The following is a 110,532-nucleotide window of genomic DNA, read 5'->3' on the forward strand; positions in this document are numbered from 1 at the left end:
GTGACCCCGGCCTACACGGATGACAGCCAATGGCGGAACCGGGCCGAGTTCCTGTCCGGTCACGGCCAGATCCACGCCTTTCTGACCCGCAAGTGGAGGAAGGAACTGGACTATCGCCTGATCAAGGAACTCTGGTCCTTTTCCGGCACCCGGATCGCCGTGCGCTACGCCTATGAATGGCGCGACGACAGCGGGCAATGGTTCCGCTCCTACGGCAACGAGAACTGGGAATTCGCGGCCGACGGGCGCATGGCCGAACGCCACGCCTCGCTGAACGACCTGCCGATCTCCGAGACCGAGCGCCTGTTCCACTGGCCGCTCGGCCCCCGCCCCGACGATCACCCCGGCCTCTCCGAGCTTGGCCTGTGACAGGAGAAACCCGATGCCCCGCGCCTTTGCACAACTGACTTTCACCCCCGCCGTCCGCGCCCAGCAGGAGCGGATGGGATCGGCCGGATCCTATGCCAAGTTCATCGACTCCGGCCCGCAGCAGGGACACCTGATCGGCGAGGCCGAGAAAGCCTTCATCGAGGCGCGCGACGGCTTCTACCAGGCGACCGTGTCCGAGACCGGCTGGCCCTATGTCCAGTATCGTGGCGGCCCGGCCGGGTTTCTCAGGGTGCTGGGGCCGCAGACCATCGGCTACGCGGATTTTTCGGGCAACCGCCAGTACATCTCGCGCGGCAATCTGGATGGCAACGACCGGATCTCGATGATCCTGATGGACTACGCCAACCGGCGCCGCCTGAAGATCCTGGGCCGGGTGGAAATCACCGAAGGCGCCAGCGCCGCCGCCAGCCTTCATCCGCAGGGCGTCGAAGCCCCGGCCGAGCGCGCCGTTCTCATCAGGGTCGAGGCCCTGGACTGGAACTGCCCCCGCCACATCACGCCGCGCTTCACCGAGGCCGAACTGAAGCCGCATCTCGACGCGCTCGGAGTCCAGTTGGCCCAGCTTCAGGCCGAGAACGAAAGGCTGAAACAGGACCTGGCCGCGGCCCGCTAGGGCCCCGGAAACCCGCTACGTCACCCCGTCAACCGAGACCAGAAGGATACCGCTGACATGCTCCGCAAGATCGTCCATGCCGTTGCGGCTTGCGCCGCCGGTACCGCATTCGCCGCCGCCGCCATGGCGATCGGCTTCGTCGCCTCGCCGGCGGCCGTTCGCACGCCGCTGCCCAGCGCGACGCAGATCCTGCTGCCTCTCGACCAGGCCGAGATTCCCCTGATCGCCCGCCCGCAGACCGGCAGGCTGTCCATTCCCGCCGGCCGGCCGACGCGCCGCGTCGCGCTTTCGGCGCGGGTGACCGGCGATCTGGTCCGGGATCTGGCCCAGATCCACCCCGGATTGCCCGGCCTCTAGGTGAAAGCCAGGCCGGACGCCGCCCCCCGAGTGCCCGAAGCACCAGACCCAAAGGACTGACCCATGAAACCCGAGCTGTTCAACACCGCCGTGGCGGTGACCGCCGCCCTTTTGCTTGCATTGCCCGGTGCCGCCGACCAGGGAAAGGGAATTTCTGCGCATGACTCGCTGGCGGCGGAACCATCCGCCGCTGAGGAAACGGGCCAACACGCGGCCCATCAGGGCGGGCGGCTTGCGGAGACCGCTGAGGCGCGCCGGTACAGCGTAACCCGCAGTAGCGGCGCCCCTCAGGTCACGCGGCAATGGCGTCAAACCGCGGCCAAGCCCGACGAGGCACCCGCGCGGATGATGCGGGCCATGCCGGACAAGCGGTTTTTCAACCCGGACAACCCCTACGCGCCGGGGCCCTTGATCAGCGACAGGTAAGGGCCGGGCAACGCCGCGCGCCTCACCCCATCCACCGCCGCACCGGCGCGTTGCTTTCCTCGAGCGGCTGGCAGACCACGTCCACCAGGGTCGGTCCGTCATGCGCCACCGCCTCGGCCAGAACCTTTTCCAGATCGTCCGGGTTCTCGACCCGCCACGACTTGACCCCGTAGGCCGCCGCCACCGCCGCCTGATCGGTGCGGCTGAAATCCACGTTGTAATAGCGCGCGTCCTTGTCCGCGAACTGGCTGGCCTTGATCCAGCCGAAATTCGCGTTCGAGAACACGACGAAAGTGACCGGCGCGCCGACGCGGCAGACGGTTTCCAGCTCGCCGCAGGTGAAACCGAAGGATCCGTCGCCCATCAGCGCAACCGTCTTGGACGCAGGCCGCCCGTACCACGCGCCCAGCGCCGCCGACAGCGAATAGCCCAGCGCCCCGTGCGCGCGGTTGGTGATGAAATGCCGGCCGGGTTTCGGCAGCTGGTAGTAGGCCGAGAAATAGGGGCAGCTGGTGCCCGGGTCCGAGACCACGGTGGCATCCTCGGGCAACACCTTCATCAGCGCCGATATCACCCGCTCAGGCCGGATCGGGGCCTGCGGCGACCGCGCCAGCCTGTCGAACTGTTCGAACTTGCGCTTCTTCTTGTCGGCGACCGCGGCGGCGCCTCCGAACGTGTCCGCCCCCTGCCCGCGCGCATCCAGCACCGCGTTCACCTCGGCCAGCGCCAGCCGAAGGTCTCCGACCACCGCCACTTCAGTTTGGTAATTGGCGTTCATCACCATCGGGTCATTGTCGAAATGCACGATGCGCGTCCCCGGCTTCGGCGCCTCCCAGCGCGCGGTCGTGGTGGACCCGGCCCTGCATCCCATGAACACCACCAGATCGGCGGCCTCCATCATCTCCCAGGTCTCGTCGGTGCCACCATTCGACCCCACCACGCCAAGGCAGTTGGGATGGGTTTCCGCCAGCGAGCCCTGCCCCGAGATCGAGGTCGCGACGGGAATGTCCAGCCGGGTCGCCAGCCGGTCAAGCTCGTCCCAGGCCTGCGCGATCACCACGCCGCCGCCGCAGACGATCAGCGGGTTGCTGGCCGACAGGATCGCCTCGACCGCCGCCTGCGCCGCGCCGGGGGCCGGGGCTTGGCGGTAGGCCGGATAGGTGGCGGTGGCGCCGTCGGCCCAGATGTCGGACATGTCCACCGGGTCATACTGCACGTCGTAGGGCAGCCCGATATGCGCCGCGCCCGACCGGCCCGTCGTCATCGCCCGGAACGCCGCCCGCACCATGCGCGGGATATGGTCGGCGCGGCGGATCACCGTGTTCCACTTGGTCAACGGCGCCATCAGCCGTTCCTGATCGACCTCGGTCAGGGGGTACTTGCCGTAGGACGCCACCGAGATGTCGGTGGTGATGCCCAGCACCGCGTAAGAGCTTTCCGACGCCTCGATCAGCCCCGGCAGGATATAGGTGGCGCCGCCGCCCGACGGCCCCTCGGCCACTCCGACGCGCCCGGTCACCCGCGAATAGCCGTCGGCCATGTAAGTCGCCGAACGCTCGTCGCGGGTCAGGACATGGGTGATGCCGTGATCGAGCCGCAGCATCGCATCGTAGAACGGCAGCGTCGTATCCCCGCACAGGCCAAAGATATGCCGCACCCCCTGCGCCTCGAGCATGCGCACCATCGCCTCGGCGCCGTTCATCCGGTTGCTCATCTCACCTGCCTCACTACTTGCGTTCATTACTGTATACAGCTATGCATTAACTCTTGCGCACATGTCAATCCCGCCATAATCTCGGCGCCGAAAGGAACCCGCATGGCCAAGTCCGAAAGCAACGTCGACCGGATCTACGAGGCGCTCAGGCGCATGGCGGCCGATTTCGCCTTCAAGCCCGACGCCCGGATCAACGAAAGCGCGCTGGCGCAGCAACTCGACGCCTCGCGCACCCCGATCCGCGAGGCGCTCAACCGTCTGGTGGCCGAGGGTTTTCTGACCTTCCAGTCGGGGCGCGGCTTTTTCTGCCGGTCGCTGTCGCCCGAACTGGTCATGGACCTCTACGAGGCCCGCGTCGCGGTCGAGGTCGAGGCGGTGCGCCTGGCCTGCGCGCGCGGATCGGATCAGGCCATCGCCGCGCTGACCCGGGAACTCGACGAGATCGCGCCGGATTACACCCCCGACGCCGACGCCGAATCGCTGCTGGCGATGGACGAGCGGTTCCACGGACAGCTCTGCCGGCTTTCCGGCAATGCCGAGCTGTGCCGGATCCTCGCCAATCTCAACGACCGCATCCGCTACCTGCGCCTGATCGACCTGCGCCGCCTGCGCGAAACCGCCTCGGACGAACGCACCATGGTCTCGGCCCATCGCGGCATTCTCGACGCGGTGGCGCGCCGCGACGCCGACGAGGCCGCCGCGCGGATGCGCGCCCATATCGAACGCCGCCGCGAAGGCGCGACGCAGGCGGTGCGCGACGCCTATGCCCAGCTTTACGTCCCCGATCTCTGAGGTTCCCATGTCCGTTCATTCCGGTGGAAAAACCGTCTTTGGCGCCGCCGTCGGCATCCTGATGCTGGAAACCCGCTTCCCGCGCATCCTTGGCGACATGGGCAACGCGATGACCTGGCCGTTCCCGGTCCACTACCGCGTCGTGCGCGGCGCCTCGCCCGACAGGGTGGTGCGCGGCGACCCAAGGGCGCTGCTGGACGCCTTCATCGACGCGGGGCGCGATCTGGTGGCCACCGGCGCGGACGGGATCACCACCAATTGCGGCTTCCTGGCGCTGGTCCAGGATGAATTGCGCGACGCCCTGGGGGTTCCGGTTGCCACATCCTCGCTGATGCAGGTGCCGATGGTGCAGGCCATGCTGCCGCCCGGCAAAAGGACCGTGATCCTTACCATCTCAAAGGCCACCCTCACCGACGCGCACCTGGCCGCCGCAGGGGTGCCGACGGACACGCCGGTCTACGGCACCGATGACGGCCGCGCCTTCACCCGCGACATTCTGGGCGACGCGCCGCGGATCGACTTTGCCGCCTGCCGGCAAGACCTGCTGGACGCCGCCGACGCGATCGTCGCCGGCGAACCGGATGCGGGCGCCATCGTGCTGGAATGCACCAACATGGTGCCCTACGCCGCCGACATCCGCAGGCGCACCGGGCTGCCGGTCTATTCGATCTACACGATGGTCCAATGGTTTCAGGCCGGCCTGATGCCGCGAAAATTCGCGCCGGAGTTGGACGACCCGCGCGCCTGACCCGGCCCCCGTCACCCGGACGCGCTTGCGGGGTTGCCCTCGGGCGCAAGCTTTGCTTTGTCTTGGCCGACCACTCCGGCCGGGGGAGAGGCCGGTCAGCCGAAAGGATCACCAGATGGCAAAAGTCGCATTCCTTGGCCTCGGCGTCATGGGTTACCCCATGGCCGGGCACCTTCAGGCCGCCGGGCACGATGTCACGGTCTACAACCGCACCGCCGCCAAGGCCGAAGCCTGGGTGGCGCAGCACCGCGGCGCGATGGCGGCAACGCCGCAAGAGGCCGCCCGCGGGGCCGAGTTCGTCATGTCCTGCGTCGGCAACGACGACGACCTGCGCCAGGTCTGCACCGGCGAGGGCGGCGCGTTTCACGGCATGGCCCGGGGCGCGGTCTACGTCGATCACACCACCGTCTCGGCCCAGGTGACGCGCGAGCTTTACGAGGCCGGCAAGGCGCAGGGCATCGCCTTTGTCGATGCGCCGATCTCGGGCGGACAGGCCGGGGCCGAGAACGGCGTGCTGTCGATCATGTGCGGCGGCGACCAGCCCGCCTATGACGCCGCCGAACCGGTGATGCAGGTCTATGCCCGGATCTGCCGCCGCATCGGCGTCAGCGGCGCGGGCCAGATGACCAAGATGTGCAACCAGATCGCCATCGCCGGCCTGGTGCAGGGCCTTTCCGAGGCGCTGCATTTCGCCGAAAAGGCCGGGCTGGACGGCCGCGCGGTGGTCGAGGTGATCAGCCAGGGCGCCGCCGGAAGCTGGCAGATGTCGAACCGCTACGAGACCATGCTGGACGATCATTTCGACCACGGCTTCGCGGTGGACTGGATGCGCAAGGATCTGGGCATCTGCCTGCAGACCGCCAACGAGACCGGCGCGTCGCTGCCGGTGACCGCCCTTGTCGATCAGTTCTACAAGGACGTGCAGAAACTGGGCGGCGGACGCTGGGACACCTCGTCCCTGATCAAGCGTCTGCGGGCGCTGGGTTGAACGCATCGCCCCCTGGCGTGGCCGCGGGCCAATCGAAGGACATCTGAACGCATGAGCAACGACGTGGAATTCTGGGCCCGCGCCCTGCGGCAGCACTGGGGCATCGCCGCCAGCCTCAGCCGTCTGGATGGCGAGTACGATCTGAACTTCCTGGCCGAGGCCGCGAACGGTCAGGACTACGTGCTCAAGGTCATGCGCCCGGGCTGCGACGCGGGACTGGTGGACCTGCAGATCAAGGCGCTGGAGCATATCGCGGCGCAGGCCCCGGGCCTGCCCTTTCCGGCGGTGATCCCGGCGCTGGACGGAACCGCGCTGCCCGAGATTGCCGACGAAACCGGCGCGCCGCGGCTGGTCTGGCTGCAGGAACGGCTGCCGGGTCGCTGCTACGCGAAATCCACGCCGAAATCCGAGGACCTGATCCTCAAGCTGGGGCGGGTGCTGGGGGCGACCGGCCGGGCGCTGCAACGGTTCAGCCATGACGGCCTGCATCGCAGGGACTTCAAGTGGGACCTGACGCAGGCCGGCTGGATCGCGAACGAACTGGACGCAGTCACCGACCCGGCGCGCCGCGCGCTGCTGCACCAGATCGCCGCCGGCTATGCCGCCATTTCCGACGACCTGGCCGGGCTGCCCCGGCAGGCCATCCACAACGACGCCAACGACTACAACATTCTGGTCGAAGGCGACCTGGGAGAACGCCGGACGATCTCGGGCCTGATCGATCTGGGCGACATGTGCGCCGCCCCGCGGGTCTGCGACCTTGCCATTGCCGGGGCCTACGTGGTTCTCGATCATCCCAAACCCGAGCGGGCGCTTGCCGCGCTGGTCCGCGGCTACCACGCCGCCAACCGCCTGACTGGCGAAGAAATAGACCTGATCTGGCCGCTGCTGCGCATGCGGCTGGCAGTGTCGGTGGTGAACTCCACCCTCATGGCCATCGAGAATCCCGGCGATCCCTACGTGACGGTCAGCCAGGCCCCGGCCTGGCGGTTCCTTGAAAACGGCGCGGTCAATGGCGGGCTGATGCCGGCCCGCCTGCGCGCCGCCTGCCATCTGCCGGTGACGGACGGGGCCCAGCGCATCCACGCCTATCTGAACGACCACCGCGGCGAGTTCGCGCAGCTTCTGGGCGAAGACCTGGGCGACGCGCCGCTGGGCTCGCTTTCGGTCGAGAATTCGACCTGGCCGCGTGACCCGTTCCACCTGCCGCCCGACGAGGCCGCCCGCGTGGGCGAGGAATTCGGAGACGGCATCTGGCTTGGTTACTACAACGAACCGCGCCTGATCTACGCGGCACCGGCCTTCCGCAAGGGGCCGTGGAAAGCCTCGGACCGGCGCACGGTGCATCTGGCGGTCGATGTCTTCGCCCCCGCCGGGACCACGCTCTACGCGCCGCTCAGCGGCCGGGTCGAGGCGGTCGAGAACCGCGACAACCACCTGGATTACGGCGGCGTCGTGATCCTGCACCACGAAACCCCCGAGGGCGATCCGTTCTACACGCTCTATGGCCATCTCGAACCCGAGGTCTGCGACCGGCTGAAACCCGGCGATCCTGTGGCGCAGGGCGCGGCCTTCGCTCGGCTGGGCGACCCCGCCCAGAACGGCGGCTGGGCGCCGCATGTGCATTTCCAGCTGGCCCTGACCACCGACGGCATGGAAAACGACTGGCCCGGCGTCGGCGACCCGGACGAGCTTGACCTGTGGCATGGCGTTTGCCCGAACCCGGCGGCGCTGCTGAACCTGCCCGACGACAAGGTGTTCTACCGCCCGACCGACAAGGGCGCGGTGCTGCAGGGGCGGCGCGACCATTTCGGCGGCAATCTCAGCCTCACCTATGACGATCCGGTCATGCTGGTGCGCGGCTGGCGGCATCACCTGTTCGACGAATGGGGCCGGCCCTATCTGGACGCCTACAACAACGTGCCGCACGTCGGCCACGCGCATCCGCGCATCAGGGCCGTGGCGGCGGATCAGCTGGGGCGGATGAATTCGAACACCCGCTATCTGCACCCGGCGCAGACCGCCTTTGCCGAAAAGCTGCTGTCCAAGCTGCCGGATCACCTGCAGGTCTGCTTTTTCGTCAACTCCGGCACCGAGGCCAACGAACTGGCCCTGCGCCTGGCGCGCGCCCATACCGGGGTCAGGGGGATGGTGACGCCGGATCACGGCTATCACGGCAACACCACCGGCGCGATCGACATTTCGGCCTACAAGTTCAACAAGCCGGGCGGGCCCGGACAGCCCGACTGGGTAGAGCTGGTCGAGGTGGCCGACGACTATCGCGGTTCGTTCCGGCGCGACGACCCCGAGCGGGCGCGGAAATTCGCGGATCTCGTGGACCCCGCCATCGCCGCGCTGGAAGAGAAAGGCCACGGCGTCGCGGGTTTCATCGCCGAAACCTTCCCCTCGGTCGGCGGCCAGATCATTCCGCCCAAGGGCTATCTGCCGGCGGTCTACGAAAAGATCCGCGCGGCGGGCGGCATCTGCATCGCCGACGAGGTGCAGACCGGGCTGGGACGGCTGGGCGAGTATTACTTCGGGTTCGAGCATCAGGGCGCGCTGCCCGACATCGTCGTTCTGGGCAAGCCGATCGGCAACGGCCATCCGCTGGGCGTGCTGGTCACGACCCGGGAAATCGCCGACAGCTTCGCCAGGGGGCCTGAGTTCTTTTCCACCTTCGGCGGCTCGACCCTGTCCTGCCGGATCGGCGACGAGGTTCTGGACATCGTCGACGACGAGGGCCTGCAGGACAACGCCCGCCTGATGGGCAATCGCCTGATCGAGGGCCTGCGCCGGATCGAATCCGATTTCGCTTGCGTCGGCGACGTGCGCGGCATGGGGCTGTTCCTGGGGGTGGAACTGGTCAATTCCGACGGCAGCGAAGGCACCGAGATCTGCGGATACGTCAAGAACCGGATGCGCGACCACCGCATCCTGATCGGCAGCGAAGGGCCCAGGGACAACATCCTCAAGATCCGCCCGCCCCTGACCATCGAGGCCGAGGACGTGGACATGATCCTGTGGGCCCTGCGCGACGTGCTGGCCGAGGTGGGCGACAAGGCCCCCGCGCCCGTGTGCGACCACGGCCACCACCATCATCACGGCTGCGGCTGCTGCTGATACCGGGTCCCGGCTCGGCCGAGCCGGGACGCGATCTCAATGGCCGGTCAATGAACGACCGCGGGCGCCGCGCACCGGCCCGCCATCCGCCGCAGCATCAGGCCGAACTGTTCGGACAGGGCCACCAGCGCCGGAGCCAGATCCGGGCGCACGATCAGCAGGGCCATCATAAGCGCATCGTCATGCTCGCCTTCGGCCGCCGCCGCAATCATCTGGGCAAAGCAGTTTTCATCGGCGCCCAGACAGACGCAACCCGATCCGTGCCGGATCAGCGGACGCCGCCCGTGCAGGGCGCACAGCCCGAAGATCTGATCCAGAATCGCCAGTGCCGATCTGCCGCCGTCCGCGCCCAGCGCAATGGCGAAATCGCGCGCCATCTCGGCGCGGCCCGGGGCCCCGTCGCTCCACAGGCGCAGATACAGGACCGCTCCGGCTTCGACCGGGTTCAGGTCCGATATCCTGCCAATGGCCGCCCCACCGCGATTCGTTGCGGCGCTCATTTCGTCAGGATCAGCTTGCCGGCGCGGGTGATGCGCAGCGTATACAGCTGGTCTCCCAGCTCGATATGGGCAAGGTTTCCGCCCTTGGTCAGGTCCTCGGCCTTGTGCGCGGGCAGCATCGAAACGGGGTAGCCTTGGGTCGGTGTCGGGTTCTGGGCATTCATCGGGTCATCTCCAGAGCTTGCGGCGCGAGCGGGTTTCGGTCCGGCCCCGGTTCCGGCGCCATCGCCCGGACTGATCGAGCCCTGCCTGTTCACGTCTCGCACCCTTGGTTTGCGTCTGGCTGACCCGGCGAAAACGGGTTGGCTGACATCGCTGCGCCGTAATCTGATTAAAACACTAAGGTATGTCAAGCGGCGATTTCGCGCGAAAAGACCCGCGGGAACCATTGTTATTCGCATTATTGAATGTCATGACTCGGGCGAGGAGGACTTGCCGATGACCCTGACCCGCCGCACCGTCCTGAAGGGCGCCGGGGCCGCGTTTGCAGCGCTGGCCGCGCGCCCTGTCTGGGCCGCCACCGAACTGACGCTCGGAGACACCCGGATCTTTAGCCTCAGCGACGGGCACCTGACGCTGCCGCCCGAGTTCATCTTCGCGCCGATGCCGAAACGGGAACTGGCCCCGATTCTGGCCGAACACGGTCTGGGCGACGCCCCCCTGACCCCGCCCTGCAACGTGACCCTGATGCAAAGCGGCGACCGGCTGGTGCTGTTCGACGCCGGCTCCGGGCTGTCCTTCCAGGACAGCGCCGGCAAACTGCCCGACGCGCTGGACGCCGTGGGCCTTGCACCCGGGGACGTGACCCATGTGGTGTTCACCCACGGCCACCCGGACCACCTGTGGGGCGTGCTCGACGATTTCGACGAGCCGCTTTTTGCCAATGCCGAACACATGATCGGCAAGGCCGAGTGGGACTATTGGTGGAATCCGAACACCGTGGAGGAGATCGGCGCCGAGCGGACCGCGATGGCGGTCGGCGCCAAGCGCAGGCTCGAGGCGCTGGAGGATGCGGTCAGCTTCTTCGAGGATGGCCAGGAAATCCTGCCCGGCGTCGCCGCCCTCGCCACCTTCGGCCATACCCCCGGCCACATGTCCTTCGAGCTTCGGTCGGGTGGCGACTCCGTCCTCGTGGTCGGCGACGCCATCGGCAATCACCACGTCGCCTTCGAGCGGCCCGACTGGCCCTCGGGTTCGGATCAGGACCAACCCACCGCCGCCGCCACACGCTCCCGCCTTCTGGACCGGCTGGCGGCCGAACGGATGCGTATGATCGGATTCCACCTGCCTGCAGGCGGCATGGGGCATGTGGAGCGCAAGGGCGCCGCCTACCGCTTTGTTCCATCGCAGGGCTAGGCGCCGCCGGGCTGGACGATCGACCGCCAAGCTGACATGGATGGCGCGACCGAATGCGGAGGCCGCCATGCGCGCAGCGATTGTGTTTGATCTCGACGGAACGCTGGTGGACAGCGCCCCGGACATTGCCGCCGCCGTGAACCGGATGCTCGACGGCGAGGGGCGGCCGGCCTTGCCGCTCGCCGTCGTGATCGGGTTTATCGGCAACGGCATTCCCAAACTGGTCGAGCGCGTGATCGCCCATTGCGGCCTGGAGCGCGACCGGCACGCCGACCTGACGCAGGCGACGCTCGATCACTACAGCCGGGCCGCCAGCGACAGGACCGTGGTCTATCCCGGTGTCGTCCCCGCGCTGGAGGAACTGCGCAGCCGGGGCCACGCCCTGGGCATCTGCACGAACAAGCCCGAAGCCCCCGCGCGCCATGTCCTGCAGGCGCTTGGGCTTGCCGGGTTCTTCGACGCGGTGATCGGCGGCGACACCCTGGCGACCCGCAAGCCCCACCCCGACCCGCTGCACGCCGCCTACGCGGCCCTTCCGGCGGGGCCACGGCTCTATGTCGGGGACAGCGAGGTTGATGCCGAAACCGCCCGGAGGGCCGGGGTTCCGTTTCTGCTGTTCACCGAAGGCTACCGCAAATCGCCCGTGCAGGATCTGCACCATGCCGCCAGCTACGGCCACGGCGCGGCGCTTCCGGAACTGGTGGACCGCGTGCTGGCGCTTGCCGACCGCCCCGCGGACGGCTTCTGAACGTTGGCCCGGCTCAACCGGCCAGCAGTCGCCAGGCCGATTTCAGCCCTTCCAGCGTGACGCGGGCCTCGTCCGCAAGAGCCGCGGGCGCGCCCTGCGCCGACAGCGCCTCCACATAGAGGCGCGCAACCTCGCCATCCCCCACGACCGCCAGCTGCTGACCCAGCCAGAACGGCCGCGCGGCCGCCAGCTCCGCCCCGAGCAACGCGCCAAAAAGCCGCGCCCGCGCAACCGGCGGCTCCAGACCCTCCAGCACCCGCGCCGCATGGACGCCATGTATCCGGGCCATGACCCGCTCGGGCTTGGCCATGGCGTCCGACAGCGCCTCGGAAAAGGCGGCAAGGTCGGTTTCGGCGCCAAGAAGGCCATCGCCCGACAGCCTGCCCCGGGCCAGGGCGTCGAACATGGCGCCGGTCAGGAAGCTTTGGAAACTGACGACCTCGCCCGCGCTGACATGCACCCAGCGGGTTTCCTCGCCCACCAGGCAAAGCACCCCGTCCCAGTCCTTGTTGAGCGCGAGGAACCCGGCAATCCGCGTCTCGTCGCCCCGCATCAGGTCCACCGGCGCGGCCTGCCGCAGCCCCGGCACCACGCGCAGATCGATCCTCGGGTCCCCGGCATCCACCGACCACAGCCCGTCCGGCAGCGGCTTGCAGGGCACCGCGCCGCCAACCGGACCAAGCGCGCCGCAGGCCAGAACCAGCGTCGCGTCCTGCGCCAGCCAGTCCCCGATCAGCGCGCCCAGGTCCCCGGCCACATCCCCGCTGGCCGCAACCCGCTCGCGCCGATCCCGCAGATCCGTCCCGCGCATCGCCCAGGCCCGCTGCCGGGTTTCACGCCAATCAACCGCGATCCAATCCTGCACCATCGCCATCCTGCCTTTTTCGGATGGCGCCGGTTCTATGACAGCGCGTGGAGTTGATCCAGCCCTTGGGTGCGCGTGTGCCGCGCCCCGCCAAATCGATGTGACGTTCGACATCCAAAGTCCGTTCCTAAAAAATATCACCCCATTGTAATAAAACGATAATATTTTCGATGCGACATTCTCTGTTTCGTCTCCGCGACATCTAAATTCCGTCTTACGACATTCCCAAACCGTTCGTTTTCTTCGATTTTCTCAAGAAAAAAGCCGCTCATCTCTGAGCGGCTTGAATATCTTTGATCCTGGCGGGTTATCTCTGCCGAGGTTTCCTGCGGGTCTGCCTTGATTCTTTGATGTGCCTGTCCATCGCAATCGTCGTATCAATGCTTCGCCAATCACGACTGAGGAAGGGATTAAGTGCATCATCGCAGTTCATCCTTTCGTAATAGCTTTTCGCAAAGTGTTCGAAGGAAATGGTTTTTGGCTTCGACATCCCGGCGCTGCTGATCGCAGAAATCAAGATTTCGATGGCAATGCCAAACCGCTGTGCGGATGCGTGCATCAGAATCCGAATGAACTCATCCTCATCCAACAGACCATCATCGAGTACTCCAGCCTTCTTCAGCAACTCCTTGCCCGCTGTCTTCAGAGCAACTCCTTCTTCGCTGAACTCCATGGGCAGAACTTCGATTGGCTCAAGCCGCCTCAAAAACGTGTCGTTGTCATTGATAATGGCCTTTGCCTCCATGGTTCCGGTGACGATCAAGCTAACTGGCCAATCATCGTCCTGCATCAAATTCCGAAAGTTCGACGTGATCTGCTTCATGGTGTTGTTGGTCGTGTACCGACCGCTGTCCTGTACCTCATCGAGGTGAAGGGCGGCGACGTCCCGATCTTTCAATCGACTGCGCACAAGGCCGATCAGATAATCTGGGTTGCGCCTAGATGTAGGTGAGATGGGATAGCCCAATTGGCGCAAGATCAGTTCGCAGATTTCTTTCACGGTTGCCCGGCTCGGAATAGTCACACTCCAAAAGTTCGAGCCGAATTCTAGCCCACCGGTTTTAGCTACCAATTGCCTAAAGTCTGCGGAAATCTGCTCGACCATTCGTGTCTTGCCAATGCCGGGCGGGCCAATCAACGCGGCGCCTTGAACTTCCCTGATACCGTTGCGGATGAGCTCATCACGCTCCAACAGAACTTTGAAAACGCGCGCCCTAAAGTCCTCGAAAACCTTAGTTTCAAAGTAAGGTTTCTTTAGGCTAACGCTTAGCTGAGCCTGTTTTTTCTGTTTCTCAAAGGTCGCGATCATAGCATCCGACGTCATGGTAGGAGCTCCTCTTTCATCTGCTTAACGAGAGAATTTCTTGCTGGTCCGGAATCGGTCGAGACTACCGGGCTCGTCCGGGAGAACCACCGAGTTGACCCCGTGTTCGTCCTCTACGTCTGCGTCCTGCGTGACCTCGGCTTCATCAGCGACATCACTGGCATCCGTCTCGAAACCGCCGTAAATGGGATCGTCATATTCATCCCGTCCGACGAAGGGTTCTTCGTTAGAGCCTTTTCCAAATGACAGCTCGAGGCTGGCACGATCCAACTCCGTTTGAGTGTAACCGGTCATCCCCATGTCATTGCCACGCATGATCTTTCCGACGAGTTCCGCGCGGCGCCGCTGTGCTTCGTCACGCGCCCCACTGCGATGTTGGCCGTCCAGAGCCGCCTCGGCACGCCTCAGCTGGCGTTCTTCCTGCCACTGCCGAAGGGTCTTCCCGCGCAATGAGCTGTCCAATGCAGGAACGGAAATCGTATCACCATGACCCACTACGGAGATGGCACCCATGTCCATCGGATCGACGATGATTTCCACTGTTCCATCTGGAGCGGCGACCCGATCTGCCACCCGTGTTTTGCGATCGTTCCGAATAAATTCATTGAGGTAGGTGGTACCGGCGAAGCGAATGCCTTCATGCGTTACCCTTGCAGTGGTCGAGAACCCACAAGCTTCACGAAGGTCCTGCGGACCTGGGATCTGCATTGGATCATAAGCGATATCCTGGGTCAGTTCTTCCCAAGCCGTCGCAGGCGTTTTCCCATTCAGTCCCCGGTGCGGCGTGTTGTGGTATTCGGCGATAAAGATGACGAAGAGCAGGTCAAGCTCATCATCCGTGACGCACGCCTCTTCGTGTGGTTTTCGATCGTTCAGTTTCGATGGCATGCTCGCAGTCCAACCCGGAATGGTTCTGGCGAACTTCAGTTCACAGGTCCGAAACCACCTTTCGATATGACCACGAAGGTTTGCCACCCCGGCGGTTGTGTTCATGAACGAACTATGGAGCCGCTTTACCGCCGCAGAAAACTCAGCGCCGCCGAAAGGATGCTTGCCGAATTCAGAGCCTGAATCCGTCGAGACGAGCTGAATCGGACAGACATGGTCCCAGTCCGAGTCTGTAATGCCCGCGTTCCGGAACAAGTATGTCTTGTCCATAAAACAAGACCGGAGAGCTTCGAGTGCCGCCTTCTGGTTTGGGCTCCGGCAAATTGAGTATCCCAGGATAATCCTCGACGCGACGTCGATCGCGACGACCACCCAGCGGCGCACGCGCTTCACTTTCGCGCGCTCCTCTTCTGTCATCCTTTCATACTCGGCGCGGGTCACATCAAGGGTGACGACATGGAAGCACCAAGCATCGAATTGGACATTCTCACCAACTGTGCTGACGGACATGCCAGCCTCAGACATGCCGAATTTCCGAGTAGCTGCTGCGAGGCCCTCTCGCTGCAGAACAACTGTGAACGGGTCGAGATATTCGTCGATGTAGCGCTCATACGTTCTCACGCTTTTCACAGGAATCAGCTTGAGAGGACCCTGCTTGGCCCGGCGCGCGTTTTCTTCAGCCACTTCTTTGACGGCGCGCTGCGCAATTTCCCGTTTTGAAGACTTGCCAACCGGGCGGCTATCCTCGGAACCAGGTCCACCACGCGCATAGTCGCGCAGGATATTCATGACGAAATTGAAATCATCATTCGCAAAAACTGGCTTTTGAGCGGAGACGCGCTTCGTATTGAACACATTGGGGTCGCAGTCGGCATTCTCATATTTTCTAAGATAACCCAGCAATGTATCGCTGCAGGGAAGCGGGTGCAGCGCCTGAGATGAATTCGCCTTCTCGGTTCCATATTTTACGCGAGCTTGAAATTGCCGATAATCTGCATCGATCTTTGAAGTGAAAATACCGACACCCTCGCGTGTAAGCGTCATGCCTAAACGACGATAATGCGCCATGCGTTCTGCGAGAAAGACCTTACGACCAATGGACTCCCGTTGCTTTTTTCCGGCAAGATAAAGCTCTTTACGGCCCTGCATCCGACGATCTTCGACACGCTTCAGACTATAGTATCCGCGGTCGATCACGAGCCGTTCAGCTTCGATCAATAAGGTGATCTCGTCCGGGCAAAAGGTCCTGATCTGCGCATCGGAGTCCGCGTATACCGCAAGGACGTAGTGCGTGATCTCTTTCGTCTTAGGGTCAACTTTCGGAGTTACCTTCCAGACATCAGAGCCCTCAAAAGTAACGCGGTCAGACTCAGTCAGGTTCTTGAAGAGGGTCATGCCGCACTCCGGCAATGGGTTTCTGGGCAAAACGGATCCAAGATGTTTTTTGTGATCTCGCCATCACCGATGAGGCGAACCGCCGCGCGGTAACCCTTGGCACCCAACATTGAGCGATCGATCAACGCGCCAAAGCTGAAGGCACCGCCGAGATCGTTTGCCGCCTCCAACACGATGCGGTCAGATTCCGGGTCCCATCCACGCCGAGCTTTGTGAATTTCCGCGGCACATTTCCGATAAACTGGGTGAAACGCGTAGCGCGAGCCCAGATTGAACCGATCGGCAACCTGACGGCTGCACTGACCTGCGATGTTTGCGATCTCTTCGATGTACGACTTTCGGCGGGCTTTCGTGTCATACTTGACCGAAAACAACACCTCGTTCATGTCTTTCAGCAGCAGATGGGCATCGACCTTGGTATAGGTCGGTTTGCCGTTACCACCGACAAAATCAACGCGAGTCAGCTGTTCCTTGAAGTTGACAACATCGCTGTGCGCAGCGAGGTTTTGGTAGACAGCGGCTTCTTCATAAGACGCGCACCAAAATTCCTGCAAAACCGCCCGGCGGTTGAGCCGCGTCACAAACGACAGCTTGCACGAACTGCTGGATTTGCCGAGCTCCATCTTCATCAAATGGGAGTTTTCAACGCGAAACGGGGCGTCAGGATCCGCCAGAGGCGGCGGTCCGAACGTCGAGTTGGCATAGGCATGGTGATCTGCTTCGTGGCGATCGTTTGACATAGATTTTCCGTTCGCATTTCAACGGGAAATGCGCTTCTGTCTTTTGTGAGGGGGGTAGGCCGGTTTTTTTGGGGGTCCGGAAACCTGCACATATCGAAAGAGCGTGCGGCGCCCGCTTTCCCTGAAAGACACCACGGAAAGCGCAACCATCCACGTAAGAAGCCGGAAAGCCGTTGTCTAAAGCAGGTCCTTCAGATACCGTCGATAGGCAGACTAGGCTGGTTTTCCAGTCGCAGGGGTTTGATCGTGCCAGCGATCAGCCCCTTTTCTCATTTCTCTCTTGTCTCCATTCATATCCTTTCGGTTTCACCTCTGGAATTCAGGGGCGATCTTCTGTGTGAGACGAACGTAAACACTCAGTCCAAATCGAGTCCAGAAAAAATATATCGCAATAACAATTGCTTACTGCGAATTTCTCGGGGCCAGCTCTTTTCGCTCAGGTTTCAAAGAGCGGCTTAAAACCCGCCCTCGTTCAGTTCTCCTTCATGGTTCTGAGGTTCTTGTTCCTCCTTCTAAAATTCAACTAGGAGGAAAAATTTCACCTTTATACCGCCTGGCGAATTTTTCTGAGAAGAAAATGTCCCTTTTGAGAAGCAGCCGTCTATGCTGGCTTCTTCTTCATTTGCTGGCGGCACCACATCAGGTGCTCGTGTGACCACGGCACCAAATCTGGTGGCAGTCGGACCGGCTCGACGCAAATGCAGTTGGATATCAGTCCAGGCTTAGTCGCCGTGAGATCGTTCTCCAGATCCTTGCGGCGCGCATGAGCGACCTTGTAAGACAACCCGATGCGATCTTTCAGCTGATGCGATGTGAGCAAATCCGCTGCTCGGCCTCGCGCGTGACAGGTGATGATGTACTCAGCTGCCAACAGCCACTTGCGGATCGGCAGGTTGCTTCCATGAAGGATAGTTCCGGTTTTCGCAGAGAACTGGAGCCTGCATTTTTGGCAGTGAAATTTTTTTCGCGCCTCAAAATGCAAGATGGCCGCCGATCCACATCGCAGACACATCACGCCCGACGGCCATCTGACCTCCAAAACTCGACTCACTGCAGCGTCATTCGTAGGGAACCGCGTCGCCACGCCTTCGCCCGGCAACGCAAAATAGAACTGGCACCAGCGGATGCGGTCACGATCGTCGGACGAAATTGGTTTACTCATTGATTGTTCGCAGATGCCATCGCATGCCAAATAGTTGAGTCTTTACATGCCCTGCAAAAAAGAACAAAGCCCATTCAATGCGACAGCTCTCGTTAAAACCGGCGCCAGTTCACCGAGAAACCCTGCCCTCGTTTGTATCTCGAATGGCGGCGATGAACCGTGTCGATTTGAGGAACTTCTGCGTCGACATGGGTTTTTCCATGAAGAAGCTCCTCAACTTGGACCCTGAGGCCTTGCATGTCATCGCTGAAATAGCCGCGTTGGACGATCACGCGCTTGCCGCGCTTGTCAGCTGGACGGGCGAGAAGTCCGGCGATGTACGGATGATCTTCCGCGACGAAAAATTCGTATCCCGCGCACTCAAGAATCCCACGGTCCGAGGCTGCCCAGCTTGCCTTCGAGATGACGCAAACGCAAATCCGAGCAGACCCCTGGAGGCGATGGCAATAAGGGGGGATTGGCAGTTGCGCGAGGTGTCGGTCTGCGTTCGACACCAACATGCGCTAATCCCACTTTGGAGGCGCCAAACACCGACAGAACGCTTTGATATCAGCGCCCGGCTTTCGGAAATCCTGGAGGACCTGCTCAAAGGCAATCTTGAACAAGGGCGATCATCTCCCAGTGCATACGATCTATGGCTTGATCAGCGACTTGAAAGTGGACGTGATGACACCTGGTTGGCGGGACAAACTCTCTACGCTGCTACGACCTTCTGCCGGCTTCTTGGTTCGGAACTATTGCGGCTTCCTGAGTATCGAGATGTTCATGTTGCCGCCCGTCTGAGAGCTGCGCAGAAAATTGGGTTTGAAGTTGCAACGGGCGGCAGGGATGCAATCGACAATGCATTGGACAAACTTGCGGCTCTTGCCCCACTCGCGGGTGATTTGCCCTACAAGGCTTTTGGCGCGCTTTTTAAAGACCTTGCACGCGCTCACCTCAATGAGGATGCGTTTCATGACTTCAGACGAATCCTGTGGGAACGGATCATCCTGATCTGGCCAGTCGCAGCCGATCAGGAGATCCTGGGCCGCACTCTTCCTTATCGGCGCCTGCATTCGCTAACCTCAGCAGCAAAGGAAACGGGTGTGGGCGAACCTCTTTTGGATCAGTTCCTCATTGAGGCAGGGGCTTACGACAAGGCAGACGGAAGGCCGGCGGCGCGCAAGACATTCGACGCGCTTCAGCATGCGTCCTTGCTCGCCGAGATCCCAACGCTCGTTGGATCTGACGAAATAAGAAACGCGATGGGGGCAACCAAGACTCAATTCAGATCGCTAGTTGAAGGCGAGGTTCTTCACCCCCGAACAAAGATACCAACAACAAAATCGCCTTGGCGACTGCAAGATGGTATCGATCTAATGAGGGAACTGAACGCATTGGTGATTGGTGTCGTCGAAGACCAAGACCAATGGGAGTTAGTACAACAGGCGAACGCGAGGACCGGATTGGGCGTTGGCCGCATAGTCCACGCAATTCGGTATGGACGCCTGCGGGTCGCTCGATGGAATGGTCTTGATGGATACAGGTCGCTATGCGTGTCCAAGGTTGAGATAGACCAGTTCGCAGTGGAAAGCGGGGCGCAGACCGAAGCTCGTTCCAAGCTTCCGACGGAGGTCGTCTCCACCGCCGCGGCGTTCGGGCGTTCCGTGGGAATGAGAGACGGTCAAGCCTTTCAGAGGCTCGTGCAGGCGGGGCATACCCCGGCGAGCCATGAAACGATCTCCCGCAATGGAACCAAGCGTTTCTACGTGACTGAAGATGATATCGCCGCATTTCACCAACGCTTCTTAACGCAAAAAACTCTGGCTGCTGAATACAATGGTTTCTGGAGAACGCTGGTGGCGCAGTTACAGGCCGGGGGTGTTGAGCCATTCACTTCTGACGGCGAAACCTTCGGGCATCTGTTCTTGCGCGCCGACGTGGAGCGCTTTTTTGAGAAGCCGGTGGCTGACTGCAAAAGTTTGGGCTGGGCAAACAAGTCCTTTCCCAACGAATGAAGGAAACGAATTCGGTGTCCCGATCACACTCTGGCGGCGCACTCCAGGGCAGCAGGCCGGTTTACACTGATTGGACGGATGCAAGCGAAGCAATCGCCGCTCGTTGCACGGCCCAAGAACTTTTAAGGCGCAGACGCTGCTGCCGTTTGTTGCACTTCAAGGGGGGGCCATAGCGGCCATTGCCCGGCAACCGACATTGCTGCGGTCGCAGCCCGCTTATCGGACATTCGCTGCAATTGTTCAACCTCGGCGGTATCAAATGTCAGGACTGCGGGACTTTTCTGCCTTCCGAGTTCTGACCTTCAACGACCGCTTTGCGCGCATCGCTACGCTGGCCTTTCGCGGGGAGTGTGGAGTCCGGATCTTCGCTGCGGTTGCAAATTTGCACTGTGATTCCTGATGGAGCGGATGAGGTGAATGACACCTGCTCCACCGGTATCGTAATTTTGGCGCCAGAAAGCCAGGGCGCTGGCGCGATGACATCGTTGCAGGTGTCCCGCACCATGGCGTCCGAACCAAACCACGATTTCGGACGCCTGTTTCGCAATTCTCCCGATGCCGCCTTCACCCTTCCGCGCCACCGTACCACATCCGCCTGAGCAGACCATCCTTCTTGATGAAGTGGTGATAGAACGCCGCGCCCGCATGAAGGATCAGGAGCGTCACCATCAGGCGCGCGCCGAGCCCGTGCGGTACGCGGGGCGCGTAGTCGTGGAAATCCGGCAGCGCCGCCTCCGAGGCGCCGAACAGGATCCCGCCCGCGCCGGAAAGTACCATCATGCCGATGCCGCTCGCGGCCATGCCGAGGATAACGACGTAGAAAAGGACGTGGACGACCTTGGCGCTCACCCTCTGCCAGGCCGGATCGCCCGCCACGGAGTCGGGCTTGCGGTCGGCCAGCCACCACCAGAGAAGGCGCAGAAGCGTGGGAATAAGGATGGCCGCACCGAGCGGGACATGGAGCAACATAACCGCCTCTTTCGCGGCACTGTCAATAAGCGACGCAGCGCGGAAGCCCGAGCCGATGAGGACGAGGATGAGAAGGGCGCTGAGCCAGTGGATCGTGACCGCGACCGCGCCGTACCGATTGCCGACACTCATGAGTGCCATGACAGTCTCCAGTGCTGTTGATGTGTGAGAGAGGCAGGCGGGCCCGGGCCTACTGGCCAGTGTCACGCCAGCCGATATCGTGGTGCGTGCCGTCGCAATAAGGCTTGTTCCTGGAGGCGCCGCAGCGGCAGAGCACGTATTTCTCGGCGCTCGCACCCTCCGCGAGGCGTGCGCCCGCCAACGGGATGCCCGCGACCCGGTAGGGGCCGTCCTTTTCCACGGTGACGCCCGGCGTGCCACAGGCGCCATGCTGCGGCGCCTCGCCGTTCACGCTGTAGCGCAGCGCGCCGGACGGGCAGGCCTTGACCACGGCCTTGATCTTCTCCGCCGCGCCGTTGTTCGGCACGATCCAGGGCTTACGGCCGGAATCGAAGACCGCGTTCAGCCACTTGCCGCATTCGCCCGCATGAGAGCAGAGCAGACGGTTGTAGTGAACGGTGATGTCCCGGCCCTCATAGGTCAGCACCTCGTCCTTCGTGTGGTCGTCCGAGGGGCGGCTGTCGAAGCCGATCTGGTTGTGAGAGCCGTCGCAATAGGGCTTGGTCTTCGAAGCTCCGCAGCGGCAAAGCGCCATCACCGGCTTTGTCTCCATCGCCCGCCCGTCCGCCCCGGTCAGCACCGGGACCGCCTTGGCGACCAGCGGTCCGCCGTCGCGCGGCTCGATCGCCGGGGCGGTGGTTTTCTGCGCCGCGGAACCCGCGCCGATCCGTCCGGTCATGGTCAGGCCGTCGCGGATGTTGAGCCCCATCAGCGTCAGGTTGGTGGCCCCGGCGATCAGTTCCAGAACCTGGACCGCATAGAACCAGGCATCGAAGGTGCCGGCCGAGGCCCGCGCCTCGAGGAAGAACGCCGCCGGCACCAAGACCAAAAGCCCGTTCGCCGCGATGAACGGCATCCGCTTCTTCTTCGCCTGGGCGCGCGCATCGGTGCGCTTGCCGCCCAGCGACATGCCCGCGGCCCCGGCGATCGCCATCGCCGGGATCAGCACGAACATGCCCTTGAGGATCATCGCCTTGACCGCGGCGATCGTCTCGTGGCTGGCGAACAACTCCGAAAACGCGGTCGAGGTCCAGAAGGCAAGGATCGTCAGAATTCCGACAACCCCCGCGATGGCATGGATTCTGGCTTTCATCGGACCATCCTCAATCGGTGGCTGCGACCTGATAAAGGCCGGGCGTGAAGCTCAATCCTTCGACAGGCGCGATCCCGGCTTCGGCGCGCATGGCGGCGGTCGCGGCATCGAATGCGTCGATACTATCCCATTTCGCGATGTTGATGAGCTTATACCGCGCATCAGGCCCAACCGAGCGGTGGAGCGCCGTCGAGATGTAGCCGGGCTGGGTCTGAAGGAAGTCGCGGGACTGGGTCCACATCGCGACGGTCTCCTCCATCATGCCTTCAGGCACTTCGAAGACATTGATCAGTGTGACCTCGCCCTCGACCGCGAAGGCACCGTTCATTTCGGCCATGATCTGAAGGCCGGTCTTGAAGGTCTCATAGTCCAGTGGCTCGTTGTTCGGCGCACCGGCGGCGTAGAAATCCTTGGCTTGCGACAGGTGCTGCTCGCCCTCGCTGAGCGCGCCGTCGCCGTTCTGGTCCCAGGCCTCGAACACGGCCTCGCGCGCGCGCCAGTAGCGCGCGGCCACGCCCCGCTCTTCCGCGAGCGACGACCAGCCCATGTCCCAGGCGAGGTGCTCTTCGCGCGTCACGACACCATCGTCATCGGCGTCCTGCGACAGCATCACGTCGCGGCGGAACAGGTCGATCTCACGCAACGAGAGCATTCCGTCCTCGTTCTTGTCGACCGAGTCGAAGACCGCCCGGTTCAACTCCTCCAGCTCGGTGTCGAGCGCGAGCGCCGGTGCCGCCGACAGACAGAGCGCGGTGCAGGTGAGCATTAGCTGTTTCATTTCGATTTCTCCTTGCGCGATTCGATTTGTATAGCAAGCTATATATCGTTACATAGTAAGCTATGCAATGATAACGAAACCTATGACGTTCAAACGGATGGACTCAGCGGGATATCTGGTGAACCACATGGCGCGTCTCTTCGCGGACGGGCTCAGAAGGCGTATCGCGCCCTTGGGCATCGTTCCGGGCCAGTTCCCCGCCTTGCTGGAACTTTGGGAACATGATGGCCAGACCCAGAAAGAGCTCGTGGAAAAGCTCGATGTCGAGCAGGCGACGCTCGCCAACACGCTTGCGCGGATGGAACGTGACGGGCTGATCGTCCGCAAGGAGCATCCGGCGGATGCCCGTGCGCGGACGATCCACCTGACCGATAAAGCCCGCGCCATCCGCGATCGCGCCTACGCGGCGGCGCAAGAGACCAATCGGGCGGCGCTCGCGGCCCTTTCGCCCGAAGAGCGGCAGCAGTTCATCGAATTGATGCAAAGAACGATTGAGACGATGCGACGTGGCGGCTGAGCTTGACCGGCGAAGGCTGGGTCTATCCCCCGAAGTGTCATTCGGATCGCCGATGCGTTGCGGTATGATCATTGTCACTTCTGTGCCCCTTTTTCCATCGGACGTGCATGACGCCCCGATCAGGGCGGCATGCAACTTTCTCGAGTTGGCCATTATTATCAGCCGCGACTGAGGATCTCTTCGCCAAGAACCTGCATGATCTTCTGCCCGGCCTCGCTGGTCCAGTTGACGGCGAGATCGGCCAGAAGCGCGCTGGTGGTTGTCAGTTCGACGCCCCCGCGCTCCATCTTGCGGAAGGCCATTTCGTCGGTGAGCGAGGTCGGTGAGCCAGAGGCATCGACGACGGCGGTGACATCGAAACCTTCCGCAGCAGCGTCGATCGCGGGCGGGGCGAGGCAGACATCGGTGGTGATCCCGGCCATGATGAAGTGCTTACGCCCAGTATTGCGGACCGCATCGGCAAAGGCGCTGTCATCCCAAGCGTTCACGACGCCGGGGCGTTTCACCCGCGCAGAGAAGGCGTCGGGCGCGATGTCTTCAAGCGCGGGCATCAGCGGCCCCTGCATGTGCTCTTCCATGCTGGAAGTCAGCACCAACGGCATGCCGAGATCGACGGCCACACGCGCCAGCGCGCGGGTATTGGCCTCGATCAGGTCGCGGTCAACCGATTTCGCCCAGTTCATCGTGCCGGTCTGATGATCGATCAGAACCATTGCGGCATTGTCGGGGGTGGGTTTCTTGGCAGTCATGGCGTTTCCTTTCTTGCTCAGTTGCTGGTTGGGGGAAGGTCGAAAATCAGAAGCTCTGCGCCCGGTTTGGCGTTGAGAAGCAGATCACCGGCATCGGTGACGCCAAGCGCATCACCTTGTCCGAGGGCTTGGTCTGCCACTTCAGCGGCACCTTCGACCATGAAGACATAGAGGCTCCGTCCGTGTGCCGAGGGCCGATAGGTCAGGGACATGACTTCGCTGAACTGGCCGTAGCTGAGGCGCACATCCTGCTCGACGATCAGGGACCCGTCGGTACCGTCCGACGACAGGACAAGTTGCAAGCGATCCGTGTATTCCGCCGCCTCCAGCGCTTTGCGGGAATAGGCTGGCGCTAGCCCCTTTGCACGCGGTTCGAACCAGATCTGCATCGCCCGCATCGGCTCGGTCGTTGAGGCGTTCATCTCGTTGTGGACAATGCCGGTACCAGCCGTGATCACCTGGATGCCCTTGGCCTCCAACACCCCGTCATGGTCGGGTACGTTCGGATCGACATGGTTGACCTGTCCGCTCACCAGAAAGGTGACGACCTCGACATCGCGGTGCGGATGCAGGCCGAAGCCCGTCGCGCCCGGCGTCAGTGTCCCGTCATCGATCGTGATCAGTGGGCCGAAGCGCCGACGTCCCTCCGGCAGATGCGGCTTGAACGACAGATGCGCCTGCATGAAGCCGAAATCCTTGAATTCGCGGGTTCCGGCGGGGTGAAAGAATATCTGCTGTAACATCGCCGTCTCCTTGGCAGGTCGATGCCCGAGAAATAGAGCGCCATATCGTTCTGGAAAATGCCGCATTTTTTAACTATCGTTCGCGTTCATGAACGATAGATTCTATTCCTGCGCAAAGGCGCTGGTCGCCACCGTCCGCGCCGGCTCGATGAGCGCGGCTGCGGCGGAACTCAAAACCACCAAATCCGCGATCAGCCAGAAGATTGCGCTGTTCGAGGCGGAATTGGGCCTGACCCTTCTCGACCGATCCGGGCGTGCCGTGACGCCCACCGCCGCGGGTCGCCGGATCTTCGGCATCTGCGTCGGTCCCGTAGACGTCGCGTTGGAAGCGGAGGCCGAACTCGGCCTTGCACGGGGTGATGCAATTGCCGGGCGCGTGTCGATTTCGGGACCGAACAGCCTGCTTGGTGTGGTCTTCATTCCGATGATGCCGGGGTTGCGGGATCGTTATCCGGATATCGAACTGGAGTTGCGTGCGGACGACTCGCGCTCCGACTTCGCTACGGATGATATCGACCTGGCTTTCCGTACGGGCGCGGTCGCAAAGGGGCGGATCATTGCGGCGGCCCTGCCGCCGACACAGCGCGCGCCCTATGCCAACCCGGAGTTTTTGAACCACCTCCCGCCGATCACGCAGCCCGAGGATCTTACCGATACCCCATGTATCCTAAGACAGCAGGAAAGTGCCGCATGGTCGTTTGAGAGCGTCGCGGGGAAAAGGCAAACGGTCGCGCCGAAGGTCGGTCTGCGAGTCAACACGATGGAACTGGCTCACTCGGCAGCACAGGCCGGGCATGGCATCGCAATGTTGCCTTTGCCGCTCGCACAAACCGCGGTTGAGACCGGGGCTCTTGCTCGTCTGCTCCCTGACTGGTTTGCCGATCCGGTCAATCTAGCCTTGCTTTGCCGACCTGCGCGCCTTTCCGACCCTGCGGTTGCCACCGTCAGGCGGTACATTCTGGATGCCTGCAACACAGCCGCGTGAGAGGCTGATCGGGTAAGGTCCGGGCTCTGGCGCCCGGAAAGATTCGGCGCAGATGGCCGCTCTCGGGACGCCAAACCGTAGCGTGGTCACCCCAACAGTGGCCGACTTTTGCTCCGCCCCATGGCCGGTTTTTACGCCGCCGTTGACACCCCTTCTTCAAAGGCTTCCCTGCCACCGCCCCCCAATCCGCCGAAACCAAATCATAGCCCTTGTTGGAGGCAGCGCGCTGCTCCGAATGGATGGACGCCGGAGTAGTCCAAAACTCGGTCCTGACAGTCGCGCAATCACCTGAATCGAAAGACCCGGCATTGGCTGTAGGAATGTTGAATGACGGCTTTGGGTCGGCATGAGTTAATAGCACGCAGATTTGGCAGTAGACTAGAGCTGGGATGAGTGGTCGCGCTGAACCGCCCGGGTTTTCCCGGAGGCCGATTTCTCCCTTTGACGCGGCATTCTTGAACTCATTGCACTGTTCATGAACTTCTGCTCGGCCCGTGCCAACGGGATGCTTCCGATGGGTTGAAGAAGGGTTCGATTGTCGAACCTATCGACCTGTATCGGGGTTTCCCATTCGAAGGAATATGCAGTATTTCACAGCCCATTTCTGTCGTTCATCGAGAATGTCACCGCCGCCGCGCAGCTGCACCGAACCGGACATTCGCTGCGTCCGCGAGATCGTTTTTTGTCTGACGTCGAAGGTGCGGACCCAGCAGTCGTTGCCGTTATTTCATTGAACCTTCGCTCAAGGCGGTTTGGGACAAGCGCTAAATCCGGACGATCGGCGCTTTCGCGATCTGGTGTAGTTGAAAATTTAGATTCCGCGGATGAATATCAATTTCAAAGAAGGGTTATGCGGTCGGTTGTTCTGGGCGGTGCACACAGTGTCGTCCCTCTACATCATGGCGCCAAATTGGATTCCTGCTGTCCCTCAGTTCCCTCTCTCTAACCTTTCCTACTTGTTCACGGGAACAAAAGCCGGTTGTGTCCATTTACCGTCGCGGATGTCCGCGCTTGGCCCGTAGGTGCGCAACACCGCCCAGAACGGTCCATCAGGTGCCGGGAGCCAATTGCTTTCCTTGTCCGCACCGGGGCTTTCCTTGGAAAAATACAACGTGAGCGAGCCATCCTCGTTGGTCATCAATCCCTCGGTCGAGCTGCCGATCGAGTAACGGTCGAGCGGGTTGTCAACCAGAAGACGTTCCGGCAGCCGATACATCGTGTAGGACCAGAAGTATTCTACGGGTGGAAGGTTTCCGGCTTCGAAAGTCACCGTGTAGTCCGCCTTGCTGCCATCCGTGAGCTCGCCATTGGCGTCGGTGGGCAGCGTAAAGTAGACCGCTTGATCCGTCGTGTTGCCAAAGATGCCGACAAAGACCCCCATGGCCCGGCTGATGTAGTCCGTTCCCACAATCTCTCGCGTGTTGAAGAACAGTGCCGGGTCAAAACTCTGCTCGGACAGGGATTGAAGTTCGGCGCGCGCCGCATCGATACCCGCCTGCATCGCGTCCAGGGTCGTCTGATTTAGAGCTTCGGAGTCTAGCATCTTCCCGTCGCCGAGACCAATCTGCGCCATCTCGTCATAGACGGCAGCGTCGTCGGGATGTGGCGTGGTAAACGGCAACAGGAACTCGACATAGTCGAAGAACGCCAGTGTCGTTTCGTCTCCCTCGTTCCAAGTCGGCCACGCGACCGTAGGCGCGGCCTCAGGAACAGGCGTGCCCGCAAAGGAGCTGAGCGGTTGCAACAGGTAACTCTGCTGGATCTCTTGCACCCGATCCATGCCGCCCATAGCGGAGAGCATTTGGGTCCGGGTAAGCGACCCAAGAAAGCTGCTTTCCCCCTTGATGACCCGCTTCACGTCCTTCGGCACTTCCCCACGCCAACCCGGCGCAGCAAGGAGAAAACTGTGGCCCTTGTTGCCGTCATTGACCGAGCCGGGGTTGTCCAGGACATAGCCCCACAGGTCGTCCCACTGTGACGTATAATAGCGCTCTTCCTCGATCTCCGGCATCGTGAGAACCCACGGCTCCGCGCGCAGGTCGAGCCAGGCGTAGGAGTAGGGTGTGTCGTTGTTGGGCGTGACGATATCCGTGTCTGCCGGCGATGAGGTGCCCAGATGCAGCCATTCTCCAAAGCCGCCCTGTGCAATCGCCTGAGCGTGCATGGTGCGGTAGTTCATCACCAGTGGAAAGCTGAAGATGTAGGCGTCCTTGGCAATCCGGGTGATCTCGGCAGGCGGCATGGTGGCGAGCTTGTCGGCCGTCGCGGAGGAGCCCAAACCGAACGAGGCTGCGAGTATCAGGAAAGTGCGGAGCATGCCGGTCCCCTATGTCAGTGGATATCGATTGATGCTTTGGGTCGTCTGGGTCTTGCGTCAAGAAACTACTGATGCGCGCAGGGTCAATTCGCTTTCTCAATGTCCGGCAGAACCCAGCTTCGATCAAAATAGGCTTCTGTTGGAGAGTAAAAGCGCCAGTATGGGAACCACGCCTTGCCGGGCACTGTGGGTATCCAGTTTGTCGCGCCTGCCGCAGGCTGATCCGGGCCGATGTAGAGCGTTACCGATCCGTCGCCGTTGACATCGAGATCCATGCGCGATGATTTGTCGGCCACCACCTGATCGTTCACGATCGGTGCGCGGGTCGACACGTCATAGACCGTAAGTGACCAGAATTCTTCTGCGGGCACGTCGGGGGGCACATTCAGGACATAGTTGTTGGCGCCGTCCAGCCAGTCCCCATCGGCATCCCTGTAGGTTGCCAGATAGATCTGCCCCCAGCCAGGCCGATCGGATTGCATTGCTGCGTCGTTGGTCACAGCTTCGTAGAACCACGCTGCCCGCCCATCGAGCGCGTCGTAGTGTTCCCACCGTTGGTCAAGTGGAGAACTGGTCGCGAGTTCCCACATGGACCCATCGGCATAGTGCGATTGCTCCAGCCGAGGGTTGAAGAAATCGTTCGCCTTGGCCATCGCTTCACCGACGAGGGCGGCCTCTGTCATGATCTGCTTTTGTCGCTGGTCCGGTGCAAACGGTTCGCCGATCTCGATGCCGAGCGGTTTGAGCATCGCCATGAAAAAGCGATCCCGTTCCGCAACAGGCTCCCGCAGCAGGATGTCCGCCATGATCTCGAAATACTCGAACCCGCGCGGCTGCCAGCCCTGCCAGGGGCGGTTATCAACGTTGATTACTTTGGTGCTGTGCTCCTGCCCCATTTCCGAAAGCGGGTAGATCGATATTCCCTGGAGGTCGGTGACCTGTTGGGCCTCTTCATCCGCGAGCAGACGAATGCCGAAAAAGATGCTGTTGGTGTCGGACTGGAAAACCTGGGCGTTTTCGACGGTGGGCGCTTCCGTTCCGGGTGGGTAGAATACGTAGCGGCCGGGCTCGGTCATCTGGGTGATCCCAATCTGCCACATTGTGTGCATCGCGCCCCGCACCTCGGCCTCTGGCATGTCAATCACGACAGGCCCTGTCTCGGACATGTTGATGAAGCTCAGAGCATAGGGCGTTGTGGTATTGGCCGTCAGCAATCCGTATTTGTCGATCGTATCTCGGTAGAGGACGATGTCACCGGATTGTGCATCAAAAACATCCTCATGCTGTTGTTGCCATTTTGCAAACGACACAATCGGAATGGCCCAGATGTACGCCTGCGTGGCGCGCTGAAAATCCATCTCGTCGAAGAGCTTGGCCTGTGTCTCCAGCGTCGGATACCCGTTCTCGAAATCGTGTGTGAACTCGAGCGACCCGATACGGGTGTCGATGGTTTCTTGCCCATGCGATGCGCCGGCAAGGGAAACGATTACGACGGTTGCAAGAAGTGTTGCTCTCGGTCTCAATTTGCTCTCCCGCGAGGCCCGTACCCCGGCACTATTCAAAAAAATTGGTGCTTGGTTGATCTTGGCTAGAGCCGAATTGTACACTCCCGATGAAGATTACGTTTATCATTTTGCGTCAGGCCAACCATTATGTCTCAACCCTTGTCGTTGCCCATGACCGCGGCGTCGGCCGTCGGAGCCATACCGGGAATGCTTGTGGACCGGGTTGGCGAACGCGGCCTGCACAAGGCTTTCAAGAACGCCGGGCTTCCCCTGACCGTCATGGATACGCCGCGTGCAGCGATCCCCCTGAACGGGCTGGCAGTACTTTGGAAAGAGGCGGCGAGGGCGACGGGTGATCGCACGTTCGGGTTCGTTGGTGGCAAGGAAATGACCGTCCAGACCTACGGATTGTGGTTGGAATATTGTGCGAGTGCGCCAACCTTTCGGGAGGCTCTCGCAAGGATCCCCAAAGCCTTGGGCTTTCACCAGTCCGGCACCCAGTTCACATTCCGGGAGAGCCACGGTGTCGGCGTGCTGCGCTACTATCCCGCCTGGCCTGGGCGCTTTCCGCAGCACACCGATCACATCGTGGGGTCCCTCGTGCGGTTTGCAGCAATCTATTGTGGACCGCGGTGGCGTCCCGCATGGGTCGAGTTGGACTATGCACGAGACACCTCATGGCGCACGATCGAGCGGAAAATCGAGGCACCCCTGGTGTTCGGCGCTACGACGCTTGGGATTGCCGTCAGTTCCGACGACCTGAAGAAACCGCTTCTACTAAAACATCCCCGGGCCCTGACACTTGCAGACGTGGCCGCAGAGGCCGCGCTCGCGACTTCACCGCACCTTGCCTGCCCGATCGCGAACGCAATTGCCTTTAGATTGCTCGACGGGAAGGTCGACATCGACGGCGCGGCAGCACTTTGCGGGATCGGGGTCCAAGGCTTGCAACGACGGCTGCGAATGCGGGGGGTGAGCTATCGCGACTTGTTGAAGAAGATCCGAATGCGCAGGGCAGTTGCTCTGCTGACCGAAACGGACCAGCCCATTTCCGAAATAGCCCTGAGGCTAGGCTACGAGGAACACCCTAATTTCTCCCGTGCGTTTAGGAGATCCATTGGAAAAAGTCCGTCCGAGTTTCGACGATAGAATGCGCGTTCAATGGCGCCTACGGCAAAGAGGTTCCGCTCTTGTTGGTGGCGTTTCTACAAAAATTTCAAAGCAAAGAAGCGTTCCGACCTTCTAGTAGGTCTCACCACGGACCAAACGGCTGCTTTGGAGCGACCGACTTTTGACTTGAAACATATCCGGCAGCCTTGAAGTAGTTCCAACATTCTTGAGGAGAGAAGAGATCGTGGATTTGTAGTTCGTAGGGGCACAACTGCTCATGCCTTCCAGCTTTCCAACTGGGTTCACGCAGTGAATCCTTTACTCGATTTGTGCAACAAGGCCTCAGAAATCAAGAATTCGTTCTCGCGTATGTCTTAGCTAGCTCTGGTTGGGTTCCCACAGTTCGATCGGATTACCGTCCGGATCGTGAATGCGCGCAAATCTTCCAATCCCCTCCATCTCGACTTCTTCGCCGCTTTCGATTCCGGCAGCGCTCAATTCCTTGAGCGTCGCATCGAGGTCCGCAACGCGGAAGTTCAGCATGAAGGTCCGGTCTTTGGGAAAATAGTTGCTGTCCTTCGGGAACGGCGCAAAGACCGTCACGCCTTGCTCACTGATCCAGGGCTGCATGTTGGGCGAAGCCGGGGTTGGTGGGATGCCCAGATGGGTCTCGTACCATTCTGCCAGCGCAGCCGGATCTTCAGATCTGAAGAAAACGCCGCCTATGCCAAGAACTTGTGCCATCATGAATCTCCTTTGGTTTTTTTGGCGCTTTGGCTTCGATGACGATCGCTTTTCTGGCCAACGACACATATCGCCGGAGTGGCGCCGCCAATGATCTCGATCTCGGTCACGTTCTCGAAACCGACAGCATGGAGCGTGTCCTCGATGCTGGCGATCATACGTCTCGCGGTCCTTGAGCCATCCGTATCCAGCCGTGGTTGATAGGTGGTCAGGCAAAGCCCGCCCTGAACCAGAGCATCGAAGGCTGCACGAAAGAAGCCCGGTTTGTCACCCAGGAACTGGATGACATTCAATGAGAAGATGCGGTCGAAGGAGTCCGGCCACCGGGCGAGGATCTCGATCCCGCCCTCGATCAGTGCGACCCTGTCTGCGACCCCCTGTCTTTCCAACCGGTTGCGGGCTTGCCGGATCATCACACCGGAATGGTCAAGACCGACCACCCGGCCAGACGTCACGACAGAGGCGCATTTCGACAGGGCCAGACCGGGACCGCAGCCGATTTCAAGCACGTGGCTGTCGGGCTGAAGGTCCAATAATTCGACGGTTTTTTCGTTTCGCAAGCGGTTCGATGGCCGCGCCGCCATGATCCGGCCGGCCAACGCGCCCAACGGGCCAGATGGATGCCGAAACTGCGCGACGATCTTTGATTTCACGGGCATTACACGTTGCCTGCTCGGGATATCCACAGTGGCATCGCCAGCGACCCGCCAACCGAAAGGCCTAGAATGCCAAGGGCAAGCACATGACGATACGCCATCTCTGGAAGCCCCAGCAACTCGACCGCAAAGGTGTTCCAGGACCACAGGGCGGCGATGCCCCATACGAATACCGCCAGAAGGCCGATCACGAGGGTCCTGCCGTGCCGTTTCGATTGCTGCATCCTGTCAGTGTCCTTTCTCCATCATGGTTTCGAGTGCGTCGTTCAGGCGGGCCAACAGGCGGGCCGAGGCTGCGACATCATGCGCGACCAGGGCTTCGGCCAAAGCGGCCATCGGCGCGTCTTCGCGGGCCTGAATCTCGGCAAAAAGCTCTTGGCCCGCCGGCGTCGGAAGATAGAGCCCCGATCGCTTGTGATCCGGGTTGTCCTGCGCTTGGACAAGGCCCTTCTCCAGCAGGGCGTTCATGTTTTTTTGTACATGCTGGCGCGAGACACCCTTGGCCCGGGCGATATCGGGCACCGTTTGCGGCGCCTTGAGGATCAGGGCCTGAAGGACCGCCCGCATCGAGGGATTGATTTCAAGATCGGCATGCAAGGTTTCGGCAACGGATTTGAGCCGGTTGAATGCCGTTCTGACTTCTCTGATCAGCGCGGTGAGTTCTTTCTGCTGCTGCGTCATTCGAGGCTCCGGATTCAAATTGACAACCTAGATGTCATTATGAGATATGACAACCTAGATGTCAAGTTTATGGTGCTGCCAATGTTCACACAAACCCATCTCCTAGTCGGAGCCGCGATCTTCGCCAGACCGGGGCACCTGGCCGTTGCACTGGCTGGCTTGGTGGGTGCGCTGCTGCCGGATACCGATGTCTGGGCGATGTTCGTGGTGGAGCGGTTGCAGGGGGCCAGCGGATGCGAGGTGTTTCACTATCGGTATTGGGAACCGCCATGGACAACGCTTCAGATGCTGCTGAACTCGATCCCAGCCTATCTCGGCCTCGTCGCCCTGAGCCTCACCTGTCTGCTTTTGCCTGGCGACCGGTCGCGCGGCGTCGCGTTGATCGTGGTCGTTTTCGCAAGCTCTGCATTGTTGCACGTCGGTATTGATTTCCTGCTGCATCATGACGATGCGCGCGCGCAGTGGATGCCGTTCACGGATTGGATCTTCCGCTCGCCGGTCTCCTACTGGGATCCTCGTCACCACGGCCAGATTTTCATGCTTTTCGAGATCGGCCTGGGGCTCGCTGTCGCCACGCTGATCGGACTTCGGTTTGGGACGAAGCGCGTGTGGGCGGCGGTTACGCTTTTGACCCTTGGCTACGCGGGGTCGATTGCCGCGGGCCAGATGTCTGGCGGCGATCACATTCGGGGGCCGGGTTCCTGCGAAATCCTTGAGCGGAATTCCCTATCAAGGCCCCCGGCCATTCCGGACCCCTTGAACATTGCCCTGCGGAGTGATGCCCATGCCTGAAGCCCAGTCCACAAGATGGCGCGGAAAAACCTGGGCGGCATGGGGCACCCTTGCAATCACCTGCGTTGCCTACGGGGTCTTTGCGCTCGCAGCCGGTTTCGGTCTTGCCGAAAGCGAAAAGACGCGCGCGCTTCCGTTGCCGTTTCAGATCCACGCCTTGGCGGGTGGTATCGCCCTGATCACCGGGATCGCGCAGTTCAATCCCGCGATCCGAAACCGATTTGTCCGGGCGCATCGCTGGAGTGGCCGGACCTACGTCTTGGCCGCCTGCCTGGCGAGCATTGCGGCGGTGCTCAATGCGGCGTTCTTCGACGTGAGCTTGGCCGCGAGAATGTCGTTTGTTTTGCTGGGTTGCTGTTGGCTCCTGTCCACTCTTCTCGCCTACTGGATGATCAGGAAACCCAACGTATCTTTGCACAGGGAGTGGATGCTGAGAAGTTTTTCCCTGGCCCTTTTCTTCGTGACGTTCAGCTTCTGGGTGCCGGTGCTGGCAGGAAACGGGCAAGGAAAAGACACCGCATATTTCCTGGCGGTAACGATGAGTTGGGGCCTCAACCTATTGGTCGCTGAGGTATGGATTTGGCAAACGCGCACTGGTGGCAGTGCGCCAGACACCTGACCGAACGCGAGATCGACTCTGCCGACGATAGACCCGCATAGACCCGCTGAACAGCGAAAGGCCAGCAAATGCGGTTTGCGGACGTCCCCTAAAAGCCTTGAGTTGTCCGCAAATTGTGATGGTCACCCATACGAGGCGAAGCTGCTGCTTCGAAATCGGCAACCAAATGGCATAAACGGCCGATTCTGTGGGAAAATACCTGTTCGCGAGCGCGGAACCCCGGCCCGCAGGCAAAGGTTCCTTTTGACGCATTCATTCGAAGGTCAGGCTCCTTCAAGACCCGTCGGCACCTGCCCGGAGTTCAGACTGAGAATTCAGCCCTGGTAAGGAATGGTGCCGAGACCGCATGCTTTCTCAGTTCTTCAAGAGATGAATACAGCGGCGTTGACGGATCAATTCTCGCTTGGGCACGGCTTCTGAAGAATTTCGCATACTCTTCCACGTAGGGACGGTCCTTTCGCGGCATGTCCGCGAGATGGTTGATCAGGAAATTGTCATAGTGGTGAACCGCATCTGCAAACCTGTCCTGCCGATGCCGCGCCATTGCGCGAAACAGTTCCGCCTTGGCCATGAAATATGGTTGCGCTTGGAACCCATCCAAGAGGTCAAGAACAGCCGGGTAATCCCCAGCCTGCATTGACTTCACAGCCTTGTGGAAGACCCCCGCGGCTCTGATATTCCGGATTAGTTTCAAATGGCCACCCCCACCAATTTCGCCCTTGGTCTTTCCGAATGACTCTATTCGCCAAGCTCCCGGATTTCCCGCTGAATCGACCATTCAATCAGCTCGACCCAAAGCTTGCACGCCAGTTCCGGGTCCAGACCCTTTTCGGACGCGGTTGAGCCAACTTTGTCCAGCACCTCAGCCACACGATCTGTGGTACGCGCCGGCAGACCTTCGATTTTCTTGAGGTCCGCAGCCCGGTCGATATAGAGGCTTCGCGTGGCGAGCAGGTTTATGAGCTCAACGTCGATTGCGTCGATTTGCTCGCGAAGATCGGTCATGGTCTGGCAGGCCTTGGGCGCGATGAGGGTCGTCATGCTTTGAATTCCTTTGGTTTTTTGAATTTAGCCGAGAAGTTTACAGAGGAGTTTGACGGCACGTTCAGACCGTTCTTGGCAAAAGGTTTTCGATGGACTCGGCAGGCGCCCGATGACGCGCCTGACCTGTTGATCGCCAATCAAGAGATCGAGATAGAGCGCCACAGCCTCACCGGTGTGTTCAAAGTTCAGTGCGCCTTCCTCTCGGGCACGCAGAAACACCCGTTCCAAAAGCGGGAATACCGCCTCGCGGCCCGCCTTTGACAGCGCGGCGCCCAATTCTCCGCTGCTGTCTGCCGCCGCTGCCCGGTTCAGTGCAACGGCCCTGTCTCCGGTGAGTAGGGTCAACAACTTCGGGCCAAGCGTGCGCAGGATGGACAGCGCGTCGTGATCGGTCTCCAATTCCGATGCGAGATGGTCTTTCACCTCTTCCGCATTGCGCGCGACAAGGGCCTGAAACAGGCCCTGCTTGTCGCCATACCACCTGTAAAGCGTTTCGTTCGACGCTCGCGCCTGTTTCGCAATGTCACGAATCGATGTGCCGCCATAGCCCTTGGCTTCCAATACCTCATAGGCCGCGTTTTCGATCTGGCGTTGGCGCAGTGATCTTCTTTCCTCGCGCATTTCTGTCTCCTGCGTGTTGACAGAATCCGTAACGACAATTACGGATATTTGCAACCGTAACTGCAATTACGCTTTTGGAGGAAAAATGACTCACCACGACCGACAGGCCCTTGCAGCACTGGCCACGCTGATCCTGCTGCAACTCATCATGCTTTCTGCGCTTTATGCCGGCATCCGGCCCCATCCGCCGATTGCAACTCCGCTGTTTGGCATCGCCCCGTTTCTTGGCGCATCGGTATCAATCGCGCTGTCGGCAATGATCGTGCAGCCGCTCACGAACACTGTCGGGCGTGGCCTGAGTATGATGGCTGCGCTGATGGCGCTGGTATCGTTCGGGCCGCAGAAATATTTGGACGCGCAGTTCGCATTGATCTGGCCCGCCGTAGTGCTCGGGCAGTTCGCAGCCTTCGCGATCTTTGTCCGCGCCCTGCAAGCGTCCCGTCATGCTGGTGAAACACGCCAACGCCCGGCCGCACCTGCGGGACAGGTTTGATGGCCCGACTACTCGTGCCGATGTCGATGCTCTCCCTTTTGAGCATCGGCGCTATTTTCGGCTCCTTCTATGCTTGGGTCTGCTCGACCATGTGGGGCCTGGATGCCACCGACCCCCGTGCCTCGATCACCGCGATGCAGGCGATGAATGCCTCTGTCCGCAATCCGGTGTTCTTCCCGTCCTTCTTCCTGACACCGGTCATTTTGATGCTGACCGAATTTATCGCGATCCGTCAGGAAAGGACGAGGTCAGCCGCTCTCTTCGCGACAGGGGCTGTCGTGTATTTCATCGGGGCATTTCTGGTCACGGTTTTGATCAACGTGCCGATGAATGAGGCCCTTGCAACAGTGGCGGTACCGACGGACAGGGCGGACGCCGCCTGGATCTGGAAGGATTATTCCGCGCTGTGGCAGGTCTGGAATACGGCCCGAACCCTTGTCAGCGGACTGGCCCTGATCCTGATCGGACTCGCAATTCATTCCCTGAAGCCGGAGACGACCTGATGGAGATTTCGATTGTGACATTCGCCCTGTTGGCCTTGGTCGTCGTGATGACACCCGGACCGACGGTTTTGTTGGCCCTGTCCAACGGGTCTCGCTACGGCCTTGTGCCCGCGGGCTATGGGATCGCGGGCGCCGCACTCTCCGACGGCGTTCTGATCGCCGCCGCGGCGCTGGGGTTGGGCGCGATACTAGCCACTTCCGCGGTTCTGTTCACTGTCGTGAAAATGATTGGCGTCGGCTATCTTATGTGGCTCGGCGTTCAAATGTTGCGGTCCTCGGGGGAGTTGGGATCTTTTCCGGCGCACTCGAATAGACAAATCTCGGGCGCATCCGGGCGCAGGCTGACACTGTTCCGCAAGAGCTTTCTTGTCGCCGTTACGAACCCGAAAGGCTACCTGTTTTTCACTGCGTTCCTGCCGCAGTTCCTTGACCCGTCCGAAGCACTTCTGGCGCAATACGCCCTGCTCGCTCTCGTCTTCATTGCAGTCGATGTGGCCACGATGTTGGCCTATGCCGGACTCGGGACGAAGGCGATGCAGTTTCTGAGCGACCGGAGCGTTCGCTGGATCGACCGAACCTGTGGCGGATTGCTCATCACCCTGGGCTGTGCCCTTGTATTTGTGCGGCGCAGCAATGAATAATCTCTTCACGTTTTCTCGCACGACCGGCAGTCATGCGCTGTTTGGCAACGGTGGAACCCGGCCCAGTGCTGAAATTCGTTGTTCGTCCGTATGCTGCGCTGCAGCTTCACCGAAGGGGACATTCACAGGCTGTCACGATGAGGGGAGTATACTCACCGTCCGCATAGAGGTTGGCCTAATTGTAAACATCCAAAAGCAGTCCTCATTCGCGCACGTATTCCGAAATGATTATGCTGGGAGGACCGCGTTCGATTGGTGACCCAATTGGAAGACTCGCGTAGAACCAGTATTGTGATCAGTTGTTCTCATCCAGCGGTGTGCGTCGCTATTGGCAAGCCGGCAAGGCACTTACAAGAGCTTTGATCCAAGCTCGGTCTAAACCCCGCCAATGTTGTGATAGCTTAGTCTGGGAAATGCGCATTCGGTTGTCGCATCCTTCGAAAGTGTCTGTAATGCCCGATTCATATACGGCCCCGTTGGGACGCTTGACACGCGATACATCCCGCATCATCACCAAGCTGCGTCAGCGCGGGAAGCTGCCGCAGAATGCCGGTGTCCGAAGCATCGAAAAATCCGACTGGCCTGAGATAATTGGACTGCATCGACTACTATTCGACATCAGTAATGAAGAATTCGCCCTTCGCATGAAGACCGGCGGCGAAGGCATCCGCTACTGCAACAGGCTTTCGGTTGTCCTCGAATATGACGGCAATTGCTTGGGCACATGTTTGTTTTTGCCGATGGAATCGGACAAAACGGCTTGGCTCTTCGGTGCAATTGTTGCACCTAGTTGGCGACGGACCTGGGCCACGGTAGTCTTGAAACATGCCGCTTTCAATCGCGCAGCCAAACAGGGGGTCGAGGCGATCGCGTTTCAAGCCTTCAACGATCATCCAGATACGCTAAACCATGCTGCGCGTGTCCTTGCGGAGCGGCTACCTTAGTCTACGGGTGAGGCTGACACTTATTTGGTCCGCAATTGCCGTTAGGATTACAGGGAATGCAGGGCCCGCCTTGATCGGGGGCGCAGGGGTTGGGGTTCGACGGATTGCAACCACCCATCCTTTCGGCAACTCGCTCAGCGATTTGCGATCTAACGTCCTTTAATCGTTGGGAAGTTAACAGCGTACTGAAGCCGTCTTCGCGCACATCACCGACACCCCATGCCCGCGACATAATGCAGGGAGAGACCTTACCGTTGGGATCAACGCAAAGTGTGCCGCCCGCGCACTCACCGCAAAGCTCACCCATATCGCAAGGTTTCTCCTCTCGCGCTCTTCCAAAAGCACGGGCGTCGTCGATACCGACATTGTCGATACCTAACTGCTTGAGCCATTGTACGGCTTCGTCGATTTCGTCCAGATTGGTCTCCATACGAATGACCGAAACACGGAAAGGAATACCTGCGTCAAGCGCGCGGGACATATTTCTAGTCGTTCTCTCAAAGCTGCCCGGTCGGGTCGTCACTGCATCGTGCACTTCGCTTGAGGCACCGTAGATTGAGGTTGCAAGATGGATGCCATGCCGTTGGTAGTCCGCAATTTGTGCATCGGTCATCGACACCAGATTGCTAAATACCTCGATGAACGTAAAACCAGTACGGCTTGAAAATTCAATAAGTTCTGGCAGCATTTTGTTCAAAGTTGGCTCGCCGCCAATGAATTGGACAGCACTGCAACCATGTTGGGCAGCAGAACGAATGATGTCTTGGTATTCGGACAAAGATAGAGGCGCAGCATCAACTGCCGTTGGCGACGACCCAGCATAGCAATGCGTACATTCGAGATTGCAACGATTGGTCAACTCAAGCCAAAGAAAGTTCAAGTTTTGCGATTGATCAAAAGGCATAATAATTCCAACGTTAAGAAATCTACATTCACACGATTGCAACGACGAGCGATTCTTGCAAGCTCCCGGTATCATTTCGCCCCAAACTTCAACGGCCCATTCCGGCCGTTCGGTGAGCGCGGATTTCGCTCCAGTGCAGCTATCACGAAGCTGACGTTCGTCAGTCTGCAGGCTACAGATTGACGCGCAGCGATCCGTAGGAAAAGTGCTTTATTAGGTCCGCAATCTCGGCCGTAGCCTTGCATAGAGCTGCACCTGAGCTTGGTGCTCCAGCTCGACAACCAGCGCGAAGTTTTGTCGGGTCTCCTGGTCCATAGCCCAGCCACCTACGCAACGCACTACCAGATGATACTCTTCGCCATATTGGGTTGTGTCGGCGGTAAACGAGATCGAGGCACTCTGGATTGTATTTTTGTCGCGAGCGTTCTTCTTGGGGACCAGGTCGCAATCGTATTTTCCCGCCATCTCCGGTGGAACGGTCCCCTCCCCAACTCGCGAGCGAAAGTGTTCGAAGACGTGATCGACCGGGCACCCCCGAATGAGGCGGAAATTCATGCGTGTACCGGTATACTCAGCGCGGGTTCTTTTCACCGGTGGATCATATGCTAGAGAAACTCGAATAGTTCGTTTCCCACCCGTCTGGAACTCAGCCGGTATCGGTACCCGATAGACTGCGAAATGGTCCATCTCCAGATAATCTTCGGCAAAGTAGACAACCCTGTGATCGTCTGAGAAGGCTGCGCGTAAGGTATCGACAAGGCCATTTCCGTGGACTCTGGATCGGTCGCGCGGATCAAAGCCCGCCAGCCGCTGAGTGGAAGCTTCCGGAACAGTCGCCGAGTTCGCCAATAGTGCCTTGATCAGATTGGCTGAAGCATCAGGGAAGCGCCTGACTAACTGCGCAGCTCTGTTCGCTAACATCGGCGCGGCGAAGGAGGTGCCGCTTTTGCTGGTAAGCAACTGTCGTAAGAAATCGTGATTTGTTGTAATAAGACCTGCCGTTGGCAGATGCGGGGCTGTCTGCAAACGCCGCGCCACGGCGTCGAAAACCATTGTCCCGCCATAGTCGACGAAATCCGGTTTGGTCAGACCTCCGGCACCTGGTCCGGTGCGTGTGAAAGGCGCAGGTTCGTCTTGCTCGGCAATGGGCTGAATATGCGCATCAAACTCATGCTGAGGACCAATGCCGTTGGAATGTGCAACTGCACCAACCGTCACGATATTCGCGCCCCCAGCGGGTTCACATACTCGGTTCGCGACTTCAAGCAGATAGTCCGGATACTGGGTTACGCCCTGTTCAACCGACGTGCCTCCACGAGGAGACCGATTTCCCGCTGATACAAAGATCAGGATGTTCAGCTCACGCGCCAGCTCATCGAGTGTCATGGCCCAAGGGCCGACACGCCCCTGCTCAAAGTTCGCCTTCGTATCCCCCAGAGAAATAACAAAAATCCGGCAGCCATAGTTTGCATGCAGGTTCTGGATCGTTTGCCTCATCTGGGTCGGGAGCGTTCGGCGATCAAAAAACTTGCTGTCGTCGGTAACCACCTTCGCAGAAATTATCCTCGCCACACGTTGCAGAGATGCTCCGGCGAGCTGCGCCCTTACATCACCAAGCGCTGCAACACCGGCAACAGCCGTACCGTGCCCGGCAACATCTGACTCCCCGAGCTCATTCGGAAATGCCTCCCGCGCGACAATCGCATCCGCCAGAAACGGATGATCGTTGACACCTGTATCCAGCACCGCGACGAGTGGAAGATCGGGGTCGAGCGGCGCGACGGGCGGCACATCATCCAGTGCAAACTGCACGATCTGATTGGCCACGATATCCGGTTCGGGCGGGAGGTCAATGAACGCTACTTCAGGCACTGAAAAGACCGGCCTGATTGCCTGCCCGGGAGCCTTGACGCGGATCATCGTGATCGAGGGCCCGGAATAGAGGTCATAAACCTCACCGCCCTGCTCCTCGACAAATGCGATGATTTCTTCTGCTTTCCTGCGTCGCGCCGCTTGTGGTCCAAATTCCCAAAGTTCGATATCGAGCACGTACTCTTGCCCGTCTTGAAAATCAGAGACCTCGGTAAAACCGGATTCTTTGATCCTGATACCAAGCCGGTCGCGCGGCTCCAATGTGCTTACACTGCCTATGCGGTTGATGAAGCCGGAGTAGCTCGGATTTTTTTGACCGGCAGGCGTTGGCCCTTCATAGGCATCGAGCCGACTGCGAAAGTCTGTCAATTCATCAGTCGAGGAAAACAGAACGATATTGTTGTCATCATCTGTATTTAACAGGGTCAGCCCAAGCTGTTCCCAGTCGTCTTCCATGGCAAGTCCGTGCATATGGACCTTCAGGATCAGGGATGGATCGACAAATTGGGGGGGACGAATAGCGCGTTGTCGCGCGACGGCATCATCGGTTTCGCGCCGTATCTGCCCGCCATGACCTTTTCCCGGCTTCGGTATCGGAGGAGGCCTGCCGCCTTTTCTGCGGGCAAAAGGTTCCTTCGCTCTGACCAGTTGCAGATGATCGTATTGTGCCAACTATGGCCTCACTGGTTGTTCGATAATTTTCTTAGTCGCATCCTGCGGCGTTCAGCGTAACGGATGGCATCGCGAAAGTCTTTCTTGGAAATGCTTTTTCGGCGATCAAGAAGAGAAATTTTCTTGGCCTGGTTGCAGATTTTTTCGAGCTCAGCATAGGAATAATCCGCAAGGCTCTGAACAAAATCCTCTGCTTCGAATTCTGTTTCAGTATTTTTCAGTGCATTGGCAAGGTATCTGCGTACCATTGCTTCATCGGGATGATCGAACCAGACGACCTCATCGAAGCGCCGCCAGATAGCGGGATCAAGATGAGCGTCCAAGTTGGTCGCTGCAATCAGAAAGCCGCCCGGCTGGATCTGGTCTATGAAGATCAGAAGGCTGTTGACCACGCGGCGAAGCTCGCTGTGATCATTGCCTTCTTCCCGCGACCGGGCGATCGCGTCAAATTCATCAAAGAACAAGACACACGGCTGACGGCGCGCAAACTCGAAGGTTTTGCGAATATTGGTGGCTGTCTCGCCAAGAAAGGATGAAATCAGACTATCAAGTTTGACGTAGAAAAAAGGCAATCCGAGCTGTCCTGCAAAAACCTCTGCACACAGTGTTTTTCCCGTTCCCGGCGGCCCACAGAACAACAGCTTGGACCGCACCGGCAGCCCGTGCCGCTTGATCGTTTCAGACTTTCGGAATTCGTCCAGAAGCCCGGTGAACAACTCGATGTTTTCGTGTGCCAGGATGATGTCGTCGGGCGTATGAACTGGTTCAATCCGCTGGATGAAATCTCCAGCCTCGTCCGGGAACTGCAACAAAGGGGAAAGGCCCTTGGCCTGCGGGCGCGTCGTTAGACCATCCAATGTTTTGCGCAGCGACTTTGCCAAAACGCGGTTATTCTTGTTTTCTTCTTCGGCGATGATCTGTTCAACCACAGCACGGAAGTCGTCGTCGCGCCCGTAGCTCGACAACAGCTTCTTAATCAGTTCCCCGCGTGCCATGCAACCACCTGTTTTTCGTGAAACCGTAGCGAAGTATTACGACGAGCGCTACCGATTTCGACGCTTGATGTGAAGGGCGCTGGGTGGAAATGGCACGATGCCGGGATGGGTTAGATGTGTGACAAAACAGTTCGAGACCTTAAGGCGAACGTCCGGTTTTCTCGGTCCGATTCACTATTTTGGCTGCCGCAGCGAATGACGGCTCCCCGCCCGTTTTTCAGTGCCCATCCATCTTCGGGCTGGATCTATGGCTTCGAAGTCTTTGTCCGGGTTGCCCCGAACCCGTGGTTCCTTCGGCACCGGGAACGGATAGTTTAGGTGCGTGGGCGACCTCAGATCGAGCACCGCTGCGCGGGGTCGGTTACTCGGACGGGATGAATGTATGTCGCTTATGTATGCTGCCATTGATCCTCTGTAGGAAAACTCTTCCAGGGCGGTGTCTTCAATGCAGCAAGGGGCGCATCGCCAGCGCCTCGGCGCGGTCGAGCATCCGGGCGACGGTGCGCAGGCTCAGGCGGCGGTGGGCCAATGCACCGGTTTCGAAGATGGCGGCGAGGGCGTCGGTGGCAGGCTCGGGAAGTCCACGACGCGCGGCTTCGGTCATGGCGAAGTCCCTCAACTGCCCCGTGGTCAAATCCGGCAGATCCAGCACCACGCAGCGGCTCTGAAACGGTTCCGGCAGGCCCTGCCTGCTGTTCGCCGTCATCACCCAGTTGACCCAGGACATGTCCATCTTGACCTGGAAGAACGGGCATTCCCAGGTCGCCGCCGTCATCCGCTCCAGCAGCGGCAGCAGGGCGTCAGTGAGCGTATGGCGGGAGCCTTTGTTGGAGTGGACCTCATCAGCCTTCTCGATCTCGTCGATGATGACCAGCGGCCCGGCATGCCGGCTGTTCAGGACCGTGTTGACCAGCTTGCCCGCATGGGCGCTGCCCCAGCCGCGCTGGGATCCGGTGAGCGCGAAGGACGCAGGCTCGCCCGTTGCGTCAATCTTGGTCGCGGGGACCTCCAGGTGATGGGCCAGTCGCCGGGCCCAAAAGCTCTTGCCGATGCCGGGCGGGCCGATCAGAACGAGCGGGCTGAAACGGACACCGCGCAGGCCCTCGCGCGCCGAGGCCCGCAGCCCGTGCCAGACGGCTTCGGTGGCGGGCGCCATCCAGGGCATCTCGGCGTGCAGGGCAGCGGCGATCTCGTCCGCCTCGTGTTCGGAGGTGACGCGGGTGACCGGCAGTCCGCCACGAATGGGCGTCAGCTTGGCGCGATTCTCCTCGCTCAGATGAGACAGGCCGGACAGGGCGTCCAGCCGCTGCACGTACCGGTGCGCGCGGCGCCGGATTTTCCGCCGTTCGGCCTCATTCAGATAGTCGAAGACCTGATCCATCTTGTCGCGGTCGCCTTCATCGCCGTCGGTCTGCGCCGCCTGGCGTTGCCTGCGGAGGCCGCGCAGGAATGTCTTCAGGCGCCGCTCGACCTCGTGCAGCGTCGGCAGGTCGTCTTCGAACCGCAGCGCATGAAATGGAATCGTGGTGGTGGCACGGGGCATCGCAGAATCCTTTCGAGGCGCGACGGGGCTAGCCGCGCTGGTGTCCACACCGCCGGGGCGGGCAGGCTGATGGGTATGAAGGGTTCCGGAACCTGTGGAACGATTAGGGAACAACTAACATGCTGCGTGTCAACGCATCCTGGTTGGGTTGCGCCATCGAACCCGGCCGGAATGAACGAACTGCTACATGGCACACAAGTTGTTGAAAGAACTGCGCTAAAAGGAAGGTAGATTCGAAGGCAGTTCAAAAAACCGTTTTTTGTCGCAAAAACGGACTTTGGACGTCGAACGTCACGATGGCAATAAACTGGCGATCCCGCGAGGACTCGAACCCCGAACCTGCTGATTAGAAGTCAGCTGCTCTATCCAGTTGAGCTACGGGACCGCTGCGACCTTTCTTGCGGCTTTTGCCCGCCGGGTTCAAGAGCCAAGCGCATGAACGCGCTATTCGGATCTTCGGTGTAGCCGTGGATCGGCCCGCACCTGGAATAACCCAACACCTCGTAGAGCTTGCGCGCCGCGTCATAGCCGGGCAGATGCTCCGCCCCGGTCTCCAGCACCAGCGCGGTCGCGCCGGCGGCGCGGGCCTGCGCGGCCAGGTGCTCCATCATCACCCGCGCCAGTCCGCGCCCCCGCGCGGCGGCCAGCACATGCACCGATTTCACCTCGGCCGTGCCGTCCGGCAGCGGCTTGAGCGCGCCGCAGCCCAAGGGCTCGCCATTCTCGTAAAGCGCCCAGAACCGCACGCCCGGTTCGCGCAGCGCGTCGGCGTCCATGGTGTGATTGCTTTCGGGCGGCCCCGCCTGCCGGCCATGCGCCAGATGGGCGGCAATGACCGGGCGCAGGTCATCCGCCCCCGGGTCCGCCTCGCGGAGTTCGATCATTCAATGGGTCCAGGGGTTGCGCCGGTCCGGAGCGAAATTCTCGCCATAGCCGCGCGGACGCAGGTTGGGCTTGCGCTTGTGCGGCTCGCTCACCAGTGCGTCGATCCCGTGCGCCTTGGCGTAGTCCAGCGCCTCTTCCTTGGTGTCGAATTTCAGCCGCACCTGGCTCTGCGTGTCCGAGGACGACGTCCACCCCATCAGCGGATCCACCTCGCGCGCCGATGCCGGAGCGAATTCCAGAACCCACCGGCGGGTCTTGGCCATCCCCGAGGTCATCGCATTTCTTGCGGGCTGATAGATCCGTGCGCGCATGTCGGCTCTCCGTCGTCACTTGGCTCCGATGTTTATGCGTCAGAGCGCGGGCGGCGACAAGGCCGCAAATGCCGCATCCCCGGCCGCGCCGATTGCCCCTTGAACAGGAACAAAAACGGACCAAAATCGGGCGATGAAAGGAATCCCCATGCCCTATGCCCATTCCGACAAGACGCAGATGACCGCCGACGACGTGCGGACCCGCCTCAAGCTCGAAGGCGGGAAACGGTTCGTCATGCATACGGAATTCGCCCCGGCCGGCGACCAGCCCACGGCGATCTCGGAACTGGCGCAAGCCATCGCAGAGGGCGAGCGGAACCAGGTTCTGCTGGGCGCCACCGGTACCGGCAAGACCTTCACCATGGCCAAGGTGATCGAGGAAACCCAGCGTCCCGCCATCATCCTCGCCCCCAACAAGACGCTGGCCGCGCAGCTTTACGGCGAGTTCAAGGGCTTCTTCCCGGAAAACGCGGTGGAATACTTCGTCTCCTACTACGACTACTACCAACCCGAGGCCTACGTGCCGCGCAGCGACACCTATATCGAGAAGGAATCCCAGATCAACGAACAGATCGACCGGATGCGCCACTCGGCCACCCGGGCGCTGCTGGAACGCGACGACGTGATCATCGTGGCCTCGGTATCGTGCATCTACGGCATCGGCTCGGTGGAAACCTACGGGGCGATGACCCAGGATCTGAAGGTGGGCAGCGAATACGACCAGCGGCAGGTGATGGCCGACCTGGTGGCCCAGCAGTACCGCCGCAACGATCAGGCGTTCCAGCGCGGCTCGTTCCGGGTGCGCGGCGATTCCCTGGAAATCTGGCCCGCCCACCTCGAGGACCGCGCCTGGAAACTGTCCTTCTTCGGCGAGGAGCTTGAGGCGATCACCGAATTCGACCCGCTGACCGGCGAAAAGACCGACACGATGGAGCAGATCCGGGTCTATGCCAACTCGCACTACGTCACGCCGAAACCGACGATGCAGCAGGCGATCATCGGCATCAAGAAAGAGCTGCGCATCCGCCTCGACCAGCTGGTGGGCGAAGGCAAGCTGCTGGAAGCGCAGCGGCTGGAGCAGCGCACCAATTTCGACCTCGAGATGCTCGAGGCGACCGGTGTCTGCAACGGGATCGAGAACTATTCGCGCTACCTGACCGGCCGCGCACCGGGCGAGCCGCCCCCGACCCTGTTCGAATTCATCCCCGACCACGCCATCGTCTTCGCTGACGAATCCCATGTCAGCGTGCCGCAGATCGGCGGCATGTACCGCGGCGACTACCGGCGCAAGTTCACGCTGGCCGAGCACGGCTTCCGCCTGCCGTCCTGCATGGACAACCGCCCCCTGAAGTTCGAGGAATGGGACGCCATGCGCCCGCAATCGGTCTTCGTCAGCGCCACCCCCGCCAAGTGGGAGATCGAACAGACCGGCGGCGTCTTCACCGAACAGGTGATCCGCCCCACCGGCCTCCTGGACCCGCAGGTGGAAATCCGCCCCGTCTCGATGCAGGTGGACGACCTCTTGGACGAGGTGCGCAAGGTCGCCGCCAGGGGCTTCCGCACGCTGGTCACCACGCTGACCAAGCGCATGGCCGAGGACCTGACCGAATACATGCACGAGCAGGGCATAAAGGTCCGCTACATGCATTCCGACATCGACACGCTGGAACGCATCGAGATCCTGCGCGACCTTCGCTTGGGCGCCTTCGACGTGCTGGTCGGCATCAACCTGCTGCGTGAAGGCCTCGACATCCCCGAATGCGGGCTGGTCGCCATCCTGGACGCCGACAAGGAGGGGTTCCTGCGCTCGGAAACCTCGCTGATCCAGACCATCGGACGGGCGGCGCGGAACGCCGAGGGCCGCGTCATCATGTATGCCGACAAGATCACCGGTTCGATGGAACGCGCCCTGGCCGAGACCGACCGCCGCCGCGCCAAGCAGATCGCCTATAACGAGGAACACGGCATCACCCCCGAGACGGTCAAGAAGAACGTCGAGGACGTGCTGGCCGGTCTCTACCAGGGCGACACCGACATGGCCCGCGTCACCGCCAAGATCGACAAGCCGCTGCACGGCGCCAATCTCGAGGCGCACCTGGACGGCCTGCGCACCCAGATGCGCAAGGCCGCCGAGAACCTGGAATTCGAGGAAGCCGCCCGCATCCGAGACGAGATCAAGCGCCTGGAAGCAGTCGACCTGGCCGTCTCCGACGACCCGATGGCCCGTCAATGGGCGGTCGAGAAGGCGTCGGAAGAGGCGGTCAAGTCGCGCGGCCGGTCAACGGCGGGCAGGCCGGGGCAGCGGGGTGGGAATGTGAAGCGGCGGGGGCGGTGACTACTTCCTAATCTGCTGTTTTCTTGTACGCTTTCATAGCGAAAGACATCGCTTGGCCTGACAATCCCATGGTTATGGGCCCTTTAATGTACTTTAGTCCAAAGTGCGCTACTTGCCCGGTGTCAGGACAACGCCAAAACCTTTTGTAGAGTTCTCGCATGTATCTTTCTTCGGGAAGCCCGTAATTACGCCGGCTTTCGTTGACACTTTGAAACGTCGCGAAAGCAACCAAATCTGCTAGAGCCAACATTGGCTCCTCTGCCTTGGATCGATCAGTTATCGCTAGCGGGTCAACACGTTGCAAGAAAGCCGCACGGGGGTCTTTAGGCGATTTTCGGATAGCACTGATGTATGACCTCAACCTCTGGTAGTTATGGTTTTTTCGTTCAAAAATGATACTCACATCCTCGCTTCTTACATTATGATGAGACATAAACTGCCCTAGCAACTCCAACAAATAGTGTGAGCATTTATTGTAGTAGTCTTGCGCAATGTCCTCATCGGGAGTGCCTTCTAGGTAATCACCCAAAGTAGATTTTTTTGAGATTACACCGAATGCGAGCATCTTGATCGATGCGGCTTCGCGCGAAAATACTGCTGTCTGAAAGTGGTTTAGTTCGGCGCAATGAAGTTCTTTACCTAACCGGCTTTTCAAATTGCCGAGCCAACTCAAAGTCGCTTCAATGTGCGTTTCTGGGATTAAGACACCTCCCAGCGTCAAATAAGGCGACGCACCACGATCCGAGAAACTTTCTCTAACTTTTCTTAGGCCTTGATCACCACTTTCATCGACCAGAAATACGTAACGCATTTTTGTTCAAATCGCCCAGTATCAACATGACACCTTCAACCTAAGCGCGTTTGATTGGTTCAGCAAGAGTTGATTATGGACCGAACCTACGCCGCTAACTCCGCGCGATTCTGCTTGGTCAACCCGGCCGCGACCGGCAAACGTAGAACGGCGTTCACCCCGCCCCACACCCCTCAAAAATCGAACAGATCCTCCAGAAACCCGCCGCGTTTCTTCTTCTTGCGGTACCCATGATCCGACCGGTCGTCATACTCCCGCTGCTGCGGCGGGGGCGGGGGCGGCGCATAAGCCGACGAGCGTTCGATGATCTTGTCCAGTTCGCCCCGGTCCAGCCACACGCCGCGGCATTGCGGGCAATAGTCGATCTCGACCCCGCTGCGCTCGGCAATCACCAGTTCGGTTCCGTCAATCGGGCATTTCATCGGCAGGTCTCCTTTCGCTCTCGGTCAGAGATGGGACGCTCGGGCCGGTTTTCCACCCGGAGGCCCGCGGTTTCGCCCGCCGGGCGCCGCGGAATCCCCGCGCCATCGGCCAGTCTCCGCCGCCGCAGGGCGCTGAATCCGCGGGACGAGAAATATTTGCGCCGCCCCCTCTTGCGCAGCCCTTTCCGCGCACCATTTACCCTGCGGTTTTCACCCATGCTCAAAGGAGCACCCCCAAAATGCGCAGCCTTGTTTTCGCCGCCGCCCTTCTGGCAGCCGCCCCCGCCCTGGCCGACGAGGTCACCGGCACCATCCTGGCCTACGACCGCGTCGAAGGACTGATCGTTCTGACCGACAAGACCGTCTGGTCGCTCGAACTGATCGAGGCCGCGCCCGAGGGCCTGGTCGCCGGCGACATGATCCACATCGAATACGAGACCGCCGGCGAAGACGGCATCACCAAGATCAACGCGATCCACAAGAAGTAACGCCAGGCACGCCGGGCGCAGGTCTGCCCCGGCGTGCGGCGCCCGCTCAGGGCCGCACGAATTTCGCGCTGCCAACCATCCGCTGCCGGGCCTCCGGCGCCGGTGCGGGCGCGGCCATGCGCGGCGCCGCCCTCGGGGCCGACCCGCAGGCCACGCCATCCCCGTCGGGATCGTTGCGCAGATGGTATCCCGGCCCGCCGCGATAGGCCGGCGCCACGCCAACGGCCCGCGCCGCATCGCAGCCCGCCAGCGCCACGATATGCAGCACCGCCTCGGCCGGCTCGTAGGGGCTGGTGCGCAGGTACACGCCCAGCGCGATGCCGAAGGTGGTGACCGGCAGCAACAGGATCATCAGCAGGATCCGCACCGGCGACAGCGCGCGCCGGCGCAACGCCTCGGCCCGCCAGTGACGTCTGGCGGAACGCGGATTCGGGATGATCTCTTCGCTCGACTCGGGGCCTCTTCGCATGGATGCTGTGGTAGATGCAGATTGTGGCCTCAGCATGACCCGACCCGACCCGTTCCAACCCGCCGACGACACCGCCCGAGGCATGGCCAGGGGGCTGGTCCAAAACGCCGCCCATGCCGCGCTGGCGGTGCTGCGGCCGGGCACCGCCCTGCCCTCGGTCGCCCGCATCGCGCTGGCGACCGACACGCAGGGCCGCCCCATCTCGCTGATCTCCAGCCTCGCGGCCCACACGCAGGCGCTCGAGGCGGACCCGGCCTGCGCGCTGCTGATCGGGGAACCGGGCGACAAGGGCGATCCGCTGACCCATCCGCGCCTGACGCTGCACTGCACCGCCCGCCTGATCCCCCGCGACGCGCCCCAGCACGCCACGCTCCGCGACCGCTACCTGGCGCTGCGCCCAAAGGCGAAACTCTACGCCGATTTCGCCGATTTCCGCTTCGTCCGCTTCGACATCTCCGACGGGCTGCTCAATGCCGGGTTCGGCAGGGCCTACCGGCTGGGCCCAGGCGATTTCTGACCCCGCAGCCTTGCCCGACTCGGTCAACAGGCGCAGAATGGGGGCATCCCTTCAACGGCGCCCTGGTTGCGCCTCATGCGCTCGGCCGGGTCGCCAATGGATCCACGGAGGATACCATGACCATTGCCGCGCGTCTGAAACATCATCTCGAGGCTCAGGGCCTGCCCTTCAACATGGTCCGCCACCCCTATGCCGCCACGGCCGCCGAAACCGCCGAGGCCGCGCATGTGCCCGGCGACCATCTGGCGAAATCCGTCCTCATCCACATGGAGGAAGGGCCGATGCTGGCCGTCGTCCCCTCGAACCACCATGTCGATCTGACGACCCTGCAGTCAATCCTGTCGCGCCGGATCGGGCTGGCGCCGGAAACCGAGGTGGAAGAGGTCTTTGACGATTGCGACATCGGCGCCGCGCCGCCCGTCGGCGTCGCCTACAACGTGCCGACGATCATCGACGACAGCCTGACCGGGCTGGACAAGGTCTGGTTCGAGGCCGGCGACCACAAGACCCTCATCGAGATGAAAGGCAGCGATTTCGACACGCTGATGAAGGATGCCAGGCACGGCTCCTTCTGCTGCCTGCACTGACCGCCGCCCGATGGCCGCCCCGCGAGGGCCGGCCACCAGAACCAGCGGGACCTACCTCACGACATGCACCGCGCATTGGGCGTGGCGCACCACATGCGTCGCGGTAGAGCCCAGGAAGATGTCCTGCATCCCCGGCCGGTGCGACGCCAGGATGATGAGGTCGGGCTTGTTCGCCTCGGCCCAGTCCAGAATCGACCGCCCCGAATGCCCTTCGATCACCTCGGCGGTCGCGTTGGGCAGCTTGGACGCCATCTCGTCCAGCTCGGCCTGGATCGCGGTGCGCGCCTCGGACAGGTACTCCACCGGCATGTAGGAGATTGCATAGTCCGGGATGTGCTCGACGACGTGCAGCAGCGTGACCTTCGCCTCCGGCGTGCCCAGCAATTGGGCCAGCTTGAGCGGCCCGGATACGTCGCGTTCGGAATCGAAGGAAATGGGCACTAGGATATTGTGATACATGGCTCGCGTCTCCCTTTCAGACAGTGCCAGATTGATGCGTTGCGGACCGGGACTCCTTGATCCAGGTCAGGATCAGCCGAAGGTTTCGGCAACGTCGTACATGACCGGTTCAAAGCTCTTGCACAGCTCGTTGATCTTGCGGTTCCGCTCGCGCATTTCCGGCGTGCGCAGCATGGCAAGGAAATCCTCGCGGCGCTGCCATTGCGAATAGTTGGCGATCCGGGTCTGCGCGTCGTTCACGTGCAGCCCTGCCGACACGAATCCCGGCTGTTTCGAGATGAAGTTGGCATAGGCATCGGTCAGCGCCTCGAGAAGATCCTGGCATGTCCCGGGCGTCATCTCGAATGTTGTGATCACTGTCTGAACCGTTGCGTCCTTGGCAATCTTCGGCATCTTGCATCTCCCTTTCTGCGCTTCAGCCTAACACAGGTTTTTCCGGATTGCGCCGAAATTCCTGCATTAATCCAGCGACTTCCGCCGCATCCGGCAAAGGGATGCCAACGGCGCCCGAATCCGCCCGAAAAAACTAACCGGTCGTTAACCATGCTGTCGGATGGTGCGGCGCAAAGGGACACGCATGGGCCGGCTCGTCATTTCCATCCTGCTCGCATTGGCGCTGGCGAAACCGGCGCTGGCGGGCGCGTGGCTGCGCGAGAAGGGAAGCGCGTTCACAGCCCTGTCCGTCACCGCGCACCGGACCGGCGAAGGCACGTATTACCACAAATCCTCGGTCTACGCGGAATGGGGCATGGCGCCGTGGCTGACCCTGGGCCTGGACGCCAACGAACGTCAGGATTTCAATGGCCATGCCCTCGTCTTCGCCCGGCTGCCCGTGGCGGATCTCGGCGCGGCCGGGCGGCTCGCAGCCGAGTTCGGGCTCGGCACCCGTCACCGCCAGATGGACTGGCGGACGACGTACAAGGCGACCCTGTCCTGGGGCAAGGGCTTTGCGGCCGGCCGGGGCGAAGGCTGGATCGCCCTCGACGCCGCCGTGGAATTTCCGTCCGCCGAGGATCGCATCCGCAAGCTCGACCTGACGGCGGGCCTGTCCTCGGGGCGGCGTTTCGACCCGCTCTTGCAGATCGAAACCTCCCGCATTCGCGGCCGCGCCACGTATTGGAGCGCGACCCCCTCCCTCATGATCCGCTCGCGCGGGGTCAGGGCCGTCTGGCTGCTGGGGGTCGAACACAACTCGGCCTTCCCGCGCCCCGGCTTGAAGCTCGCCCTGTGGCGCGAGTTCTGACCGGCGCGTGGAAAGGCCAAGCAACAAGGCTACTTGTCGATTCGCATGATCACCGACACGGTGCCCTTCACCGCCTCGGGCCAGTTCAGCCGCACCTGGTCCTGCCGGCTGCCCTGTTGCAGCTGCACGTAGGGCGTGGCGTAGCGGATCGCCTCGCCCCCGGTCCGCAGCGGATCCAGCACCACCACGCTGTCGCAGCCCCGCGCCCTGGCGCCGAAGGGCAACTCGCCATTGGGATCGACGATCCAGGCCTGCGCCGCGGTCATCTGGCTGTGCCGCACCCTCAGCGGGTTGGCGCATTTGGCGGTGACGCCGTGATAGGTGTTGCCCTCGAACACCACGTTGACGAAGCGGTTGAAATCAAGCCCCGCAAACGTGGTGTCGATCCGCTCGGCCCGGTCGATGTAGCCGTTGATCGACCGGAACTTGTTGCCGGTCACCGTCACGCCGTTCAGGAAATGGCCTGCGCCATAAGGACGGACGACGACATAGCTGAACCAGGGCGCGACTTCGCCGGACAGGAAGATGTTGTCGGTGATGCTCATGGCGCTGAAGGAAAACCCGCTCACGAAATTCGGCGACGGGTCGCGCTCGTTGGTCCATTCGACATGGCAGTTGTCGATGTAATTGTCGGCGATGGTCGTGCTGGAATAGGTCCCGATCACCACCAGCCCGGCCGAGCGGGTGCCGTTGGGAACCTCGTCGCCCTGAAAGAAATGGTTGCCCAGAACCATGCTGTTGCCGCCCCCCAGCACCGCGAAATGCCGGAACCGGGTGGCCCGGTTGTGCCGCAGCTTGACGTCGTTGGCATTGGCGTTCAGCGCGACCGAGGTCCGCTGCGGCACCGGCAGATCGTCTTCCGAGGACAGGAACTGGCAGCCGTCGATCAGCATCCCCTGGCAGCCGCTCCCGATCGAAGTGATGCCGCGGTCCTTTGGCCGGCTGACAAAGCAGCTCCTCAGCGAAAAGGTCGAACCCGAAGGCGCCAGCCGGATCGCGCTGCACCGGTTGTTGCATTGGAACTCGATATCCTCCAGGCCGAATTTCTGCAGCGAACTGAACCCCTTGAAGTCCAGCAGGTACTTGAAATCGACGAAAGTGAAGCTCTGCGTGCCGGCCACCCCGCACAGCGGCGCGCTCAGCGTGATCTCGGCCGCCCCGACATTCCTGGCCTCGACATAGACCTCGCGCCCGACGCCCACGCCCTGCACCAGCGCGCCCACGGGGATGTTGGCGATGTTGGCGACGCCGGTCAGCCGGTAGGGGTTGTTCGGGGCATAGGTCGCCTGCGACGAATAGGTATTGGTGTTCCAGGCCGGGTTGTCCTGCACGTCCAGCTGCCCGTTCCGGATCACCCGCCTTGTCGCATAGCTGGTGCGGTTGGGCACCGCGGCCTGCATGTCGATCGGCCCATGCACCGACACCTTGCGCCCGCCCATGTCCAGCGACTCGTGGTCCGAGTTGTTGAGCAGCGCCTGGAACGCCTTGCGAAAGGCCAGCGCCTCGTCCCCGAAGGCCGAGATATAGGTCGGCAGGTCGAAATTCTTGGTCAAGAGCAGCATCTTGTCGGTGGGCATGGTGACGGTGCCCTCGAATTCGATCTCCGAATTCATGCTGGTGGTTTCACCCAGGAAATAAGTCCCCGCGGGCACCAGAACCCGCCGGCCACCCGCCGCGCTGTCCGCCGCCTCGAACGCCGCCCAGTCATCCGCGACGCCATCGCCCCGCGCGCCGTAGTCCCGCACATCCACCACGCCGATCATGTCACGCAGGAAAACGCCGGTCACGTCCGCGATCTCCAGGTCGTCGATGCGCACCACGCCGCCGTTCGGCCCCTCCAGGTTCAACCCGAAATGACCATAGAGCGCCGCGTTGCCCCAGGGCATGTCCACGCCGTCGCGATACCCCGTTCCCACGATGGCCGTCACCTCGAAGACGGTGCCATAGCTGGTCAGCGCCACGGCCTTGCCCTGCTCGGTCAGCCCCGCCACATGCGCCTCGCCCGCGCCCCCGGCCCACCCGGCGATGCGGACGCTGGGCAGCGGCCCGCTCACCGCCTTGATGCGCGCCTTGATCTGCAGGTAGCAGCCCGGCAGCAGCGGCGTCTGCCCCATGTAGCGCAGCTTCTGGGTCGCGCTGACCTTCTGTATCTCCAGGCACCCTCCGAAATCGGCGTCGGCCGGAACGAAGGCCGCGTTGCCCGACCCCGCATAGGTGTCCGAGCCGGGCGTGCCGTTCCCGCTCGACCAGACGCCCAGGCCCTTCACGAAGGCCGGCGGCATGAACACGATCCCGTCGGTGATTGCCTTGTTCATCGAAATCCCTTTCCCAATCGCGCCGCGGCGCCGCTGCGCCACACGCGCCAAGCCCGGGTCCGGGCCCGGCCCGAACGCGAGGGACTGGATAGGGAATTGGGATTAACCCCGGCTCACGCCACCGTCACGGTGCCGTTGCATCAGGCCGCCGGATCGTTTGCGCCCAGAACCTGCACGCCGTTGATCTTCCAGCCGTTTTCACCCCGGATCATCTGATAGTCGAGGATATGCACCCGGCCGTCGCGATCGACGATCATGACCTTCTGCCACAATGTCCCGGCCACGTCGCGCAGGTCCAGAAACCGTACATCGCCCGGGCGCCAGACCATCGGATAGCCGTTGCGCACCATGGCGCCGAAATTCTCGGGCGTGCGAAAGATCTGCCGGATCGCCGGGCTGGCATAGTCGAAGGCCGCGCCGAAATCGTCGGCCCTGAACGCGTCCATCTGGGCAAGGATATTGGCCTCGATCTCGGCCTCCTGCGCCTGGGCGAAACCGCCCAGCCCCAGAGAAACGACAACTGCGGCAAAGAACTCGCGCATGGGACCTCCTCCTGCAACGCAGGTAGCCCCATGCGGCTTCAGGTCAATTCAGGCCAGCTCCCCGGCCAGCGCCTTGTCGATCAGCGCGATGGTCTCGGGCACGCCGTAAAGCGCGATGAACCCGCCGAACCGCGGTCCCTGGCTGGCGCCCAGCAGCACCTCGTAGAGCGCCGTGAACCAGGCCCGCATCGGATCGAACCGCTCGCGCCCCACGGAATAGACCACCGATTGCAGCGCCTCGTCCTCAACCGGCCCGTCATAGGCTTCCAGTTCCGCCTTCAGCGCCTCCAGCGCCTCGCGCTCCTGCTCGGTGGGCAGGCGGAACTCGCGGGTGGGCTTCACGAAATCGTTGAAGTAGCGCACCGCGAAGCCGGCGGCCTGATCCAGGTCCGGATGGGTCTCGGCGCTGGCCTCGGGCGCGTAGCGGCGGATGAAGCCCCACAGCGTTTCCTTGTCCTCGGCTCCCGACACCGACGCCAGGTTCAGCAGCATCGCGAACGGCACCACCAGGTTCGACGCCGGCACCTCGCCGCCGTGGATGTGCCAGACCGGGTTGTTCAGCCGGGTCTTCAGATCCTGCTCGGGATAGGCGCGCAGCTGCTGGTGATATTCGTCCACCGCCTTCGGGATCACGTCGAAATACAGCCGCTTCGCCGTCTTGGGCTTCTGGTACATGAAATAGGACAGGCTTTCCGGCGCGGCGTAGGTCAGCCACTCTTCCATCGACAACCCGTTGCCCTTGGATTTGGAAATCTTCTGCCCCAGCTCGTCGTTGAACAGCTCATAGCTCAGCGATTCCGGCGGCTGCTTGCCCAGCGCGCGGCAGATCTTCGACGATTGCGTCACCGAGTCGATCAGGTCCTTGCCCGACATCTCGTAATCCACGCCCAGCGCCGCCCAGCGCAGCGCCCAGTCCGGCTTCCACTGCATCTTGACGTTGCCGCCGGTGACCGGGATCTCGACCCGCTCGCCGTCCGGCTCCTCGTAGACGATGGTGCCCTTGGCGACATTGCGCTCCAGCGTCGGCACCTGCAGAACGTGCCCGGTCCTGGGCGAGATCGGCAGGAACGGCGAATAGGTCGCCTGCCGCTCGGCCCCCAGCGTCGGCAGCATGATCTCCATGATCTTGTCGAACCGCTCCAGCGCCACCAGCAACATCTCGTCGAACCTGCCGCTGGCGTAATAATCGGTGGCCGAGGCGAATTCGTACTCAAACCCGAAACTGTCGAGGAACTCGCACAGGCGCGCGTTGTTGTGCTGGGCAAAGCCCTCATGGGTTCCGAACGGATCGCGCACCTTGGTCAGCGGCAGATGCAGATCCTGCTTCAGCTCTTCCTGCATCGGCACGTTGCTCGGCACCTTGCGGAAGCCGTCCATGTCGTCCGAGAAACAGATCAGCCTGGTCGGGATGTCGCTCATCTGCTCGAAGGCGTGGCGCACCATCGAGGTCCGCGCCACCTCGCCGAAGGTCCCGATATGCGGCAGGCCCGACGGGCCGTAGCCGGTCTGGAACAGCACGTAGCCCTTTTCCGGAGGAGCCTTCTGATAGCGTTTGAGCACCCGGCGCGCCTCTTCGAAAGGCCAGGCCTTGGACGCAACGGCGGTTTCACGCAGGTCAGACATCTTGTTCGGTCTCCATCGGGAAAACGGCGCCAATCGCCCCATGCGACCGGCCCGCTACCTCCTATTGTGCTCGTGCAGCATGAGTCAACAAACAGACACCGGAATACCGGCTATTTCTGCCCCGCAACGGCGATCCAGTTCAGAATGTCGCGCACATGCTGCTCGGCGGCCAATCCGTCCCGCGCCGACAGGAAATACCCCCGCGGCGATACCGCCTCGGGGCCTTGAAGGCGCGTCATCGCCCCGGTCTCAAGGAAACTGTCCAGAACCCCGTCCCAGCACAGGCACACGCCCTGCCCGGCCAGCGCCGCATTGACCAGCATCGCGTAGGAGGTGAAGTCCAGCACCCGCGCGCCCCCGGGCATGGTCAGCCCGGCCGACGCGAACCAGCTGGGCCAATCGTGCCAATGGCTGCGCGCCGCCTCCATCGTCAACAGCGTCATGCGGCCGAAATCGTAGTCCCGCCCGCTCATGCCCCGCTTTTCCAGGTAGAGCGGGCTCGCCACCGGATAGACGGCATCCCCCAAAAGCCGCGTCTCCTCCGTGTCGTCGCGGAACCCGAACCGGATCACCACGTCGCCCGGGCGGACGGCCTCTCCATACTCCTGACTTATGATGCGGATGGTCGTGTCCGGAAAGGCCGCGTCCAGCTCGCCCAGGCGCGGGATCAGCCAGAACCCGACGAAACCGGACGGCGCGGTCACCGACACCACCTTGCCGCGCGCCGCCTGCCGTATCTGCCCGACCGCGCTCTCGATCTGGCCAAAACCGCCATGCAGCGCCTTCAGCAGGTCCTTGCCGTGCTGAGTCATCTTCACCGGTTTCCGGCTGCGGTCGAACAGGGCGCAGCCCAGATCCGCCTCCAGCGCCGCAATCCGCCGCGACACCGCCGGCTGCGACACGTTCAGCTCGCGCGCAGCCGCCGTCAGCGTCCCGTGACGCGCCGCCGCGTAAAACGCCGTCAATCCCGAAAAGCCTGGCAGCCGGTCCATCTATCATAACCTCAGCGCATGATACCGTTCAGCTTTACCGCATTGCCCGAACGACGCAACCCGTTCTAACTGGCCGCGCGACAGAGGAGCCCGCGATGACCGACCAACTCGACACCTTCGCCAGCGATTACGGCGATGCCGAACTTCTGCATCAGCCCGGCAACCTGCCGCACCCGCCCCTCTCGGTGGACGCCGCGCAGGTGCCGCTTTCGGGCGGGACCGATCCGGCCTATGGCGAGGTCCGCTGGCGCACGCTCATCAACGGCACCCCAGACCATCCCCGCGAACTCGTGCTCGGGATCGCGGAATTCGGCCCCGGCGACCGGCTGCCGCCCCACCGGCACGACCCGGCCGAGTTCTATTTCGGGCTCGAGGGTTGCGGCACCGTCACCATCGACGGCACCCCGCACCGCATCGCGCCGGGCATCGCGCTTTACGTGCCCGGCGGCGCCGAACACGGCACCGTCGCGGGCGAGAACGGCCTTCGCTTCGCCTACGGCTTCGCCAGCCGCAGTTTCGAGGAAATCCAGTACCGGTTTTCCGCCAGCGCCTGACCCCTTTGCGATTTCCGAAGGCAAGAGTTGAACCCGCCCCCTGCCGCCCGTATCTTGCGCGGGACAAAAACCCGAAGCAGGACAAGACCATGAACGAGCAAATCCCCCACCCGATGACGCCGCAGGATTGCCTCGTCGCGATCATGGTCGCGATCTCGGCCTCGGACGAGAACATCCGCACCGCGGAACTGGTCAAGATCCAGGCCGCCGTGAACATGCTGCCGGTCTTCGCCGATTACGACATCGACCGTATGGAACGGGTCTCGCAGACCGTCTTCGACCTGTTCGAACAGGAAGAGGGGCTGGACGCCCTTTTCGGCCTGATCCGGGACAACCTGCCCGAGCGGCTGAACGAAACCGCCTACGCCCTGGCCTGCGACGTCGCCGCCGCGGACGGCAAGCTGGCGGAAACCGAACTGCGCCTGCTGGAAGAGATCCGGTACGAACTGAACATCGACCGGCTCCATGCCGCCGCGATCGAGCGCGGCGCGCGGGCGCGCCACGTCGTCTGACACGCCGCCCCCAAGCCCGGATCAGCTTCCGTATAGCGAACCCCAGCGTTCGATCAGCGCCTGCTGCAGCCGTCTGGATCTCGAATTCCACGGCCGCGCACCTTCCGGGCGTTCCCGCTGGGCCCTGCTCAGCGTCGCCCGGTGGGCGATGTCGGCGGTGAAGATGGCAAAGGCCAGTTCGACCCCGCCCGCCGTGGTCATGAACCCGCCCAGCCCTGAGACGAAGTTCAAGGTTCCGGTCTTGGCATCGACCTTGATCGGGTGGCTGTTGGTCGGCCGCCCCTTGCTGTCGCGCAGATTGTAGGGCTTGAGCAGCGGCCGCAGCACGTTGGTTTTCCGCGCCGCAACCAGCGCCTTGACCAGATCGCCGGGCGCCATGCGCGAGGCGTCGCTCAGCCCCGAGTGATCCGCCATCGCCGTCCGCGTCGCCCCGTATTTCTCGGCCGCCCAGCGGTTCATTTCACGGGCCGAGTCCTGCAGGTCGGCGGGCATCGCCCCGCGCGCCTTGGTGGCGGCCATGCCGACCATCTCGGCGGTCAGGTTGGTCGAATACTTCAGCATCCCGCGCAGGATGTCGATCAGCGGCTCGCTGCGATGCGTCACCAGAACCGCGCCTTCGGGCAGGCTCCGCACCACCTGCGTCCGGCCCAGCACGATGCCGTTCACCCGCGCCAGCGTCTGGAACACGTCCCCCGCATAAAGCGACGGCCGGCGCACCGGCAGCCAGCGCGCCCCGCCATTGCCCAGCGCGGTGCGCGCCACGGTCCAGTTGTCCACCCGGGCGCTGGCCTGGTAGGTATAGATGGGCAGGCTGCGATCCGCGACCAGCATCTTGGCCATCGCCACGTCCGGCCGGTAGTTGGCGCTGCGCGCGTCCATCGACACGGCATAGCCCTTGGCCCCCCGCGCCCATTCGAAATGCACGCGGTTGAAGTTCAGCGCGATCCCGGTGACTGCCGGGCTGTAGCCCACGTGATCGGGCTGCGTCGGATCGATGCTGTTCACGTAGGGCAGCGCCCCCTCATAGACCTTGAAGGCCCCGCGCACCTCGCGAATTCCGGCCTTTCTCAGGTTGGCGGCCATCGACGCCAGCGCCTCGGTGTCCAGCAGCGGATCGCCGCCCCCGGCCAGGATCAGATCCCCCTTCAGGATCCCGTTCTCGACCGGTCCATCCGCGATCAGCCGGGTCTCGAACCGGTGGTCCGGCCCCAGCAGGTCCAGCGCGTAAAGCGCGGTCAGGGCCTTGGCGACGCTCGCGGGCGGCAGCCCGTTTTCTCCGCCGAACGCCTCCAGTTGGTTTCCGGTCTTCACGTCGGCCACGGCAAAGACGACCTCGCCCTTCAGACCGGCGGCGCGAATGACCTTTTCCGGATCGCTGAGACGGGCGCCGCGCAACCGCGGTCTGAGCGATGTCTCAGGCGCGTTCGCCCAGCCCGAAGCCGGTGCCAGCAGCGCCCCCAATCCTGCAAGAAAGTACCGACGTGAAATACGATCAGCCATGGCACGATAAAATCCCAGAGTGCCGCGTCAAACAAGCGTTTCCGGATCGATTGTCCCGCTTTGCGGCTTCCGTGTCGAGACCGCATCGCCGGCGCCGGCTATCGCCCCCAACCGCTGCGGGTGCGGATCTCGGTCGAGCTGACATTCACCATCGGCACGTTGACGAAACACCAGGCCGGCGCCACCGACCGCCCCAGCAGGTGCCGCGCCTGGCCATCCAGCCGAAACTGCCCGTAGGCCCGCGCCGCAGGCGACATGCGTGCCGAGATCCGGTCGCCCGGCCGCGCCACCACGCCCACCGGGAAACTCTCCATGACCGTGCGCCAGTTCCGCCACTTGTGCAGCTGCGCCAGGTTGTCGGCCCCCATCAGCCAGACGAAGCGCACCCCCGGATAAAGCGCCCCCAGCGCGGTCAGCGTGTCAGCCGTCACCCGCGTGCCGATCCGCGCCTCGATGTCGGTGATCTCGACCCGCGGATGCCGCATCATCCTGCGCGCCGCCCGCATCCGCTGCTCCAGCGGCGCCGGCCCGTTGCGCTTGAGCGGGTTGCCCGGCGACACCAGCCACCAGACCCGGTCCAGCCCGAAGGCCTTCATCGCCTCCAGCGTCACATGCACATGCCCCTCGTGCGGCGGATCGAACGACCCGCCGAGCAGCCCCACGACCTGCCCGGGCCGCGCGAAAGGGATGTCATGCCTCATCATGCCCCGCTGTTGTCCAAATCCGGGCGCGCTTGTCAATCGGCCCGCGCCGCCCGCACCGCTTGCCCCGCCCTTCCGGCTTCGCTATCACACCGGCCAACCCGAATTCCCCGTACCAGAGGACTCAACATGGCCGCCTACCAATACGTCTACCACATGCAGGGTGTCTCCAAGACCTATCCCGGTGGCAAGAAGTGCTTTGAAAACATCCACCTCAGCTTCCTGCCCGGCGTCAAGATCGGCGTCGTCGGCGTCAACGGCGCCGGTAAATCCACCCTGATGAAGATCATGGCCGGCCTCGACAAGGACTACACCGGCGAGGCCTGGGCCGCCGAGGGCGCCAAGGTCGGCTACCTGCCGCAGGAGCCGCAGCTCGACCCCAGCCTCACCGTGCGCGAGAACGTCATGCTGGGCGTCAAGGCCAAGAAGGACATCCTAGACCGCTACAACGAGTTGGCGATGAACTACTCGGACGAAACCGCCGAAGAGATGGCCAAGCTGCAGGACCGGATCGACGCCGAGAACCTCTGGGACCTCGACAGCCAGATCGACGTTTCGATGGAGGCGCTGCGCTGCCCCCCCGACGACGCCGACGTCAACACGCTGTCAGGCGGCGAGAAGCGCCGCGTCGCGCTCTGCAAGCTGCTGCTCGAAGCGCCCGACATGCTGCTGCTCGACGAACCGACCAACCACCTCGACGCGGAAACCATCGCCTGGCTGCAGCAGCACCTGATTGAATACAAGGGCACCATCCTGATCGTCACCCACGACCGCTACTTCCTCGACGACATCACCGGCTGGATCCTGGAACTCGACCGCGGCCGCGGCATCCCCTACGAGGGCAACTACTCCGCCTGGCTGGAACAGAAGGCCAAGCGGCTGGAACAGGAAGCGCGCGAGGACAAGTCCAAGCAGAAGACCCTGCAGCGCGAACTTGAATGGATGCGGCAGGGGCAAAAGGCGCGGCAGGCCAAATCCAAGGCCCGGATCAACGCCTACAACGAACTGGCGGAACAGTCCGAGCGCGAGAAACTCACCCGCGCCCAGATCGTCATCCCCAACGGCCCGCGCCTCGGCTCCAAGGTGATCGAGGTCAACGGCCTGGCCAAGCACATGGGCGACAAGCAGCTGATCGAAGGCCTCGACTTCTCGCTGCCGCCCGGCGGCATCGTCGGCGTGATCGGCCCCAACGGCGCCGGCAAATCGACCCTGTTCAAGATGCTGACCGGGCAGGAAAAACCCGACGCCGGCGGCATCGAATACGGCGACACCGTGCAGCTGTCCTACGTCGATCAGTCCCGCGACGACCTCAAGGACAACGAAACCGTGTGGGAGGCGATCTCGGGCGGCGCCGAGATCATCCAACTGGGCGACGCGCAGGTCAATTCCCGCGCCTACTGCTCGTCCTTCAACTTCAAGGGCGGCGACCAGCAGAAGAAGGTCTCGCTGCTTTCGGGCGGCGAACGCAACCGCGTCCACATGGCCCGCCTGCTGAAAGAGGGCGGCAACGTGCTGCTGCTCGACGAACCCACCAACGACCTCGACGTCGAAACCCTCCGCGCGCTCGAAGACGCCCTGGTCGACTTCGCCGGCTGCGCCGTGGTCATCAGCCACGACCGCTTCTTCCTCGACCGCATCTGCACCCACATCCTCGCCTTCGAAGGCAACGCCCATGTCGAATGGTTCGAAGGCAATTTCGAAGCCTACGAAGAGGACAAGAAGCGGCGGTTGGGGCCGGATGCGCTGGAACCCAAGCGGTTGAAATACAAGAAGTTTGCGCGGTGAAGGGTACCCGAGACTTTTCCAGCAGAGCCTGCATATTCTGCGGGGATAAACCGCAGAAAAAGAACAACGAGCACTTCATTGCTCGTTGGCTTTCTCAGTTCGCTGGAAACGACCATGTGCCCGCGGAAATTCTTGACGCCGATGACAACAAAGTTCGTCGGCGGTGGTCGTCTTTGATGCTTCCTGCGTGCGCAGAATGCAATACTAGGTACGGTGAGTATGAGGAAATTGCCAAACCTACCTTCGAGAGAATCAGTTCGGGGAAAATTCGACCCAGAGACGTGCAAATAGTCTTGGATTACTTTGACAAACTTCGTGTTTCTTTGTGGCTATGGCGTCTGTACTGGCGCAAGGGGAATCATAACATTACCCCTAATTTTCACGTAGATGAGAGGGTTGGTGTCGCGGATAGGATAGTACTTGTTGGCATGTATCCGAATAGTCGTGCTGAAGGTATTAGTCCCGTGGGGTACCAAACAAAAGCGTTTATGACATGCCCCACAGTGATTGGAATGTTTATCAAGAACTTTTTTATTCTATCCGTTTCAAGCCAAGCCCTACTAACAGACCGGTTCGGATTGACCGGGCCCGTAAAAAACACTGCGGATCTCGAAGAAGGGAAAGTTGGTCGAAGGTTTATTGGAAACTTGAAATACCACTCATTAGAACCACTCTTCTATTTGGATGGAATGAGGTTTTTTTCTTTTGGCTCACACTCGCCTTATGTCTCTGGCTTGAACAACTACATATTCGTTGATGAAAGCCGTCGCGCAAGAATACCAAGGCCTTACGAAGAATTTAGGATACCCCTGATCGAAAAAAGCGTTGTGAAGTCCAAGATATTGGCGCAACTCAATGTCCACGAGCTTCAGTTAGCTAGTCTCAAAGAATATGATCGCATGAATATTGCAAACTCCGAAAGGAGAGCTATTGAACGCAGCAAAGATCAACTCGAAGCAATAATACGAGGTGATCGCTTGATGTTAGATGCAACCTCGCCTTTGATCATTCCGCGCCGAAAAATAGTCATTTGAGATCGACTACGAAACACTCAAGTGTATTGGTTGTTGAATTCAATTACCCGACCATCCGTCCCGCCCATGAACGCCACACGCACCCAAAGCTACCAACGGGAAACGAGCCGCCCCGGCCTCACCGGCGGCCCCCACGGCCAGCCTGTAGGCCGGGCTTCAGCCCGGCAACTCCGGCAACTCACCCCCCCCCAAAAAAAATATCCGACCGAAAACCCTCTCTAAATGCCGGGCTGAAGCCCGGCCTACGCGCCTGCGGCTTCCATCCATTCCGGATCTACCCGACCCGCGCGCATGTCGCGATGGATCGACGAATACGGCCAATCGGATGGACGCTCCACCAACCCGTGCTTGACCGGGGCTCCGCCCGTTCGCGTCTCGAAACGTCCACTGGACGTTTCGCCACCTGCGGTGGACCGACGCTCACCCCCAACAATACCGGATATGCGCGTCGTAATCCGCCTGATCCCGAATGTGATGCTCCCAAAACCGCCGCTGCCAAACCGCCGCCTCACGTTTTTCAACCCGTAGGCCGGGCTTCAGCCCGGCATATCTCCCCGACGCAACAATCGGCAGTTCCTGTGGCACATGGGCCGGGCTGAAGCCCGGCCTACGGGTTGCCCGATTCAAACTCATGGTGAAGCGCGCCTTGATCGCGCCCCAACGTGTCGAATAATCCCCGTCCCCCTCGGGCAATGTCCAGACCGCGTGCAGATGGTCCGGCAAGACCACCCAGGCGTCGATTTCAAACGATCGTTCCGCCCGCGTGACCTGAACCGCGTCCCGCAACCGGGCAATCTCATCGACAAGCAGCGAACCGCCTCGTACCGCCAGGTTGACCGTGAAGAACACGGTTGCACCGGATACTCGAGGACGCAGATAGACCGACATGCCGGTACTCTGCGGCACCTCATGCTAATGTTCGGTTAATTTCCGGTCGAATGCGCCGCCGGACATGACAACGGGTCTTGCGACCAGTCGGCTACTCCCAAAACCCATACTCGGTCACGAAGAACCGGACCGGCATCCCTTGGAACAGATCCCGCAGCTTTTCGATTTCCTCCGCCGGGCCATGCACTTCGGCCCCGGTGATCTCGACCAGTTCGCGGGTGCTCTGAGAGATCTGGCTGCCCAGCTCCATGTGCTTCCTCACCGCCTCTGCGCTCACGTAATCCTCGCGCGACACCGCCGCGCCGTCCGCGCCGAAACCGTGGGCCGAGGCCAGATGCCCCGGCTCCTTCCCGCGGAGGCGCACCATCGCCCGGCAGTTTTCGCGAAACGCATCCGCATGTGCAGGCGGAACCGAGAAATGGCCGACCAGGGTAACGACATGGGGAACCGGCATGACGAATCGTCAAAACTGAATCCGACAGGTGCAGCCATCCGAACCGATCGGCAGCCTCGGACCGGGGCATTCGTTGCTGCGCTGCCACACCGGGAACGCCGTTCCGCGTTGTACAAAACGGACCACCCGCCCGACGCGCCCTGTACAATTCATAACATCCGCCCCTTGTCACAAGGGCAACCCGATGCCATATTCCCCACCGCTACCGTTTTTCTATTCGACCTACTGTCTCCGACCTCCGGCGTTCAGTCTATCGATACAGACAACGACGCCGGGCTGCCGCAATACCGTGGGCAGCAATATCTGAAGGAGACATTGGAATGCCCGCAGGCACCGTAAAATGGTTCAACACCACCAAAGGCTTTGGTTTCATCGCGCCCGAAGAAGGCGGCAAGGACGTGTTCGTGCACATCTCGGCCGTTGAGCGCGCAGGCCTCACCGGCCTGGCCGACAACCAGAAGGTCACCTACGAGCTTCGCTCGGGCCGTGACGGCCGCGAAAGCGCGGACAACATCGCTCTGGCGTAAGCCATTGAAAGGGTGGGCGTTTTGCCCACCCTACCCTTTCACCCAGCCGACGATCTGCCCCTCGCGCAGCGCGCCCGACTGGCGTTTCTTCTCCTTTCCCCGTTCAAAGGCCACCAGGGTCGGAATGCCCCGGATCCGGTAACGCCCGCCGGCAGACTGGTGTTTCTGCGTATCCAGCTTTACCAGCCTCGCCTGTCCCGCCAGCTTTGCCGCGGCCTTGGAAAACTCCGGCGCCATCATCCGGCAGGGCCCGCACCAGGGCGCCCAGAAGTCTACCACCAGCGGCAGATCATCGTGCTTCGCCGCCTTTTCCAGAATGGCCGGATCCACCTCAACCGCCTTGCCATTCACCAGGTCGGCGCCACATGTCCCGCATTTCGGCTTGGCACCAAGCCGCGCCTCGGGTACCCGATTGAGTTGACCGCACTGCAGGCAGGTCAGTGTCCTGTTGCCCATCCCGGCACTCCGCATTCACATTCCAAAAGCCAGATAATACCGCGACTTCGGCCGGACAAGACCCGCCCTGCCCAAGCGTTGTCCGGGAGTCCTGTCGCCAAATGCATCACATTTAAGTTATTCCCTTCAGTTGCATTGACCCGGCATCCCGTCCTGCGGACACTGTTCCTTATTGGTTTTGAAATAGAAAATGAGGCCCGACATGATAACGCGCCGCACATTTCTCGCCACAACGGCTGCCGCTTCCGTCGTGCCCGCAATAGCCGCGGCGAACGCCACGCAGGAATACGATCCGACGCCGCAATATGTCCGGATCAAGAAACAGTTCCTGCCGGGGCACCTGCTGATCGTCCCGCGCTCGTTCTATCTCTACCTCGTCACCGAGCCGCGCAAGGCGATCCGGTACGGCTGCGGCGTCGGCAAGGCCGGGCTGGAATTCCAGGGCACCGCAACCATCGACGTCAAGAAGGAGTGGCCCACCTGGCGCCCGACGCAGGAGATGATCCAGCGCGAGCCGGTCACCTACGCCCGTTTCGCAAACAACGATTACGTACAGCCGGGCGGTCCAGAAAACCCGCTGGGCGCGCGCGCCCTTTACCTGTTCCAGAATGGCAGGGACACCTATTTCCGCATTCACGGCACGCCACAACGCGAGACCATCGGACGCGCGGTCTCGAACGGCTGTATCCGCATGCTGAACGAGCATGTCATCGACCTGTATGAACGCGTGCCAATCGGCACGGTCGTCACCGTCGTCTGAAGCGCGGGATCGGAATGCCTAAAAACGCGTCACGGTTCAAATGGCGGACGGCCTGCCTGCTCACCTGTTGTCTGAGCGTTCCCGCAGCGGCGGCCGATACCAGACGCGTTCCCCCCGCGTCCGAGATCGCAGCTGTGAAGGCCCGGTTCGCCCCGCTCCAGCACCTGTCCTTTGCCGTAGGCTATGAATACTGCGGTTATCTGGGCCGAACCGTCCAGGGCAGCATGGTCTTTACCGAGATGGTCCGCGGCGATTGGGACGGTTGCACGCCACCTGCCCCGCCCTCGAACTTCGTGCCGATTGCGTCGATGCATACGCACGGCGCCTACGACCCCTTCGTGCCGGCCGAGTTTCCGACCGTACTGGATCTCGAAGCGGATCACATCGAAGGGGTCGACGGTTATGTCGCCACTCCGGGCGGCAGGCTTTGGTACATCGACGGGCGGGCGATGGAGGCGATACAGATCTGCGGCGAAGGATGCCTGCCGCAGGACCCCGACTTTCGTTCCGGCGATGACGGTGCCATCGCGAAGCGCTATACGCTCAAGGATCTGCAGGCGTTGGAATACACGCACTGAGCGGTATCAAGGGGCCGACCAGTCCACATCCCCCGCTTCCTCGACATTCAACAGCCCGTCTGGCCATGGGCGCGCCAGTGCCGATGCTTCCTTTTCGGCGCCGTTCAGCCAGGTCTGCAGATCCTCCACGCGCAGCAGAACCCCCATGCGGTGATGGATCGCGGCAACATCGCCATTGGGTTCGCAGGTCACGGTGGCAAGCTGGTCGACGCGCTGGCCACCCGGTGCCAGCCAAGTGTCCGTGATCGCGGCGAAAAGCAGCAAACCCCCATCTCGGGACGTGATGCGCCATGCCGTCTTGCGCCGCTTTTCCCCTGTCCATTCGTACCAGCCATCGACCGGCACGACGGCCCGCCCGACGCCCTGAAAAGCGGTCTTGTCAAAAACGGTTTCCGAGCGGGCGTTGATGATCGTCTCCATCACCGGGCGCCCTCGGGCGTTCACGCGCCCGACCGGAATCATGCCCCAGCGCATCCGCGTCAGCCCATTCGGGGTCAACGCCACCACCTCCTGTCCCGGTTGGATGTTGCGCCGCGGCGGTTGTCCGGGCAGGTGGCCAGCCGAAACGCCCAGCCGTTCCGCGACTTCGGTGATCGGCGTGGTCAGAAAAAGGCGCCCCGGCATCCCTGTTCCTTCACTCGCTCGCGCGCTGCACCAGTTCCAGCACTTTCGGCCCCAGATCCGCGACGATCAAGGCCACGCCTTCGGCGTTCGGATGGATGCCATCGGGCTGCATCAGTTTCAGCGCCGCCTCCGGATCGCTGGCGGCGTCGAGGCCGTCAAAGAAACTCTGGGCGTAAAGCGCATCATGCGCTGCGGCAAGCTCCGGGTAGATCGCGTCGAAGGCCGCCTTGTAATCCGGCCCGTAGTTCCCAGGCGCCTCCATGCCAACCAGCAGCACTTCGACATCGGCCGCGGCCGCGGCGGCCAGTATCGCCTCAAGATTGGCGCGCGCGACCGCGGGATCGATCCCGCGCAACAGGTCGTTGCCGCCAAGCGCCACGATCATCGCATCCACATCCGGGGTCAGCGTCCAGCCGACACGCGCTGCACCGCCGGCGGTGGTGTCGCCCGACACGCCCGCATTGATCAGACGGACATCGGCCCCCTGCTCGGCGAGCCACCGGCGCATCTGAGGCACGAATCCTTGCTCTTCGATCAGGCCGTAGCCCTGCGTCAGCGAGTCCCCCAAGGCCGCGACGACGACGGATTCGGCGGCGGCGGCAAAACCGCAACAGACAAAGATGACCGACATCAAAGCCTTGCGTATGCCCGCAACGGCTCCATATCCAACCGTACCCGCTTCGAAGGAACTGCCCATGACGACTCCTGTGCTCGCCCTTCAAGATGCCGCTTTGTCGCTGGAAGGCAATGCCGGACGCGTGGATATCCTGCGCGACATCACCCTGACGGTGAAACGGGGGGAAACCTTGGGGCTTGTCGGGCCCTCCGGCTCGGGCAAGTCCTCGCTGCTGATGCTGATGGGCGGGCTCGAGCAGGTCACCGGCGGCAGCGTCACAGCCCTTGGGCAGGACCTGACCCAGATGGACGAAGACGCGCTGGCCCGGTTCAGGCGGGTCAACATGGGCGTCGTCTTCCAGAACTTTCACCTGATCCCGACGATGACGGCGCTGGAAAACGTCGCGACTCCGCTGGAACTGGCGGGTCACCGCGACGCTTTCGCCCGCGCCGAGGCCGAGTTGCAGGCGGTCGGCCTTTCTCACCGGGCCGGGCACTATCCCGCGCAACTGTCCGGCGGCGAACAGCAGAGGGTAGCCCTTGCACGCGCCTCGGCGCCGCGCCCGAAGATCCTGCTGGCGGATGAGCCCACCGGAAATCTGGACGAGGCCAACGGGACGGCAATCATCGATCTCCTTTTCGGTCTGCGCGACCGGCACGGCGCGACGCTGGTTCTCGTCACCCACAGCCAGGAGTTGGCCCGCCGCTGCGACCGCGTGATCCGGTTGCGCGACGGCCGCCTCGCGCAGGAGTCGGCCCGCGAGGCGGCGGAATGAGCCTGCAACTGGCCGCCCGCCTTGCCCGTCGCGAATTGCGCGGCGGCCTGCGCGGGTTTCGCATCTTCCTCGCCTGTCTCGCCCTTGGTGTCGCGGCCATCGCCGCCGTCGGGTCGGTCCGCGCGGCGATCGAGGCCGGTCTCAGGCAAGAGGGCGCGGCATTGCTCGGCGGCGACGCCGAGTTGGAATTCACGTACAGATTTGCTTCCGACCGCGAACGCGAATGGATGAAGGGCACCGCCCTGAACGCATCCGAAGTGGTCGATTTCCGTTCGATGGCCGTGACCGAACGCGCGGGGCAAACAGAACGCGCACTGACCCAGGTCAAGGCGGTGGATTCGGCCTATCCCCTGGTAGGACAGGTTGCGCTTCGACCTGAAATCCCACTGGCCGAGGCGCTGGCCGGCACTGACGGGTTGCCCGGCGCGGTCATGGAGCGGGTATTGGTGGACCGGCTGGGTCTGGCGACAGGGGACAGGTTTCGGCTGGGTACGCAGGATTTCATTCTGACGGCCATCCTGGCCCATGAACCGGACGGCGCGGCCGACGGGTTCGCCCTTGGCCCCCGCACCCTGGTCATGACCGATGATCTGGCCGCGTCAGGTCTGCTCGCCCCGGGCACGCTGTTCTCGACCAAATACCGCCTGGTTCTGCCTGAGGGCACCGATCTTGCCGCCACGGAACGGCAGGCCCGCGCCGAGTTTCATGGCACCGGAATGCGCTGGACCGACGCGCGCAACGGCGCACCCGGAATTGCCTCGTTCGTGGACCGTCTCGGTGCGTTCCTGATCCTCGTGGGGCTGTCCGGGCTGGCCGTGGGCGGCGTCGGCGTGTCGGCGGCGGTCCGCGCCTATCTGGCGGGCAAGACCGCCACCATCGCCACCTTGCGGACGCTGGGCGCGGATCGCGCCACGATCTTCCAGACCTATTTCCTGCAGATCGGCGCCCTGTCGGGTCTCGGTATCCTAATCGGCATCTTTCTGGGCGGCGCGGCGCCGCTTCTGCTCGCCCCGCTGATCGAAGCGCGGCTTCCTGTTCCGGCCATTTTCACGTTCTACCCGGCGCCACTGGCCGAGGCTGCGCTGTACGGCGGCCTCACCGCCTTCCTGTTCACGCTCTGGCCGCTGGCCCGAACCGAGGATGTTCGCGCCGCAACGCTGTTCCGTGACGCGCTGTCCTCGACAGGGTATGTCCCGCGGGCACGATACGTGGCCCTCGCCGCCGTTGCCGCCGCCCTGCTTGTCGGGAGCGCGGCATGGCTCAGCGGCTCGTCCTGGTTGACCCTGTGGACGACAGGCGGCATCGGCGGGGCATTGACGATCCTGGCATTGTCCGCGCTTCTGGTCCGGTTCCTTGCCCGCGCGGGGGCATCGCTGTCGCGGGGACGCCCGCCGTTGCGCTGGGCCCTTGCCGCCATTTCCGGCCCCCGCGAAGGCGCGGCCTCGGTGGTTCTTTCGCTGGGCCTTGGACTTTCGGTGCTCGCCGCGGTGGGCCAGATCGACGGCAACCTGCGCAACGCGATTTCCGGCAACCTGCCCGACATTGCCCCGTCCTATTTCTTCGTCGACATCCAGAAGGACCAGATGCCCGGGTTTTCCGCCCGGCTGGAGGGCGATCCCGCCGTCAGCCGCGTGGACAGCGCCCCGATGCTGCGCGGGGTCATCACCCGGATCAACGGCCGTCCCGCAAGGGAGGTCGCCGGCGATCACTGGGTCCTTCAGGGTGACCGCGGCGTGACCTATTCCGAGGCGCTTCCCGACAAGACTCGCCTGACTGCCGGTTCGTGGTGGCCCGAGGATTATGCCGGCCCGCCCCTGATCAGCTTCGCCGCGGAAGAGGCCGAGGAGATGGGGCTGAAACTCGGGGACACCCTCACCATCAACGTTCTGGGCCGGGACATCACCGCCGAAATCTCCTCCTTCCGCGAGGTGGACTTTTCGACTGCAGGCATGGGATTCGTCCTGTCGATGAACCCCGCCGCGCTCGCCGGAGCGCCGCACAGCTTTATCGCCACCGTCTATGCCGAAGAAGCGGCCGAGGCCGCCATCCTGCGCGATCTGGCCGGATCGTTCCCGAACATCACCGCGATCCGTGTGCGCGACGCAATCGACCGGGTTTCCGGAGTGCTGGCGGGCCTGGCGGCGGCGACCTCGTACGGCGCCGGGGTTTCGCTTTTGACCGGTTTCCTCGTGCTGATCGGCGCCGCCGCGGCAGGCGAAACCGCAAGGCAGTACGAGGCCGCAGTCCTCAAGACACTGGGGGCCGAACGCCGCAGAATCCTGTTCAGCTTCGCCCTTCGCGCCGCCCTGCTGGGAGCCGCCGCCGGCATCGTCGCGCTGGCCGCCGGGCTGCTGGGCGGCTGGGCCGTCGCCACCTACGTCTTCGAGACCGGATTCACGGTCGTCTGGCCGTCGGCGCTTGGCATCATTTTCGCCGGCATCGCCGTCACGCTTGCCGCCGGTTTGCTCTTCGCCTGGCGCCCCCTCGCCGTGCGGCCTGCGCGTGTCCTGCGGGCCAGCGACTAGATCAGCGGGCGCATTGCACCGGCTGCAGGATCCTCAGAAGATCCGTGTTGTCGCAGACCAGCGCATCCAGCGTGATCTCGTCCAACGAGGCGTAGAACGCCTGCGCCGCGTCCTGCAGCGCCAGGCGCAGCCGGCAGGCATCCGTCAGCGGACAGGTATTGTCGGCATCCGCGAAGCACTCGGCGATGGGCAAACCGCCTTCGACATGCCGGAACACCTCTCCGATCCTGATCCGGTCCGCAGGTCGGGCCAGCGTCATGCCGCCGTTGCGGCCACGCTGCGTGCTCAGGTAGTCAAGCTGGCTCAACTGGTTGATCACCTGCGCCAAGTGGTTCTCCGAGATGTTGCAGACCTCGGCGATCTCGGCTTTCGTGACCAGGCGGTCCTGATGCGCGGCGCAGTACATCAGAAGGCGGACGGCGATATTCGTCCTTTTGGTGATGCGCATGGGCGTCCTCCACGGGTTTCGCGATGAAACCTTATTGCACAAGGTTCAAAAAGGCTGTTTGACATACATCAATTGCAGCAAGAACGGCGCGACCTGATGGCGGATCCCTATTTCTTCGGCTACGGCAGCTTGGTGAACCTGGCCACGCACGACTTTCCCGATCCGCGCCCGGCCAGCCTGAAGGGATGGCGCCGCGCCTGGAGGCACACCGACCTGAGACCGGTGGCCTTCCTGACGGCCATTCCCGACCCGGACAGCGAAATCGAGGGCATGATCGCGCATGTGCCCAAAAACGACTGGGCCGCGCTTGACGAGCGTGAATGGGCCTACGACCGGATACCTGCAACTCACGCAGTGACCCATCCGCTGACACATGAGGTCGAAATCGCCGTCTATGCCGTCCCGGAACACCGCCACAACAACCCCACCAACAGCTTTCCGATCCTGCTGAGCTACATAGACGTGGTGATACAAGGCTACCTGCGCGCCTTCGGCACTGACGGCGTCGATCGGTTCTTCGCCACAACCGACGGATGGGACGCGCCGATCCTGAACGACCGCGCCGAACCGCGCTATCCGCGGTACCAGCAGCTCAGGCCCGAGGAAACGGCCCTCGTCGATGAGCGCCTGGCTGGCATCGCCGCCAGGATCATCGAAACCGCTTGAGAAAACGGCGCCAAACCGGCGCGTCAGGTCATCCGCGTGCGCGGATGACCTGCAAGAGCGGCAGCAGGGCCGCCATCTCGGGGCCTCGTTCCATGCCGGTCAGGGCCTTGCGCAGGGGCATGAACAAGCCCTTGCCCTTGCGACCCGTCGCCTCTTTCACCGCGGCGGTCCACGCGCCCCAGGTCTCGCCGTCGAACGGTCCCTCGGGCAGAAGTTTCATTGCCTGCGCAATGAACTCGCGATCTTCGTCGTCGATCAGCGGCTCCGCGCCGTCGCGGCACAGTTCCCACCAGCCTTTCAGGTCGTTCAGCGTGGTGATGTTCTCGCGGGCCATCTGCCAGAACGGCTCTGCAAGTTCACCGGGAACGCCCGCTTCCTTGACTGCGTCGGCCACGTCCGCCAGCGGCAGCGCCTGCAAGTGCCTGGCCGTCAGAGGAAACAGGTCCTGCACGTCGAATTTGGTCGGCGCCGCGCCGAACCGCGAAACGTCGAACCCGTCGATCAGTTCCGCCATGTCCGAGCGCAATTCGACCGGATCCGACGACCCCAGCCGGGCCATCAGGCTGAGCAGCGCCATGGGCTGAACCCCCTGCTCGCGCAGGTCGCGCAGGGCCAGAGTGCCGAGGCGTTTCGACAGCGCCTCGCCCTGCGGGCCGGTCAGCAGCGAGTGATGGGCAAAGCTGGGTGCCGTGCCGCCCAGCGCCTCGATGATCTGGATCTGGGTCGCGGTGTTGGTCACGTGGTCCGCGCCGCGCACGATATGGGTCACGCCCATCTCGGTGTCGTCCACGACCGAGGCCAGCGTGTAGAGAACCTGCCCATCCGCCTTGATCAGCACCGGGTCCGAAACCGAAGCGGCGTCGATCGAGATTTCGCCCAGAATGCCGTCGGTCCACTCGATCCGCTCCTGGTCCAGCTTGAACCGCCAAACGCCGTTTCCGCGCTCGGCGCGCAGCGCCTCTTTCTCGGCCTCGGACAGGTTCAGGGCGGCACGGTCGTAGACCGGTGGTTTGCCCATGTTGAGCTGTTTCTTGCGCTTGAGGTCCAGTTCGGTCGGTGTTTCGAAGGCTTCGTAGAAGCGACCCATCCCGCGCAGCTTGTCCGCCGCCTCGGCATAGCGGTCCAGCCGCTCGGACTGGCGCTCAACCCGGTCCCAATGCAGGCCCAGCCACTCCAGATCCTGCTTGATGGCGTCGACATACTCCTCCTTCGACCGCTCCGGATCGGTGTCGTCGATCCGCAGGATGAAGGTTCCGCCAGCCTTGCGGGCAATGAGATAGTTCATCAGCGCGGTGCGCAGGTTGCCCACGTGAATGTAACCGGTGGGCGACGGGGCAAAACGGGTGGTGGTCATGGAAGTCTCCTGTTGCCGCGGCTCTTGTCACATGGGGGGGCTTTTGTCCAGCGGGGCGGATGCGCTGGACGGGCTGCGCGGCTGGGGCGTTCCGGAATGTGTCGGCGGTCAGGTCGGTTGCACAGGCCAGTGGCGTTCAAGGTCCTTCAAACCCGCGACGATCAGTTCAGCCAGAACGTCGAGATCGATATCGGCAAGCTTGTTCACGTAGAGGCAGGACTTGCCCAGTTTGTGCTTGCCGAGGCGGGCAAGGATGTCCTCGAAATCGGCGTAACCGGGCATGATGTATATCGAATGTGCCGCCTTGCGCGGGGAAAAACCGGTTGCAAGGAAATCGCCCTCGCGGCCCGACTTGTAACGGTAGTGGTACGTGCCGTAGCCGACGATCGCCTCGCCCCACATGACCGGATTGAATCCAGTGACTTGGCGGAACAACGCATCCAGCTTGCGCGCGTCCTCGGCCTTGCCCGCAGGTTCGACCGCCGCCAGAAAGAAGTGCACGTCGGCGCCGGTCGGCACGGTCTTGTTACCTGAATTCGCCATGTCCGCATCCTAGCAGCTTGCCTTTTGCCGCATCCAGTTCTTTCAGCGACGCCAGCGTCGGGCACCGGCGTTCCGCGGCCCCCATGACAACCGGCGTCAATAACCGGGATCGGGACGAACGCGCGAGCCGTCCGTGAACCGCGACAACCGGAATGCGGCCGGGTCGACACATGGGGCATGACCGGTCACGAGATCGGCCACCAGCCGTCCTGCACCGGGCCCGATGCCGAAACCATGCCCCGAAAACCCGGTGGCGATGTACATGCCGGGCAGATCCTCCACGGAAGAAATCACCGGAATTGCATCGGGCGTCACATCGATCATCCCCGCCCAGCTTTGCACGATCTCTGCCGCGCCGAGGACGGGAAAGGCCCGCCTGGCGTCAGCCCAGGACCTGCGCAGAACCCTGGCGCAAGGCTCCGGATCCAAGGTGCGGCACAGTTCGAACGGCGTGACATCCGTCGGCTGCCAGCGCCGGTTCTGCCGCATCTCTTCGATCCATCGCCGGGACAGGCGGAACCTGAGCGACCTCCAGTCCTGTGCCAGCGCCGGCAGAAACTCCCGGGCAAGTCGAAAGCTGTCTGGAACGATATCGACCGTATTCTGGTGACCAGAGGCCACCACATATCCACCATCCGCCCGTTTGCGGATCGCGAAATCATCTGACCACAGAGCGGCCTCGGGGCCGCCCTCGACCGGCGAAGTCCTCAGCACCGTGTTCAATACCTTGAGCTGCGGCAGGTGAATTCCCGCATTGTCCGCAAACAGGCGGGACCACGCCCCGCCGGCCAACACGACCTGGCTGCAGGCGACGCGGCCCCGCTCGGTCATGACCCCGGCGATGCGCCCGGCCTGGGTCTCGACGCTGCGCACGGCGCAATTCGTCATGACGACCGCCCCACGGTCCCGCGCGCCCTCGGCGATCGCGGGCGCTGCCCATTGAGGTTCTGCGCGGCCGTCGAGCGGAGTGTGCAAGGCCGAGGTCAGGTCCAACACTTGGCCGGCCAGCAAGGTGTCGAGTTCGGGACCGAACACCATGCGCGCGCCGGTCTGGCGTCCATCCAGGTTTTCCAACCACCGCTCGAGGTTCCGATGCGAGCGCCTGCCCGATGCGGCAAAGACGATGCCTGACTGGACGTAGCCAGTCTTACGTCCGAGGCGGGCCTCCAGACCCTGCCAGATGCGGATCGATTCCAGCATCAGGGGAATTTCTCGGGGGTCGCGCATACCCAGCCGCACCCAGCCCCAGTTGCGCGAACTTTGTTCGGCCCCGATCTGCCCTTTTTCGCAGAGCAGAACCGACACGCCGCGCTCGGCAAGTTCCAGGGCCGACGCGGCACCGATGATACCGCCTCCGACAATCACGACATCGATGTTCTTGGGCAGAGACAAATCCGACTCGACCGGATTTGGCTTTGGACCTGGCATGAATTTCCCGCCGCACTTCTTCCAATTGGTGGAAGTGTTGTCTTCAAAACAGTCCGATGGAAAGGTGATAGCGGTCCCTGCGTTCAGACTGCCACCGACTGTGGCAGCACGGTCATCCCCGGATAGCCCGAAGGCGTGAACGGAAACACGGAAACGGGCCGCCGTGGCGGCCGGATTGCCGGCAGAAACCCGTCAAGTCGGGCAGAATTACAGCCGCAGCGAAAGCGCCTGCCACTTGTGGCGCAGAACCTCGGAAATCGCCGTGGCGATGCCCGGTTCTCCGACGGTTTCGGATACCGGCTCTGGTTCCTCGTCATCCGAAACCGGCGCATCCATCAGAAAAGATGGCGCGGGCTCTTCCTCCGATTCGCCGGGTTCGCCGCCCAAGATTGCCGAGATCGCGTTGTCTACCGCTTGCTCATCCAACTCGTGACCGGGCGATTCCATCGCCTTGTACCTGGGCGGCGCGTGAAGAGGTTTATCGTAACTATTCAACATCTTAACACCAATACCATGTTCCCCACGACCTGTGCCGACCGGCGCACCGGACCGCAAGGCCAACCTATTCGAAGGATACTTACCGTGGCTGCGACTTCTCTGGCCGCGCGCCTTATTCCCGCCTCAATTGCGACAATATTGGAACTCAATTAAGGCAAAAATGTGGCAGATCACCTGTTCGCCCGCAATTTGGCGATGGACACGCGGCCGTTAAGCCACTGAAAACGGACACTAACCCGTGTGTGAGTTGCAAGGATTGCCGGATTAAGGGTCGCCTGCAGGTCGGCGGTTTCAGTCCGCGCGCCCGCGCTTGTCCTGCGCGAGACGTTCAAACGGATCTTCGCGCATCTTCTCGGGGAGTTCGCCGGAAGGGCCATAGTCGGGCAGATGAATGCCTTGGGTCCAGCGTTCCGGAATGCGGACGAAAACTGAATTGGCCGCCCCCCCCAGACGCAGGAATTTCCGCCGCAGCTTGGCGGCAAGTTCCGGTCTGCGGTTTTCCAGCCATTCCATCGCCCGCTCGGACAGCTCCGCGGAACGGTCGTGGCCGAGCGTCAGGTAACTTACAATCAGCGCAATGGCGATCAGAAGTGCGAGCGTTGGCAACAGCCACGGCCTGAAAACCATGATCAAGACGACTGCCGCAAAGAAGAGCTGCCTCCGTGTCGGCCTGAACTGCGTGGCCCTTGCCGCCAATCGGCGGACAGTCGTGCGCGCCTCGCCTTGCCTGCGCTTGGTATTGGTTGGATCGACCGCTTCGCCCGCATCGATCGGCTGGTTCAATTCGCCGTCCAAGACCGCCCGGATCGCGGCCTCTATGCAGCCATCGTCCGAAGCACAATCCGGATGGTTCGGCGTATCGCCTGCCGATCCAGCCGTGCGAGGTTTTTCGTCGCTGTTCATGACCGCTACCCGCTGACCGTCTTGCGCGGACCGCCCGGCCTGACGCATCCTTGGGCCATCCGCCTTCAACCGGTCATTTTCGCGTTTTCTGTGGCGAAAATACGGCAGCTATTGCGGTTCGCTCCCGGCTAACACGGGTCGCGCCAACGATTGACGATCGGATAGCGGCGGTCCAGCCAGAATGAACGCTGGGTCAGCCGGGTGCCCGGCGCGGATTGGAAGCGTTTGTATTCGCTGATGTAAAGCAGGTGCTCGACCCTTTTGGCGACGGCCCTGTCGAAACCGGCGGCGACACAATCGGCGATCGATCCGTCCTGGTCCACGAGAATTTCCAGAATGGCGTCCAGCACCGGATAGTCCGGCAGGCTGTCGCTGTCCTTCTGATCTTCGCGCAACTCGGCACTGGGGGGTTTGTCGATGACCGACGGCCTGATGACTTCGCCCGCAGGCCCCCTCATCCAGGGGCGGTGATTGGCGTTGCGCCAGCGGCAGGTCTCGAAAACGCGGGTCTTGTACAAGTCCTTGATCGGATTGTACCCGCCGTTCATGTCGCCATAAATGGTGGCATAGCCGACCGCGACCTCGGACTTGTTGCCCGTGGTCAGAAGCATCTCACCGAACTTGTTCGAGATCGCCATCAGCAGCAGGCCGCGCAGGCGCGACTGGATGTTCTCTTCGGTAATGTCTGCATCGAGCCCCTCGAAGAGCGGAGCCAGGGTGTCGGTGACCGCCGCGCGGCTTTCCGAGATCGGAACGTAGTCGTACCGCACGCCCAGCGCCTTGGCGACCGCCTCGGCATCCTCGAGGGACGCTTGGCTGGTATACTCCGAAGGCAGCATCACGCAGCGCACGTTTTCGGGGCCCAGCGCATCGACGGCGATGGCCGCGACCAGCGCCGAGTCCACCCCGCCTGACAAGCCCAGCACGGCCTTCCCGAACCCGGTCTTGCCCATGTAGTCGCGCAGCGACTGCATCATCGCGCGATAGTCCTGTTCCCATTCGTCGGGCTGCGGCGCGATCTGGCCCGGAACGATCCGCCACCCGGCATCGCCGCGTTCGAAATCGAGATGGGCCACTGCCTCGTCGAAAACCGGCATCCGCAGCGCCAGTTCGCCGCCCGGGTTCAGCGCAAACGTGCCGCCGTCAAAAACCTGATCGTCCTGCCCGCCCACCATGTTCAGGTAGATCAGGGGCAAGCCGGTCTCGACCACGCGGGAAACCATCTGGTTGATTCGCTGGTCGCTCTTGTTGCGGAAATAAGGCGACCCGTTCGGGATCAGCAGGAACTCGGCCCCGGTCTCGGCAAGGATCTCGGCCACATCCTCGTGCCAGCCATCCTCGCAGATCGGGCTGCCGATGCGGGTGTTGCCCACGGAATAGGGGCCGCCCAGCGGGCCGGCATCGAACAGGCGCACCTCGTCGAACACCGTCTCGTTCGGCAGATGATGCTTCAGCGCCCTGCTGGCAATCCGGCCGCCCTTGCAGATCAGGTAGGCGTTGAAGAGCTTGTCATCCTCGACCCAGGGCCCGCCAATGGCCAGCGCCGGCCCATCCGCGCATTCCTCGGCCAGCGTTTCTACCATGGCGATGGCGGCGTCGTGAAACGCGGGCTTCATCACCAGGTCCTGCGTGTTGTAGCCGGTGATGAACATTTCCGGCAGGGCCACCAGATCGGCCCCGGCAGCGCGCCCCTCTTCCCAGGCGGCAAGCGCCTTGTCCGCGTTGCCCGCCAGATCGCCCATGACCGGGTTGAGCTGCGCCAGAGTGATGCGGAAACGGTCGGCCATCCTTCCCCCTTGCCCTCGTCATTTCCCAAGCCATTTAACAGATCGCGACGCGAGGAAAAGACAAATGCGGCAAAAGACGTTGCTCCCCCATCGCCGGTATCCTAATTTCGCCTTATAGATCGGGGAACTGATGCATACCGGGCAGACAGGGGCAACCATGAACGGAATCCGCAGAACGATCGCACTTGCGGCTATTGGAACGGTCGCAGGCGTGGCTTCAGCCCAGGAAGGGCAGATTCTGACCACCGAGGATGACGTCGGCGGCGTCTACGAGGGAACCTTCAAGGGCGGCCTCCAGCACGGCACCGGCACCTATCGCCTGCCCAACGGTTACGAATACTCCGGAGAATGGGTCGAAGGCGAAATCCGCGGCCACGGTGTCGCCCGCTTCCCGAACGGATCGGTCTACGAAGGCCAGTTCGCCAAGGGCAAACCCGAGGGCGTGGGCAAGATCACCTTTGCGGACGGCGGCACCTACGAAGGCGAATGGAAGGACGGCGTCATCAACGGCACCGGCGTCGCGATCTATGCCAACGGCGTGCGCTACGAGGGCGGCTTTCTGGACGCACAGCATCATGGAACCGGCCTGATGAAAAGCCCGGGCGGCTATATCTACGAAGGTGACTGGGAAAACGGCCAGAAACAGGGCAAGGGCAAGATCACGTATCCCGACGGCGCCGTCTACGAAGGCGACATCGTCGCCGGCCAGCGCCACGGACAGGGCACGCTGACGCTGCCCGACGGCATGACCTATACCGGCGACTGGGCCGAGGGGCAGATCACCGGGAACGGCTGGCTGACCCAGGCCAACGGCGACATCTACGAAGGCCAGCTGGTCGCCGGAAAGCGCGAAGGCACCGGAAAGGTCATCTACGCCAACGGCGACACCTACGAGGGCGAGTTCGCGGATGACCGCCGTCATGGTCAGGGCACCTTCACCGGCACCGACGGCTACCGCTACAGCGGAACTTGGTCGGCCGGTCAGATCGAAGGTCAGGGCGAGGTCACCTATCCCGACGGCTCGGTCTATGTCGGAGAGCTGAGCGCCGACCTGGCTGACGGACAGGGCAAGATCACCTATCCCGATGGCTCAAGCTATGAAGGCACATGGGTTGCGGGCGTGATCGAGGGCGAAGGCACGGCGATCTACGCCAACGGCATCGTCTACAAGGGCCAGTTCAAGAACGCCCGCAATCACGGCACGGGCGTGATGACCTATGCGGACGGATACCGGTACGAGGGCGATTGGGTCGACGGCATCCGCCACGGCCAGGGCAAGGCGACCTATCCCGACGGCTCGGTTTATACCGGCGAATACGTGGACGGCCAACGGCACGGGCAGGGCGAAATCGTCATGGCGGACGGGTTCAAGTACAAGGGGGAATGGCACGAAGGCCGGATCAGCGGCCGCGGTGTCGCGACCTATGCGAATGGCGACATCTACGAGGGCAACTTCCACAACGGCAAGCGCCAGGGCGAAGGCACGATGCGCTATGCCAGCGGTCAGGAGGAAACCGGCACCTGGGAAAACGGCGCTCTCACGTCGCAGTCTTCGTCCGGCGCCGACAGCAGCACCGAAGAGACCGGCAGCCAACCTGGTACCGATGCGCCGCAGACCGATCCGTCGGACGGCTGAGCCGCGAGCAACTTCACCACGGTATCCTTTCCCCGGCCCAGTCGAAGAAGCCTCCTGAATCCTCCGGGCTCAACCCTTCGATGACCGACAATAGGTTCCGGGCGGCCTCTTCGGGCGAAACCGTCGCATGGCGGCCGGCGTATTTTCTGGTCAGCGGCGTTTCCACCGTTCCCGGATGCAGCGCCACGCAGATTGACTGTTTGTGGGTTCTGGCCAGTTCGATCGCGCCCGTGCGGACGATCTGGTTCACTGCGGCCTTCGCGGCGCGGTAGCTGATCCATCCGCCCAGCCGGTTGTCCCCGATGGACCCCACTCGCGCGGACAGAACGGCAAACACGCAACGGCGGCTCCGGGGCAGCAGGCGATGAGCTTCCTTCAGCACCAGGGCCGGCCCCACCGCGTTCAGCGCAAAATGATCCAGCATCGTACGGGCCGAAACCGCGCGCACGGACTTTTCCGGCCCGGCACCCCCGATCTCGAGCGCGCCGGTGGCGACCACCACCAGATCGAAGGGGGCCCGAACCGATCCAAGCACCCGCTCCACCGAAGGCGGATCCGTCAGGTCCAGCTTTTGCTCCGACCGCGAAAGCGCGGTTACTGCCACCCCCTCAACCTTGAGGCGGTTGGAGAGCGCGCTGCCGATTCCACCGCTTGCGCCTATGACCAGTGCCGTTTCCATGAATCGGCAGCTAGCAGGGCAAGAGAGCAGTTCAAGCCAAAAGAACCAGCGCGGGCGCGTTCGGCGATTCTCCCGTTTTCTGGCCAACTTGCTGCTTTTTGGTGCTTCCCATTCCGGCGGGTCGATGTATAACCTCGGTCCCATGATCAACCGCGCGGATATCCATTCCTTCGACGCCACGGCAAGTGGCGCGGCTCTGCGTGGCCTACTGATCCTAATCCGCCTCTGAGCGTGCCATCCGGCGCGCCCGCTCAGAGGAGGACGCCTGCGCGCCATATGGCTTTAGGACAGACAAGAAAGATACCGACATGACCAATGCGACCGACCAAGACCGCGTCTTGATCTTTGACACCACGCTCCGCGACGGCGAACAAAGCCCCGGCGCGACGATGACCCATGACGAAAAGCTTGAGATCGCCGAACTGCTCGACGAGATGGGCGTGGACATCATCGAGGCCGGGTTTCCCATCGCGTCCGAAGGCGATTTCAAGGCCGTCTCCGAAATCGCCAGGCGCGCCAGGAACAGCCGCATCTGCGGGCTGGCCCGCGCGAATTTCGCCGATATCGACCGCTGCTGGGAAGCGGTGAAACACGCCGAAAAGAACCGAATTCACACCTTCATCGGCACCTCGCCCCTGCATCGCGCCATTCCCAACCTGTCCAAGGACGAGATGGCCGACAGGATCCACGAGACCGTCAGCCACGCCCGCAACCTCTGCGAAAACGTGCAGTGGTCGCCGATGGACGCGACCCGGACGGAATGGGACTATCTCTGCCGCGTGGTCGAGATCGCGATCAAGGCCGGCGCGACCACGATCAACATTCCCGACACCGTGGGCTATACCGCACCGGTGGAATCCGCGGATCTGATCCGGAAACTGATCGAAACCGTTCCGGGCGCGGACGAGGTGGTGTTCGCCACCCATTGCCACAACGACCTCGGCATGGCGACGGCCAACGCGCTGGCGGCGGTCGCGGGCGGTGCGCGGCAGATCGAATGCACCATCAACGGGTTGGGCGAACGCGCCGGCAACACAGCGCTGGAAGAGGTGGTGATGGCGCTCAAGGTGCGCAACGACATCATGCCTTGGCACACTGGCGTCGACACCAGCAAAATCATGCATATCTCGCGCCGCGTCTCGACCGTTTCGGGCTTTCCGGTGCAGTTCAACAAGGCCATCGTCGGCAAGAACGCCTTTGCCCATGAAAGCGGCATCCACCAGGACGGAATGCTGAAGAACAAGGAAACCTTCGAGATCATGCGCCCCGAGGATATCGGCCTCTCGGGCACTTCGCTGCCCTTGGGCAAGCATTCCGGCCGCGCGGCGCTGCGCGACAAGCTGAACAACCTCGGCTACGAGGTGGGCGACAACCAACTCAAGGATATCTTCATCCGCTTCAAGGAACTGGCCGACCGCAAGAAAGAGGTGTTCGACGACGACATCGTCGCACTGATGCGCTCGGGCGAGGATTCCGAGAACGACCACCTGCACCTCGTGTCGATGAAGGTCGTCTGCGGCACCGGCGGGCCGGCGGAATCGACCGTCGAAATGGAGATCGACGGCAAGGATGCCAGCGCCACCGAGCATGGCGATGGGCCGGTTGACGCCACCTTCAAGGCTATCCGCGTCCTCTACCCCAACAAGGCGCATCTGCAACTGTACGAGGTCCACGCGGTGACCGAGGGCACGGACGCCCAGGCGACGGTCTCGGTGCGGCTGGAAGAGGACGGCATGATCGCCACCGGGCAGTCGGCCAATACCGACACGGTGGTCGCCTCGGCCAAAGCCTATATCAACGCGCTGAACCGCTTGATCGTGCGCCGGGAAAAGGCCGGGCCGGGCGCGGATACGCGCGAGATCAGCTACAAGGATCTGACCTGATCCCACGCGAAAAACGGGCGGGTCTGTCGGACAGACCCGCCCGCGTTGGTTTTGTCGCGATGGTCTTCCTTGCCGCGCGATGTTCGGTTCACTGGCGCCGAATGGCGGCCCAGCGGGACGAAGATGGCCCGTGGCAATTGGCTGCATCAGGTGCAAAGACGTCAGGATTCGAAGCGCAAGCTGATGTCTTCAAGCGGAATACCATGCACTTTCGTGGTCCAAGTCTGACCCGCTTCTACGGCCATTGCGAGAGTCAGTGTTCCTGTCGAAACGACCTCACCCGCACGAAGCGGCGGGTTGCATGGGTCTTCGGCCAGCAACTTGACAAGATGCTGAAGCGCAATGAGTGGGCTGCCCAGCACAACCGCTCCGCCACCGGACTGGCTTGCCCTTCCGTCGCAGAAGAGCTCCGCGCGGAACGAAGCGAGTTCGCGTTGCCATGCCGACTTTCTCGGCGCGATCTTGTGCCGATTGCCAATCAGAAGAGCACCGTGCAGCGCATTGGCGGCGATCGCATCGAAAGCAGCGAACTTCCAGCCAGCAAAAATTGACTGCACGACCTCGTAACCGAGCGAAACCCACTCGATACAGTCCAGCAACTGCGTCTCGTCCATCGACGGATGAAGATTTGCTCCAAGACCGAACACGATCTCCGGTTCGATGCGCGGCTCGACGAAATCCGACACGCGTTGCACAGGGTGGTCTTTGAGTTCGAAGGTCGTTTTGTCAGTGCAATACCCCCAGATAGGTTCCCGAACGCCATAAACGCCCCACATATCGCGGTTGGTGAACCCGATCTTGCGACCGGTCGTTTTCTCGCCGCGGGCCTCGAAAGCTGCGCGAAGCTGGGCAGTTACGCGATAGGCGTCGGCAACCTTCAGCCCTTCCGACGATGCCGAAAAGAGAGGAACCTGTTCATGTTCGCCGAGCGCGGCAAGTGCAGTTTCGACTATGCTTTCGTTCATGCCCGTCGTTCCCCCTGCAATCCATCCGAACTAATTTCCGTCGTACCTGCCCTACGTTACCAAATGGCCGAGGTCAGACCGAGATTGATCCCGCCAAGAATGAACCTGCGGATGTCGATCAGGCACTCGGACAGGTCAATCGCTGTTTCTCGCAAGCGCGGCGCCTAGGTAAGCCCGGCCTTCTCCAGCCCGTCGCGGAGATGCTGCAGATCTTCCTGGCGACCGTAATGCATCGTGGCCAGCAGATCTTCGGCCTTGAACTCGGGGTTGGCGGTGAAGATGGCGTCGACGTGACGCTGTGCGTCGGCCTGGTTGCCCAGCCAGCCGTGACAGGCCGCAACAAAGGCGGTTTGGGTCTCGTCCAGCGTCGGAAGCCTTTGAAAATCGTCCAGCGCCTTCTCGTAGTGCCGGCCGCAGAAATGCGCCTTGCCCAGATGGCTCCAGAACCTGGCCGGGTGGTGCGGGTTCAGACGCATTGCCTTTTCGATCCATTCCGCCCCTTCGTCCGGGTTGCCGCTCCATGTCAGCAACTCGCCCATCTGCACCACGACCAGGTCGTAGTTCGGATTGAGCGACAGCGCCCGTTCCTGGTGATAGCGGGCGCGGCTCAGGTTGTTGCGGATGATCTCGACCGCCGCCATCAGGCGGTGCACGTCGGCGTCATTGTCGTCCAACGCCGCCGCCTTGGTGACGGATTCGATGCACTTTGCAAGCATCGCCTCGGGGTCGTCGCACCAGCCCAAGGCCCAGGCCTGCCCGCGAATGCATCCCCGCCATGCGTGGGCGTGGGCGTATTCCGGGTCCAGTTCGATCGCGCGGTCGATCAGTTTCTGCGCTTCGGCATTGTCGCTGCGCGTGCTGCGGTGGTGCAGCACCTTGGCCGCCAGCACGCATTCATAGGCCGCGAGGTTGGACGGTTTCTTGCGCGACAGCTCGTCCTGCTGCGAGGCTTCGATGCGTCCGGGCAATGTCGCGACGACGGCCGAGGTGATCTCGTCCTGAATGGCAAAGACATCGTCCAGTTCCCGGTCGTATTTCTCGGCCCAGATATGGGCATCGTTGTGGCTGTCGATCAGCTGAACCGTGACGCGCAACCGGTTGCCCGCCTTTCTCACGCTGCCTTCCACGATATATTGCGCGCCCAGCTTTTCGGCCACATCGCGCAGATTCACAGACTGGCCCTTGTAGACGAAGCTGGAATTGCGCGAGATCACGAACAATTCGTGCCGACGGCTGAGTTCTGTCAGCAGATCCTCGGTAAGCCCGTCGACAAAGAACTCCTGCTCGGGATCGCCGCTGAGGTTCGCGAAGGGCAGGACCGCGATGGTGGGCTTGACCACCCGCGTATCGTCTCCTGCCGCCGGACCGTCTTCGACCGGCGGGGCGGGCATGTCCAGCGCAACCCGGTAGGTGCGCACCGGCTGGCTGATGTTCTTGAGCGCCAGGTCGCCCATATCCTCGAACTGCAGCTCCATCTGGCGGCAGACCTGTTCATGCACCGCCGACGAGATCAGGATCTCGCCCACGCCGGCCGCCTGTTCCAGACGGGCGGCCACGTTGACGCCGCTGCCGAAAATGTCGCCGTCCTCGAAGATGATATCTCCCAGGTTGACCCCGATCCGGAACCGGATGCGGCGGTCTTCGGGGACGTCCATGTTGCGCCTGCACATGCGGGTCTGGACCTCGACCGCGCAGGCCACCGCATCGCGGGCGCTGGCGAATTCCACCAACATGCCGTCGCCGGTGGTCTTGATGATGGTGCCGCGGTTTCGGGAAATCGACGGATCGATCAATTCGATCCGATGAGTCCGCAGCCGCGCCAGCGTGCCTTGCTCATCAGTTTCCATCAACCGGCTGTACCCCACCATGTCGGCTGCCATGACGGCTGCAAGCTTGCGATCCATCGCGACCCTCCCCGGGAAACACTAGACCGCCCCCATTGGTTCTCCAACAGAATTCCGAGCGCGCACGCCGGGCCGGAACCTCAGTCGTTTGCGACCGGGCCTTGCCCGAGCCTGCCGAAGAGGTCGTCCAGATAGGCGGTCTCTTCCGCCATGCCGAAGGGCGCGTTGACCACGAACATGCCCGAACCGATCATGCGGTGCCCTTCCCTTGCGGCGGGAAAGCCGACCTCGTGGCAGACCGCCTTGGGCAGGTTCTGGCGCTTCAGGGCCGCGACCATCGGCTTGTGGCGCTCATCGGTAAGGATCGGGTACCACAGGGCGATGATCCCCACGTTCCATTTCCGGTGCAACTTGGCGATGAGACCGGGGAGCCGGTCATAGTCGGACTTGACCTCGTAGCTGGGATCGATCAGCAGCATGCCCCGCCGTGGCGTGGGAGGCAGCAGCGACTGCGCCAGTTTGAACCCGTCCTGCCGGTAGACCCTGGCCCCATGAGCGGTCAGCGCCGTGACCAGCGCCGCATGTTCCTGCGGGTGCAGTTCGGCGAAATGCAGGCTGTCCTGCGGCCTGAGCAGACTTGCCGCGATCAGCGGCGAGCCGGGATAGGCCGCCGCCCCGTGTTCGTTCCGCACTTTCGCGATGGCGCGGGCCAAAGGATGGGCTGCATCGAACCAGTCTTCGCGCTGCGCCCGCCCGATCCCGGCGGCCGCCTCGCCGGTCCTGACCGCCTCGTCGGCGTCAAGCCGGTACAGCCCTCGGCCCGAATGCGTCTCGACATAGCTCAGCGGCTTGTCCTTCTGCGTCAGATAGGACAGGATTCGGGCCAGCAGGGCGTGCTTGTGAACATCGGCCAGGTTGCCGGCGTGATAAATGTGTTGATAAGACAGCATCTTGCCTTCTAATGTCCTTCCAAAAAAGGCGGAAAGGCGCTGATTGACGCGGAATCAGGCCTTTTACAGGGCGGCTTGGCACCCTATAAGTCATCCGTCCCGAACCCGTCGAGTCGAGGGCAAGGCAAAAAATTCTGAGAAGCAGGACCACAACACATGGGGATCTTTGGCAATCTGGGCGGCCTGTTCACTGCGGACATGGCCATTGACCTCGGGACGGCGAACACGCTCGTCTATGTCAAGGGTCGGGGCGTGATCCTGTCCGAGCCGTCGGTGGTCGCATACCACGTCAAGGACGGCGTCAAGAAGGTTCTGGCCGTCGGCGAGGACGCCAAGTTGATGCTGGGCCGCACGCCCGGCTCGATCGAGGCGATCCGCCCGATGCGCGAAGGCGTGATCGCCGATTTCGACACGGCCGAAGAGATGATCAAGCACTTCATCCGCAAGGTGCACAAGCGATCGACTTTCTCGAAACCCAAGATCATCGTCTGCGTCCCGCATGGCGCCACGCCGGTCGAGAAACGCGCCATCCGTCAATCGGTCCTGTCCGCAGGCGCCCGCCGCGCCGGGCTGATCGCGGAACCGATCGCGGCGGCCATCGGAGCGGGCATGCCGATCACCGATCCGACCGGGAACATGGTCGTCGATATCGGTGGCGGCACGACCGAAGTCGCCGTCCTTTCGCTGGGCGACATCGTCTATGCCCGTTCGGTCCGCGTCGGAGGCGACCGGATGGACGAGGCGATCATCTCGTACCTGCGCCGCCAGCAGAACCTGCTGGTGGGGGAATCGACCGCCGAACGCATCAAGACCACCATCGGCACCGCCCGGATGCCCGATGACGGGCGCGGGCAGACGATGCAGATCCGCGGCCGCGACCTGCTGAACGGCGTTCCGAAAGAGATCGAGATCAGTCAGGCCCAGGTGGCCGAGGCGCTGGCCGAGCCGGTGCAGCAGATCTGCGAGGCGGTGATGACCGCACTGGAAACCACCCCGCCCGATCTCGCCGCCGACATCGTCGACCGCGGCGTGATGCTGACCGGCGGCGGCGCGCTGCTGGGCGATCTGGACCTGGCGCTGCGCGAACAGACCGGGCTGGCCGTTTCGATCGCAGACGAAAGCCTGAATTGCGTCGCGCTCGGCACCGGCAAGGCGCTGGAATACGAAAAACAACTGCGACACGCGATTGACTACGACAGCTGAGGCGCACACTCTCTGAAGAGCGGGTCAAGACAACGGCGCGAACCGCACCAGGAGGAGTCCTGTGGCCAAGGACAGATCACAGCGCGAGGATTACTCTGCCCCCCTGCGCCGGTTGCTTCTGGGGGTCATCCTGTTGTGCCTGCTGGGGATTTTTCTGGTCTGGCGGATCGACAGCCCGAGGGTCGAACGGTTTCGCGCGCAGGTGGTCGACAAGGTCGTCCCCTCGATGGATTGGGCCATGGTTCCCGTCACCGCCACCGTCAACCTGGTCCGCGATTTTCAAAGCTATCAGCGGCTGAGCGAGCAGAACCGCGAATTGCGCAGCGAATTGCGCCGGATGCGGGCCTGGAAAGAGGCCGCGCTGCAGCTCGAGCAGGAAAACGCGCGGCTTCTCGACCTCAACAACGTCCGTCTCGACCCGCGCCTGACCTACGTCACCGGCGTGGTGATGGCCGACAGCGGCTCGCCATTCCGGCAATCGGTGCTGCTGAATGTCGGCGAACGCGACGGCATCGTCGACGGCTGGGCCGCGATGGACGGTATCGGGCTGGTCGGCCGGATCTCGGGCGTCGGGTCGGAAACCTCGCGCGTGATCCTGATTTCCGACGCCGCAAGCGCCATTCCCGCGACGATCCAGCCGTCGGGCCAGACCGCGCTGGTTGCTGGCGACAACACGGCGGCGCCGGTTATCGATTTTCTCGAGAACCGCGATCTCGTGCGGCCCGGAGACCGGGTCATCACCTCGGGCGACGGCGGCGTGTTTCCCGCCGGCATCCTGATCGGCCAGGTCGCGCAGGACCCCGGCGGCCGGCTTCGGGTCCGGCCCTCAGCCGACTTCGAGCGTTTGGAGTTCCTGCGCGTGCTCCGCTATCACCCTGCCGAGCCGATCCACGATCCGGGCGGGCTCGTAGGAACGAGAGCCCCCGAACCGGCCCCGCTGCCCGAGGAGGCCGCGGATGGATAGAACCCTCACGCACCTCTGGCTGATGCGGGCGCTCTATATGTTCCTGGCGCTGCTGATCCTGTTTTTCCACCTGCTCCCCTTGGGCACCCTGCCCGCCAGATGGGCACCGCCGGATCTGCTGATCGCTCTGACCTTCGCGTGGGTGCTGCGACGCCCGGACTATGTCCCGATCCTCAGCGTCGCGGTCGTGATGCTGACGGCGGATCTGTTGTTGCAGCGCCCCCCCGGCCTGCTTGCCGCGCTGGTTGTTGGCGGACGGGCCTATCTGCGGTCGGCTTCGGCCGGGATGCGGGATATCGGCTTTGCCGGCGAATGGATCACGGTCGGCGTCGTTCTTGCGGCGATCGCCCTGCTCAACCGCGTCATCCTCGGCATCACCGCCGTCCAGCAGGCGCCCTTGCTGCTGGTCCTGATCCAGCTCGTCCTGACGATCGCCGTCTACCCGCTGGTTGTCTGGATCAGCCAGAGCCTGTTCCGGGTGCGCCGTCAGGCGTTGAAGAAATCCGACGCACTTGGAGTCCGCGCATGAAACGGAACCCCAAGGAGCTTGACCGAATGCAGCGGCGATTTTCGCGCCGGGCCATCGTGCTCGGCGGGGTGCAGGCTGCGTTCGTGGGCGCGCTGGCGACGCGCATGCGCTACATGCAGGTCGAGCAGGCCGACCAGTTCCGCCTGCTGGCAGAGGAAAACCGGATCAACATCCGCCTGATTCCGCCGACGCGCGGCAAAATCTACGACCGGAACGGCCAGATCATTGGTCAGAACGCGCCCTCCTACCGGATCGTCATCGTGCGTGAAGATGCGGGTGACGTGGACGCGGTGATCGCCAACCTGTCGAAACTGATCCCGCTGCAGGAAGAGGAACTTGAACGCGCGCGCACCGAAATGCGCCGCTCGGCCCCATTTCTACCCGTGACCATCGCAGATCAGGTGACGTGGGAGGACATTTCAAAGGTCGCCATCAACGCGCCGGCGCTGCCGGGTATCACGCCCGAAGTCGGCCTTGCCCGCCACTATCCGCGCTACGAGGATTTCGCGCATGTCGTGGGCTACGTGGGCCCGGTCAGCGACTATGACCTGAGCCAGTTGTCCGACCCCGAACCGGTGCTGCGCATCCCGCGGTTCCAGATCGGCAAAGTCGGTCTCGAAGCCAAGCAGGAGGAGGTTCTGCGCGGCAAGGCCGGTGCCAAGCGGGTCGAAGTCAACGCGACCGGCCGGATCATGCGCGAGTTGGACCGGCAGGAAGGGCAGGCCGGGGCCGACCTGCAGCTTTCGGTCGATGCCGACTTGCAGCAATACATACAGGCTCGCCTGAGCGGCGAAAGCGCCGCAGCCGTAGTGATGGACTGTGAAACCGGCGATCTGCGGGCCATCTGCTCGGCCCCAAGCTTCGACCCCAACCTGTTCGTGCGGGGAATCTCGGTCGCGGATTACCGCGCTCTGACCGAAGACAAGTACCGACCGCTGTCCAACAAATCCGTTCAGGGCACCTATCCCCCGGGGTCGACCTTCAAGATGATCACCGCCATGGCGGCCCTGGAGGCAGGTGTCATGGGACCCAGTGACGGGGTCTACTGTCCCGGCTACCTCAAGGTCGGAAGCCGCCGCTTCCACTGCTGGAAGCGCGGCGGCCACGGCCGGATCGACCTGCTCAATTCGCTGATGCAGAGTTGCGACGTCTATTACTACGATATGGCGCTGAAGGTCGGCATCGACAGGATCTCGGAAATGTCGCGGATGTTCGGGCTTGGGATCCGTCATGACATTCCGATGTCGGCCGTCGCCGAAGGGCTGGCGCCGAACCAGGACTGGAAACGGACCGTACACGGCCAGGAATGGCTGGTCGGCGACACCGCCAACGCCTCCATCGGGCAGGGCTTCATGCTGGCGTCGCCATTGCAACTGGCGGTCATGACGGCGCGGCTTGCCACCGGGCGCTCGGTCACGCCGCGGCTGGTCAAGTCGATCGACGGGGTCGAACAGCCCACGGGCGCAGGCGAGGCGTTGCCTGTGGACATGAACAACCTGAACCAAGTGCGCCGCGCCATGTTCGCGGTGTCCAATGACCGGCGCGGCACGGCCTATCGCAGCCGCATCATCGAGGACGTCTACCGCATGGCCGGCAAGACCGGCACCAGCCAGGTGCGCAACATCACCGCCGCCGAACGCGCCGCGGGCGTGATCCGCAACGAGGATCTGCCGTGGGAGCGCCGCGACCATGCGCTCTATGTCTGTTTTGCGCCCTACGACAATCCCAAATATGCCGTCTCGGTCGTCGTCGAGCATGGCGGCGGCGGCTCCAAGGCCGCCGCGCCGGTGGCCCGCGACATCATCCTGCAGGCGCTCTATGGCGGCACGCCACCGCTCGAGGCATATCCCGTTGCCGACCGGGACCATATCAAGGAACAGCAGCTACGCCTGGAAAGCGACCAGCGCCCCAAGGCGCGGCCCGATGAAAAGGACCGCGCATGAGCTATCTTGAGTACGCGGTCAAATCCACGCCATCCGGTTTCCGCAAGATCCTCTACATGAACTGGCCGCTCACCCTGCTTCTGATCAGCGTGGCGAGCGCCGGGTTCCTGATGCTCTATTCCGTTGCGGGCGGGTCGTTCACGCCTTGGGTCGAACCCCAGGTGAAACGCTTCGGGCTTGGGCTTGCCGTCATGTTCGTCGTGGCCTTCGTACCGATCTGGTTCTGGCGCAACATGGCCGCTGTCGCCTATCTGGTGTCCATCGTCCTGCTGATCCTCGTCGAACTCGTCGGCACGGTCGGTATGGGCGCGCAGCGGTGGATCGACCTGGGGTTCATGCGCCTGCAGCCTTCGGAGCTGATGAAGATCACGCTGGTGATGCTGCTGGCGGCCTATTACGACTGGCTGCCTGAACAAAAGACCTCGCGCCCGTTCTGGGTACTGCTGCCGGTCATCATGATCCTGGTCCCAACCTTCCTGGTACTTCGCCAGCCGGATCTCGGAACCTCGATCCTGCTGCTGGCGGCGGGCGGCGGTCTGATGTTCCTTGCCGGCGTTCACTGGGCGTATTTCGCGGCGGTGATCGCCGCGGCCGTCGGGCTTGTTTCGACGGTGTTCAAGAGCCGCGGCACCGAATGGCAGTTGCTGAAGGATTACCAGTTCCGCCGCATCGACACCTTTCTCGACCCGTCCACGGATCCGCTGGGCGCGGGCTATCACATCACGCAGTCCAAGATCGCCCTGGGGTCGGGGGGGTGGAGCGGTCGGGGCTTCATGCAGGGCACCCAGTCGCGGCTGAATTTCCTGCCGGAAAAGCACACCGACTTCATCTTCACGACGCTGGCCGAGGAGTTCGGCTTTGTCGGCGGTTTCTCCCTGCTCATCCTCTATGCTCTGATCCTTGTCTTCTGCATGGCCACCGCGCTTGCGACCAAGGACAGGTTCTCGTCCCTCGTGACGCTGGGAATTTCCCTGAACTTCTTCCTCTTTTTCGCGGTGAACATGTCGATGGTCATGGGCCTGGCGCCGGTCGTGGGCGTGCCGCTGCCGATGGTCAGCTACGGCGGTTCGGCCATGCTGGTCCTCATGGCGGCGTTCGGCATCGTGCACAGCGCCAACATCCATCGCCCCAGATGACCTGCCGCGAGGTGTGCGAATGACCGTCAATGTGCTTTTCTCCGCGCGCCGTGAACTGTGGCCGATCTATGAACCGCTGCTGTCCCGGGGCCTTTCTGATGCGGGCCTCGACTTCGCCTTGGGCACCGAACTTGAGCCCGCAGAGGTCGACTATGTGGTCTACGCGCCCAACGGAGGGTTGCGCGACTTTTCCCCCCTCACGCGGCTTAGGGCGGTGCTCAGCCTCTGGGCCGGTGTCGAGAACATTGCCGACAACGAAACGCTGACGGTGCCGCTTGCCCGGATGGTGGATCACGGCCTGACCCAGGGCATGACCGAATGGGTGGTCGGGCACGTCCTGCGCTACCACCTTGGAATGGACGCCCACATCAACGCCGCCGAGGGCGAATGGAATCCGGTCGCACCGCCGCTGGCTGCGGACCGGAGCGTCAGCATCCTTGGCCTCGGCGTTCTGGGCGAGGCCGCGGCCCGCGCGCTTGCCGCCCTGAACTTTCGCGTCACCGGCTGGAGCCGGTCGCGCAAGGACATTCCGGGCGTCACCTGCCTGCATGGTCCTGAGGGACTGCGCCGCGCCCTGTCAGATGCCGAGATCGTCGTGCTCCTGCTGCCGAACACGGCGGCGACCGAGAACACCCTCAACCCGGAAACCCTGGCCCTGCTTCCCAAAGGCGCACGGATCATCAATCCCGGACGCGGCCAGTTGATCGATGACGATGCGCTGCTGGTGGCGCTGGATGAGGGTCAGGTCGGCCACGCAACGCTGGACGTATTCCGCACCGAGCCCCTGCCGCCGGAACACCCTTACTGGTCCCATCCCAACGTGACCGTCACCCCGCACATCGCATCGGAAACGCGGCCCGCCACCGCCGCGCAGGTCATTTGCGAGAACATCCGGCGCGGCGAAGCGGGCAAGCCGTTCCTGCACCTGGTCGATCGCTCGCTCGGGTACTGACCGCACGCATCGCTTCACCTTTTCGGAAATACTCCCGCCGGAGGCTGCGCCCGCATGGGCGCAAATCGGTGCTCAGGCAGCAATAAGGCCGCGCCCCTTGAGCAGCGCCTCAACCCCGGGCAAGCGCCCGCGGAAGGCAAGATAAAGCTCCTCGGCCTCTTTCGAACCGCCGGTGGAAAGAATGTAGTCTTCCAGCGCGCGAGCCCGCTCGGGATCGAAGGCGCTGCCTGCCTCTTCGAACGCGGCGAAGGCATCGGCATCCATGACCTCGGACCACATGTAGCTGTAGTAGCCAGAGCTGTACCCATCGCCGGAAAACACATGGGCGAAATGCGGCGTGGCATGCCGCATTCCGATCGCGTGCGGCATACCGATTTCAGCCAGCACCTCGGCCTGGGCCGCCATCGGATCGGCGGGCGCGGGGCCATCGTGAAACGCCAGATCGACCAGCGCCGAGGCGACATATTCCACGGTCTGAAAGCCCATGTCGAAATTCGCGGCCTTGAGAACCTTGTCCAGCAATTCCTGCGGCATCGCTTCGCCGGTTTCCGCATGGGTGGCGAATTCCGACAGGACCTCGGGAACCTCCAGCCAGTGTTCATAAAGCTGGCTGGGCAATTCCACGAAATCGCGGGCGACGCTGGTGCCCGAGATGCTTTCATAGGTCACGTTCGACAGCATCTGGTGCAGGGCGTGGCCGAATTCGTGAAACAGTGTCTTTGCATCGTCATAGGACAGCAGCGCCGGATCACCCTTGGCGAAGTTGCAGACGTTGATGACGACCGGCGTCTGTTCCTTGGGGAATTTTGCCTGGGCCCGCATCGCGCTGCACCACGCGCCCGAGCGTTTCGAGCCTCGCGCGAAATAGTCGCCGACGAACACCGCCAAATGCCTGCCGTTCCGCGTCACCTCCCAGGCCCGGCAGTCCGGGTGGTAGAGCGGCACATCCAAGGGTTTGAACTCCAGCCCGAACAGGCGGTTCGCGCAGGCGAAAGACGCCTCGATCATCCGGTCGAGCTGCAAATAGGGTTTCAGCGCGGCCTCATCGAGATCATGTTCGGCCTTGCGCCGCTTTTCGGCATAGTAACGCCAGTCCCAGGGTTCCAGCGGGCCGTTGACCCCATCCGCGCGCAGCATTTCGGTCATCGCTTCCGCATCCGCTTCGGCCCGTGCCCTGGCCGGTTCCCATACCTGCATCAGCAACTCGCGCACCCGTTCCGGCGTTCCGGCCATCTCGGTTTCCAGCTTGTACGCGGCGAAGTTCGGATAGCCGAGCAGCTTGGCCCGTTCCTCGCGCAGCTTCAGGATTTCCGCCGCGATCTTGCGGTTGTCGGTTTCCCCGCCATTGGCGCCACGCGCGGCCCAGGCCCGATAGGCAGTCTCGCGCAGGTCGCGCCGTGGCGAGAACTGAAGGAACGGCACGATCAGCGAGCGCGACAACGTCACGACCGGCCCGTCGGCGCCCTTTTCCCGTCCCGCGGCGCGGGCTGCATCGACGACGAATCCCGGCAGGCCGGCCAGATCGTCTTCGGCCAGCGGCATGAACCACGCGCGCTCGTCGGCGAGAAGATTCTGCGTGAAGGCGGTGCCCAAAGTCGCAAGGCGCGCCTTGATCTCCTTCATGCGCTTTTCTTCGGCCCCTTCCAGCGCGGCCCCGGCGCGGACAAGGCCGCGATGGGTCAGCATCAGCACGCGCTGCTGTTCGTCCGTCAGATCCAGTTCCTTGCGCCGGCTCCAGAGTTCCGCCACGCGGCGAAACAGGTCCTTGTTGGCCGAGATGTTCGAGTAATGCGCAGCCAACCGCGGCGAAAACTCGCGCTGCAATGCCTCGCGCCGGGGATTGCTGTCGGCCCCGGCCACGGTGAAGAACACCGACAACACCTTGTCCAGCTGTTCTCCTGCGGCCTCCAGCGCCTCGACCGTGTTGGCAAAGTCCGGAGTATCGGGATTGCCTGCAATCGCCTCGATCTCCGCGTTGTGTGCGGCCAGCGCCAGATCCAGCGCAGGAGCGAAGTCATCGTCGCCGATCTGCGCGAACGGAGCGATATCGAACGGGGTCCGCCAGTCGGCAAGGATCGGATTGGTCATGCGTTTCTCCTTTGCCGGTCAAGCTAGGAGCGCGGCCGGGAATGGTCCAGAGCCACAGCGCACAAAACGGCATCACCAGTCGTCATGCCACTTGCATCCCGCATCGGCGTTTCGCAGGCTCGCCCGCAAAGGGAGACCCGGACATGAAGAACAGCAACCGCCGCACCGGCATCATGACCACCGCCATTCACGCGGGCGACCCGCCGGATCCGGCGACCAATGCCTCGACCCCGCCGATCCACATGAGTTCGACCTACCTGTCGGACGACGTCGCCGGGTTTTCCGCCCACGACCTGACACCGGAAAGCCCCTATACCTATTCGCGCTGGGCCAACCCGACCGTCGCGGGGCTGGAAACCAAGATCGCCGCGCTGCAGGGCACCGAGGCGTGTCTCGCCACCGCCTCGGGCATGGCCGCCGCCGCGGCGATCTTCTTCACTTTTCTGTCGGCAGGCGACCACCTGATCATCTCGGATGTTTCCTATGCCGGTGTGGCCGAACTCGCCCGCGAAACACTGCCGCGAATGGGCATCGAGGTGAGCCCGGTGAACATGTCGGACCTGCAGGCGGTGGCCGCGGCGATCCGGCCCAACACGCGCCTCATCCACACCGAAACGCCGGTGAACCCGATCGGGCGGCTGACCGATCTTGCGGCGGTGTCCGAACTGGCGCGGCAGGCGGGCGCGCTGCTGAGCTGCGACGCAACCTTCGCTTCGCCTCTGGGTATGGACACGGTAGCGCTGGGGGTCGATCTGACGATGCACTCCACCACCAAATACATCGGTGGCCACGGCGACGCGGTGGGCGGCGCAGTGGCGGGTGGGGCGGACCTGGTGGCGCGAATGCGCACCGAGGCGGCGATACATCATGGCGGCGTGCTGTCACCCTTCAATGCCTGGCTCATCGCGCGCGGAGCGTCCACCCTGCCACTGCGGATGAAGGCGCATCAGGCCGGCGCGCTTGCGGTCGCGGAATGGCTGGAGGCCGATCCGCGGGTGACACGGGTGATCTATCCGGGACTGGCCTCACACCCGCAGGTTGACCTCGCCGCGCGGCAGATGACCAACACCTCGGGCATGATGTCGTTTCAGGTCGGCGATGCCGCGACGGGCGAGCGGGTCGCGCAGCGGATGATCGAACGGCTCGAGGTGATTCACTATGCCGTGTCACTGGGCCATCACCGCAGCCTGATCTTCTGGATGGGGACCGAGGGGTTGATGCAATCGTCCTTCCGGCTGCAAGGCGCACAGCAAGAGGATTATCGCGCCTTTGCGGGCGACGGCATATTCCGGCTGTCCGTTGGGCTGGAGGATGCCGAGGATCTGATCGCCGATCTGGACCGGGCTCTTGGCTGATCGGTGATCCGCTTCTACGCCGTTCCGGCGCCGCAGACCGGACAATCCGCGCGTTTTGCCAGAGAAATCTTGCGGGATTCGCCATAGAGCGCGTCGTAGATGAGCATTTCGCCAATCAGGGGTTGTCCGGCCTGCGTGATCAGTTTGAGCGCCTCGACCGCCATCATGGAGCCCACGACTCCGGGCAAGGGCCCAATGACGCCAGCTTCGGAGCAGGAAGGCGCAAGACCGGCCGCCGGCGCTTCGGGGAAGATGCACTGATAGCAAGGGCCGCTTGTTGCGGGATGGAACACGCTCAGCTGCCCTTCCCATTGCGCGAGCGCGCCCGAGACGAGGGGTTTGCCCAGCGCGACGGCCGTGCGGTTGGCCAGATACCGGGTATCGAAATTGTCGGTTCCGTCGAGGATCAGATCATAGTCGGCGAAAAGCTCTGCGGCGATCTCTTCGGTCAGTCGCCGGTGATAGGGGCGCACGGTCACGTTCGGGTTCTGCGCCTCCATCGCCGCCTGTGCCGAGAACACCTTTGGCATCCCGATATCCGCGTCGCGATGGATCACCTGCCGCTGAAGGTTGGCGTTCTCGACCACGTCGTCGTCGATGATCCCGATGGTGCCGACGCCCGCCGCCGCCAGGTACTGAAGTGCCGGCGCGCCCAGCCCGCCTGCCCCGATCACCAGAACACGCGCCGATTTCAGGCGTTTCTGCCCCGGACCACCGAGTTCCCGCAGCACGATATGGCGGGCATAGCGGTCGAGTTCCGTTTCGGTGAAGCTCCCCCCGGTTTCTTTTTTCGGCGCGCCCGCCGCTGACGCGCCCACACGGCGGCGCAAGGCGGCAAGCAGGCGCGCATAAAGCAGCGCCATAAGCGCGAAACCACCCACGATCAGCCACAGCGCCGGAGAACCGCCCGTCGCTTCGCGCAATTCATGCCCCTCCGGCAGAAGGAACTGCACCAGCAAAACCCCGGCAAACAATGCGCCGACCGAGGTCACGCGGGCAGGCCGTGAAACGCCCATCACGTAACCCAGCCCCCAGAGCGCCGCCGCAAGGACGATTACCAGAAGCATCAGCCGCGCCCCGTCGAGCCGAACCCGCCTGCGCCCCGCGCGGTATCGCTAAGACCCTCGGTCAGTTGGAAATCCGCCTGCAGGACGGGCGCGACCACCAACTGTGCGATCCGGTCGCCATGGGCGATCTCGAACGTCTCCTGCCCCGCGTTCAGGACGATAACACCCAGCGGACCGCGATAGTCGCTGTCGATCGTGCCCGGCGCGTTGGGCAAGGTGATGCCGTGCTTGAGCGCCAGGCCAGAACGCGGGCGCACCTGAACCTCGTAGCCTGCCGGGATCTCGATCCGCAGCCCTGTGGGAATCAGCGCGCGCTGCCCGGGCTCGAGCAGGATGGATCCACGGTCGGGCAGGTTCGCACGCACGTCCGCGCCAGCGGCCCCGTCGGTCTCGTAGGACGGCAAGGCGACGGCTGGATCGGCACCTTCCTCGCGGATCACCCGGATTGCCACCATCAGCGCACCCCCTGCTTCATGATCTTCAATTCCCCACCCAACCCGGACCTGTCATTCGGCCAGGGCAGCCGCGATCCTTTGGGCCAACCGCTCGGCCACGGCATCCTTGCCCATGCGCGGCCATTCCTCGGCCCCATCTTCGGTGATCAGGACCACGGCGTTTTCCGAACCGCCCATGATGCCGGTTTCAGGGCTGACATCGTTAGCGACGATCCAGTCGCAGCCCTTGCGCGCGCGCTTGGCGGTCGCGTGTTCGATCACGTTGTCGGTTTCGGCGGCGAAGCCCACAATCAGCCTTGGCCGCCCCTCGCCCATATGCGCGACGCGTTTCAGGATGTCGGGGTTCTCGGCCAGTTCCAGGGACGGCAGACCGTCCTTGCTTTTCTTGAGCTTGCGGCCCGACGCGCTGGCGACCCGCCAATCCGCCACCGCGGCGGCGAATACGCCGGCATCCACGGGCAGCGCCGCATCCACCGCGTCCGACATTTCGCCGGCGCTTTCGACCCGCACCACCTGAACCCCGGCCGGCGGCGGCACTTCGGCAGGCCCCGTGACGAAGACGACCTCGGCCCCCAGCGACGCCAGCGCCTGGGCGACCGCCGCGCCCTGCGCCCCGGACGAGCGGTTGGCGATGTAGCGGACCGGGTCGATCGGTTCATGCGTGGGGCCCGAGGTGACAAGGATGCGCCTGCCGGATAGCGGGCCCTGGCCCAACGCCGCCTCGATGGCCGCAACGATCTCCAGCGGCTCGGACATCCGGCCCGGCCCGTATTCTCCGCAGGCCATGTCGCCTTCGTTGGGGCCCACGAACATGGCCCCGTCCGCCGCAAGCTGGTGACGGTTGCGCCGGGTCGCCGGGTGGTCCCACATGCGGACGTTCATCGCGGGCGCGATCAGAACAGGCGTGTCCGTCGCCATCAGCAGCGTCGAGGCCAGATCGTTTGCCAGACCCGCCACCATCTTGCCCATGAGATCCGCCGTGGCGGGCGCCACCACGATCAGATCTGCCGAGCGCGACAGCTGGATGTGGCCCATCTCGGCCTCGTCCGTCAGGTCGAAGAGGTCGCGGTAGACCTTTTCACCGGCCAGCGCCGACACGGAAAGCGGCGTCACGAATTCCTCGCCGGCGCGGGTCAGGACCGGAGTCACGGCGGCGCCGCGTTCCCGCAGACGCCGGATCAGATCCAGCGACTTGTAGGCGGCGATGCCGCCCCCGATGATCAGCAAGATGCGTTTGGACGCCAGCATTTCCAGCCTCTCTCTATCCCCCGGACCGCCCCGACATTAGGCAAGCGAACCGGGTTCCGCCAGCGGATATTCCCGCGGCTTCAACCTTCTTTCAGAAAGGTTGCGCAGGGATCCTCGCGTTCGGCGGCGGGGCTGTCGATCACCGCGTCGAAATCGCCCTCGATGGCGCCGCCCTCGGACTGGCCAAGCGCGAACACGCGCAGACCCGGCTCCATCCGGGACAGAAAGGTCGGAATGCCGCGGTCCTTGCGCGCGTGGCCGTTGCCGGTGATTACGGCGACCGGGCCGCCCGTTTCCGCGATCGCCTGGCGGATCGCGCGGGTTAGCACCGCGTCACGCAGGCGCTGGATTGCGACAAGGTTCGGCAGCATTTCCGGCGGCATCGCGTTGCAATGCGACGCCTGCTGGTCGGCTTCGCGGGCGGCCTGTTCCTCGGGCGGTAGAGGAATCGTCAGACCATAGCGCGCCGCATCCGCCCCCATCGCCGTCGCGGGCCCCGCCTCCATCGCGGCCTTGGCGGCCTCGCGCGGCACCATGGCGCCATAGACCGGCGCGCCCGACGACGCCGCGAAGACCGGCAGGTACATGGCCAGCGGCGGCCAGCCCATCTCGGCCCATTTCAGGACTTCCGCCAGTTTCTCGGGGTCCGATATCGCCTTCTGGGTGATCCGCGCGGCGCCTTCCTCGGTCAGCATTTCCCAGACCACCGCCTTGGGCTGAAGCAACTCGACCGCCTCAGTCTGCACCAGGTGATGGAGCGGGTTGTCGTGAACCTCGCCAAGGATCACGACATCGGATTCCATCAACCGTTGGACGATTTCAGGGGGAATCGTTTCAGATGCCGAAGCCGCCCGGAATGGGGCGGCTGCAAGGGACAGGCAGGCGAAGGCCAGAATCGCGAAATGTCTCATGCGAGAAAGTGTTGCACCTCGCGCGATTGCGCTTCAAGGCTCTTGCGCATCTTGACGAAGGCCGCGGCCTCCAACTGGCGAACCCTTTCCTTGGACAATCCCAGTTCCTGCCCCAGACTTTCCAGCGTCCGTGCCGGGTCGCGCAGCTTGCGTTCCCGGACGATGAAACGCTCGCGCTCGTTGAGCGCCTGCATTGCCGACAGAAGCCATTGGCGCAGCTGCCTTGTGTCATGACGGTGCTCGACCACCTCGGCGGCCTGGTCACGCTCGTCTTCCAGGGCGTCGATCCATTCGCGGCCATCCTCTTCCGCAGACTGCATGGCGTTCAGCGAGAAATCCGATCCGGCGAGCCGCCCCTCCATCATCTCGACATCCCTGAGCGGCACGCCGATCTCGGCGGCGATCATTTCGTGCAGTTGATGCCGGTCAAGGTTGACGCCATCGCTGGCCGCCTCGCGCTCGAGCCGGGCCTGCACCCGCCGCATGTTGAAGAACAGCGACTTCTGCGACGAGGTCGAACCGGTGCGAACCATCGACCAGTTGCGCATCACGTAATCCTGTATGCTCGCCTTGATCCACCACGAGGCATAGGTCGAAAACCGCACTCCACGACCCGGGTCGAACTTGTCGGCGGCCTTCATCAGCCCCAGACCCGCCTCTTGAATCAGATCGTTCATCGGTGCGCCATAGCGCCTGAACTTTGCCGCCATCGAAATGGCCAGACGCATGTAGGCCGTGATCAGCCTGTGCAGCGCCTGCTCGTCCCGATCATCCCGCCATGCATAGGCCAAGCGGCTTTCGGTCTCGGCGTCGAGAAGCTCGGCCTTCATGGCCTGCCGTGACATCGACATATCGCGCGGATGGTCCAGTGCCATGCATTTCTCCCCTTTGCAGGCGCAAGAGCCGGACTTGCTTAATGGTTTTGTGACAATTACGCAGAACAAAACCGGGTGGATCACTAGAAAGGTAATAAATGTGTATCCCAGTTTAACCTTAATTCTGGGCGGCGCAGCATCGGGAAAATCGGCGTTTTCCGAGCAACTTGTTGTATCCAATGGGAAATCCAGGGTTTATGTCGCCACATCACAAGTGTTTGATGATGAGATACGCCTGAAAGTTGAGCAACATATCACCCAACGCGGCCCGGATTGGACCACTATCGAGGAACCGCTGGACCTTGGACCGCCGCTTTCGGGACTGACGGAAAACCAGATCTGCCTGATCGACTGCGCCACGATGTGGCTCAGCAATCATCTGCTTGCCGGAAACAATCTGGAAACGGCGCAAGCGGAACTTCTGCAGGCCCTGCGCGCCTGTCCGGCGCCGGTCGTCATCGTCTCGAACGAAGTCGGACAGGGCATCGTTCCCGACACTGCCCTGTCCCGCAGGTTCCGCGAAGCGCAGGGTCGGCTGAACATCGCACTGGCCGCGCAGGCCGATCTGGTTGTTCAAGTAACCGCCGGGTTGCCGCTGGTGCTGAAGGGGCAGCTGCCTTGACCCGGTTGCATCTGGTCCGGCACGGGCCCACCCATGCCAGGTCCATGGTCGGGTGGTCCGATCTGCCCGCCGATCTGAGCGACCGCGCCGCGCTCGACCGGCTCGCCGCATATCTGCCCGAGGCGGGGCTGGTCATCTCGTCGGACCTGTCGCGCGCCGCCGAAACTGCTTCGGCCATCCAGGGCCCGCGAACACGATTGCCCCATCGCCAGGATCTGCGCGAGATCCATTTCGGGACGTGGGAATTGCGGACCTATGCCGACATCGAAGCCGAAGATCCCGAACTTGCCCGTGCCTATTGGGACCAGCCCGGCGAAATCCGCCCTCCGGACGGCGAAAGCTGGAACCAGGTGCGGACGCGGGTTGATGCGGCGGTGGACGCTCTGATCGCCGCGCATTCGGGCCGCGACCTGATCATCGTCGCGCATTTCGGCGTCATCCTGTCCCAGATCCAGCGCGCGTTGAACCTAGACCCGCAAGAGGCCTTTTCGCACAGGATCGACAACCTGTCGGTCACCGAGATCACGCGGCTCGCCTCCGGCTGGTCGGTGGGGCGGATCAATCATCGTCCGTGATGCGGCGGCGCACAAATGCTCGGTTTACCGGCGACCGAAATGGCGTCTATCGTCTGCCCCATGACCTATGACCTTTTCATCGGTGACCGCCTGTTTTCCAGTTGGTCCATGCGCGGATGGCTGATGCTCGAGAAATTCGGCATCCCCTTTCAAACTCACATGATCGGCCTTTACTCCGGGACGATGGCGAAGGATATGGAGCCGCTGGCGCCCGCGCGGCTGGTTCCCGCCCTGCGTCTGCCCGACGGGACCGTGGTGGGCGAAAGCCTCGCGATTTCCGAAACGCTGGCCGAACGGCACCCCGGGGCCGGGCTGTGGCCCGACGATCCGTCGGCACGCGCCACCGCGCGATGGCTCTGCGCCGAGATGACGACCGGGTTCCACGCCCTGCGGCGCGAATGCCCAATGCAGCTGCTGCACAGCTACATGGGATTTGAACCAGCTGCGGAAACGCGGGCCGATCTGGACCGGATCGAGTCGCTTTGGCGCCATGCCCGAACGGTCTCTGGCAACGAGACGGGACCGTTGTTCGGGCGCTATTCCCTTGCGGATGTGTTCTACACGCCTGTTGCAGCCCGGATCGTCGGCTACGGCCTGCCGGTTTCCGCGCAAAACCGGGCCTATTGCGACGTGCTGCTCGCTGATCCCGCGGTCCTGCGTTGGCGAGAGGAAGCGCTGCAAGTCACGTATGATCCGTTTCCCTACCAGATGGATTTGCCCACGGCCCCGTGGCCAGACTATGAAAAACAGCCCGACGGCGACCGGCACGGCGTTAACGCTTTCTAAACCGGGGGCGCGGTAGCAATCTCCTGTTAACCACGAACAGGAGTGACATGGTCGCCCGCGCCCACACCGTCGCGTTTCAGGGGGTCGAGGCCCGGCCGGTCGAAGTGCAATGCGCTGTCACGCCAGGCCTGCCCGCGTTTTCCATCGTAGGGCTTCCCGACAAGGCCGTGTCCGAGGCCCGCGACCGTGTCCGCAGCGCCCTGAATTCCATGGCCATCGCGCTGCCGGCGAAGCGCATCACCATCAACCTGTCGCCCGCCGATCTGCCCAAAGAAGGCAGCCATTTCGACCTGCCGATCGCGATGGCCCTGCTGGCGGCGCTCGACATCATCCCGATGGACGCAGTCGAAGGGACCGTGGCCTTGGGCGAACTGTCGCTGGACGGTTCCTTGATGCCGGTGGTCGGCGCGCTGCCGGCGGCCATGACCGCCGCTGCCGAGAACCGCGCCCTGCTCTGCCCGCGCGCCTCCAGCGCCGAGGCGGCCTGGGTCGGCGCGGCACAGGTGCTAGGCGCCGATACGCTGGGGGCCGTTGTCCGCCATTTCTCCGGCCAGTCGCCCCTGCCCGAAGCGCAGCCCGGCGAGGTCGATCTGGCCCCCTGCCCCCGCGACCTGCGCGACGTCAAGGGACAGGAGCGGGCCAAGCGCGCGCTCGAGATCGCGGCGGCGGGACGGCACCACCTGATCATGATCGGCACCCCGGGTTCGGGCAAATCCATGCTGGCCGCGCGCATTCCCGGCATCCTGCCACCTCTCACCGCGGTCGAAGCGCTGGAAACCTCGATGATCCAGTCGCTCTGCGGCCTGCTGGACGAGGGCGGCATCAGCCGCTCCCGGCCCTTTCGCGAACCGCATCACACCGCGTCCATGGCCGCCATCGTCGGCGGCGGCAAGGGCGCGAAACCGGGAGAGATCTCGCTGGCTCACAACGGCGTGCTGTTCATGGACGAGTTCCCCGAGTTTCCACGCACCGTCCTCGAAACCCTGCGGCAACCGATCGAAACCGGCGAAGTGATGGTTGCGCGGGCCAATGCCCATGTTAAATACCCCTGCCGCTTCATGCTGGTGGCGGCGGCCAACCCCTGCAAATGCGGATACCTGACGGACCCGGCGCGCGCCTGCGGGCGGGCGCCCAACTGTGGCGACGATTACCTGGGACGCATATCCGGGCCGCTGATGGACCGCTTCGATCTTCGCATCGAAGTACCGCCGGTGGATTTCACGGATCTCGACTTGCCGCCGTCCGGCGAAAGCTCGGCCACCGTGGCCATGCGCGTCATGGCCGCACGCGACATTCAGGCCGAACGCTTTCGTGGGCATCACGCGATCCGCCAGAACGCCGATGCCGAAGGCAAGACGCTTGAACAGGTCGCCACCCCGGACGCCGAGGGCAAGGAACTGCTGCTCAAGGCGGCGGACCGGTTCGGCCTGTCGGCACGCGCCTACCACCGGATCCTGCGGGTCGCGCGCACTATCGCCGATCTGGAAGGCGTGAAAGACGTGCGCCGCCCGCATGTGGCCGAGGCGCTGAGTTTTCGCGTCAGCGCCAGGGTCGCGGCCTAGAACTTGGCTTCGATGGCCTCCCAGACCTTTTCGGCGATGTTGATACCGTCGAACCGTTCCAACTCCTGAATCCCCGTGGGAGACGTCACGTTGATCTCGGTCAGGTACTCCCCGATCACGTCGATCCCGACGAAGACCTGCCCCTTTTCCCTCAGCAGCGGGCCGATCTCGGCGCAGATTGCACGATCGCGGTCGGTCAGGCCGGTTTTCTCGGGCCTGCCGCCGACATGCATGTTCGACCGAGTCTCGCCCGGAGCAGGGACACGGTTGATCGCGCCGACGGGTTCTCCGTCGACCAGGATCACGCGCTTGTCGCCGCTGCTCACGTCCGGCAGGAATTTCTGCACGATCAGCGGTTCGCGCGAAAAGCCGGTAAACAGTTCGTAGAGGGCCGACAGATTCCGGTCGTTGGCATCGAGCCGGAACACGCCCGCGCCGCCGTTGCCGTAGAGCGGCTTGAGAATGATGTCGCCATGCCGCGCCTTGAATGCCCGGATCGCCTCGAGATCGCGGGCGATGGTGGTGGGCGGCGTCAGGTGCGGGAAGTTCAGGACCAGCAGCTTTTCCGGGTAATTCCGTACCCAGAACGGATCGTTCACCACCAGCGTCTGCCCCTTGAGCCGGTCCAGAAGATAGGTCGAGGTAAGGTAGTGCATGTCGAAAGGCGGATCCTGGCGCAGCCAGACCACGTCGAATTCGGCCAGGTCCACTTCGCGCACTGGGCCCAGGATCGCCGGCTCGCCCGGGACGCGCTGCACCGTCATGTCATGGCCGCGCGCCGTGATCCGCCCTTCCTGGTAGGCGAGGTGGTCGGGTCCGTAGAAGAACAGATCGTGACCGCGCGCCTGCGCCTCTTCGGCCAGGCGGAAGGAACTGTCCGCATTGATGTCCACGGCCCCGATCGGGTCCATCTGAAAGGCGATCTTCATGGTGCATCCCTCATTGCCACGACCGATACATGGCGCAGCACGGCAAAGGGATCAATGGCGATCAGGGCAGGCCAAAGGCGTTTTCGATGATCCGAATTTCTCCGGTACCGTCCACCAGTGCCACGTCGAACCGGGCATTCGTTAGCTGCCCATCCGGTTCGCCAGCAAGGAATTCTTCGGCGGAAAGGCAGATGCGCTGCATCTGGCGAAGCGTCAGCCGCAGCGCCGCGCGGTCGAAACTGGAGCTTTTCTTGACCTCGACAAAGACCACCCCGCCTTCGTGGCGCGTTATCAGATCGATCTCGCCGCCCGCACCGCGCCACCGCCGATGCGCGACCATGAACCCGCGTCGCTCGTAGTCTGCCGCGACTCGAAGCTCGGCCGACATACCCGCATGGTACGCCACCGTCCCACGGGCAGACCGGTTCGCCATGTCACCCCTTTCCGCCCTTTGCCAGTTTCAGGGCCTGTTGATAGATCGGGCGGCGCGGCAGTTTGTACATTTCCGAAACCAGATCCGCCGCGTCCCGTACCGAATGCGTTTCCAGCGCCGTCCTCAATGCCGATTCTACGTCGGACTCGTTAACGGATTGCGAATGCGATCTGTCCACCAGCAGGACGATTTCGCCTTTGACCGACGCCCCCTGGTAGTCCGCCGCCAGTTCCCGCAGCGATCCCCGCCGGATCTCTTCGAACTTCTTGGTCAGTTCGCGGCACAGCGCCGCCTGCCGGTCTTCTCCCAGCATCTCCGCCATGTCGGACAGACTCGCAGCAACGCGCTTGGGCGATTCGTAGAATACCAGCGTGCCGGGCACGTCGCGCAACGCCTCGAGGCGCGATTTCCGTGCCCCGGAGGAATTGGGGAGGAAGCCCGCAAAGAAAAAGGCATCCGTCGGCAGGCCGGCCAAGGTCAGGGCGGTCAGAACCGCCGAAGGGCCTGGGGCGCAGGTCACCATATGACCTGCCCCGGCCGCCACACGGCCAAGATCATACCCGGGGTCTGCGATCAGCGGCATCCCGGCCTCCGAGGCATAGGCCACCGACAGCCCCGCCGACAGGGATTCGATGATTCTCGCCCGGGCGCCGGCACCGCTGTGGTCATGATAGGCCAGTATCCGCCGCCCTTCGAGGGGTACGCCGTGGATCTCCATCAACCGGCGCAAACTGCGCGTGTCCTCGGCTGCGATCACGTCGGCCGAGGCCAGAACGTCCAGCGCCCTGAGCGTGATGTCGCGCGCCGTTCCGATCGGAGTGGCGACGAAATACAGACCGGGCGCCAAACTGGTCTTTTGGAAATTCAATGCTGGACCCCCTCTGCGTGACGTTTATTATCGCGGCTCAACGACGCGCGGCGTCTTCGGACCGCCGGATCAGGGAGTTTTGATTTAGATGTTTGCCGTTTTCAAGCCCGCCCGCAAGCTGGCCCTCTCCACCTTCGCACTGGCGACAGCCGCGTTTCTGAGCGCCTGCGAACCGGGAGCGGTCAACACCGGCGGGCCGTCGATCAACACGTCCGCGCCCGTTCCCGTGGCACTGCTGGTTCCGCGCGGGTCGGCGCAGTCCGGCGACGCCGTCCTAGCCCAAAGCCTGGAAAATTCGGCCCGGCTGGCGATTGCGGATCTGCAGAACGTCCAGATCGACCTGCGGGTCTATGATACGGCAGGCGACGCCAACACCGCGGCAGCGGTTGCCCAACAGGCCGTCGCCGATGGCGCAAAGATCATTCTGGGGCCGGTCTACGCGCAAGCCGCAAACGCCGCGGGCCTCGCCGTGCTGAACCAGAACATCAACGTCCTGTCCTTCTCGAACAACACCAACATCGCGGGCGGAAACGTCTTCGTGCTTGGGCCGACCTTCGACAACACCGCAAACCGGCTTGTCAGCTATGCCGCGCGGCAGGGCAAGCGGAACATGGTCGTCGTGCACAGCAATGACGACGCCGGGATGCTGGGGCGAGCGGCGATCGAGCAGGCCATAGGCAGCACCAGCGTCAGAAACGCCGGCAGCGTCGCCTACGAACGGTCGCAGCAGGGCGTCATCGCCTCGGTCCCGACGATCAAGGCCACGGTCGATGCTTCGGGCGCGGATTCCATCTTTCTGACCGCGACCACTGCCGGGGCGCTGCCGCTCTACAGCCAGTTGCTGCCCGAGGCGGGCGTGTCCTCGGCCACAACGCAGTTCATCGGCCTGACCCGGTGGGACATCCCGCCGCAGACGCTGGAACTGCCGGGCGTACAGGGCGGCTGGTTCGCCCTGCCCGACCCGGTCAAGGCGCAGACGTTCCGGTCGCGTTATCAGGCCACCTATGGCGGTTCTCCGCATCCCATCGGCGGTCTCGCCTATGACGGGATTGCGGCCATCGGCGCGTTGGTCGGAGCAGGCAAGTCCGATGCCCTGACCGGCGCCGCGCTGACGCAAAGAGCCGGGTTCCAGGGCGTCGGTGGCATCTTCCGTCTGCTGCCGAACGGGACTAATGAAAGGGGGTTGGCCGTTGCCACGATCCAGAACAAACAGGTGGTTGTGATTGACCCTGCCCCACAAAGCTTCACCGGCGCCGGTTTCTGATCTGTCGGCAAGCGTTCCGCTGCCGGACGGCGAACTGATCTGTCCTCCGGAAACGATCTTTGATCCCGCCGAAGTCCATACAAGGATTGCGGCGGCCGCCGC

General features: G+C 62.7%; 114 protein-coding genes, 1 tRNA gene and 1 pseudogene (2 of these 116 running past the window's edge). 51 read left to right on the top strand and 65 right to left on the bottom strand.

Going from position 1 to position 110,532, the window contains the following annotated elements:
* The 4 genes from FGK63_RS03130 to FGK63_RS03145 form a co-directional block, all read left to right on the top strand.
* Positions 1-369, top strand: partial view of a nuclear transport factor 2 family protein gene (locus tag FGK63_RS03130; RefSeq protein WP_138840127.1) — the 3' portion only. The gene continues 96 nt to the left of window position 1, outside the view; only the last 369 of its 465 coding nucleotides appear in the window; the start codon falls outside the window, past its left edge; the stop codon is at positions 367-369.
* A 13-nt stretch (positions 370-382) separates the two neighbouring features.
* Positions 383-1,003: a pyridoxamine 5'-phosphate oxidase family protein gene (locus tag FGK63_RS03135; protein ID WP_138840128.1), complete on the top strand. Its 621-nt coding sequence runs from the start codon at positions 383-385 to the stop codon at positions 1,001-1,003.
* Between the two features lie 57 nt (positions 1,004-1,060).
* A complete protein-coding gene (locus tag FGK63_RS03140) occupies positions 1,061-1,360 on the top strand; it encodes a hypothetical protein (RefSeq protein WP_138840129.1) in 300 nt (99 codons plus the stop codon).
* Between the two features lie 63 nt (positions 1,361-1,423).
* Positions 1,424-1,786 (top strand): hypothetical protein, encoded by a 363-nt coding sequence (locus tag FGK63_RS03145; RefSeq protein WP_138840130.1) that lies wholly within the window; start codon positions 1,424-1,426, stop codon positions 1,784-1,786.
* Between the two features lie 22 nt (positions 1,787-1,808).
* Here FGK63_RS03145 and FGK63_RS03150 read toward each other — a convergent pair whose 3' ends face one another.
* Positions 1,809-3,500 (bottom strand): thiamine pyrophosphate-binding protein, encoded by a 1,692-nt coding sequence (locus FGK63_RS03150; RefSeq protein ID WP_138840131.1) that lies wholly within the window; start codon positions 3,498-3,500, stop codon positions 1,809-1,811.
* Between the two features lie 102 nt (positions 3,501-3,602).
* On the opposite strand from FGK63_RS03150, the gene FGK63_RS03155 reads away from it, so the two are divergent.
* Genes FGK63_RS03155 through FGK63_RS03170 form a run of 4 tightly spaced genes read left to right on the top strand, consistent with a single transcriptional unit; the run spans position 3,603 to position 9,148 of the window.
* Positions 3,603-4,292 (top strand): GntR family transcriptional regulator, encoded by a 690-nt coding sequence (locus FGK63_RS03155; RefSeq protein WP_138840132.1) that lies wholly within the window; start codon positions 3,603-3,605, stop codon positions 4,290-4,292.
* 7 nt (positions 4,293-4,299) lie between these two features.
* Positions 4,300-5,040 carry an aspartate/glutamate racemase family protein gene (locus tag FGK63_RS03160; protein ID WP_138840133.1) on the top strand — a complete coding sequence of 247 codons (741 nt, stop codon included), beginning with the start codon at positions 4,300-4,302 and terminating at the stop codon, positions 5,038-5,040.
* Positions 5,041-5,092: 52 nt separating this feature from the next.
* A complete protein-coding gene (locus FGK63_RS03165; protein ID WP_281282104.1) occupies positions 5,093-6,028 on the top strand; it encodes an NAD(P)-dependent oxidoreductase in 936 nt (311 codons plus the stop codon).
* Positions 6,029-6,079: 51 nt separating this feature from the next.
* A complete protein-coding gene (locus tag FGK63_RS03170) occupies positions 6,080-9,148 on the top strand; it encodes an aminotransferase class III-fold pyridoxal phosphate-dependent enzyme (protein ID WP_138840135.1) in 3,069 nt (1,022 codons plus the stop codon).
* A 47-nt stretch (positions 9,149-9,195) separates the two neighbouring features.
* Here FGK63_RS03170 and FGK63_RS03175 read toward each other — a convergent pair whose 3' ends face one another.
* Both FGK63_RS03175 and hemP read right to left on the bottom strand, forming a co-directional pair.
* A complete protein-coding gene (locus tag FGK63_RS03175; RefSeq protein WP_138840136.1) occupies positions 9,196-9,648 on the bottom strand; it encodes a hypothetical protein in 453 nt (150 codons plus the stop codon).
* Complete coding sequence (hemP, locus tag FGK63_RS03180; protein ID WP_138840137.1) at positions 9,645-9,812, bottom strand: hemin uptake protein HemP; 168 nt, start codon at positions 9,810-9,812, stop codon at positions 9,645-9,647. The genes FGK63_RS03175 and hemP overlap by 4 nt, the downstream gene beginning before the upstream one ends.
* Positions 9,813-10,086: 274 nt before the next feature.
* Between hemP and FGK63_RS03185 the strand changes: the two genes are divergently transcribed.
* Positions 10,087-11,004, top strand: coding sequence for an MBL fold metallo-hydrolase (locus tag FGK63_RS03185; RefSeq protein WP_138840138.1), 918 nt, complete (start codon positions 10,087-10,089; stop codon positions 11,002-11,004).
* Between the two features lie 67 nt (positions 11,005-11,071).
* Positions 11,072-11,752: a phosphoglycolate phosphatase gene (gph, locus tag FGK63_RS03190; RefSeq protein WP_138840139.1), complete on the top strand. Its 681-nt coding sequence runs from the start codon at positions 11,072-11,074 to the stop codon at positions 11,750-11,752.
* 13 nt (positions 11,753-11,765) lie between these two features.
* Here the strand turns inward: gph and FGK63_RS03195 are convergent, their stop codons facing one another.
* The 5 genes from FGK63_RS03195 to FGK63_RS03215 form a co-directional block, all read right to left on the bottom strand.
* On the bottom strand, positions 11,766-12,617 hold the full coding sequence (locus tag FGK63_RS03195) for a 2-dehydro-3-deoxygalactonokinase (protein WP_425471830.1): 852 nt from the start codon (positions 12,615-12,617) through the stop codon (positions 11,766-11,768).
* Between the two features lie 307 nt (positions 12,618-12,924).
* Positions 12,925-13,941, bottom strand: coding sequence for an AAA family ATPase (locus FGK63_RS03200; RefSeq protein ID WP_138840141.1), 1,017 nt, complete (start codon positions 13,939-13,941; stop codon positions 12,925-12,927).
* A gap of 24 nt (positions 13,942-13,965) precedes the next feature.
* A complete protein-coding gene (locus tag FGK63_RS03205; protein ID WP_138840142.1) occupies positions 13,966-16,224 on the bottom strand; it encodes a DDE-type integrase/transposase/recombinase in 2,259 nt (752 codons plus the stop codon).
* On the bottom strand, positions 16,221-16,964 hold the full coding sequence (locus FGK63_RS03210) for a hypothetical protein (RefSeq protein ID WP_138840143.1): 744 nt from the start codon (positions 16,962-16,964) through the stop codon (positions 16,221-16,223). The genes FGK63_RS03205 and FGK63_RS03210 overlap by 4 nt, the downstream gene beginning before the upstream one ends.
* Before the next feature lie 601 nt (positions 16,965-17,565).
* Positions 17,566-18,126, bottom strand: coding sequence for a transposase (locus FGK63_RS03215; protein WP_138840144.1), 561 nt, complete (start codon positions 18,124-18,126; stop codon positions 17,566-17,568).
* Between the two features lie 77 nt (positions 18,127-18,203).
* Here FGK63_RS03215 and FGK63_RS03220 point away from each other — a divergent pair, with 77 nt between their 5' ends.
* Positions 18,204-20,123 carry a TniQ family protein gene (locus FGK63_RS03220; protein WP_138840145.1) on the top strand — a complete coding sequence of 640 codons (1,920 nt, stop codon included), beginning with the start codon at positions 18,204-18,206 and terminating at the stop codon, positions 20,121-20,123.
* Positions 20,124-20,687: 564 nt separating this feature from the next.
* Here FGK63_RS03220 and FGK63_RS03225 read toward each other — a convergent pair.
* Genes FGK63_RS03225 through FGK63_RS20995 form a run of 3 tightly spaced genes read right to left on the bottom strand, consistent with a single transcriptional unit; the run spans position 20,688 to position 23,143 of the window.
* Positions 20,688-21,233, bottom strand: coding sequence for a cytochrome b (locus tag FGK63_RS03225; RefSeq protein ID WP_138840146.1), 546 nt, complete (start codon positions 21,231-21,233; stop codon positions 20,688-20,690).
* Between the two features lie 49 nt (positions 21,234-21,282).
* The gene (locus FGK63_RS03230) at positions 21,283-22,365 is read right to left on the bottom strand and encodes a CDGSH iron-sulfur domain-containing protein (RefSeq protein WP_138840147.1); all 1,083 of its coding nucleotides are present in this window, start codon (positions 22,363-22,365) and stop codon (positions 21,283-21,285) included.
* Positions 22,366-22,375: 10 nt separating this feature from the next.
* The gene (locus tag FGK63_RS20995; RefSeq protein WP_138840148.1) at positions 22,376-23,143 is read right to left on the bottom strand and encodes an antibiotic biosynthesis monooxygenase; all 768 of its coding nucleotides are present in this window, start codon (positions 23,141-23,143) and stop codon (positions 22,376-22,378) included.
* Between the two features lie 97 nt (positions 23,144-23,240).
* Here FGK63_RS20995 and FGK63_RS03240 point away from each other — a divergent pair, with 97 nt between their 5' ends.
* Positions 23,241-23,660 (top strand): MarR family winged helix-turn-helix transcriptional regulator, encoded by a 420-nt coding sequence (locus FGK63_RS03240; RefSeq protein ID WP_342777300.1) that lies wholly within the window; start codon positions 23,241-23,243, stop codon positions 23,658-23,660.
* A 158-nt stretch (positions 23,661-23,818) separates the two neighbouring features.
* Here the strand turns inward: FGK63_RS03240 and FGK63_RS03245 are convergent, their stop codons facing one another.
* Positions 23,819-24,409: an isochorismatase family protein gene (locus tag FGK63_RS03245; protein ID WP_138840150.1), complete on the bottom strand. Its 591-nt coding sequence runs from the start codon at positions 24,407-24,409 to the stop codon at positions 23,819-23,821.
* Between the two features lie 17 nt (positions 24,410-24,426).
* Positions 24,427-25,152, bottom strand: a complete 726-nt coding sequence (locus FGK63_RS03250; protein ID WP_171052554.1) for a pirin family protein — start codon at positions 25,150-25,152, stop codon at positions 24,427-24,429.
* 88 nt (positions 25,153-25,240) lie between these two features.
* Here FGK63_RS03250 and FGK63_RS03255 point away from each other — a divergent pair, with 88 nt between their 5' ends.
* Positions 25,241-26,137, top strand: a complete 897-nt coding sequence (locus FGK63_RS03255) for a LysR family transcriptional regulator (protein WP_138840152.1) — start codon at positions 25,241-25,243, stop codon at positions 26,135-26,137.
* A 952-nt stretch (positions 26,138-27,089) separates the two neighbouring features.
* Here FGK63_RS03255 and FGK63_RS03260 read toward each other — a convergent pair.
* The gene (locus FGK63_RS03260) at positions 27,090-28,454 is read right to left on the bottom strand and encodes a DUF1254 domain-containing protein (RefSeq protein ID WP_138840153.1); all 1,365 of its coding nucleotides are present in this window, start codon (positions 28,452-28,454) and stop codon (positions 27,090-27,092) included.
* Between the two features lie 83 nt (positions 28,455-28,537).
* Complete coding sequence (locus FGK63_RS03265) at positions 28,538-29,977, bottom strand: DUF1254 domain-containing protein (RefSeq protein ID WP_138840154.1); 1,440 nt, start codon at positions 29,975-29,977, stop codon at positions 28,538-28,540.
* A 189-nt stretch (positions 29,978-30,166) separates the two neighbouring features.
* Between FGK63_RS03265 and FGK63_RS03270 the strand changes: the two genes are divergently transcribed.
* On the top strand, positions 30,167-31,108 hold the full coding sequence (locus FGK63_RS03270) for an AraC family transcriptional regulator (protein WP_171052555.1): 942 nt from the start codon (positions 30,167-30,169) through the stop codon (positions 31,106-31,108).
* 339 nt (positions 31,109-31,447) lie between these two features.
* Here FGK63_RS03270 and FGK63_RS03275 read toward each other — a convergent pair whose 3' ends face one another.
* From FGK63_RS03275 to FGK63_RS03285, 4 genes are read right to left on the bottom strand one after another with little or no spacing between them, the layout of a single operon-like run.
* Positions 31,448-31,813, bottom strand: coding sequence for a VOC family protein (locus FGK63_RS03275; protein WP_138840156.1), 366 nt, complete (start codon positions 31,811-31,813; stop codon positions 31,448-31,450).
* The gene (locus FGK63_RS03280) at positions 31,813-32,499 is read right to left on the bottom strand and encodes an SAM-dependent methyltransferase (protein ID WP_171052556.1); all 687 of its coding nucleotides are present in this window, start codon (positions 32,497-32,499) and stop codon (positions 31,813-31,815) included. The genes FGK63_RS03275 and FGK63_RS03280 overlap by 1 nt, the downstream gene beginning before the upstream one ends.
* Positions 32,472-32,693, bottom strand: a complete 222-nt coding sequence (locus FGK63_RS20660) for a hypothetical protein (RefSeq protein ID WP_171052557.1) — start codon at positions 32,691-32,693, stop codon at positions 32,472-32,474. Before FGK63_RS20660 ends, FGK63_RS03280 begins: the two co-directional genes overlap by 28 nt.
* Positions 32,694-32,697: 4 nt before the next feature.
* Positions 32,698-33,036 carry a MarR family winged helix-turn-helix transcriptional regulator gene (locus FGK63_RS03285; protein ID WP_246043950.1) on the bottom strand — a complete coding sequence of 113 codons (339 nt, stop codon included), beginning with the start codon at positions 33,034-33,036 and terminating at the stop codon, positions 32,698-32,700.
* Between FGK63_RS03285 and FGK63_RS03290 the strand changes: the two genes are divergently transcribed.
* Both FGK63_RS03290 and FGK63_RS03295 read left to right on the top strand, forming a co-directional pair.
* A complete protein-coding gene (locus FGK63_RS03290) occupies positions 32,950-33,942 on the top strand; it encodes a metal-dependent hydrolase (RefSeq protein ID WP_246043954.1) in 993 nt (330 codons plus the stop codon). The genes FGK63_RS03285 and FGK63_RS03290 overlap by 87 nt on opposite strands.
* Entirely contained in the window at positions 33,935-34,561 is a 627-nt protein-coding gene (locus tag FGK63_RS03295) for a DUF2306 domain-containing protein (protein ID WP_171052558.1), read from the top strand. The genes FGK63_RS03290 and FGK63_RS03295 overlap by 8 nt, the downstream gene beginning before the upstream one ends.
* Before the next feature lie 301 nt (positions 34,562-34,862).
* Here the strand turns inward: FGK63_RS03295 and FGK63_RS03300 are convergent, their stop codons facing one another.
* The 3 genes from FGK63_RS03300 to FGK63_RS03310 form a co-directional block, all read right to left on the bottom strand.
* Positions 34,863-35,198, bottom strand: a complete 336-nt coding sequence (locus FGK63_RS03300; RefSeq protein WP_138840161.1) for a hypothetical protein — start codon at positions 35,196-35,198, stop codon at positions 34,863-34,865.
* A gap of 101 nt (positions 35,199-35,299) precedes the next feature.
* On the bottom strand, positions 35,300-35,602 hold the full coding sequence (locus tag FGK63_RS03305; RefSeq protein WP_138840162.1) for a chorismate mutase: 303 nt from the start codon (positions 35,600-35,602) through the stop codon (positions 35,300-35,302).
* Positions 35,603-35,629: 27 nt separating this feature from the next.
* A complete protein-coding gene (locus FGK63_RS03310; protein WP_138840163.1) occupies positions 35,630-36,226 on the bottom strand; it encodes a TetR/AcrR family transcriptional regulator in 597 nt (198 codons plus the stop codon).
* An 85-nt stretch (positions 36,227-36,311) separates the two neighbouring features.
* Between FGK63_RS03310 and FGK63_RS03315 the strand changes: the two genes are divergently transcribed.
* From FGK63_RS03315 to FGK63_RS03330, 4 genes are all read left to right on the top strand, one after another.
* The gene (locus FGK63_RS03315; RefSeq protein WP_138840164.1) at positions 36,312-36,719 is read left to right on the top strand and encodes a hypothetical protein; all 408 of its coding nucleotides are present in this window, start codon (positions 36,312-36,314) and stop codon (positions 36,717-36,719) included.
* Positions 36,719-37,222 (top strand): anthrone oxygenase family protein, encoded by a 504-nt coding sequence (locus tag FGK63_RS03320; protein WP_138840165.1) that lies wholly within the window; start codon positions 36,719-36,721, stop codon positions 37,220-37,222. Before FGK63_RS03315 ends, FGK63_RS03320 begins: the two co-directional genes overlap by 1 nt.
* Positions 37,222-37,863: a LysE family translocator gene (locus FGK63_RS03325; RefSeq protein ID WP_218961100.1), complete on the top strand. Its 642-nt coding sequence runs from the start codon at positions 37,222-37,224 to the stop codon at positions 37,861-37,863. The genes FGK63_RS03320 and FGK63_RS03325 overlap by 1 nt, the downstream gene beginning before the upstream one ends.
* A 485-nt stretch (positions 37,864-38,348) precedes the next feature.
* Positions 38,349-38,807, top strand: a complete 459-nt coding sequence (locus FGK63_RS03330) for a GNAT family N-acetyltransferase (protein WP_218961101.1) — start codon at positions 38,349-38,351, stop codon at positions 38,805-38,807.
* 1 nt (position 38,808) lies between these two features.
* Here the strand turns inward: FGK63_RS03330 and FGK63_RS03335 are convergent, their stop codons facing one another.
* The 7 genes from FGK63_RS03335 to FGK63_RS03365 all read right to left on the bottom strand — a co-directional run bounded on the left by FGK63_RS03335 (position 38,809) and on the right by FGK63_RS03365 (position 45,989).
* Entirely contained in the window at positions 38,809-39,687 is an 879-nt protein-coding gene (locus tag FGK63_RS03335; RefSeq protein WP_218961102.1) for a radical SAM/SPASM domain-containing protein, read from the bottom strand.
* Positions 39,688-39,924: 237 nt separating this feature from the next.
* Positions 39,925-42,255, bottom strand: coding sequence for a S8 family peptidase (locus tag FGK63_RS03340; RefSeq protein WP_246043928.1), 2,331 nt, complete (start codon positions 42,253-42,255; stop codon positions 39,925-39,927).
* Positions 42,256-42,263: 8 nt separating this feature from the next.
* Positions 42,264-43,250, bottom strand: coding sequence for an AAA family ATPase (locus FGK63_RS03345; protein ID WP_138840168.1), 987 nt, complete (start codon positions 43,248-43,250; stop codon positions 42,264-42,266).
* A gap of 442 nt (positions 43,251-43,692) precedes the next feature.
* Complete coding sequence (locus FGK63_RS03350; RefSeq protein WP_138840169.1) at positions 43,693-44,793, bottom strand: AAA family ATPase; 1,101 nt, start codon at positions 44,791-44,793, stop codon at positions 43,693-43,695.
* A 308-nt stretch (positions 44,794-45,101) separates the two neighbouring features.
* Positions 45,102-45,178 (bottom strand) — tRNA-Arg (locus FGK63_RS03355).
* On the bottom strand, positions 45,156-45,677 hold the full coding sequence (locus FGK63_RS03360) for a GNAT family N-acetyltransferase (RefSeq protein WP_138840170.1): 522 nt from the start codon (positions 45,675-45,677) through the stop codon (positions 45,156-45,158). The genes FGK63_RS03355 and FGK63_RS03360 overlap by 23 nt, the downstream gene beginning before the upstream one ends.
* Complete coding sequence (locus FGK63_RS03365) at positions 45,678-45,989, bottom strand: ETC complex I subunit (protein WP_138840171.1); 312 nt, start codon at positions 45,987-45,989, stop codon at positions 45,678-45,680.
* Between the two features lie 148 nt (positions 45,990-46,137).
* On the opposite strand from FGK63_RS03365, the gene uvrB reads away from it, so the two are divergent.
* Complete coding sequence (gene uvrB, locus FGK63_RS03370; protein ID WP_138840450.1) at positions 46,138-48,324, top strand: excinuclease ABC subunit UvrB; 2,187 nt, start codon at positions 46,138-46,140, stop codon at positions 48,322-48,324.
* 7 nt (positions 48,325-48,331) lie between these two features.
* On the opposite strand, the gene FGK63_RS03375 is transcribed toward uvrB, so the two are convergent.
* Together FGK63_RS03375 and FGK63_RS03380 are read right to left on the bottom strand one after the other, a co-directional pair.
* Positions 48,332-49,135: a DUF3800 domain-containing protein gene (locus FGK63_RS03375; protein WP_138840172.1), complete on the bottom strand. Its 804-nt coding sequence runs from the start codon at positions 49,133-49,135 to the stop codon at positions 48,332-48,334.
* 173 nt (positions 49,136-49,308) lie between these two features.
* The gene (locus FGK63_RS03380; RefSeq protein WP_138840173.1) at positions 49,309-49,557 is read right to left on the bottom strand and encodes a TFIIB-type zinc ribbon-containing protein; all 249 of its coding nucleotides are present in this window, start codon (positions 49,555-49,557) and stop codon (positions 49,309-49,311) included.
* Between the two features lie 239 nt (positions 49,558-49,796).
* Here FGK63_RS03380 and FGK63_RS03385 point away from each other — a divergent pair, with 239 nt between their 5' ends.
* Positions 49,797-50,045: a hypothetical protein gene (locus tag FGK63_RS03385; RefSeq protein ID WP_138840174.1), complete on the top strand. Its 249-nt coding sequence runs from the start codon at positions 49,797-49,799 to the stop codon at positions 50,043-50,045.
* Between the two features lie 46 nt (positions 50,046-50,091).
* Here the strand turns inward: FGK63_RS03385 and FGK63_RS03390 are convergent, their stop codons facing one another.
* Positions 50,092-50,514 (bottom strand): excalibur calcium-binding domain-containing protein, encoded by a 423-nt coding sequence (locus tag FGK63_RS03390; RefSeq protein ID WP_246043929.1) that lies wholly within the window; start codon positions 50,512-50,514, stop codon positions 50,092-50,094.
* 34 nt (positions 50,515-50,548) lie between these two features.
* On the opposite strand from FGK63_RS03390, the gene FGK63_RS03395 reads away from it, so the two are divergent.
* Together FGK63_RS03395 and FGK63_RS03400 are read left to right on the top strand one after the other, a co-directional pair.
* On the top strand, positions 50,549-51,031 hold the full coding sequence (locus tag FGK63_RS03395; protein ID WP_138840175.1) for a HugZ family pyridoxamine 5'-phosphate oxidase: 483 nt from the start codon (positions 50,549-50,551) through the stop codon (positions 51,029-51,031).
* Between the two features lie 116 nt (positions 51,032-51,147).
* Entirely contained in the window at positions 51,148-51,618 is a 471-nt protein-coding gene (locus FGK63_RS03400) for an aminoacyl-tRNA deacylase (RefSeq protein ID WP_138840176.1), read from the top strand.
* Between the two features lie 51 nt (positions 51,619-51,669).
* Here the strand turns inward: FGK63_RS03400 and FGK63_RS03405 are convergent, their stop codons facing one another.
* Both FGK63_RS03405 and FGK63_RS03410 read right to left on the bottom strand, forming a co-directional pair.
* On the bottom strand, positions 51,670-52,077 hold the full coding sequence (locus tag FGK63_RS03405; RefSeq protein ID WP_138840177.1) for a universal stress protein: 408 nt from the start codon (positions 52,075-52,077) through the stop codon (positions 51,670-51,672).
* Positions 52,078-52,149: 72 nt separating this feature from the next.
* Positions 52,150-52,470 carry an antibiotic biosynthesis monooxygenase family protein gene (locus FGK63_RS03410; RefSeq protein WP_138840178.1) on the bottom strand — a complete coding sequence of 107 codons (321 nt, stop codon included), beginning with the start codon at positions 52,468-52,470 and terminating at the stop codon, positions 52,150-52,152.
* Positions 52,471-52,654: 184 nt separating this feature from the next.
* On the opposite strand from FGK63_RS03410, the gene FGK63_RS03415 reads away from it, so the two are divergent.
* Complete coding sequence (locus FGK63_RS03415) at positions 52,655-53,320, top strand: hypothetical protein (RefSeq protein ID WP_138840179.1); 666 nt, start codon at positions 52,655-52,657, stop codon at positions 53,318-53,320.
* Positions 53,321-53,349: 29 nt separating this feature from the next.
* Here the strand turns inward: FGK63_RS03415 and FGK63_RS03420 are convergent, their stop codons facing one another.
* The 4 genes from FGK63_RS03420 to FGK63_RS03435 form a co-directional block, all read right to left on the bottom strand.
* A complete protein-coding gene (locus FGK63_RS03420; protein ID WP_138840180.1) occupies positions 53,350-55,635 on the bottom strand; it encodes a glycosyl hydrolase family 28-related protein in 2,286 nt (761 codons plus the stop codon).
* A gap of 140 nt (positions 55,636-55,775) precedes the next feature.
* Positions 55,776-56,177 carry a DUF4864 domain-containing protein gene (locus FGK63_RS03425; RefSeq protein WP_138840181.1) on the bottom strand — a complete coding sequence of 134 codons (402 nt, stop codon included), beginning with the start codon at positions 56,175-56,177 and terminating at the stop codon, positions 55,776-55,778.
* Between the two features lie 48 nt (positions 56,178-56,225).
* A complete protein-coding gene (locus tag FGK63_RS03430; RefSeq protein ID WP_138840182.1) occupies positions 56,226-57,800 on the bottom strand; it encodes a lysine--tRNA ligase in 1,575 nt (524 codons plus the stop codon).
* A 110-nt stretch (positions 57,801-57,910) separates the two neighbouring features.
* The gene (locus tag FGK63_RS03435; RefSeq protein WP_138840183.1) at positions 57,911-58,792 is read right to left on the bottom strand and encodes a LysR family transcriptional regulator; all 882 of its coding nucleotides are present in this window, start codon (positions 58,790-58,792) and stop codon (positions 57,911-57,913) included.
* A 95-nt stretch (positions 58,793-58,887) separates the two neighbouring features.
* On the opposite strand from FGK63_RS03435, the gene FGK63_RS03440 reads away from it, so the two are divergent.
* Positions 58,888-59,346 (top strand): cupin domain-containing protein, encoded by a 459-nt coding sequence (locus FGK63_RS03440; protein ID WP_138840184.1) that lies wholly within the window; start codon positions 58,888-58,890, stop codon positions 59,344-59,346.
* A gap of 89 nt (positions 59,347-59,435) precedes the next feature.
* Positions 59,436-59,858: a tellurite resistance TerB family protein gene (locus FGK63_RS03445; RefSeq protein WP_138840185.1), complete on the top strand. Its 423-nt coding sequence runs from the start codon at positions 59,436-59,438 to the stop codon at positions 59,856-59,858.
* Positions 59,859-59,879: 21 nt separating this feature from the next.
* Here FGK63_RS03445 and dacB read toward each other — a convergent pair whose 3' ends face one another.
* Complete coding sequence (dacB, locus tag FGK63_RS03450) at positions 59,880-61,358, bottom strand: D-alanyl-D-alanine carboxypeptidase/D-alanyl-D-alanine endopeptidase (RefSeq protein ID WP_138840186.1); 1,479 nt, start codon at positions 61,356-61,358, stop codon at positions 59,880-59,882.
* 98 nt (positions 61,359-61,456) lie between these two features.
* Complete coding sequence (locus FGK63_RS03455; protein WP_138840187.1) at positions 61,457-62,059, bottom strand: nicotinate-nucleotide adenylyltransferase; 603 nt, start codon at positions 62,057-62,059, stop codon at positions 61,457-61,459.
* Positions 62,060-62,188: 129 nt separating this feature from the next.
* On the opposite strand from FGK63_RS03455, the gene ettA reads away from it, so the two are divergent.
* Complete coding sequence (gene ettA, locus FGK63_RS03460; RefSeq protein ID WP_138840188.1) at positions 62,189-63,844, top strand: energy-dependent translational throttle protein EttA; 1,656 nt, start codon at positions 62,189-62,191, stop codon at positions 63,842-63,844.
* Between the two features lie 293 nt (positions 63,845-64,137).
* Positions 64,138-64,878, top strand: a complete 741-nt coding sequence (locus tag FGK63_RS03465; RefSeq protein ID WP_138840189.1) for a hypothetical protein — start codon at positions 64,138-64,140, stop codon at positions 64,876-64,878.
* A 242-nt stretch (positions 64,879-65,120) separates the two neighbouring features.
* On the opposite strand, the pseudogene FGK63_RS03470 reads toward FGK63_RS03465, so the two are convergent.
* Positions 65,121-65,766 (bottom strand): annotated as a pseudogene (locus FGK63_RS03470) (REP-associated tyrosine transposase).
* 91 nt (positions 65,767-65,857) lie between these two features.
* Complete coding sequence (locus FGK63_RS03475) at positions 65,858-66,220, bottom strand: antibiotic biosynthesis monooxygenase (RefSeq protein ID WP_138840190.1); 363 nt, start codon at positions 66,218-66,220, stop codon at positions 65,858-65,860.
* Between the two features lie 320 nt (positions 66,221-66,540).
* Between FGK63_RS03475 and FGK63_RS03480 the strand changes: the two genes are divergently transcribed.
* Positions 66,541-66,747: a cold-shock protein gene (locus FGK63_RS03480; RefSeq protein WP_138840191.1), complete on the top strand. Its 207-nt coding sequence runs from the start codon at positions 66,541-66,543 to the stop codon at positions 66,745-66,747.
* Positions 66,748-66,777: 30 nt separating this feature from the next.
* Here FGK63_RS03480 and trxC read toward each other — a convergent pair whose 3' ends face one another.
* Entirely contained in the window at positions 66,778-67,203 is a 426-nt protein-coding gene (gene trxC / locus FGK63_RS03485; protein WP_138840192.1) for a thioredoxin TrxC, read from the bottom strand.
* Between the two features lie 202 nt (positions 67,204-67,405).
* Between trxC and FGK63_RS03490 the strand changes: the two genes are divergently transcribed.
* Entirely contained in the window at positions 67,406-67,963 is a 558-nt protein-coding gene (locus FGK63_RS03490) for a L,D-transpeptidase (RefSeq protein WP_138840193.1), read from the top strand.
* Between the two features lie 14 nt (positions 67,964-67,977).
* Positions 67,978-68,541: a DUF4329 domain-containing protein gene (locus FGK63_RS03495; RefSeq protein WP_138840194.1), complete on the top strand. Its 564-nt coding sequence runs from the start codon at positions 67,978-67,980 to the stop codon at positions 68,539-68,541.
* A 6-nt stretch (positions 68,542-68,547) separates the two neighbouring features.
* On the opposite strand, the gene FGK63_RS03500 is transcribed toward FGK63_RS03495, so the two are convergent.
* Both FGK63_RS03500 and FGK63_RS03505 read right to left on the bottom strand, forming a co-directional pair.
* Positions 68,548-69,165: an SOS response-associated peptidase gene (locus FGK63_RS03500; protein WP_138840195.1), complete on the bottom strand. Its 618-nt coding sequence runs from the start codon at positions 69,163-69,165 to the stop codon at positions 68,548-68,550.
* Positions 69,166-69,175: 10 nt separating this feature from the next.
* Entirely contained in the window at positions 69,176-69,862 is a 687-nt protein-coding gene (locus FGK63_RS03505) for an arylesterase (protein WP_138840196.1), read from the bottom strand.
* On the opposite strand from FGK63_RS03505, the gene FGK63_RS03510 reads away from it, so the two are divergent.
* Positions 69,861-70,556: an ABC transporter ATP-binding protein gene (locus FGK63_RS03510; RefSeq protein WP_138840197.1), complete on the top strand. Its 696-nt coding sequence runs from the start codon at positions 69,861-69,863 to the stop codon at positions 70,554-70,556. The genes FGK63_RS03505 and FGK63_RS03510 overlap by 2 nt on opposite strands.
* A complete protein-coding gene (locus FGK63_RS03515; RefSeq protein WP_138840198.1) occupies positions 70,553-73,081 on the top strand; it encodes an ABC transporter permease in 2,529 nt (842 codons plus the stop codon). Before FGK63_RS03510 ends, FGK63_RS03515 begins: the two co-directional genes overlap by 4 nt.
* Position 73,082: 1 nt before the next feature.
* Here the strand turns inward: FGK63_RS03515 and FGK63_RS03520 are convergent, their stop codons facing one another.
* Positions 73,083-73,529 (bottom strand): RrF2 family transcriptional regulator, encoded by a 447-nt coding sequence (locus tag FGK63_RS03520; RefSeq protein WP_138840199.1) that lies wholly within the window; start codon positions 73,527-73,529, stop codon positions 73,083-73,085.
* Between the two features lie 96 nt (positions 73,530-73,625).
* On the opposite strand from FGK63_RS03520, the gene FGK63_RS03525 reads away from it, so the two are divergent.
* Complete coding sequence (locus FGK63_RS03525; RefSeq protein ID WP_138840200.1) at positions 73,626-74,195, top strand: gamma-glutamylcyclotransferase family protein; 570 nt, start codon at positions 73,626-73,628, stop codon at positions 74,193-74,195.
* A 28-nt stretch (positions 74,196-74,223) separates the two neighbouring features.
* Here the strand turns inward: FGK63_RS03525 and gltX are convergent, their stop codons facing one another.
* From gltX to FGK63_RS20920, 5 genes are all read right to left on the bottom strand, one after another.
* A complete protein-coding gene (gene gltX, locus FGK63_RS03530) occupies positions 74,224-75,549 on the bottom strand; it encodes a glutamate--tRNA ligase (RefSeq protein WP_138840201.1) in 1,326 nt (441 codons plus the stop codon).
* A gap of 108 nt (positions 75,550-75,657) precedes the next feature.
* The gene (locus FGK63_RS03535; protein ID WP_138840202.1) at positions 75,658-76,092 is read right to left on the bottom strand and encodes a DUF1801 domain-containing protein; all 435 of its coding nucleotides are present in this window, start codon (positions 76,090-76,092) and stop codon (positions 75,658-75,660) included.
* A gap of 96 nt (positions 76,093-76,188) precedes the next feature.
* Complete coding sequence (locus tag FGK63_RS03540) at positions 76,189-77,520, bottom strand: NAD(P)/FAD-dependent oxidoreductase (RefSeq protein WP_138840203.1); 1,332 nt, start codon at positions 77,518-77,520, stop codon at positions 76,189-76,191.
* Between the two features lie 207 nt (positions 77,521-77,727).
* Complete coding sequence (locus FGK63_RS03545) at positions 77,728-77,967, bottom strand: hypothetical protein (protein WP_138840204.1); 240 nt, start codon at positions 77,965-77,967, stop codon at positions 77,728-77,730.
* Positions 77,968-78,309: 342 nt separating this feature from the next.
* Positions 78,310-78,624 carry a hypothetical protein gene (locus FGK63_RS20920; RefSeq protein WP_218961104.1) on the bottom strand — a complete coding sequence of 105 codons (315 nt, stop codon included), beginning with the start codon at positions 78,622-78,624 and terminating at the stop codon, positions 78,310-78,312.
* Between the two features lie 19 nt (positions 78,625-78,643).
* Here FGK63_RS20920 and FGK63_RS20925 point away from each other — a divergent pair, with 19 nt between their 5' ends.
* Positions 78,644-78,937 carry a hypothetical protein gene (locus FGK63_RS20925; protein WP_218961105.1) on the top strand — a complete coding sequence of 98 codons (294 nt, stop codon included), beginning with the start codon at positions 78,644-78,646 and terminating at the stop codon, positions 78,935-78,937.
* A gap of 112 nt (positions 78,938-79,049) precedes the next feature.
* Here the strand turns inward: FGK63_RS20925 and FGK63_RS03555 are convergent, their stop codons facing one another.
* Complete coding sequence (locus tag FGK63_RS03555) at positions 79,050-80,708, bottom strand: NAD+ synthase (RefSeq protein WP_138840206.1); 1,659 nt, start codon at positions 80,706-80,708, stop codon at positions 79,050-79,052.
* A 157-nt stretch (positions 80,709-80,865) separates the two neighbouring features.
* Here FGK63_RS03555 and FGK63_RS03560 point away from each other — a divergent pair, with 157 nt between their 5' ends.
* Complete coding sequence (locus FGK63_RS03560; protein ID WP_138840207.1) at positions 80,866-82,344, top strand: MORN repeat-containing protein; 1,479 nt, start codon at positions 80,866-80,868, stop codon at positions 82,342-82,344.
* A 13-nt stretch (positions 82,345-82,357) separates the two neighbouring features.
* Here the strand turns inward: FGK63_RS03560 and FGK63_RS03565 are convergent, their stop codons facing one another.
* Complete coding sequence (locus FGK63_RS03565; RefSeq protein ID WP_138840208.1) at positions 82,358-83,023, bottom strand: SDR family NAD(P)-dependent oxidoreductase; 666 nt, start codon at positions 83,021-83,023, stop codon at positions 82,358-82,360.
* Between the two features lie 308 nt (positions 83,024-83,331).
* Between FGK63_RS03565 and FGK63_RS03570 the strand changes: the two genes are divergently transcribed.
* Complete coding sequence (locus FGK63_RS03570; RefSeq protein WP_138840209.1) at positions 83,332-84,906, top strand: 2-isopropylmalate synthase; 1,575 nt, start codon at positions 83,332-83,334, stop codon at positions 84,904-84,906.
* Positions 84,907-85,067: 161 nt separating this feature from the next.
* Here FGK63_RS03570 and FGK63_RS03575 read toward each other — a convergent pair whose 3' ends face one another.
* The 3 genes from FGK63_RS03575 to FGK63_RS03585 form a co-directional block, all read right to left on the bottom strand.
* Positions 85,068-85,871 (bottom strand): 2-keto-4-pentenoate hydratase, encoded by an 804-nt coding sequence (locus tag FGK63_RS03575; protein WP_138840210.1) that lies wholly within the window; start codon positions 85,869-85,871, stop codon positions 85,068-85,070.
* A 164-nt stretch (positions 85,872-86,035) separates the two neighbouring features.
* On the bottom strand, positions 86,036-87,775 hold the full coding sequence (locus tag FGK63_RS03580) for an adenylate/guanylate cyclase domain-containing protein (protein WP_138840211.1): 1,740 nt from the start codon (positions 87,773-87,775) through the stop codon (positions 86,036-86,038).
* Between the two features lie 80 nt (positions 87,776-87,855).
* Entirely contained in the window at positions 87,856-88,665 is an 810-nt protein-coding gene (locus FGK63_RS03585) for a 23S rRNA (adenine(2030)-N(6))-methyltransferase RlmJ (RefSeq protein ID WP_138840212.1), read from the bottom strand.
* 156 nt (positions 88,666-88,821) lie between these two features.
* On the opposite strand from FGK63_RS03585, the gene FGK63_RS03590 reads away from it, so the two are divergent.
* From FGK63_RS03590 to FGK63_RS03615, 6 genes are all read left to right on the top strand, one after another.
* Positions 88,822-89,868 (top strand): rod shape-determining protein, encoded by a 1,047-nt coding sequence (locus FGK63_RS03590; RefSeq protein WP_138840213.1) that lies wholly within the window; start codon positions 88,822-88,824, stop codon positions 89,866-89,868.
* Between the two features lie 61 nt (positions 89,869-89,929).
* Positions 89,930-90,832: a rod shape-determining protein MreC gene (gene mreC, locus FGK63_RS03595; protein ID WP_138840214.1), complete on the top strand. Its 903-nt coding sequence runs from the start codon at positions 89,930-89,932 to the stop codon at positions 90,830-90,832.
* Entirely contained in the window at positions 90,825-91,361 is a 537-nt protein-coding gene (locus tag FGK63_RS03600) for a rod shape-determining protein MreD (protein ID WP_138840215.1), read from the top strand. The genes mreC and FGK63_RS03600 overlap by 8 nt, the downstream gene beginning before the upstream one ends.
* Positions 91,358-93,304, top strand: a complete 1,947-nt coding sequence (mrdA, locus tag FGK63_RS03605; protein WP_138840216.1) for a penicillin-binding protein 2 — start codon at positions 91,358-91,360, stop codon at positions 93,302-93,304. Before FGK63_RS03600 ends, mrdA begins: the two co-directional genes overlap by 4 nt.
* Positions 93,301-94,440, top strand: a complete 1,140-nt coding sequence (gene rodA / locus FGK63_RS03610) for a rod shape-determining protein RodA (protein WP_138840217.1) — start codon at positions 93,301-93,303, stop codon at positions 94,438-94,440. Before mrdA ends, rodA begins: the two co-directional genes overlap by 4 nt.
* A gap of 19 nt (positions 94,441-94,459) precedes the next feature.
* Positions 94,460-95,392: a 2-hydroxyacid dehydrogenase gene (locus FGK63_RS03615; RefSeq protein WP_138840218.1), complete on the top strand. Its 933-nt coding sequence runs from the start codon at positions 94,460-94,462 to the stop codon at positions 95,390-95,392.
* 72 nt (positions 95,393-95,464) lie between these two features.
* Here FGK63_RS03615 and FGK63_RS03620 read toward each other — a convergent pair whose 3' ends face one another.
* Positions 95,465-97,480, bottom strand: coding sequence for a M3 family metallopeptidase (locus tag FGK63_RS03620; protein WP_138840219.1), 2,016 nt, complete (start codon positions 97,478-97,480; stop codon positions 95,465-95,467).
* A gap of 143 nt (positions 97,481-97,623) precedes the next feature.
* Between FGK63_RS03620 and FGK63_RS03625 the strand changes: the two genes are divergently transcribed.
* Positions 97,624-98,835 carry a trans-sulfuration enzyme family protein gene (locus FGK63_RS03625; RefSeq protein WP_138840220.1) on the top strand — a complete coding sequence of 404 codons (1,212 nt, stop codon included), beginning with the start codon at positions 97,624-97,626 and terminating at the stop codon, positions 98,833-98,835.
* A 14-nt stretch (positions 98,836-98,849) separates the two neighbouring features.
* On the opposite strand, the gene FGK63_RS03630 is transcribed toward FGK63_RS03625, so the two are convergent.
* The 5 genes from FGK63_RS03630 to FGK63_RS03650 form a co-directional block, all read right to left on the bottom strand.
* A complete protein-coding gene (locus FGK63_RS03630; protein ID WP_138840221.1) occupies positions 98,850-99,902 on the bottom strand; it encodes a HesA/MoeB/ThiF family protein in 1,053 nt (350 codons plus the stop codon).
* Positions 99,902-100,357, bottom strand: coding sequence for a dUTP diphosphatase (gene dut, locus FGK63_RS03635; protein ID WP_138840222.1), 456 nt, complete (start codon positions 100,355-100,357; stop codon positions 99,902-99,904). The genes FGK63_RS03630 and dut overlap by 1 nt, the downstream gene beginning before the upstream one ends.
* Positions 100,358-100,408: 51 nt before the next feature.
* Positions 100,409-101,605: a bifunctional phosphopantothenoylcysteine decarboxylase/phosphopantothenate--cysteine ligase CoaBC gene (coaBC, locus tag FGK63_RS03640; protein ID WP_138840223.1), complete on the bottom strand. Its 1,197-nt coding sequence runs from the start codon at positions 101,603-101,605 to the stop codon at positions 100,409-100,411.
* 80 nt (positions 101,606-101,685) lie between these two features.
* Positions 101,686-102,516, bottom strand: coding sequence for a ChaN family lipoprotein (locus FGK63_RS03645; protein ID WP_138840224.1), 831 nt, complete (start codon positions 102,514-102,516; stop codon positions 101,686-101,688).
* A complete protein-coding gene (locus FGK63_RS03650) occupies positions 102,513-103,391 on the bottom strand; it encodes an RNA polymerase factor sigma-32 (protein WP_138840225.1) in 879 nt (292 codons plus the stop codon). Before FGK63_RS03650 ends, FGK63_RS03645 begins: the two co-directional genes overlap by 4 nt.
* On the opposite strand from FGK63_RS03650, the gene cobU reads away from it, so the two are divergent.
* Genes cobU through FGK63_RS03670 form a run of 4 tightly spaced genes read left to right on the top strand, consistent with a single transcriptional unit; the run spans position 103,390 to position 106,936 of the window.
* Complete coding sequence (gene cobU, locus FGK63_RS03655; protein ID WP_425471831.1) at positions 103,390-104,013, top strand: bifunctional adenosylcobinamide kinase/adenosylcobinamide-phosphate guanylyltransferase; 624 nt, start codon at positions 103,390-103,392, stop codon at positions 104,011-104,013. The genes FGK63_RS03650 and cobU overlap by 2 nt on opposite strands.
* Positions 104,010-104,588: a histidine phosphatase family protein gene (locus FGK63_RS03660; RefSeq protein WP_138840227.1), complete on the top strand. Its 579-nt coding sequence runs from the start codon at positions 104,010-104,012 to the stop codon at positions 104,586-104,588. Before cobU ends, FGK63_RS03660 begins: the two co-directional genes overlap by 4 nt.
* Positions 104,589-104,627: 39 nt before the next feature.
* Positions 104,628-105,374: a glutathione S-transferase gene (locus FGK63_RS03665; RefSeq protein WP_342777301.1), complete on the top strand. Its 747-nt coding sequence runs from the start codon at positions 104,628-104,630 to the stop codon at positions 105,372-105,374.
* Between the two features lie 47 nt (positions 105,375-105,421).
* Entirely contained in the window at positions 105,422-106,936 is a 1,515-nt protein-coding gene (locus FGK63_RS03670) for a YifB family Mg chelatase-like AAA ATPase (protein ID WP_138840228.1), read from the top strand.
* On the opposite strand, the gene gshB is transcribed toward FGK63_RS03670, so the two are convergent.
* The 3 genes from gshB to rsmI all read right to left on the bottom strand — a co-directional run bounded on the left by gshB (position 106,933) and on the right by rsmI (position 109,166).
* The gene (gshB, locus tag FGK63_RS03675; RefSeq protein WP_138840229.1) at positions 106,933-107,865 is read right to left on the bottom strand and encodes a glutathione synthase; all 933 of its coding nucleotides are present in this window, start codon (positions 107,863-107,865) and stop codon (positions 106,933-106,935) included. The two genes, FGK63_RS03670 and gshB, sit on opposite strands and share 4 nt — an antisense overlap.
* A 61-nt stretch (positions 107,866-107,926) precedes the next feature.
* Positions 107,927-108,298, bottom strand: a complete 372-nt coding sequence (locus FGK63_RS03680; RefSeq protein ID WP_138840230.1) for a YraN family protein — start codon at positions 108,296-108,298, stop codon at positions 107,927-107,929.
* Between the two features lies 1 nt (position 108,299).
* Entirely contained in the window at positions 108,300-109,166 is an 867-nt protein-coding gene (rsmI, locus tag FGK63_RS03685) for a 16S rRNA (cytidine(1402)-2'-O)-methyltransferase (protein WP_138840231.1), read from the bottom strand.
* 88 nt (positions 109,167-109,254) lie between these two features.
* Between rsmI and FGK63_RS03690 the strand changes: the two genes are divergently transcribed.
* Both FGK63_RS03690 and FGK63_RS03695 read left to right on the top strand, forming a co-directional pair.
* Complete coding sequence (locus FGK63_RS03690; protein WP_138840232.1) at positions 109,255-110,430, top strand: penicillin-binding protein activator; 1,176 nt, start codon at positions 109,255-109,257, stop codon at positions 110,428-110,430.
* A protein-coding gene (locus FGK63_RS03695; protein ID WP_138840233.1) for a [protein-PII] uridylyltransferase crosses the window boundary here: on the top strand, positions 110,390-110,532 show its 5' portion. 2,677 nt of this gene lie beyond the right edge of the window; the window shows 143 of its 2,820 coding nt (coding positions 1-143); its start codon is at positions 110,390-110,392; the stop codon falls past the right edge of the window. The genes FGK63_RS03690 and FGK63_RS03695 overlap by 41 nt, the downstream gene beginning before the upstream one ends.

The organism is Ruegeria sediminis, from assembly GCF_005938215.1.
Classification (GTDB): Bacteria; Pseudomonadota; Alphaproteobacteria; order Rhodobacterales; family Rhodobacteraceae; genus Ruegeria; species Ruegeria sediminis.

What these genes read in the sequence shown, in the direction of transcription:
- FGK63_RS03135 (WP_138840128.1), top strand. Translation starts at nt 383, where the DNA reads ATGCCCCGCGCCTTTGCACAACTGACTTTCACCCCCGCCGTCCGCGCC.
- FGK63_RS03565 (WP_138840208.1), bottom strand. Translation starts at nt 83,023, where the DNA reads ATGGAAACGGCACTGGTCATAGGCGCAAGCGGTGGAATCGGCAGCGCG.
- FGK63_RS03425 (WP_138840181.1), bottom strand. Translation starts at nt 56,177, where the DNA reads ATGCGCGAGTTCTTTGCCGCAGTTGTCGTTTCTCTGGGGCTGGGCGGT.
- FGK63_RS03375 (WP_138840172.1), bottom strand. Translation starts at nt 49,135, where the DNA reads ATGCGTTACGTATTTCTGGTCGATGAAAGTGGTGATCAAGGCCTAAGA.
- FGK63_RS20660 (WP_171052557.1), bottom strand. Translation starts at nt 32,693, where the DNA reads ATGCAGCAATCGAAACGGCACGGCAGGACCCTCGTGATCGGCCTTCTG.
- FGK63_RS03410 (WP_138840178.1), bottom strand. Translation starts at nt 52,470, where the DNA reads ATGCCGAAGATTGCCAAGGACGCAACGGTTCAGACAGTGATCACAACA.
- FGK63_RS03240 (WP_342777300.1), top strand. Translation starts at nt 23,241, where the DNA reads ATGGACTCAGCGGGATATCTGGTGAACCACATGGCGCGTCTCTTCGCG.
- FGK63_RS03690 (WP_138840232.1), top strand. Translation starts at nt 109,255, where the DNA reads ATGTTTGCCGTTTTCAAGCCCGCCCGCAAGCTGGCCCTCTCCACCTTC.
- FGK63_RS03365 (WP_138840171.1), bottom strand. Translation starts at nt 45,989, where the DNA reads ATGCGCGCACGGATCTATCAGCCCGCAAGAAATGCGATGACCTCGGGG.
- FGK63_RS03475 (WP_138840190.1), bottom strand. Translation starts at nt 66,220, where the DNA reads ATGCCGGTTCCCCATGTCGTTACCCTGGTCGGCCATTTCTCGGTTCCG.
- FGK63_RS03440 (WP_138840184.1), top strand. Translation starts at nt 58,888, where the DNA reads ATGACCGACCAACTCGACACCTTCGCCAGCGATTACGGCGATGCCGAA.
- FGK63_RS03535 (WP_138840202.1), bottom strand. Translation starts at nt 76,092, where the DNA reads ATGGCGAATTCAGGTAACAAGACCGTGCCGACCGGCGCCGACGTGCAC.
- FGK63_RS03220 (WP_138840145.1), top strand. Translation starts at nt 18,204, where the DNA reads ATGCGACAGCTCTCGTTAAAACCGGCGCCAGTTCACCGAGAAACCCTG.
- FGK63_RS03600 (WP_138840215.1), top strand. Translation starts at nt 90,825, where the DNA reads ATGGATAGAACCCTCACGCACCTCTGGCTGATGCGGGCGCTCTATATG.
- FGK63_RS03630 (WP_138840221.1), bottom strand. Translation starts at nt 99,902, where the DNA reads ATGCTTCTGGTAATCGTCCTTGCGGCGGCGCTCTGGGGGCTGGGTTAC.
- FGK63_RS03680 (WP_138840230.1), bottom strand. Translation starts at nt 108,298, where the DNA reads ATGGCGAACCGGTCTGCCCGTGGGACGGTGGCGTACCATGCGGGTATG.
- FGK63_RS03215 (WP_138840144.1), bottom strand. Translation starts at nt 18,126, where the DNA reads ATGAGTAAACCAATTTCGTCCGACGATCGTGACCGCATCCGCTGGTGC.
- FGK63_RS03385 (WP_138840174.1), top strand. Translation starts at nt 49,797, where the DNA reads ATGCGCAGCCTTGTTTTCGCCGCCGCCCTTCTGGCAGCCGCCCCCGCC.
- FGK63_RS03430 (WP_138840182.1), bottom strand. Translation starts at nt 57,800, where the DNA reads ATGTCTGACCTGCGTGAAACCGCCGTTGCGTCCAAGGCCTGGCCTTTC.
- FGK63_RS03650 (WP_138840225.1), bottom strand. Translation starts at nt 103,391, where the DNA reads ATGGCACTGGACCATCCGCGCGATATGTCGATGTCACGGCAGGCCATG.
- trxC (WP_138840192.1), bottom strand. Translation starts at nt 67,203, where the DNA reads ATGGGCAACAGGACACTGACCTGCCTGCAGTGCGGTCAACTCAATCGG.
- FGK63_RS03585 (WP_138840212.1), bottom strand. Translation starts at nt 88,665, where the DNA reads ATGCTGTCTTATCAACACATTTATCACGCCGGCAACCTGGCCGATGTT.
- FGK63_RS03145 (WP_138840130.1), top strand. Translation starts at nt 1,424, where the DNA reads ATGAAACCCGAGCTGTTCAACACCGCCGTGGCGGTGACCGCCGCCCTT.
- mrdA (WP_138840216.1), top strand. Translation starts at nt 91,358, where the DNA reads ATGAAACGGAACCCCAAGGAGCTTGACCGAATGCAGCGGCGATTTTCG.
- FGK63_RS03325 (WP_218961100.1), top strand. Translation starts at nt 37,222, where the DNA reads ATGGAGATTTCGATTGTGACATTCGCCCTGTTGGCCTTGGTCGTCGTG.
- FGK63_RS03520 (WP_138840199.1), bottom strand. Translation starts at nt 73,529, where the DNA reads ATGCGCATCACCAAAAGGACGAATATCGCCGTCCGCCTTCTGATGTAC.
- FGK63_RS03560 (WP_138840207.1), top strand. Translation starts at nt 80,866, where the DNA reads ATGAACGGAATCCGCAGAACGATCGCACTTGCGGCTATTGGAACGGTC.
- FGK63_RS03295 (WP_171052558.1), top strand. Translation starts at nt 33,935, where the DNA reads ATGCCTGAAGCCCAGTCCACAAGATGGCGCGGAAAAACCTGGGCGGCA.
- gph (WP_138840139.1), top strand. Translation starts at nt 11,072, where the DNA reads ATGCGCGCAGCGATTGTGTTTGATCTCGACGGAACGCTGGTGGACAGC.
- FGK63_RS03415 (WP_138840179.1), top strand. Translation starts at nt 52,655, where the DNA reads ATGGGCCGGCTCGTCATTTCCATCCTGCTCGCATTGGCGCTGGCGAAA.
- FGK63_RS03360 (WP_138840170.1), bottom strand. Translation starts at nt 45,677, where the DNA reads ATGATCGAACTCCGCGAGGCGGACCCGGGGGCGGATGACCTGCGCCCG.
- FGK63_RS03515 (WP_138840198.1), top strand. Translation starts at nt 70,553, where the DNA reads ATGAGCCTGCAACTGGCCGCCCGCCTTGCCCGTCGCGAATTGCGCGGC.
- FGK63_RS03480 (WP_138840191.1), top strand. Translation starts at nt 66,541, where the DNA reads ATGCCCGCAGGCACCGTAAAATGGTTCAACACCACCAAAGGCTTTGGT.
- FGK63_RS03420 (WP_138840180.1), bottom strand. Translation starts at nt 55,635, where the DNA reads ATGAACAAGGCAATCACCGACGGGATCGTGTTCATGCCGCCGGCCTTC.
- FGK63_RS03380 (WP_138840173.1), bottom strand. Translation starts at nt 49,557, where the DNA reads ATGAAATGCCCGATTGACGGAACCGAACTGGTGATTGCCGAGCGCAGC.
- FGK63_RS03255 (WP_138840152.1), top strand. Translation starts at nt 25,241, where the DNA reads ATGAACGATAGATTCTATTCCTGCGCAAAGGCGCTGGTCGCCACCGTC.
- FGK63_RS03435 (WP_138840183.1), bottom strand. Translation starts at nt 58,792, where the DNA reads ATGGACCGGCTGCCAGGCTTTTCGGGATTGACGGCGTTTTACGCGGCG.
- FGK63_RS03400 (WP_138840176.1), top strand. Translation starts at nt 51,148, where the DNA reads ATGACCATTGCCGCGCGTCTGAAACATCATCTCGAGGCTCAGGGCCTG.
- coaBC (WP_138840223.1), bottom strand. Translation starts at nt 101,605, where the DNA reads ATGCTGGCGTCCAAACGCATCTTGCTGATCATCGGGGGCGGCATCGCC.
- FGK63_RS03665 (WP_342777301.1), top strand. Translation starts at nt 104,628, where the DNA reads ATGGCGTCTATCGTCTGCCCCATGACCTATGACCTTTTCATCGGTGAC.
- FGK63_RS03320 (WP_138840165.1), top strand. Translation starts at nt 36,719, where the DNA reads ATGGCCCGACTACTCGTGCCGATGTCGATGCTCTCCCTTTTGAGCATC.
- FGK63_RS03390 (WP_246043929.1), bottom strand. Translation starts at nt 50,514, where the DNA reads ATGCGAAGAGGCCCCGAGTCGAGCGAAGAGATCATCCCGAATCCGCGT.
- FGK63_RS03230 (WP_138840147.1), bottom strand. Translation starts at nt 22,365, where the DNA reads ATGAAAGCCAGAATCCATGCCATCGCGGGGGTTGTCGGAATTCTGACG.
- FGK63_RS03570 (WP_138840209.1), top strand. Translation starts at nt 83,332, where the DNA reads ATGACCAATGCGACCGACCAAGACCGCGTCTTGATCTTTGACACCACG.
- FGK63_RS03150 (WP_138840131.1), bottom strand. Translation starts at nt 3,500, where the DNA reads ATGAGCAACCGGATGAACGGCGCCGAGGCGATGGTGCGCATGCTCGAG.
- FGK63_RS03455 (WP_138840187.1), bottom strand. Translation starts at nt 62,059, where the DNA reads ATGAGGCATGACATCCCTTTCGCGCGGCCCGGGCAGGTCGTGGGGCTG.
- FGK63_RS03490 (WP_138840193.1), top strand. Translation starts at nt 67,406, where the DNA reads ATGATAACGCGCCGCACATTTCTCGCCACAACGGCTGCCGCTTCCGTC.
- FGK63_RS03505 (WP_138840196.1), bottom strand. Translation starts at nt 69,862, where the DNA reads ATGGGCAGTTCCTTCGAAGCGGGTACGGTTGGATATGGAGCCGTTGCG.
- FGK63_RS03290 (WP_246043954.1), top strand. Translation starts at nt 32,950, where the DNA reads ATGCTGGCGCGAGACACCCTTGGCCCGGGCGATATCGGGCACCGTTTG.
- FGK63_RS03205 (WP_138840142.1), bottom strand. Translation starts at nt 16,224, where the DNA reads ATGACCCTCTTCAAGAACCTGACTGAGTCTGACCGCGTTACTTTTGAG.
- FGK63_RS03155 (WP_138840132.1), top strand. Translation starts at nt 3,603, where the DNA reads ATGGCCAAGTCCGAAAGCAACGTCGACCGGATCTACGAGGCGCTCAGG.
- FGK63_RS03160 (WP_138840133.1), top strand. Translation starts at nt 4,300, where the DNA reads ATGTCCGTTCATTCCGGTGGAAAAACCGTCTTTGGCGCCGCCGTCGGC.
- FGK63_RS03170 (WP_138840135.1), top strand. Translation starts at nt 6,080, where the DNA reads ATGAGCAACGACGTGGAATTCTGGGCCCGCGCCCTGCGGCAGCACTGG.
- FGK63_RS03580 (WP_138840211.1), bottom strand. Translation starts at nt 87,775, where the DNA reads ATGGATCGCAAGCTTGCAGCCGTCATGGCAGCCGACATGGTGGGGTAC.
- FGK63_RS03285 (WP_246043950.1), bottom strand. Translation starts at nt 33,036, where the DNA reads ATGCGGGCGGTCCTTCAGGCCCTGATCCTCAAGGCGCCGCAAACGGTG.
- FGK63_RS03395 (WP_138840175.1), top strand. Translation starts at nt 50,549, where the DNA reads ATGACCCGACCCGACCCGTTCCAACCCGCCGACGACACCGCCCGAGGC.
- FGK63_RS03545 (WP_138840204.1), bottom strand. Translation starts at nt 77,967, where the DNA reads ATGGAATCGCCCGGTCACGAGTTGGATGAGCAAGCGGTAGACAACGCG.
- FGK63_RS03620 (WP_138840219.1), bottom strand. Translation starts at nt 97,480, where the DNA reads ATGACCAATCCGATCCTTGCCGACTGGCGGACCCCGTTCGATATCGCT.
- FGK63_RS03225 (WP_138840146.1), bottom strand. Translation starts at nt 21,233, where the DNA reads ATGGCACTCATGAGTGTCGGCAATCGGTACGGCGCGGTCGCGGTCACG.
- FGK63_RS03510 (WP_138840197.1), top strand. Translation starts at nt 69,861, where the DNA reads ATGACGACTCCTGTGCTCGCCCTTCAAGATGCCGCTTTGTCGCTGGAA.
- FGK63_RS03345 (WP_138840168.1), bottom strand. Translation starts at nt 43,250, where the DNA reads ATGGCACGCGGGGAACTGATTAAGAAGCTGTTGTCGAGCTACGGGCGC.
- FGK63_RS03175 (WP_138840136.1), bottom strand. Translation starts at nt 9,648, where the DNA reads ATGAGCGCCGCAACGAATCGCGGTGGGGCGGCCATTGGCAGGATATCG.
- FGK63_RS03495 (WP_138840194.1), top strand. Translation starts at nt 67,978, where the DNA reads ATGCCTAAAAACGCGTCACGGTTCAAATGGCGGACGGCCTGCCTGCTC.
- FGK63_RS03625 (WP_138840220.1), top strand. Translation starts at nt 97,624, where the DNA reads ATGAAGAACAGCAACCGCCGCACCGGCATCATGACCACCGCCATTCAC.
- FGK63_RS20925 (WP_218961105.1), top strand. Translation starts at nt 78,644, where the DNA reads ATGATCAAGACGACTGCCGCAAAGAAGAGCTGCCTCCGTGTCGGCCTG.
- FGK63_RS03575 (WP_138840210.1), bottom strand. Translation starts at nt 85,871, where the DNA reads ATGAACGAAAGCATAGTCGAAACTGCACTTGCCGCGCTCGGCGAACAT.
- FGK63_RS03500 (WP_138840195.1), bottom strand. Translation starts at nt 69,165, where the DNA reads ATGCCGGGGCGCCTTTTTCTGACCACGCCGATCACCGAAGTCGCGGAA.
- gshB (WP_138840229.1), bottom strand. Translation starts at nt 107,865, where the DNA reads ATGAAGATCGCCTTTCAGATGGACCCGATCGGGGCCGTGGACATCAAT.
- FGK63_RS03245 (WP_138840150.1), bottom strand. Translation starts at nt 24,409, where the DNA reads ATGACTGCCAAGAAACCCACCCCCGACAATGCCGCAATGGTTCTGATC.
- FGK63_RS03590 (WP_138840213.1), top strand. Translation starts at nt 88,822, where the DNA reads ATGGGGATCTTTGGCAATCTGGGCGGCCTGTTCACTGCGGACATGGCC.
- ettA (WP_138840188.1), top strand. Translation starts at nt 62,189, where the DNA reads ATGGCCGCCTACCAATACGTCTACCACATGCAGGGTGTCTCCAAGACC.
- FGK63_RS03140 (WP_138840129.1), top strand. Translation starts at nt 1,061, where the DNA reads ATGCTCCGCAAGATCGTCCATGCCGTTGCGGCTTGCGCCGCCGGTACC.
- gltX (WP_138840201.1), bottom strand. Translation starts at nt 75,549, where the DNA reads ATGACCACCACCCGTTTTGCCCCGTCGCCCACCGGTTACATTCACGTG.
- hemP (WP_138840137.1), bottom strand. Translation starts at nt 9,812, where the DNA reads ATGAATGCCCAGAACCCGACACCGACCCAAGGCTACCCCGTTTCGATG.
- FGK63_RS03210 (WP_138840143.1), bottom strand. Translation starts at nt 16,964, where the DNA reads ATGTCAAACGATCGCCACGAAGCAGATCACCATGCCTATGCCAACTCG.
- rodA (WP_138840217.1), top strand. Translation starts at nt 93,301, where the DNA reads ATGAGCTATCTTGAGTACGCGGTCAAATCCACGCCATCCGGTTTCCGC.
- FGK63_RS03275 (WP_138840156.1), bottom strand. Translation starts at nt 31,813, where the DNA reads ATGGCACAAGTTCTTGGCATAGGCGGCGTTTTCTTCAGATCTGAAGAT.
- FGK63_RS03615 (WP_138840218.1), top strand. Translation starts at nt 94,460, where the DNA reads ATGACCGTCAATGTGCTTTTCTCCGCGCGCCGTGAACTGTGGCCGATC.
- FGK63_RS03555 (WP_138840206.1), bottom strand. Translation starts at nt 80,708, where the DNA reads ATGGCCGACCGTTTCCGCATCACTCTGGCGCAGCTCAACCCGGTCATG.
- FGK63_RS03670 (WP_138840228.1), top strand. Translation starts at nt 105,422, where the DNA reads ATGGTCGCCCGCGCCCACACCGTCGCGTTTCAGGGGGTCGAGGCCCGG.
- FGK63_RS03405 (WP_138840177.1), bottom strand. Translation starts at nt 52,077, where the DNA reads ATGTATCACAATATCCTAGTGCCCATTTCCTTCGATTCCGAACGCGAC.
- FGK63_RS03645 (WP_138840224.1), bottom strand. Translation starts at nt 102,516, where the DNA reads ATGAGACATTTCGCGATTCTGGCCTTCGCCTGCCTGTCCCTTGCAGCC.
- dut (WP_138840222.1), bottom strand. Translation starts at nt 100,357, where the DNA reads ATGGTGGCAATCCGGGTGATCCGCGAGGAAGGTGCCGATCCAGCCGTC.
- FGK63_RS03250 (WP_171052554.1), bottom strand. Translation starts at nt 25,152, where the DNA reads ATGTTACAGCAGATATTCTTTCACCCCGCCGGAACCCGCGAATTCAAG.
- cobU (WP_425471831.1), top strand. Translation starts at nt 103,390, where the DNA reads ATGCATTTCTCCCCTTTGCAGGCGCAAGAGCCGGACTTGCTTAATGGT.
- FGK63_RS03540 (WP_138840203.1), bottom strand. Translation starts at nt 77,520, where the DNA reads ATGCCAGGTCCAAAGCCAAATCCGGTCGAGTCGGATTTGTCTCTGCCC.
- uvrB (WP_138840450.1), top strand. Translation starts at nt 46,138, where the DNA reads ATGCCCTATGCCCATTCCGACAAGACGCAGATGACCGCCGACGACGTG.
- FGK63_RS03310 (WP_138840163.1), bottom strand. Translation starts at nt 36,226, where the DNA reads ATGCGCGAGGAAAGAAGATCACTGCGCCAACGCCAGATCGAAAACGCG.
- FGK63_RS03305 (WP_138840162.1), bottom strand. Translation starts at nt 35,602, where the DNA reads ATGACGACCCTCATCGCGCCCAAGGCCTGCCAGACCATGACCGATCTT.
- FGK63_RS03185 (WP_138840138.1), top strand. Translation starts at nt 10,087, where the DNA reads ATGACCCTGACCCGCCGCACCGTCCTGAAGGGCGCCGGGGCCGCGTTT.
- dacB (WP_138840186.1), bottom strand. Translation starts at nt 61,358, where the DNA reads ATGGCTGATCGTATTTCACGTCGGTACTTTCTTGCAGGATTGGGGGCG.
- FGK63_RS03200 (WP_138840141.1), bottom strand. Translation starts at nt 13,941, where the DNA reads ATGACGTCGGATGCTATGATCGCGACCTTTGAGAAACAGAAAAAACAG.
- FGK63_RS03315 (WP_138840164.1), top strand. Translation starts at nt 36,312, where the DNA reads ATGACTCACCACGACCGACAGGCCCTTGCAGCACTGGCCACGCTGATC.
- FGK63_RS03300 (WP_138840161.1), bottom strand. Translation starts at nt 35,198, where the DNA reads ATGCAGGCTGGGGATTACCCGGCTGTTCTTGACCTCTTGGATGGGTTC.
- FGK63_RS20995 (WP_138840148.1), bottom strand. Translation starts at nt 23,143, where the DNA reads ATGAAACAGCTAATGCTCACCTGCACCGCGCTCTGTCTGTCGGCGGCA.
- FGK63_RS03260 (WP_138840153.1), bottom strand. Translation starts at nt 28,454, where the DNA reads ATGCTCCGCACTTTCCTGATACTCGCAGCCTCGTTCGGTTTGGGCTCC.
- FGK63_RS03445 (WP_138840185.1), top strand. Translation starts at nt 59,436, where the DNA reads ATGAACGAGCAAATCCCCCACCCGATGACGCCGCAGGATTGCCTCGTC.
- FGK63_RS03270 (WP_171052555.1), top strand. Translation starts at nt 30,167, where the DNA reads ATGCTTGTGGACCGGGTTGGCGAACGCGGCCTGCACAAGGCTTTCAAG.
- FGK63_RS03350 (WP_138840169.1), bottom strand. Translation starts at nt 44,793, where the DNA reads ATGCCCCGTGCCACCACCACGATTCCATTTCATGCGCTGCGGTTCGAA.
- FGK63_RS03525 (WP_138840200.1), top strand. Translation starts at nt 73,626, where the DNA reads ATGGCGGATCCCTATTTCTTCGGCTACGGCAGCTTGGTGAACCTGGCC.